This is a genomic window from Paenibacillus sp. 102 (genome assembly GCF_039549175.1).
In the GTDB taxonomy this organism is placed as follows: domain Bacteria; phylum Bacillota; class Bacilli; order Bacillales; family Bacillaceae_G; genus Bacillus_A.
The window spans coordinates 1-115343 of the sequence record NZ_JBCGHT010000001.1 but is presented as its reverse complement, the minus strand read 5'-3'; the positions used below and the strand labels follow the sequence as shown (position 1 = coordinate 115343).

Here is a 115343-nt window from a genome sequence, read left to right as displayed (position 1 = left end):
TAACGAGCATAGGGATTGTTTGACCTTGCGTTGCAATTTGGGCGATTTTTGCAGTTTCTGTTGGTTCTTTTAATGTTCCATCCCGCAATGCTTCAAAGCTAAAATAGGCTAAATATGTGAGATAAGGATTGATGGCTCGTGTGGCATTCACTAAACTTTCCTTGATTGGAATAGTAGAAGGTTGTAAATAGGCGATAGATTCTATTGCTCGTTTTGAGCCTTTCGGAATGTATAACTGTTGACCGACGTGAAGAATGGATTTTAATGATAAGTTATTTACTTTTGCTAAGCTAGCAAGAGGAACGTTATATGTTTGAGAAATGCGATAGAGACTGTCTCCAGGCTGTACATAATAATTATTTCCTTTCGTATTTACAATTAGTGCCTGACCGACAACAAGTGTTTCAGCTGGATTAAGCCCGTTGTCTTTTACAATTTCTTCGGGTGTAGTGCCGTATTTTGACGCTAAGCTATATACGCTATCACCGCTACGAACGGTTACTATTTGAATCATATACTTGCTCCTTTCAGTAAAAAGATCCACCGATTCTATTTTATTTTTGATTTCACTGTATTATGATTAAATGTATGCGAGGAAACAGAAGTGAGAAGGAGATAGAGATATGTTTGTAGCAGAACATGAAATTGAGATCCGCTATGCGGAAACAGATCAAATGGGTGTAGTTTACCATTCAAATTATTTAGTATGGCTGGAATTAGGGCGTACAAAATTGATACAAGAATTAGGGTTTTCATATATTGAAATGGAGAAAGAAGGAGTTATTTCTCCTGTATTAGATTTGCAAATTTCATATCGAAAAGCAATGCGTTATGGAGAGAAAGCAATTGTAAAAACATGGATTGATTCAGTTAGTCCACTTCGTGTTATATACGGATATGAAATTTATAATGGTGATGGAGACCTTTGTATTACGGCTACAACAACAAATATTTGTGCGAAAAAGGATGGTTTTCGTCCTGTGTCCTTTAAGAAGCTATATCCTGAGTGGTATGCGAAATATGAGGAAATTAAGAGAAAATAAAAAAACGTGGCAAAAGCCACGCTTTTTTATTTTTCATAATTAAATTGCGGGAAGTCATCACCATCGTTAAGTGTAATGGATAAGTCATGTCCATCAAAGAACCATTCATCATCGCCTTCAATAAAGAAGTTAATCCCTTCTTCTTGAACTTGAACAGCAGGGTGTGCAGGGTCATCTTTACGGATTCCTAAAGAAAGTCCTTTTTGCACAGTGCTGCATCCGCCATATTGTACGAAAAAGCGAAGTGTATCGCCAGATTGTAAGTTTAATTCATCTTTATACCAATTTACTGCTTCTTTTGTTACGGAAAGATTCATGTATAGTTCCTCCAAGTTATGTTGCTTTTTCTTTAGTATAAAAAATAACGCAAAAAGACGCTATTAATATGCTTTGCGTTTTCTTTTTGCGTTATGTGGGTCACAACCTTACTTTTGTTTCTTTGTTAAATTTGCTTTCGGTTCAGTTTTATTTATAATTCGTCCAATATTTGCACGGTGTCTATAAATAACCATACCAGCTAATAAACACATCGCAACAATGAAGATTTTATCCCCGTCAATAATTGATGCGATAACAGCAACAACAGCCGTTACCATAGAAGAAAGCGATACGTATCTCGTTGTAAATAGCAGGGTGAAAAAGACAACGGCTAATATTGCAAAAATAATTGGAGCGTAGCATAAGAGTACTCCAGCAGAAGTTGCAACTGCTTTTCCGCCGCGGAATTTTGCGAAAATTGGATATACATGTCCAAGAACTGCAGCTAATCCAAACCAAAGGGGATGGATATCTAAAGCGAAAATTAACGGAAGTGCTGTCGCTAACGTTCCCTTTAAAATGTCAGCAATTGTAACGATAAAACCTGCTTTTTTCCCTAGCGTCCGAAATGTATTCGTTCCTCCTAAATTACCGCTACCATGCTCGCGAATGTCGATTCCGTAACCAACTTTTCCAACAACAAGTGCAAATGGAATCGAGCCAAGTAAATAGGCAACGACAAATAAAAGATATGTAATAAGCATAAGTTCAGTCTCCTTTATTCAAATGTGTTGATAAAGGGTAAAAAGAGTTTTTCCCATACATTGTACCATACATTTGTAAAGAGCACATTTCTTTTTTGTAAATGAAAAATTCAAAGTTTCTTTAAAAAACTTTCACAGGAATGTTACATTTCTCACAGATTGATTAAGACTATATGTTGTATCATTTTGTTAGTAGATTAACAAGATGTTGTTGGAGGTTTTGGAAATGATGAAACAAAGTGCACGTGAAGAAGAATTGGTGAAGATGTTTGAAACAATTGTCCATGGGAATGAGCAAGATTTAATGCAAGAAAATGCAAATGTTGATGGACGGTCTCCTATGGGGATGATGGGAACATTCGCATCTGAGAGCGCAAAATATTATGCAATGGAACAGTTACTTTCTGAACAAGTGAAAAAAGCAATCAGTCAAAATATATTATACCCACATGATTTAGATTTTTATGCGACAGGTACGACAACGTGTTCGCAAATTCCTTTAGCACAAATGCTTGAGAAAGGATTTCATACTGGGCATGGACATATGAGACAACCTCAGGATATTAAGAGTGCATTGGCACTTTCTTCGATTATTTTTCAAGCGAATCAAAATATGCAGCACGGCGGGCAATCATTTGCGTTATTTGACATTGATTTAGCACCGTATGTGAGAAAAACATTTGAGAGAAATAAGAAGAGATTAGGGACGTATCCGTTAACAAAAGAACAAGTAGAAGATTTTGCATGGAAAGAAACAGAGAATGATACGTATCAAGCTTGTGAAGCATTTATTCATAATTCCAATAGCATGCATAGTAGAGGTGGTGGACAAGTTCCATTTATTTCCATTAACTACGGAACGGATACATCAAAAGAAGGACGCATGTTAATTAGACAATTATTACGAGCGACGCAAGCAGGATTAGGAAAAGGGGAGACACCTATTTTCCCAATTCAAATTTTTAAGCTGAAAAAAGGTGTCAACTTTGAAGAGAGTGATCCGAACTATGATTTATTTGAATTGGCATTGGAAACGACAGCTGAGCGGTTGTTCCCGAATTTTTCATTTTTAGATGCATCGTTTAATGCTATGCACTATGATGGTCGTCCAGAAAGCGAAGTATGTTATATGGGCTGTCGTACGCGTGTTATGTCCAATATTCATGGAGAAGAGACTGCAATTGGAAGAGGGAATTTATCGTTTACTTCTATTAACCTCGTGAAATTAGCATTGATTAGCGGTTCAAAAGAAGCATTTTTTGAAGCTTTAAATTATTATGTGGATCTTGGCATTGGTCAACTATTAGAAAGATTTGCTTACCAATGTACGAAAAAGGCAAGAGATTTTCACTTTTTATATTCACAAGGAGTATGGCGTGACGGAGAAAAATTGCATCCTGAAGATTCCGTTGCTGAAATTTTAAAACAAGGAACGTTAAGTATTGGTTTTATCGGTCTTGCAGAATGTTTAGTTGTTTTAACAGGCAAACACCACGGGGAAGATAAAGAATCGTGGGATCTTGGAAATGAAATCGTGACCTTTATGAGAAGCAAAATGGATGTGGCGACGGAAGAACATCAGCTGAATTTCTCCTTAATTGCCACTCCTGCGGAAGGGTTATCAGGAAAGTTTGTTAAAAAAGATCGAGATGAATTTGGAATCATTAGCGGTGTGACAAATCATAATTATTATACAAATTCATTCCATATACCAGTTTATTACTCCATTCAAGCAATTGATAAAATACGTTTAGAAGGGCCATTTCATGCACTTTGTAATGGTGGACACATTACGTATATTGAATTAGATGGAGCAGCAGTTCATAATCAAAAAGCATTAAAACAAATTGTGCAGGCAATGTCGGAGTACGGAGTTGGATATGGATCAATTAATCATCCAGTCGATCGTTGTAAGTGCTGTGGTTATCACAGTGTAATTGATAATGAATGTCCAAGTTGCGGGAATGAAGATGAGAATGAAATAGAAAGAATTCGCCGTATAACAGGATATCTTGTAGGTGATATGTCCAAATGGAATAGTGCGAAGCGTAGTGAAGAAGCGGATCGGGTGAAACATAAATGAGGGTAATGAACATTATTCATGATAGTGTAGTAGATGGGGAAGGGTTGCGGACAGTCGTGTTTTTTGCGGGCTGTCCGCATCGTTGTTTAGGGTGTCATAACCCTAAGTCATGGAATATTTGTAATGGTACTGAAATGACCGTAGAAGAAATCGTAAAAGAGATTGCCAAAAATCCGCTTACTGATGTAACATTTTCAGGTGGAGATCCATTTTTTCAAGCTGCAGAAGTAAAAGAAGTAGCAAAATCCGTGAAGGCTTTGAAAAAAGACTTATGGATTTACACAGGTTATACGCTAGAAGAGATACAGAGTTCTCAAAATAATGATATGATAGAGTTGTTACATTATGGGGATGTTCTGGTCGATGGAAGGTTTGAACTTGAAAAAAGAGATTTAACACTTCCATTTCGCGGAAGCTCCAATCAACGTATTATTCGATTGAAAGAGTAAAAAGGCGGGATAGGTCAGATGAATAAAACGGTATTACTTGTTGAAGATGAAAGAAGATTACGTGAAATTGTTAGTGATTATTTTCGCAATGAAGGTTTTGAAGTGATAGAAGCTGAAGATGGAAAACAAGCGTTAGAATTATTTGCTGAACATACAATTGATTTAATTATGTTAGATATTATGTTACCAGAAATAGATGGTTGGTCTGTCTGTCGTCGCATTCGAAAAGAGTCAGCAGTACCAATTATTATGCTTACAGCACGTTCTGATGAAGATGACACGCTGTTAGGTTTTGAACTTGGGGCTGATGAATATGTAACAAAGCCTTTTAGTCCCAAAGTACTAGTAGCTAGGGCGAAAACATTATTAAAGCGTGCTGATGGGGTAGTAGGAGTTGCAGAAGAGAATGCACTCTCTATGGCGGGAATCGATGTGAATCGACTTTCGCGTACAGTATCGATAAACGGAGAAGAAATTATATTAACGCATAAAGAGTTTGAACTTCTTGTTTATTTAATGGAGAACAAAGGCATCGTATTATCACGCCAACATTTATTAGATCAACTCTGGGGATATGATTATTATGGTGATGACCGTACTGTAGATACACATATAAAAAAATTGCGTAATAAGCTAGGCGATAAAGCAAAGCATATTGGAACTGTCATTCGAGTTGGGTATAAGTTCGAGGAATAGTTTTTCAATACTACGTAATAGAAAAAACGATAGAAAAGCTTTCCTTTTGGTTGGGAGAGAGGATCCGTCCATGGCTAGAAGCGGTCAGAGCCTTTTTTAGCCCCATGCCGATTGAAAACAGAAAGAGAAAACGAATGTAGGTCTCTTTTAGTTTTCATAGCCAGTAGTAAAGTGGTACGAAATCAATATATAGTGGAGAGCTGATAAAAAAGCTTTCCTTTTGGTTGGGAGAGAGGATCCGTCCATGGCTAGAAGCGATCAGAGCCTTTTTTAGCCCCATGCCGATTGAAAACAAAGGGAGAAAACGAGTGGAGGTCTCCTTTTGTTTTCATAGTCGCAACTTATATGTTGAAAATATAGTACATTTACACTCTCTTTTGTAGATAAAAATGTACAAATTATAGATTTTTTGTCTACAATGATGAATAAGAGTATTTTTTTAATTGGATTTCACGATGAGTTCACAAGAAGGACACAAAATGTGACTATACTGAAAATACGAATTCAGCAGAGAGGGGATATCAATTATGGGATATTATGACGGACCGAATATGAATGAAGAGCATAGTGAAACGAGAGAAGTAAAAAAGTCAGGTAGTAAAAAAGGGTACTTTTTTACAGGGCTAGTTGGAGCGGTTATCGGAGCTGTTTCCATTAGTTTTGCAGCACCGTATATGCCATGGACAAATGGAAATGGGACGGTTTTAACTTCTAATTCAAAAGTAGAGGGAACTGTGGTTCCTGTTGTCAATAAAGTAAAGGGTGAAACGGATTTACCTGGTATGATTGAAGGAGCAAAAGAAGTAGTTGTAGGTGTTATCAATATGCAACAGAGCATCGACCCATTTGCGATGGAGCAAGTAGGTGAAGAGCAAAAGGCTGGGTCAGGATCGGGTGTAATTTATAAAAAGGTTGGCAATAAAGCTCTTATCGTAACGAACAATCACGTAGTAGAGGGAGCCAATAAGCTTGCAGTAAGGTTAAGTAATGATAAAACAGTAGATGCGAAATTAGTTGGGAAAGACCCTTGGTTAGATTTGGCTGTTGTAGAGATTGACGGATCTAATATTAATAAAGTAGCTACACTTGGTGATTCTAGTAAAATTCGTGCTGGTGAACCGGCAATTGCGATTGGGAATCCACTAGGTTTTGATGGTAGTGTAACGGAAGGGATTATTAGTAGTAAAGAACGTGAAATTCCAGTAGATATTAACGGTGACAAACAGGTAGATTGGCAAGCACAAGTCATTCAAACGGATGCAGCGATTAACCCTGGGAACAGCGGTGGTGCTCTATTCAATCAAAATGGTGAAGTAATCGGTATTAATTCTAGTAAAATTGCGCAGCAAGAAGTAGAAGGAATCGGGTTTGCTATTCCAATCAATGTGGCAAAACCAGTTATGGAATCCCTTGAAAAAGATGGAGCGGTAAAACGTCCAGCGATGGGAGTAGGAGTGGCATCTCTTGAGGATTACCCACCGTATGCATTAGGACAATTAAAATTACCAAAAGATGTTACAAAGGGTGTTCTCTTAAGCAAAATTTATCCTGTTTCACCAGCTGAAAAAGCAGGCCTTCAGCAGTATGACGTTGTTGTAGCATTAGATGGTCAAACAGTAGAAAACTCACTTCAATTCCGTAAATATTTATATGAGAAGAAAAAAGTTGGAGATAAAATTGAAGTAACATTCTATCGTAATGGTGAAAAAATGACGAAAACAGCTACTTTAGCAGATAACTCTTCTGCTAAGAATTAATAAAGAAAGTCTCTTTCGTATTGAAAGAGACTTTCTTTATCGGCTATACTAAAAGAATAGGAGGGATTTACTATGACAATTGAAAACCCAACTCGTACGGAAATTGGTGAAGTATTGAAAAAAAGTAAAACCATCGCGGTTGTTGGATTATCCGATAAACCAGAACGTACATCATATATGGTTTCAAAAGCGATGCAAGATGCAGGATATCGTATTATCCCAGTAAATCCGGCCATAGATGAAGTGCTAGGGGAAAAAGCGGTTTCGTCATTAAAAGATATTAAGGAGCATGTCGATATCGTAAATGTATTCCGTCGTTCTGAATTTTTAATGGACGTTGCAAAAGAATTTGTAGAGATTGATGCAGATGTTTTTTGGGCACAATTAGGAGTACAAGATGAAGATACATATACATTTTTAAAAGGAAAAGGCTATACTGTCATTATGGATCGCTGTATCAAAGTAGAACATGCGATGACGAGGTAGTCTAGATATTGTAAGCGAAAGGTCGATTCAGCTTTAGTTAACACTTTGGAACTAGGCAGATGAACGAGGTGTTCATCATGAGATTTTTTAAAGGCTGTTTGTGGGGATTACTACTTGTTATCCCATTTTGGATAATTGTCATTTGGGTAATTGTAAAATGGTGGAGTATGTAATTGGAATACATATCCATTTCTCGTTGACAAACGATTATTTTTCTGAAATAGTAGCCTAGAGGAATCCTTGTACAAAACAAGGATTTTTCTTTTGAAAATGGTATATAAAAGACATAACACAACTTGCCAAAAGTATGGTTAAGGCGTTATTCTATAATAGAAACATATGTTCTGATTTGGATTAGGAAAGGGGCAAGGAGTTTGGCAAAGCATCAATTTCAATATAATGAAGATGCAATTCAAGTGCTTGAAGGTCTTGAAGCTGTGCGAAAACGCCCGGGTATGTATATCGGGAGCACGGATAGCCGTGGGTTGCATCATTTAGTATACGAAATAGTAGATAACTCCGTTGATGAAGCATTAGCGGGATTCGGCGACGAAATTTCTGTTGTAATACATAAAGATAATAGTATTAGTGTTATTGATAAAGGGCGCGGAATGCCTACGGGAATGCATAAGCTTGGAAAACCTACACCTGAAGTGATTTTAACTGTACTTCATGCAGGAGGTAAGTTTGGACAAGGCGGATATAAAACAAGTGGCGGTTTACACGGCGTTGGTGCATCGGTGGTAAATGCTTTATCAGAATGGCTTGTTGTAACAATTAAACGTGATGGAAATATATACGAACAACGTTTTGAAAATGGCGGTGTTCCTGCAACGACACTAGAAAAAATCGGGAAAACAAAACAGTCTGGAACAACGATGCATTTTAAACCAGATCCATCAATTTTCAGTACAACAAATTATAACTATGAAACGTTATGTGAGAGGTTACGTGAATCTGCATTTCTGTTAAAAGGTATGAAAATTACTATAAAAGATGAGCGAAATGATTTAGAAGATGTTTTTCATTATGAAACAGGAATTGAAGCATTTGTTTCTTACTTAAACGAAGAAAAGGACTCTATCCATCCAGTTGTTTACTTTACTGGTGAACAAAATGGAATTGAAGCAGAGCTTGCATTTCAATTTAACGATGGTTATTCAGAAAACATTCTTTCATTCGTAAACAATGTACGTACGAAAGACGGTGGGACACATGAGGCTGGATTTAAAACAGCGATGACACGTGTTTTTAATGAATATGCTCGTAAAGTTTCTCTTTTAAAAGAGAAAGATAAAAACTTAGAAGGTACAGATATTCGAGAAGGAGTAGCTGCCATTGTTTCTGTGCGTGTACCAGAGGATTTACTTCAATTTGAAGGCCAAACGAAAGGAAAGCTTGGTACAAGTGAAGGACGTTCATCAGTAGATGCAGTTGTCTCAGAGCATTTAGCGTACTTTTTAGAAGAAAATCCTGATGTAGCAACACTTCTTGTGAGAAAGGCGATTAAGGCAGCACAAGCACGTGAGGCAGCACGTAAAGCTAGGGAAGAAGCGCGTACTGGTAAGAAGAAAAAACGTTCAGAAGGAACATTGAGCGGGAAGTTAACACCTGCGCAATCACGAAATCCACAAAAGAACGAATTATATTTAGTAGAGGGTGATTCTGCTGGTGGCTCTGCAAAGCAAGGGCGTGATCGCCGTTTCCAAGCTGTCTTGCCACTGCGAGGTAAAGTAATTAATACGGAGAAGGCAAAGCTTGCTGATATTTTCAAAAATGAAGAGATTAATACGATTATCTATGCAATTGGTGGCGGCGTTGGGAATGAATTTACTGTCGAAGATATCAACTATGATAAAGTCGTAATTATGACCGATGCTGATACGGATGGCGCACATATTCAAGTGTTACTACTTACGTTCTTCTACCGTTATATGAAGCCGTTAATCGAAGCGGGTAAAGTATTTATTGCTCTTCCACCTTTATATAAAGTAAGTAAAGGAAAAGGGAAAAGCGAAGTCATTGAATATGCATGGTCAGATGAAGAATTAGATGGCGTAACGAAAAAGGTCGGTAAAGGATATATGTTGCAGCGCTATAAAGGTCTTGGCGAAATGAATGCCGATCAATTATGGGAAACAACAATGAATCCAGAAACGCGTACGCTAATTCGCGTGAAAATTGATGATGCAGCAAGAGCAGAACGTCGCGTGACGACATTGATGGGTGATAAAGTAGAACCACGTCGAAAATGGATTGAGCGTAATGTACAGTTTGGCATGCAAGAAGAAGGTAATATTTTAGAGAGTGAAATGATTATGGAGACGGAGGTGGAATAACATGCAGGCAGAGAAGTTTCATGACCTCCCGCTTGAAGACGTGTTAGGTGACCGCTTTGCACGTTATAGTAAATATATTATTCAAGATCGCGCGCTACCAGATGCGCGTGATGGTTTAAAGCCAGTACAACGTCGAATTTTATATTCAATGTATGTAGAAGGAAACGTACACGATAAACCATTTCGTAAATCGGCTAAAACAGTTGGTAATGTTATCGGTAACTATCATCCACACGGTGATTCTTCTGTATATGAAGCGATGGTACGTTTAAGTCAAGATTGGAAAGTACGTAACGTATTAGTTGAAATGCACGGAAATAATGGTAGTGTCGACGGTGATCCAGCGGCGGCAATGCGTTATACAGAAGCTCGTTTATCGCCAATTGCATCTGAGTTACTCCGTGATATTGATAAAGAGACAGTAGAATTTGTATCAAACTTTGACGATACAAGTGAAGAACCAGTTGTTCTGCCAGCAATGTTCCCGAATCTATTAGTAAATGGATCGACAGGGATTTCAGCTGGATATGCAACAGAAATTCCACCGCATCATCTTGGAGAAGTGATTGATGCAACAATGATGCGTATTGATAAGCCTAATAGTACGGTAGATGACTTATTAACGGTTATTAAAGGGCCTGATTTTCCAACAGGTGGCATTATTCAAGGACTTGATGGAATAAAAAAAGCGTATGAAACAGGAAAAGGAAAAATCATCATTCGCGGAAAAGCGGAAGTTGAAACGATTCGCGGTGGCAAACAGCAAATTGTCATTACAGAAATTCCATATGAAGTAAACAAAGCGAATCTAGTAAAGAAAATGGATGAATTACGTCTAGATAAAAAACTTGATGGAATCGCTGAAGTCCGTGATGAGACAGATCGTACAGGTCTTCGTATTGTTGTGGAACTAAAAAAGGAAGCAAACGCAGAAGGTATTTTAAATTATTTATATAAAAATACTGATTTACAAGTTCCATATAACTTCAATATGGTGGCTATAAATAATCGTCGACCAACATTAATGACGTTACCAAAAATTTTAGATGCGTACATTGGTCATCAAAAAGAAGTTGTTACACGCCGTTCAGAATATGAACTTAGAAAAGCAGAAAACCGCCAGCATATTGTGGCAGGTTTAATGAAAGCATTATCGATTTTAGATCAGGTAATTGAAACAATTCGAGCATCTAAAGATAAACGTAATGCTAAAGATAATTTAAGTGCAAAATTCGGATTTACAGAAGCACAGGCAGAAGCGATTGTGTCACTGCAACTGTATCGTTTAACAAATACTGACATTACAGCACTAGAGAAAGAAGCAGAAGAACTGCAAAAGAAAATTACAGAATTACAAGCGATTTTACAAAGTGAGAAAAGGCTTCTTCAAGTCATTAAAGCGGACTTAAAGAGAGTAAAGAAAACGTATAGCGATAATCGCCGTGCTGTTATTGAAGAGGAAATTGAAGAAATTAAAATTGATGTGGAAGTTATGATTCCGCAAGAAGATGTCATCGTTACTGTAACGAAAGAAGGTTATGTGAAACGAACAGGTTGGCGCTCGCATAATGCATCGAACGGAAAAGACTTCGGTATGAAAGAGGGCGACATCTTACTCGAACGTTTCGATACAAATACAACAGAAACAGTTCTCTTATTCACGAATAAAGGAAATTATATTTATCTTCCTGTATATGAAATGCCGGATATTCGTTGGAAAGATTTAGGTCAGCACGTTGCGAATATAGTTTCACTTGACCGAGATGAGACGTTAATTTGGGCGACTGTTGTACCGGATTTTGAGGAAGAAAAGCGATTTATCGTATTTGTGACGCGGAATGGTATGATTAAGAAAACAGAATTAAATCAGTATAAAGTACAGCGTTATTCAAGAGCGTTTGTTGCCGTAAACTTGAAAAAAGAGGACGAAGTTGTAGATATATTTGCAACAGATGGAACAAGTGATATTGTTCTTGCAACACACGGTGCATATGCACTTATTTTTGGTGAAGAAGAGGTAAGTCCAGTTGGTGTAAGAGCAGCTGGTGTAAAAGCGATTAATTTAAAAGAGGATGATTATGTTGCTTCTGGTAAACCGTTAAATAGTGAAAAGGATCAATTGATTCTCGTAACGCAGCGCGGTGCAGTTAAGCGGTTAAAAGCTTCCGAAATTGAGAAATCAACAAGAGCCAAGCGAGGTCTTGTTATTTTTAAAGAGTTAAAACGTAATCCATACCGTATTGTTGGTATTGAAATTGTTCGGGATGATGAACTTGTTTATATGAAAACAGAAAAACAAATTGTAGAAGAAATAGATCCCAAAGCGTTCCGTAATAAAGACCGCTATAGTAACGGTAGTCTAGTGTTAGATGTTAGTGATACCGGTGAAGTGATTGAGACGTGGACGAAGAAACGGACATAGTGAATAAACGATAGTAAGAATTCCAATTAAATATACACATCGTATTAGTGAAACCCATGTTCTATATAGAACATGGGTTTCTTGGAGTAGTAGGACTTTAAACTCACCACGATTCTAATTCTTTTCGTTTTTTCATGAAAGTAAGTCACAAAGAATTAGGATGAAAAATAAGGGTCATTATATATTGGTAGAAACGGTAGTTACAGTACGTCACCATTATATTAAGAATATAAGGTACTCTCGAAAATATATTGTTTCAGGTTATAACTTCTTTGTTAAAATCTTAGACTGTTGTGAAGCACAAAAAGCACTATTCTTTCTGTGAAAATATACAGAAAGAATAGTGCTTTTATATTGTTTTTAAAATCCCTGTTGCACACAATAAATATCTTTAATTTTAGCTATAATCTCATCAACAGCGTATAAAATTTCTTCTTCATTTAAATATGGACTAATTGATATACGAATAGAACTATTAGCTTCTTCTTTGGATAATCCAATCTCTTGTAATACATATGACGGTTCTAAACTGTTTGAATTACAAGCAGATCCCGAAGAAATAGAAACAGTTCTCATACCTGCTATAAGTGTTTCTGAACTAATATTTGGGATCATTATATTTATAATATGAGGTATGCTATTTTCCATACACACATTTACGCGAGATAGAGGTATTTCTTGTTGAATTTGATTTATAACAATTGTTCTTAATTTCAGTGCTTTTTCATAATTCTCTTTTAGTTCTAATATAGCTATATCACTAGCTACGCCCATACCAGCTATTAGTGAAGTTGGTAATGTCCCACTGCGCAAATATGTTTGTTCACCACCAAATAATAAAGGACGTAAATATTCTTGTTTGTGCTGGTTTACATATAAAATGCCTATACCTTTAGGTCCGTAAATTTTATGTCCAGATAATGATAAAGCATCTATATCCAATTCTTTTACATCTATTGGTATTTTTCCAAAAGCTTGAACAGCATCTACATGTATCAATGTTCTATACTTTCTGCATAAAGCAGCAATCTCATTGATAGGTTGAATTGTTCCCACCTCAGAATTAACATATGCAAAACTAACAACCCTTGTATCATCATCTAATAAGCGTCTCAATGAATCTAAGCAAATGGTTCCATCACGCTTAATATCCACATATTTTACGATAATACCTCTTCTTTGTAACTCTTTTCCAACCTCTAAAATTGATTTATGGTCTATAGGTGACAGAATTACATTTACGGGTTCTTTTTCATGATAATCAATTGCTCCTAATAACGCCAAGTTGTTACTTTCTGTTGCACCCGAAGTAAATATTATTTCTTCTTTATGAGCACCAATAGAACTTGCAATCTTACTTTTCGCTTGATACACCGCATACTGTGCTTTTTTTCCCATCACATGCTGTGATGAAGGATTTGCAAATTCTGTTTTCATGTACTTCTCTACCACTTCGATCACTTTATTATGACATGGAGTAGTAGCAGCATAATCTAAGTACACCTGTCTCATAAGCATTGCCCTCCTTTATCACGAAGAAAACACAGAGAAATTAACGGTTTTTTCATAGATTTCTTCTTTTGACATTTCGCCACTTCCTCCAGGATCCGCAACAATAACTTTCATCCCTGTTAAATTATATAGATTAAGAGCGATTTCAATACCTGTACGTACTGGCTGGTAACACTCTCCAGGTGCGAATAATAACAATGCTCTATAACCCGCTTTATGTACCTCAGCTATCATTTCTGTAATTTCTCCTGCACATCCAGTTACACCACAACTAATTAATGTTTTATAATTTCCATCCTCATCTACAAATGATACTTCGGATTGATTTTCTCGATCGTTTAGTATTCTTTTTTCTAATTTCCCTTCTTTTACTAGCTTACTAGCACTTTTTTGAAATCTATATTTGAGCCAAGTTTCAGGAAAAAAGATCGGATTTTTTCGGCTAGACAAGATACTCTGCTGATTAAAGTGTTTACTCTTTTCTAAACTTGTAACGTAAGCTTCTGGAATTTCTGTATATCTCTCATAAAACTCTTTACGAAGATCACTAACGCTTGCGTTTGTAGATGGAACGTATTGCCAATCATTAATTAATAATAGGAATTTAATGTCTTTAAATTGTTCATAAAATTGCTCACCTAATTGAATTCCGATATTCCAAGTGTATAAAGGGAATATACCTACTCTACGTGAAATCCTCTCTTTCATTACATCTGTTTTCTGTTCTTCGATAATTCCAGGAGTTAAGCTATTTGTTTCTTCATTAAAAAAGAGCATAAAATGCCCTGACATAATTACTAATTCTTTTTGAGCAGTATTTTTTAATTCTTCACTGATTAACGTGATCATCTCTTCTTCTGATGCAACTAATTGATGAATTCCTTTCTTTTTTACATTCATTGAATTCGACATATGTTACCCCCTTAAAATGTATGGAGGCAGTGCTTGGATTTGAACCAAGGAATTAGGTTTTGCAGACCTATGCCTTACCACTTGGCTACACTGCCATCATATAGAGTTTGGATGCTAACTTGAAACTTGTTTATCACGTTGTTCATAGTATCATTCCTAAAAAATAATCGTCAATAATATTCTGAATATAATTATTTTTCTCAACATCAAAATGAATACCTAGAAAATTTATTGAAAATATCAGCATTCATATAAAATAAAGAAATATACAAAATATTTTAAAATAATAGTGCTTTTAAAGGGTAAGAAACATAAGCATAAAATAATTTTTTTATGCTATGGTTGATTATTTAGTATAAATTTCTCAAAAGATAATCAATTTTTTATTTTGTAAATATAGGATACGGTATGCTATTGTTAGTTATGATTTTTAGAAATCCTTATTTTTTTAAAGAGCCAATTCACTATAAACGAGTTTTTAATCATGAAATCATCATACATAGAAGATCTTTCAACTCATGAAGGCTTAAGGGTTTATGCTATGTAATTAGTTGAATATCAAAATCATAACAAGCAACATTCTAAATAAAACTATTAATACTAACAATTTAGTGAGAAAGGAATCCCATATGTCCAAACAAACAATTGCTTATATTCAAATGTCATTTGCAATGGTTGCAATTGGAAGTTTCGTTATTGTTAATAAATACATTATTAAAGAACTTCCGATATTTATTGCTTCTGAACTTAGATTATTAATTGCTTGCTTAATATTACTTCCTTTATTTTTATATAAAGGTGAAAAAATGCCTAAACTAGTAAAAAAGGATTACATCATATTTTTTCTTCAAAGTTTTATAGGGGTGTTTTTATTTAGTGTTTGCACATTATATGGTTTAAGACAAACAACAGCTTTAGATAGCGGTATTATTATGAGTTGTACGCCTGCAATAATGGCTTTAATCTCTTATTTTTTTCTAAAAGAAAGATTAGGAATGAATAAAATAGGAGGGATTCTTTTAACTATTTTAGGTACATTGTCTATCAATGTTTTTGGTCAACTTTTAAATTTTAATGTAGGCTCGCACTCATTAACAGGAAATATGTTAATCTTCTGCGCTGTGATTGGAGAAGCAATTTTCTTTTCCTTTGGGAAATTAATTTCTACGCCTTTAAGACCTTTAACAATGACAACAATTATGAGTTTGATAGGTGCGATATTATTTTTACCTTCTGCAATATATCAATCCTTACAATTCAACTTTTTTACTGTATCTCCATTGGCGTGGTTACTCGTATTATATACAGGAGTTGTAATTACTGTATTAGCTGTTCTATTAATGAATCAGGGGTTAGAAGTGGTATCAGCGGGGACAGCTGCAGTATTTACTGCTTTAATGCCTATAAGCACAGTAATTTTATCAGCCTTTATATTACATGAATCTCTCTTCTGGTATCATATTTTTGGAATGACATTGGTTATTTTAGGTATTTTTGTTATCACTAACTCTTCAAATGAAAGTAAAGAAATGCTTGGAAGAAGCAGACACGAAAATATGTAACAATAAATTTTCTCAATATAAGATCGCATATATTATTGGTTTCAATATTCAAAAAGATACGCTGTTAATTTACAATAAATTAAGAACTATAGAACAGTAATAAATATATTAACTATATTCTGTAATAAAGGAGTCCATAAATGAAAAAAGTATATTCCTTTTTAATGACTGTATCTGTATGTATATTTATATCTGCTTGTTCCAATCAAACGAATTCTGAGAAAGAAGTAGAATCTGATACTAAAAAAGCTCCTATAGCTGAAACGAATGTAAAAGCTAAGCCTTATACAGAGCCATTAACACAAGTAGGACAAGAGGCAAAACATCCACTTGGAACAGTGATTCTAAAGCAATTAAGTGAGCCCAATACAATGATAGAAGCAGGGCCTCTTCATATTCAAGTGGAAAGAATTAAGGTAATTCAGAGTACAGAAGTAAGTGAAATTGGGAAATACAACTTAAAAGAACGAGGACTAAGTACAGAGCAAATGAATGCAATACAATTTACAACCACTTTAGAAAATACTTCAGATCAAGTACTTGATTTGGAACAAGGTCCTTTTAAAACACTTGTTTTAAGTAATGGTGAACAAGTAGATGTATATAAAATGAATGCGGATCCAAAAAATAGAAGCTTAAATGCCAAGGAGAAAATGAAGGTTACACTTATCTGTTTCTTATCTCAAGCTCCCAATGATGTTACATCCGTAAAAGTAATTACTGATGTGGTACGAGATCAGCAAACAAAAAATGAGGTGAGCACAGTAACCACTACTGAGATTACTATGTAAAAAAGAAAACAGCCTGATGAGGCTGTTTTCTTGTGTTTTCTAATTAAAAAGCGCAGTATCCAGCAACGGGTTTGGATGAACCTGTTTTAATGAAATAATTAGGAGCAAAGCCTTGGTTCAAGCATCATCATAGCCATTATCATCTACTTTTAAGCAATGGTGAACAAGTAGATGTATACAAAATGAGCGCGGATCCCCAAAAATAGAAACTTAATGTAAATGTGAAAGTGAAGCTTACACTTATTTGTTTCTTATCTCAAGCACCAAATTAAAGGTAATGACTGATGTAGTACGAAATCAGTAAACTAAAAGTGAGATGAGACCATTAACCACTAGGGGGATTACTATGTAAACAAGAAAACAGCCCGAGGAGGCTGTTTTCTTGTTTTTCCAATTAAAAAGCGCAGTATCCAACAACTGGTTTAGAAGAACCAGTTTTAATGAAATAGTCAGGAGCAAAGCCTTGATCTAACTCACCACCATAGCCATTATCATCTACAAAATCCCAAACCTTACTTCCCATATAAGATTCGCCATTCACATAGCAATATAACCAAAGTTTAGTGCCATCTGGAATGTTTGATTCAGTCCGTAGGCCATTTATTGTCGGAGTCGTGCGAAGATCTAGCCCAGAACCCGTTTTTTGTACCGGATAAAAAGCAGCTTCCGTTACCGATTGACTTGCGAATAAAACTGAACCTGCTACTGCTACTGAAGCGATTGATAATGCAACTTTTTTAAACATACGTGTTACCTCCTAATAAATTATATTTTATTGCAAATGGGGAATCCCCCTCATACTTAACAAGTAAAAAAATTAAACTGTATTCAAGATTGGTAAGCATGAGGGAGAGCCCCCTTTACTCCTCTATTAATTAATAGAATGTAAAGTTAAAAACAAAAAATAAAGCTAATATTTGTTTCTTTATCAATACTCTAGTTATAAGTTTGAAAAATAGTGTTTTTGGTAAAATATAAATTCTTATTTGTTGTTTTCAAACCATGTTTGAAACGTTTGTAAAGACTGTTCTCCTAATATACGACTCATTTCTTTCCCATCTTTGTAAGAAATAATTGTAGGTGTTCCTTTTATTTGAAACATATCCCAACCTTGTTTATACTCTTCTAGATTCAAAACTTGCATATCGATATTCATATTTTTTGCCATAGGAACTACAATTGGTGAAATCTTTTGGCAATGCGGACAAGTCGTTTTGTAGAAATAAACTACTTTTGTTTTGTGATTTGATAGATCTTGTTGCAATTGCTCAGGGGTAATTTGATTTTTATAATAATTTACCTTCTCAGCACTGATGGTTTTTTCACTTTTTGTTCCTTTATTGGTTAGAATAATAATAAGTGTAAATATTGATAAAATAGTAATGATGAAAAAAAGCATTTTTTTCATATACTGTTTCTCTCCTTGTTTATTTTAGTAAGAATAAAGCCACAAATAATAATAATAAGAAAGGCTATTAGAGCGAGAAATGGAATTGTAATAAATCCGAACCAATCTAAATAATCCCCTGTGCAAGGTATTCTCCCGCATGATGTTCCGTTTTTAGATAAAAATGGTATTTTTTGAAGGGAATAGTGATAGGCAGCTATACATGCGCCAATGATAGCGAGAACCAAACTATAAATCCCAATTCTATAATCTTTGCGTACAATAGCTGTTCCTAGTAAAAGAACTAGTGGATACATGAGAATACGTTGATACCAGCATAATGAACAGGGCTCATATTTCATTATTTCAGAAAGATACAAACTCCCAAGAGTTGCAATAAAAGAAACACACCAGCTACTAAACAATATGTATTCTAGTTTTTTTGTATTGTCCATGACTTCAACCTTCCTTGTTTAAGAGATGGAAATAACGTAATAAATAACCTTAGAAAATAGAATGTAAAAAAATACAAAATGATTAGCTCTAGAGTTATTATAAATTATGTTTCTATTTTGTATATTGAGAAAATTTGGTTTTTATAAAATCTTATAGAAGAATAAAGTAAATAAGCTGAGATAAATTGAAAGTAAGAGTATTCTTTAGGGGCAATGACCCATGCCCATCAAACTAATATTTTAAAGTACTCTCAAAACAAAAAATTTTTCTCTACAGTCATTTATAAGAATTCAGCTTGTTTTGTTATTTAGGCGGGGGTTAATAATTAGTGGGTTATGAAGAAATACCCACTGATTAAAGCTTCATTTTATTTTTACAAATATAAGAATGAGCAAATGGTTATGTAAATGAAATGAAAATTGATATAATAACTATGAAATCGTTCTCATAGATGGAGGCAGTATATGAAAAAAATAGGCGTAGGGATTGTAGGATTTGGATTTTCAAGTACAACATTTCACATCCCTTTATTACAAACGATTGATGAATATGATATTCGTGCGATTGTATCTTCAAAAGAAGAGGTAGTGAAAGAAGCGTTACCGACTGTACAAGTGGTTGGCACAATTGAAGAATTAGTAAAACGAGATGATATAGACCTTATTGTTATTACATCACCAAATACAACGCATTTTCCATTTGTGAAAGAGGCAATTTTACATGGTAAACATGTTGTTGTAGAAAAGCCATTTGTTGTTTCAGTTGAAGAAGGTGAAGAGCTTATTAGATTGGCGGAAGAACATAATGTTTTTGTTAGTGTGTATCATAATCGCCGTTTTGATAATGACTTCTTAACAATAAAGAAATTAATTGAGGAGAAACAAATTGGAAATGTGTATGCATATGAAGCGCATTTTGATCGTTTCCGTCCTTATGTACGTGATCGCTGGCGTGAGAAGAACTTACCGGGATCAGGGATTTTATATGATTTAGGATCACATTTAATTGACCAAGCATTACATTTATTTGGAGAACCAGATGCTGTTAGTGCGGATATAGTAAAGCAAAGACCTGGGGCAGAAACGGATGATTACTTCCATATTGTACTTCACTATGGAATCAAACGTATTGTTTTACATAGTAGTAGTTATGTGAAACATGCAGGACCTCACTTTAGTGTTCATGGGGATAAAGGTTCGATTGTGAAATATGGCATGGACTCACAAGAAGAGCAATTAAAAGCTGGTATGAAGCCAGGTAGTGCAGGATATGGAGAAGATAGCGAGAACAATTATGCTGTTCTAGAGACTGAAGAGGAAATAACACATATTCCGACAGAAGTTGGTTGCTATGAAATGTACTATAAAGGAATTCGAGATAGTATTGTAAGTAGAGCGCCAGTTCCTGTAACAGCCGAAGAAGGTTTACAAGTTATTCGTGTTATTCAAGCAGCTATTGAAAGTAGTGAAACAGGTAGAGTCATTTCATTATAGATCATAAAAAAGACACGATTTCGTGTCTTTTTTATGATTTTTGGGATTGAAATATACGCTTAATTCGATTAGATATGCAATAAAATTCTTTTAGTATTTATTAAAAAAATTTTTAATTGCTTCTAGCTGTATATTATGACTACATTGCTCACAATTGTATTTTCCTTTTCTATTTTCTTTAAAGCGTTTGTATATTTGTGTTCCTTCGTATACCTTAAATATTTGTCTACAACTCATACAAATTACCTCATAAAAAAGTTTATTATGTGGCATGTAATATTCCCCTTTAATCTTAATAAGTCAATTCAAATTGTTATTTTAATTTTTTGTGATTCATATTTTCAGGGTTAGAAAGTCCATAGAAAAACATCGTAACAATATCTTGTATATGCTTTTCACGATCTCCTTCCAAAAATTGAAGCCCGTAGTCATCACCAAGTTTACTAAACATTTGGATGTATAGTAACATCATTTCTTTTGAAAGATTGGGGTTAATTTCATTTTTATGCTGCGCATTTTCTAATATCTTTAAAAACCAAGGTAGGACGGTTTCGTGTTGATAACCATATATAAATGCACGAAGCTCTGGATCTTTTTGTATGACTTGCAACAGCATGTCAGGGTGAAATATACCGCCTCTTTCCATCTTTCTAACAATCATTTTATGCATCATTTCATGAAAAGGCATGTTTTCAGATGCTAGCTCTTTATAGTATTGGAATTCAGTTGTCGCAAATTCTTGAATAAGTTCTCTAAAAAGCGCATCTTTACTACCAAAATGATTATAAATGGTAACTTGAGATACTTTTGCTTTTTTTGCAATATCCTCTATTTTTACATCATTAAATCCACGTTCTGAAAATAATAACAATGCCGCGTCTTTAATAGCACGTTTTTTCTTTTTTTTTACTTTTTCAAAACCGTTCAATACAATCACCTCATTTAAAATATACAAGAAAACAGAGATGGAAACAATAATTTTGAAATATAGACATGAAAATATTTCAAAAAATCGTTGCCAATTTAAGGGGGGAGGAGTACAATAATTTTGAAATATAAACAATGAAATATTTCAAAAAATGAGGTGGAATAATGATTTCAGTCCAAAATGTCACAAAACAATTTTCAAGTGGGAAAGGGTTATTTGATATTACATTTCAAGTAAAAGAAGGTGAAGTTTTCGGATACCTTGGACCAAATGGTGCAGGGAAATCAACAACGATTCGTCATTTAATGGGCTTTATAAAGCCGACAGCTGGTCATACAGAAATTTTCGGATTAGATTGCTGGAATGAAGCTGCGAAAATTCAAAGAGAAGTTGGTTATTTGCCAGGCGAGATTTCTTTTATAGAAGGAATGAATGGATTAGAATTTCTAAAACTTATGCAAGGTATGCGAGGATTGAAAGATACAAAAAGACGTGATGAGCTCATTGAAAGATTACAATTTGATGTGAAAACACCGATTCGAAAAATGTCTAAAGGAATGAAACAAAAGGCGGGAATTGTTGCGGCATTTATGCATGATCCTGAAGTGTTAATTTTGGATGAACCAACGTCAGGATTAGATCCGCTCATGCAGCAAACTTTTATAGATTTAATACTAGAGGAAAAACAAAAAGGAAAGACAATTCTCATGTCATCTCATATTTTTACAGAAATTGAGCGGACATGTGACCGAGTAGCTATTATTAAGGATGGTCGCCTTGTAACGGTAGAAAACATTCATGATTTACAGGGGATGAGAAGACAGGTAATGGATGTAACGGTTTCGTCACAAGAGGAAGTACGTTCTTTACAAAAGGAAAATTTAGAATTTGAAGCGGTGAAGGGGAAGACAGCATCCGTTATTGTACAGGGAAATTATCAAGAAGTATTACAAATACTTGCACAATATAATGTGAAAGCACTTCAAACGAGGGCGATGGATTTAGAACATTTATTTATGCATTATTATGATGCGAAGGAGGGTGTGAAACATGAATAAACAGCTGTTTTTAGCTAGCTTTAAGGAAAATCAAAAAAGCATATGGAGTTATTCGATTGGTGCGGCCCTTTATTTGTGGTTATTAATTTGGATATTTCCATCGCTTGTATCTGCGAAAGGGTTAAATGAAATGATAGATGCTATGCCAGATAGTGTGAAAAAGATTGTTGGTATGGAAAATTCGATTCAAAATGTAAGTGATTTTTTAGCGGGTGAATACTATGGTATGTTATTCATTATCATATTGACAATTTTTAGTGTGACGGTTGCTACACATGTAATGGCTCGTTATGTAGATAAAGGAGCGATGGCTTATTTGTTGGCAACACCTGTATCTAGAGTGAAAATCGGAATAACACAAGGAGTAGTTCTTATTCTAGGATTACTGATTATTATACTTGCGACGTATGGGGCCGGTGTATTAGGGGCAGAGTGGCTCTTGAAAGATAACAATTTAAATCAAGAAGTATTCTTCAAAATGAATTTAGTTGGGGGACTGTTGTTTCTCGTAGTCAGTGCCTATTCATTTTTATTCTCTTGTATATGTAACGATGAAAGAAAAGCTCTTAGTCTTTCTGCTAGTGTTACAATTTTATTTTATTTACTAGATATGGTAGGGAAATTAAGTGATAAGCTAGAATGGATGAGAAATATATCATTATTTACGTTGTTTCGGCCGAAAGAAATTGTGGCAGGGACATATAACATATGGCCGGTAAGTATTGGGTTAACTTTTGGTGCGATTTGTATCTTTGCGGTAGCTATTGTGTTGTTCAAGAAGAGAGACTTACCGTTATAGATAAATAGAGTTGAAAAGATAGTTAGTTTCTGAAGAAATTAACTATCTTTTTTTATTTCTAGAAAATTACAAAAAAAATGAACCTTTTTCCTCACAAATCCGTCTAATAAGTGTAAAGTTTTATTGGAAGATATAAAACGGGAGGGCAGACAGTGAAAGTAATACCTGTATATAAAATGATGGTACAAGAAGAGAGTGATGTTTCTTTAGCTAAAAAAGGTGATCATGAAGCATTTGTCTCTTTAATACATACAAATAAAGCTCAACTCTATCGTATAGCAAAAGCAATGCTATATGATGAAAATGACGTAGAAGATGCGATACAAACGACAATTCTAAAAGCTTATGAAAATATAAAAAAGCTTAAAAATGAAGAGTTTTTCCAAACATGGTGCATTCGAATTTTGATTAATCAGTGTAATGAAATCATACGATCACGAAAAAAAGTAATTGCAATAGAAGGAAATAATGATTACATGATAGCATTTGATTCTTATGAAGATATAGATCTTCATAATGCAATTCAGTCTTTAAACGAAGAATTAAAAGCTGTAACAGTACTTTATTATTATGAAGATATGAATCAAGAAAATATTGCAGCATTATTAGAAATACCAAAAGGAACGGTTAAATCGAGGTTGTCACGGGCGAGAGAACAACTGCAGAAGCAATTACAAATGGAATAGGGGGTGTACGTGTTGGATAAGGATGAATTGTTTGATGAAAAACTGAAAAAACGAATAGAACGAGAGGAAACGATGTTACCTGAGCATTTGAATCGGAAAATTCAGGATACATTACATAATCTACCGGTTAAAAAAAGGTCTTATAAAGTTCAAGTTATGGCTGTTAGTGCGGCAATAATGGTCTTGTCAATCGTCTCTATGTTTGAATTTTCCGTGCAGAGTTTTGCACAAAAAGGTGGCGTATTTGAATATGTAACGAAAAAGGCATTTTCAGATTATGAAAATGAGGAAGAAACAAAATTTAACGTAAATTACCCTGAAAAAGAGAAAATTCATCAAAAAATGCTTGATTCAATTGATCATTTTAAAAATGTTACAGGGCAATTTGAAGAGTACGCTAGCTCATCTCGTCGTATTACTACTTATAAGTATGCAATTGATACAAAAAATCAAAGAGGAATTTCTTCTAAAGAGGATCATCAGTCAAAAAAAATGACAGTTTTATATAACAAAGGAAAAAAACAAGAATTTAATGATAAAGATTATACATATAAAGAAGTGAACTGGAAGCCAGAATTTAAAAATAAAGAGTTACTAAAATTAACGCCTACTGAAAGAGCGTTTAATAAAATGGGAGAAAAAAAACGGTATGATGATGACTATGTTGGATTCGCTAAATATAGTATTCAATCGGAGTTTGCAGATTTGTTAATTAGATATAAAGATTGGGACTTTAAAGAAATAAAATATCTTGGATTAAATTGCTATAAAATAGAGGGCGTTATAAACATAGAGATGCCTTTAAGTACATCTGAAGACTTACGAGGGAAATTCGAAATGATTGTAGAAAAAAATACGGGGATTATGTTGAACTTTCTTAGTTTTCATAATGGAATGATCCAATATTCTATTACTACAGAAAAGATACAAATAGATAAAGAAATTGATGAAAACGTATTTCAAAAAGATGTTTCTTCATATGAAAAAATAAAAACGTATTGAATAAATAGTGAGCTAGTTATTTGGCTAGTTTTAATTCGTATAGAATAATATATATCGGGGGAAATAATATGGAGAAAAGTTCGCTTTCGCGTGAAAAAAAGAATAAGAAGAAATATAGGAAAAGAACAGTAGTAGGAATATTTTTAGGAATCTTGTTAGCTAGTGGAGTGGGATACGGTGCGTACCTATACAATAAAGCTTCAAATGCGGTACAAAAAGCTTCTCTCAGCCTAGCACGTGGTGAGAAATCTGATTTACGTGAGGGCGCTGTAAAACCAATAACAAATAATATTTCTCTTTTAATTATGGGCATTGATGAGAATGTGGAGCGTCAAAAAGAATATAATGGTGCATTTCATACAGATGCACTATTGTTAGCCACATTTAATAAAGATGATAAGACAGTTAAGTTAATTAGTATACCACGTGACACATATACATATGTTCCAATTGAAAAGAAAAAAGATAAAATAACCCATGCATACGGTAGAGGTTTTGTAAAGAACGGAAAGGATGGGGGACCACAAGCTTCTGTTGAAGCGGTAGAAAAATTATTACATGTACCGGTTGATTATTTTGTGAAATTCAATTTTAATTCATTTATAAAAATTGTTGATGATTTGGGCGGCATTGAAATAGATGTTCCAATTGAGTTTTCTGAGCAAAATAGTAAAGACGAACCCGATACTATTCATTTGAAAAAAGGAATGCAAAAATTAACAGGAGAAGAAGCGCTAGCTCTCGCAAGAACACGTCATATTGATAGTGATGCCATGAGAGGACAGCGTCAGCAACTCGTCATTGAAGCAATATTAACAAAATTAAAAAGTGTAGGATCTATTACGAAAATAGGAAAAATGATTGATGCTGTAGACGGTGATTTTAAGACAAATTTAGCTTTGGCTGATATGTTGTCATTTTATAAATATGGATTAAATGCTTCAATTGAGAAAATACAATTGGTCGGAGATGATTTATATTTGCCGAATGGGTCGAATGGTGAAAGAGTATATTATTATAATCCAGATACAAAGAGTTTAAGAGAACTTAGCAAGACACTTCGAAGTCATCTGGGACTAAGTGAACAACAGACTAAAAAAGAAAGTGAAGAGAGTTAAGGGGTATAAAAAAACGCAATAATTGTGCTTATAGAGGTATTGCTTCTTCTATTGGATGGGGGATTTTTTGTAAATCAATTACATGATCGCCGAATCGTTTTATATGTCTACGATTCACAAAAGAAAGCATATGAGGTGTAATAAAAATGAAAATACAAATTGTATTGTTTGACGGCTTCGGAGAGCTTGTCTCTTTCGCACCTTTTGAGGTACTCAAAAGAGCGATAGAAGAAGGGGCTCCATTTACGGTTGAACTAATATCAAGTGAACCAAAACAAGAAATTACTACTTCGTTTGGAGTTACGGTTAAACTAAATGATTTTTTACGAATGGATAATCGTCCAGATCTGTTAATTGTACCTGGTGGTGGCTGGAATCATAAAGCTGAACATGGGGAACGAAAGCAAGCAGAGCTTGGAACCCTGACCGAAATGATTAGAGAGATGCACAACGAAGGAACGATCGTTGCTGGAGTTTGTACAGGAGGTATGCTACTAGCTGCCTCCGGTATATTGAATGGTCGAAAAGCGACGATGCACTATTTGGCGCAGAATGAAATCATTGGATACGGGGCAGAGCTTCTTCGTTACAGAATTGTTGATCAAGGGAATATTATCACTGCAAGAGGAGTCACTTCAGGACTTGATTTGGGGCTTTGGATCACGGAAAGGTTCGCAAGCCCTAAAATTGCAGCTGCCGTTGAATATAGAATGGAATACGAGAGGCGAGGTGTTGTTTGGAGTTAATTTGAATTCTTTTTTATTGGCTTAATCACAGGGTTCTTGCTGTAGACCGCAAAGTAGCTATTCGTATATATAAAATTGAAGCCAATCCTGGCTTTTTTTATTGTTTGTTTTTCCCTAAACTAAAAGTGTAGGTAGCTATTTTATACAGAGGGAGAGACAAGCATGAAGAATAATTGGAAATAAAAGTAAGTATATGACCTATTTTTACACATATCTCGGCTGTATCCCATACCTATCAAGCTAAGAAAAGCAAATCCCCCAAAACGAGAAAATTGATATCTCCAGGTGAAAATGTACAAATTTTTTTGTTTAGGGGACGTTATAAAATTCTTTAATTCGACAATCAAACCTTCAATTATCGAGTATTTAATATTTATGAATTTAATTCTTCCCATTCACTCAAATACATTCTTTTTGTAATCTTATGTGGATTATTAAGCTTACAAATAAGTTCTAAACTATTTCCATCTGGGTCGTTAAAATGAATTTTAGCATGAGCATAATGGTTATGAGCTATTACAAAGGGTTCACGGGGCTCAAATCCAAATGCCTCCCTCGGTTCGTATCCTTTGTCTTTAAGCCATTTCAACGAATTTTTTAAATCATCTAAAGTGACTTGAAATGCTATATGTCTTATAGATGGATGATATTCAAGTTCTACTTTATCGGTTTCCCATAATCCTAGCCAACTTTTGTCTTTTTCAATCCATAAAAAAGCTATTTTATCCTCTACACTATGATCGAACTCCAAACCTAGATTTTCATAAAACTGTATCGACGATTTTAAATTACTAACTGGTAAATGTGCTTCATACAGCCCTTTAATCATCTGATTTTCTCCCTTACTTTCTGTTCTTGAATATTAATATACCAATTAAAAAATAATATTGAATCCAATAAAAGTATTAAAATTCCATACATCTTTAGTAGGGGGTATCACCACATTGCCATCAACTTAAGAAATTAATTGTTCCCCAAAAACGAAAAAAGTGAGCCGAATTCTCATAAATTACTATAAAAAGGTAAATTTTTCGTTATGGGGAGTATCACAAAATCTTAGCTTGATGGATGTGGGGTATATTAAAACCTTAGCTTGATAGCGATGGGGTACCGCCAGCATTTTGGAAAAAACCCACGCTAAGAGCATACAAAATTTTATACAGTTTTTCGGCTAATCCAGTAACAAACAAGAACCCTAAAACCCACGTCAGGATAGGGATGTATAAAAAAACGAATAGAGTCATAGAAAAAGAAAAAGGCGGATTCCTTGTAAGAGTAGGGATCCGCCTTTTTCCTTGTACCGATAATTTTGCGTTATGTTAACTTTACATGAATACGATATACATACATTAATCCAATGAACAAATAAACAAGACACATATATAAGAAGAATGCATATCTCACATTAAAAATGTCACAACTAAAAAAAGTTATCAAATAAACCAGTTCATTATAATGAACTGGTTTATTTGATAACTTAAAAATCACGATTTTTTTAAGAACAAAAAGTAGTAGTAATATTTAATGTCCATCCCAAGATAGAACCGCTATCTCCACCAAGATCATCAAATACAAAAAGGTTCCATACACCATTTGGATCTATTCCATTGAAAACACTTAAAAACGATCCATACGGAGGTAGTGGTGCTGGAAAAGGAAAAATATCTGTAAATCCATAATTAGTTGGTTGAAATGTACCAGAGACGATTTGACTACTGTTAGGAAGTAGAGATTGTGCAAAGTCATTAAAAGTTAATGTAACATTATTAACATCAAAAAAACCACCTGCATCTGACATAAGAATAACGTTTTGCCCTTGTGGTCCTACAAGCAAGATATCAATATCATCTGGAAATGTATGAGTTAGGCCAATTATTGTCACTGTAACTTGAGTAACCCCACCAGATAAACCTGTCACATTAATACTAGATGGATAGGGTGTTGCTAGACCTGCGGATGGTATAACAATTGGAGACAAATTACTAAATGTAGCTGTGGAAACAGTACAAGGAGTAGATATAGGACCAGGAGTAGGACAAGAAACAGCACGAGGTCTACAATTTTTTCTATTAAGTGGATACAAAAAATTCACCTCACTTATCTATACTATTATATTTAATTCAAAAAGAATGATTTCGCTTCTTATACTTGTCCCATTTATAGAATATCTTAGATAATTTATTTACTTTTGATAATGGACTTTATGTTAACTAGATTTGTATAGAGTGTGCAAACGATTCTTGGAGATCTTGTTCATCAAAACCAGGCCAGATTGTTGAATAACATTTTAAATTGAATCGTAAAGATTGTGAAGAAATATTTTTTATTTAACAGAGCTTTATCGTAAAATATGAACAGGAGGTGATAAAGTGAAAATAAGAAAACGTATACTTGGTTATGTAATAGATTTATTTATTTCAATAGCTATCTGTATATTTCTTTCAATCCTACCATTTCTCATTGTAGCAGTAATAGCTTTACTATTTTTGCCTTTCGTTGCAAGTTACGAAGATACATGGAATCCAATATTAACTGGGATAATGAATGGTATGCTGCTGTTGAGTGCTTTGATATTTATGATTACATCACTAGGAGCTAATTTCAAATTAAACTTAACATGGGGTTATAAATTTAACGGTTTAATATTAAAAAATACCAATAAATTTAAATTGTTTACATGGTGGTTTATAAGAAACGGAATAGCAGGTCTACTTATATTTTTAATTGCTTATCATTTAGCAAATGACATGGACTACCAGTACCTCTTTTTACCGATTTTTATTTACATAATATATTTATGGATAGATGGGATAGTGTTCCTCCTTACAAAGGGAAAGAGAACTTTTACAGATATTTGGACGGGCATAGAAGTGTTAGAAACAACGAAAGTAGTAAAAGGTAATATCCCACGATCTGGAACTAAACTATAGAAATTATTTATTCTCCAAGAACAGAACGATGGTTTTTTATTGTTTTTTTAGAAATTGCTTATTTAATTATTAAGCACTTTAATTGAACAAGCATAAAAGGATCTTCCAATCGAAGATCCTTTTTGCAATACCGATAAACCTTCATTATTTTAAGTAGATATGTATATATTATTCATAAAAAATTAATCATTCCTTCTTTTAATTGATTTCATAAAGTTTTTTTCACATAATTGTAATTAAGGGGGATGATTCCAAGTTGAGTAAACAGAATATTATCACAACAGTTTCAGGAGATTTAATTGTTACCAATCTGATTGGCAAGATTAAAACAGATGATGTTAACGAATGGTTTAACGGATTCGAGAAAGTTTGTCAGCAATTCATTTCCGAAGGTCGGAAATACAAATTGTTGGTAGATAGAAAAGGGTACACTCCAGATCATTTTTCAGTTCAAAAAGCATGGAAAGATAAGTTTTTCAATGAAAACATTTTGAATCATAGTAAAGCAATTGCGTTTCTCCTTGAGGAAGGAGAGATAATGAATTATTTACAACAGTCCAATACAAAAGAATCTGTAAATTTTTTTGATAATTATGAACAAGCATTAATTTGGTTGAATGAATATCCAATATAAAACCTTTAGGACTAGCATTTAGCTAATCCTTTTTTTGTTGAAATCGAAACTACCGATAACGATAATTATGTTAATAATACCTCATGATGTGGTGAAATCTAGGTGTTGTATTAATCCCTCATTCTTCTCTATTTACTTATACTTATATTTTTAATAATTTATTATAGTATTGATGTTAATTTAAAGTGTTTTGTACGAAATAAACAGTTAGGTTTTTTGGGTTAATATAAGAGTGATAAACTATTCATTTTCTTAATTCACAAAATTTTCTAAACTACAATCTTGAAATGTTAATATTTGTTATATAATAGACCTATCAAGAAACATCCCTATGTTTTTCGAATATGCCTAGAAAGATAGTATGTTTTACCCTTGCTTTCATTATTACAAAAAGAACTTGTAGTGATTCCTACAAGTTCTTTTTGTGCTTCTGTTTAACCATAAACAGAAACTTTCAAACAATAATTTTCCATAAAAAGGAATAAATGTTTTTCCATGTTTCGTAGCATACTAAAAGCGTAGGAGGTGATACATATGGCAAACAAGAATAACAGAAATAATAAACAAGTATTGGTTCAAAGTGCTGAAAACGCAATTGATCAAATGAAATATGAGATTGCACAAGAATTTGGAGTACAGCTTGGTCCAGATACAACATCTCGTGCAAACGGTTCTGTTGGCGGTGAAATCACAAAGCGTTTAGTAGCCCTGGCTGAACAACAACTTGGCGGTGGGTTTACTCATTAATTTCACCGGAAGACATACAAGATTACAGTAAATCGTAGCATATATTTTTTACCTGTATTTAATTTATAAATTACTTTAGATACTTCATGATAAGCATCCAAAGAGGGTGCTTTTTTCTTTGTTGTATAGAAATTACATAATAAACATAAAATCCTACAAGATGAAAATAATGATTTTTGTACTCTATTCTATAACTTATTTATTTGTATTCTAAACATTTTAAACAAACGTTTGATTAAATACTTATGAAATTCCTTAATAAGGTTAAAGGAGTACTCAATAATTTGAAAGTTAATCTATAACATTTTAGTTTAGGAGGCATTTTCATGGGGAAAATTATTTCAACTTCTTATAATCACGAATTCTTTAGAACAATTAATAACAGTGGGAGAAATTACAGCAATGTATTGTAACATTAAATTATCAATTTAATGTAAAAAATAACAAGAATGGAACTTAATAAATTTAATAGGTTCCATCCTTTGATAATATACACGCTAATTTATCTCCGTTTCATACTACGAATAAGAGCTTTAGTTTCTTTATCTACACGATACGATTCTGTAATTTTTTGCAAAGCTTTATTATAGGTAAAATCATCGAGAGTATTATGTTTTAAATAGTCCAATGTTAAATCAGGAAATTTTATATAACATATAGATATAGCCCAAGCAACAGCCATTTTTGCGTAAAAACCATTATGTTTTGTGTTATCAAGAAGAGTTAATACTTTATGAATGTACTCATTTTCGATATAAAAGTCTAAAAGCATGACTACTCCAAAGCGAACTTCATATTCTTTTTTCGATGAAAGATAAGGTTTTAAGAATTCCCATACAAGCTCTCTATGTTCTTTGGTAAATTTGAGTCCTATACAGAAACTATCGCAAACTGACCAATTATCTATTTTGGGTACGAAAGAAGCTACATAAGATAAGTGTTCATTAATATCCGTTTTAATATAGCCAATAACCATACCTTGTAACATAATTTCCTCAAAATATCCATCCTCAGCTGTTTTTAGATAAGTACGCCAATCATCCCTTGCAATCTTCTTTGCTATTTTGCGTAGTTCAGGTAGTCGCACACCCAAAACATTATCAATATTAGGTATGAGTGCTGCTGAAAATTTTTGATATTCTGGATCAATAAGTTCAAAAATTTGTGTTCTAATTATATTTTTCATCCGTGTCCTCCTGATACTTAAATATATGCCTAAACGATACATCAGTAAAGGGTTCTCCATAAATAAAACGTTGCATACGATTCCCAATTTGTCCAAGTTGCAGCATATTGCTTGATCTCTTTTTTTGTTGGTTTTGTTTCAGATCCTGTAAGTAATTTAATTACATTATGCAAACCTACATCATCGATTGGAAAAGCCGAGGGAAACCGTAAACAACGCATTAGAACGTAATTTGCTGTCCATGGTCCAATACCACGAATATTAACTAAAAGTTTTTCAGCTTCTTTATGATTATCTGTATTTAACAAAGATTGTTTCTTTAATTTTCCGTCTACCATAAGCTGCGCAACACCAATTAAATATTCACATTTCTTTATTGTCATTTTTAGTGGAAGTAAATCTTCGACAGTTAATTTAGCAATGTTCTGTGGTGTTGGGAAAATCCAATATTTTTTCCCTTCCCATTCTACATATTCACCAAAACTTTCTACCAAACGCCTCTTTAATGTATACGCATAGGTAAGGTTGATTTGCTGTCCAAGAATACCCCAACATAGGGCTTCAAATAAATCGGGAATCCCCATATTTCGTAATCCATAGTGTTCTTTGACTGGATTATTTAGTAGCACATCTTTATTAGCTAAATCATAAAAGGGAGATAAATTAGTGTCTAAATCAAACCATTCTCGTACGTAACTAGCAATGGCAGCACGAATCCATCTAGTTGCTATTACTGTATTATCTATAAAACGTATAATAAGATTATTTTCTTGGTCTGCACTAATTTCAATCAATGGTCTTTCCTGTTCAATAAGGACAGCGCGATAAATTTTATCATCTTCTATATCAAACATACATTCATTTGGAGAGCGCTGTAGGTATTGTAAATTTTCTTTGAAATTAAACTCCTTAGGAACGAGTAGTTTTATCTCCTGTTCAAAATCCCTCCAAGAACCATGCGAGAGTATAGGACAACAATTTTTACAAGGGAAATATCCAGAATGCATAACCTCTTTTCTAGATTTAAATACAGTAATATTTTGTTTTTTTGTCCATTTTCACACCATGGAAAGCAATAAGTTTTACTTGTCATATCGCTTATAAAATATGGAGCATCCCATTCAGTGTTGTTTATATGATTTGTCATGAAATCCCCTCTGTTTTTCCATACATAACTCTTATATATTTTTATCATAAATTGCTTTTATTTTATTTTGTAATCTTGCTCTTATATTCCTAAATCCGTACAAATGATAAGTGTTAGGTTTATACTAAGTTTCCGTGGAGGTGATTACATGGGAAAACAAAATAAGCAAACAGTTATAAATGAAAAGGATGAAATTAATTTAACTGATGAGAGATGGCAGGCTATCGTGCAAAATGATGCATCATATAATGAGGAATTCTATTACGCAGTAAAAACAACAAAGATTTTTTGTCTTCCATCTTGTAAGTCACGTACTCCAAATAGAGAAAATGTACGAGTATTTTTAACTCAACATGGAGCTATTCAGGAAAACTTCCGTCCATGTAAAAGATGCAAACCTACTCAAGAATCCTTGCAAGATATAAATGCTGTGAAGAAAATTAAACAGTATATTGATGAACATTGTAATAAATCATTGACAGTAAAAACCCTTGCAAAAATGATTCAATGTAGTACAAGCGACTTAGAACATAAATTCCATAAATTTTATGGAATAACTCTAACTGAGTATGTAAAGCAACTACGATTTGCAAGAGCAATGCTATTTCTTGCTAACTCAGATAAATCAATTATGGAAATAGGGTTTGAAATAGGGATTCCTAATACAGAGCATCACACAGGTATGTCTGAAAAAAAGAAATAAAATTTCTATTGAAGTTGGATACAAGGGAAAAAACTTAGAGTTATAAAAATAGTTCAAGTTAGTTTGTGAAGTTTACTTCTTTCATAATAATTATTTTTTCATCATTCATATACAGGTTTTAGTAGCCTATTCAAAATAAATCATGAAAGAATACCAATTAGTTAAATAATATAAAAGGAGGGACGAGTTGAATACAAAATTGTTATATAAATTTCCTAAAACGCTTATGAATAAAGGAAGCGGTTTTCTTTCTGGATATAGTCATACATTAAATCCTTATACTGGCTGTGCATTTTCATGTTCATATTGTTATGTACGTCAAATGCCTGTTTCGACATTTCGTAAACAAGAATGGGGGACTTGGGTAGATATTAAGAAAAGCGCAGCTGAAGTATTAAGGAAAGAACTTATAAGGGAAAAAAAGAAAGGAAAGGTGACAATTTTTATGTCATCTAGCACGGACCCCTATCAACCTGTTGAACATAAAGAAGAAATTACACGTTCTTTATTAGAGGTAATGGTAGAGATTCAACCAGATTTTTTATTTGTACAGACTAGAAGCCCATTGGTCCGAAGAGATATTGATTTATTACTTCAATTGAAAGAAAAAGTACGTGTAAGTATGACCATAGAAACCGATAGTGAAACCATTCGCAAATGGTTTACACCTAGTGCTCCACCAATCAATGCTCGACTAAAAACATTACAGATACTTGCAGATGCTGGAGTTCCAACACAAGCAACTATTGCCCCCATACTACCAAGTAGTGAAGCTTTTCCTGAAAAACTCATTGGTTTAGTGGATCGGGTTTGCATAGATGACTTTTTCATGGGAGATGGTAGCGGAGGTAGAAGGACCCAAAAATTAGGGGTAAGTAACATATATGAAAAAATAGATTTAAATGAATGGTATAGTCCTGATGCATACAAAATTGTATACAATAGGTTTAAAAAAATGTTCCCAGAGGAGAAAATTCATTTGAGCCAACAAGGATTTTTACCATTCCATTAATAATTAAAATATTTTTCATGTTAATCCTCCTAAATGTAGAAGCCTAAAGTAATTTAGGCTTTATATTATTTCGATTGCTGCAGTTAATCTGAATAGAAAACGGGTTAAAATAGGTTTGAAAAGACCTTAATTATAAAGATATAAGGAATGCGTCTAACTTCGAATATTAAAGAATGAATATTCAATCTTTAATAGAGGTAAATATTTGTAGACAATAGAACTATATTATTTTGCATCATGAAATATAATACCCAATCCATATCTTATCCCGGAGTGAATTGTACTTACACCATGACGAAGTGTCGTTTTATAATAACCACGAGTTCCGAGAACAGGTCGATGGTTTGTCGGAAAAATCAACGCCTCACCTTGTTCAAGGGTAATAACATGTCCTCTACTTTGTGCTCTAGGTCTTTGCTCTACTAAAATCGACTCACCTCCTGTGTAATCAATTTCACGCTGATTTAATGCAAATAATACCTGGAATGGAAAGTAAACATCACCATATAAATCTTGATGTAAACAGTTATAGCCACCTGCACCATACTTTAAAATTAAAGGGGTAGGTCGTATCTGTTCATGTTTTTGACACAGTTCAAGGAACGTTGTGTGGGTAGGTGGATAAACTGGTTCTTTACCTAATTGCTTTAACCATCGATTTGCTGCTATAGCCAGTTCAGAATAAAAGCCTGTACGTAATTCTTGTATAATTGATGGAAGAGGTGCTTGGAAATATCGATACTGTCCACTTCCAAAACGATATCTTTCCATGTTGATTGTACTTCTATAGAAAGAATCCTCTTCGTACATATTTATAATTTCTTCGCATTGTTTTGAATCTAACAATACAGGTATTTTTGCATAACCAATCTCATCTAAAGTTTTATGCACTTCATCCCAATTAAGGGATGAAACGCGTTCTTGAATGTTATTAGACATATTGCATTTCTCCCCAAAATTTACCATCTACCTTTTCAAGTGATAGTAAATCACGCTTCATCTCTAAGCCACCTCGAAAACCTGTCAATTTACCGTTTTTCCCGATTACACGATGGCACGGAACTGTGATTAATATTGGGTTTGCTCCAATTGCTGTACCTACAGCACGGACTGATTTAGGCTTTTGAATTGCTTCTGCAATGTCAGAATAAGAGCACGTTTTTCCATATGGAATTTTATTTAAAGCATTCCAAACAGCCGTTTGAAAAGCTGTACCAATTGCGTCAATAGGAAAAATAAATACTTGACGATTTCCTTCAAAGTATTCAACAAACTCTGTAACATATGGCTGTAATTTTTGAGCATCTTCCACTAAAGTATGTTTCGGGAGTTTAGCATTTGCCCAATCAGCTATTTCTTCAAAAGGCTGATTTTGTGAACCCACAAAGCATAATCCTTTATCAGTTGCCGCAATATACATCTTCCATTGTTTATAAATGAATTGAGTCCAATATACGTTTTGAGTTAATGTTGTTTCCATGTTTTAAACCTCCATCTTTTTATTGATTTAGCTTTCTATACATACTAGGCGTATAGCCAGTTCGCTTTTTAAACAGTGTCGCAAAGTGTGCTGTATTTGGTATCCCAACAGCAAAACCGATCTCCATAATGGATTTATCCGTATCCGTAAGATAATCCATTGCTCTAGAAATTCGTGTATGTTGTATATATTCAATGGGAGTAACCCCTTTAATTCGTTTAAATGTTCGTTGTAAATGAAAAGGGCTTCCGTGACACATATCGGCTAATATTTCTAGCGTTAAGGGTTCACTATAGTGATTATCAATGTACTCTGCTATTTGAGTTACCCAATCTTCATTAGGTAATGTTAACCCATTAGGTTTACAACGTTTGCATGGACGGAAGTTTTCGGACAATGCTTCCTCTGTATTTTGAAAGATCTTTACATTGTCTATATTAGGTACTCTGGACTTGCATGAAGGGCGACAGAAAATACCTGTTGTTTTTACTCCGTAATAAAACTTGTCATCATAGGAAGAATCATTGTGCACGATTGCATGCCAACGTTCGTCGGTCATCTTATTAACAACTGAATTTAAAAATTGCGTTGATTCGTTTTGAATTTCGCTATCATTTTGCATCTGATCACCTCCGAAAAGTAGTATAACCTGAACGAAGCTTTTATGTCCGCATTTTAGAATGTAAGAGCAAGATTACGAAGGAAAAAGAATGGGAATAGGAGTTTAGAATGGGAATTTCTTATGTAATATTGCTCTTTTATTTGAAAATCCATTTTATCTGAAGGGTTAGCCCTATAATATGACGTAAAGAAACTAAGCAGCTAACTTTGCAATCATTTGGAGGAAATAATAACAATGTTTTTTCAAGCAAAAGGAAAGATAATATATGATCCAATTGTAGGTAAGGTTCAAGATTCATGGTGGATAATTATAGAATGACCTAATGATATTATTCATTATTATCAAAATTGGATAAAAAAAGAAATAGGTACAAATTTAAATACACCTTTATATGGTGCACATATTTCCGTTTTACGTGGGGAAGAACCACCTCAACACAAGAAGTATTTATGGGAAAAGCATCATAATGAAGAAATTACGTTTTTTTATGGACACGATGTCAAAACTAATGGAGTGTATTGGTGGTTAAACGTTTATTGTGAGAGAATGAAGAGAAACATAAACAGGTGTTAATAAGTATACGAAACGAAAAAATTGCCGGATAAAAAAGTTAGCTTTGCTGACTTTTTTATTTTGTTAAGAAAAGAATGTTTAGCTTTATACATTATTTATTAACAATAATTTACAAGTTCCTTCTCTAAAATTGGAATAAATAGAAAGAAAACCTTATCCCTATAGTAATAGAGGGAAAACTCCATATCGATGCAATAGAATGTTTATAAATATTACTGCAATAAAATAATTTTTATAAAATTTTTAATAATAATACTTTACAAAAATTAAAAAATTAGTAGAATAATAAGTAATAGTAATCTTCTGATAAATATATAAAGAAAAATAGAATTATCAGAAATTTCTTAATCTAGAAACGTACAGGTAATTAGGGAGGGTACAAAAGTGAAAAAGAAAAAAATGAAAAAACTAACAGCAGTCGTAGCACCAGTTTTAGCAATGAGTATGGCATTGACAGCATGTTCTACAGGTGGAGACAAAAAAACAAGTACGAATTCAAGCGGAAGTGATAGCAAATCAGGTGAGAAATTAGCAGCGAAACAAGTACTGAATCGTACAGAAACAAACGAAATTCCAACAATGGATGTTTCGAAAAATACGGATACTCTTGGATCACAAATTTTAGGGAATACGATGGAAGGTCTATATCGTCTTGATAAAGATAATAAGCCAATCCCAGCTGCTGCTGAATCTAGCACAACAAGTGAAGATGGTAAAAAATATACATTTAAGCTTCGTAAAGATGCAAAATGGTCAAACGGTGATCCAGTAACAGCGAAAGATTTCGTGTATGCATGGCAACGTTTACTAGATCCAAATACAGCTGCAGAGTATTCATTTATTGCATACTACATTAAAAATGCAGAAGCAATTAATAAAGGAAAAGCGGAAGTATCTACACTAGGTGCAAAAGCAGTAGATGATCACACACTTGAAGTAGAGCTGGAAAGACCAACTCCATACTTCTTGAATTTAACAGCATTCCCATCTTACTATCCACTAAACGAAAAATTCGTTAAGGAAAAAGGAGATAAATACGGGTTAGAATCTGATACAGTAGTTTACAATGGACCGTTTGTATTAACAGATTGGAAACATGAAGAAGGCTGGAAACTGAAGAAAAATGATAGTTATTGGGATAAAAAGAGTGTGAAGTTAGACGAAATTAACTACAGTGTTGTAAAAGATATGGCAACACGTGTAAATCTATATGATAGTGGGCAAATTGACTTTACTTTACTAAGTGGAGAGTTTGTTGATAAATATAGAAACAAAGAAGGCGAGTTTGGAACATATTCTGAACCAAGTACATTCTACTTGCGTTTAAATCAAAAACGTGCGAATCAAGATACACCACTTAAGAGCAAGAAATTACGTGAAGCAATTGCATTGTCTATTAATAAAAAAGATTTAGCAAATGTTATCCTAAATGACGGTTCGAAACCTGCGGATTATTTAGTACCAAAAGGATTAGCAAAGAGTCCTGACGGAAAAGACTTCCAAGAAGAGTTTAAAAATGGTTTAAAACATGATACGAAAAAAGCAGCAGCAGCATGGGAAGAAGCGAAAAAAGAACTTGGTAAAGATCAAGTGACATTAGAGTTCTTAAACTATGATACAAGTAATGCGAAAAAAGTTGGGGAATATGTAAAAGATCAAATTGAGAAAAACTTAAAAGGTGTAACAGTAAATATTAAAATGCAGCCATTCAAACAAAAGCTGAAATTAGAATCTGATCAAGATTACGATTTCTCATATGGCGGCTGGAGCCCAGACTATGCGGATCCAATGACATATTTAGATATGTTTGAATCTACAAATTCTCAAAACCAAATGAGCTACTTAAATCCAAAATATGATGAAATCATCAAACAAGGTAAGACAGATTTAATGGCGGATGCGAAGAAACGTTGGGCAGAGTTAGGGAAGGCTGAAAAACTATTACTGGAAGAAGATGTAGCGCTTGTACCATTACATCAAAATGCTAGATCGTATGTAATGAAACCAAACGTAAAAGGTGTTGTAAAACATAACATCAGTCCAGAATATAGCTTCAAGTGGGCTTATGTAACAGAGGAAAATAGTAAGTAACAAAGATAAAAAAGCATTTCTAAAAGTAGTATATCTACTTTTGGAAGTGCTTTTTTCTATGGAGGGAATCTTGTTTTAAAAAGATTCAGTTACTAGAAGCGATATTTGATGGAGAGATCATATATAAAGAAGTTTAATAGGAACTTAAATAAAGAATAAGAAGTGTTGTGCTGTTAAATAGTGAATGGGAAAATTTTGCACCGTAATATAACTGAAATATATTGTCATTATAGTAGATATTTTAAGATTTTAAAAAAATAACTTTACAAAACATAAAAAAACAGTAGAATATTAATTAATAAGAATTTTCTGATAATATAAATATATCAGAAATCTAATAAGGTTAGCATTGTACATATGATTAGGGAGGGTACACAAATGAAGAAGAAAAAGATGAAGAAATTAACAGCGGTTGTAGCACCGGTTTTAGCAATGAGCATGGCGTTATCGGCATGCTCGGGATCAGGCGGGGATAAGAAGACAAGCACAACGTCTAATAGTGGCGAAGAGAAAAAATCTGATATAAAATACGCAGCAAAACAAGTATTAAATCGTACAGAAAATCAGGAAATTCCAACAATGGATACTTCAAAATCAACAGATACACTTGGAGCGCAAATTTTAGGGAATACAATGGAAGGGTTATACCGCCTTGATAAAGATAATAAACCAATTCCAGCGGTGGCGGAATCTAGCACGAAAAGTGAGGATGGTAAAAAATATACATTTAAGCTTCGTAAAGATGCAAAATGGTCAAATGGTGATCCGGTAACGGCGCACGATTTCGTATTCGCATGGAAGCGCTTACTCGCTAAAGAAACAGCTGCTGAATATGCATTTATTGCTTATTATATTAAAAATGCAGAAGCGATTAATAAAGGAGAAGCAGACGCATCGACATTAGGTGCAAAAGCGGTAGATGACTATACACTTGAAGTAGAATTAGAAAAACCTGTTCCATACTTCTTAAATTTAATGGCATTTGCATCCTACTATCCGTTGAATGAAAAGTTTGTAAAAGAAAAAGGAGATAAATTTGGTTTAGAGGCGGATACAGTTTTATATAACGGACCGTTCGTAATGTCTGAGTGGAAGCATGAGCAAGGCTGGAAGTTGAAGAAAAATGATAAATACTGGGATAAAGATAGTGTGAAATTAGAAGAAATTAATTATAGTGTTGTAAAAGAAATAGCTACAAAAGTAAATTTATATGATACGAATGCAATTGACTTTACACTATTATCAGGAGAATTTGTTGATAAATATAAATCTAATAAAGAGGAATATGGTGAGTATGCAGAGTCAAGTACGTTCTTCTTACGTTTAAATCAAAAACGTGGAGGCCAAGATACACCACTTAAGAGTAAAAAATTACGTGAAGCGATTGCGCTATCAATCGATAAAAAAGGTTTAGCAAATGTTATTTTAAACAACGGATCGAAACCAACAGATCAATTAGTGCCAAAAGGGCTAGCAAAAGGTCCAGATGGTAAAGATTTTACAGAAACATTTAAAAATGGTGTAAAACAAGACACAAAAAAAGCAGCGGCAGCATGGGAAGAAGCGAAAAAGGAACTTGGTAAAGACCAAGTATCGATTGAATTGTTAAGTTATGATGATGGAACAGCGAAAAAAGTTGCTGACTATGTAAAAGATCAAATTGAGAAAAATTTAAAAGGTGTAACAATTAATACGAAAATTCAGCCGTTTAAACAAAAATTAAAGCTAGAGACAGAGCAAGATTATGAAATGTCTTATGCAGGTTGGAGCCCGGACTATGCGGATCCAATGACATTTATTGATATGTTTGAAACGAAGAGTCCTTACAATCAAATGAGCTATTCAAACCCAAAATATGATGAAATGGTTAACAAAGCAGGAAATGAATTAATGTCTGATCCGAAGAAACGTTGGGAAGAGTTAGGAAAAGCTGAAAAACTATTGCTTGAAGAAGATACAGCGATGGTGCCACTATATCAAACTGGTAGAGCATATGTAATGAAACCAAATGTAAAAGGAATTGTAAAACATAATATCAGCCCAGAGTACAGCTTTAAGTGGGCGTATGTGGAGGAGAAAGGCGGAAAATAATAAGTTTTAGAAAAGCGTCTCCAGAGGGTAAATACACTACTTTTGGAGATGCTTTTTCATGAGCAGAATCTGTCTAATCAATTTGAATTGATTAAGAGTGGAAGAAAAAATGAAAGGAATGTCTTACATTCAAATGATTTATAACGAGAAAGATGCATATATAATAGCGCTTAAAAAATAGAAAAGAATAAGAAGGTTTTGATGCTCATATAGTAGATGGGGAGAATCTTGTAATGGTTCTATTAAAAAGTGGATTATTATTATAGAAAAATTATTTTCTGAATTTTTTAAAAATAAACTTTACAAACTCAGAAAAAATAGTAGAATATTAATTAATAAGAATCTTCTGATAACTCAATAGATATCCTGATATCTATTGAGAGTAGCATCGTACATATAATTTAGGGAGGGGAAACAAATGAAAAAGGTGAAAAAATTAACAGCAGTTGTAGCACCAGTTTTAGCAGTAAGCATGGCACTGACAGCGTGTTCGGGATCAGGCGGGGATAAGAAAACAAGTACAACATCTAATAGTGGAGAAGAGAAAAAATCTGATATTAAATATGCAGCAAAACAAGTGATGAATCGTACAGAAACAAATGAAATTCCAACAATGGATGTTACGAAAAATACGGATACACTTGGATCACAAATTTTAGGGAATACAATGGAAGGTCTATATCGCCTTGATAAAGATAATAAGCCAATCCCGGCTGTCGCAGAATCTAGCACGAAAAGCGAGGATGGCAAAAAATATACATTTAAACTTCGAAAAGATGCAAAATGGTCAAACGGTGACCCAGTCACAGCGAAAGATTTCGTGTATGCGTGGCAGCGCCTAGTAGATCCAAATACAGCTGCAGAGTACGCATTTATTGCATACTACATTAAAAATGCAGAAGCAATTAATAAAGGAAAAGCAGAAGTATCTACACTAGGGGCAAAAGCAGTAGATGATCACACACTGGAAGTAGAACTAGAAAGAGCAACACCTTACTTCTTAAATTTAACGGCGTTTGTATCATATTACCCATTAAATGAAAAGTTCGTAAAAGAAAAAGGGGAGAAATTCGGTTTAGAATCTGATACAACACTTTACAACGGACCATTCGTTTTAACAGACTGGAAACATGAAGAGGGCTGGAAACTGAAGAAAAATGATAGTTATTGGGACAAAAAGACTGTAAAATTAGAGGAAATTAACTATAGTGTTGTAAAAGATGCAGCTACTCGTGTAAACCTATATGATAGTGGCCAAATTGACTTTTCTTTACTAAGTGGAGAGTTTGTTGATAAATATAGAAACAACAAAGAAGAGTTTGGAACATATACAGAGCCAAGTACATTCTACTTACGTTTAAACCAAAAACGCGTTGGTCAAGATACACCACTTAAGAGCAAGAAATTGCGTGAAGCGATTGCATTGTCAGTTAATAAAAAAGATTTAGCAGATGTTATTTTAAATGATGGTTCGAAACCTGTGGATAACTTAGTACCAAAAGGATTAGCGGCTGGTCCTGATGGCAAAGATTTTGCAGAAACATTTAAAACGGGATTAAAGCCAGATGCGAAAAAGGCAGCGGCAGCATGGGAAGAAGCGAAAAAAGAACTTGGTAAAGATCAAGTGACATTAGAGTTCTTAAACTATGATACAAGTAATGCGAAAAAAGTTGGGGAATATGTAAAAGATCAAATTGAGAAAAACTTAAAAGGTGTAACAGTAAATATTAAAATGCAGCCATTCAAACAAAAGCTGAAATTAGAATCTGATCAAGATTACGATTTCTCATATGGCGGCTGGAGCCCAGACTATGCGGATCCAATGACATATTTAGATATGTTTGAATCTACAAACTCTCAAAACCAAATGAGTTACTCAAATCCAAAATATGATGAGATGATTAATAAAGGTAAGACTGAGTTAATGGCAGATGCAAAGAAACGTTGGGAAGAGTTAGGAAAGGCTGAAAAACTGTTACTAGAAGAAGATGTAGCGCTTGTACCATTACATCAAAATGCTAGATCGTATGTAATGAAACCAACTGTAAAAGGAATTGTAAAACATAACATCAGTCCAGAATATAGCTTCAAGTGGGCTTATGTAACAGAGGAGAAAAAGTAAGTAATGACCATAAAAGCATTTCTAAGGAGAAATAACTCTACCTTAGAAATGCTTTTTTATTTTGCACCGTTTTTAATTTACATGAATATAGCTAATGTAGAAAAAATGAAGGAGACTCTTATGAAACAGAACGTATATATTGATTTTTTAGCTTATTACGGAATTGGAAGTGCACACCCTGGCGGTTTTACATTAACAAAAAAGTTATTGGCACAGTTGCCATTATATCATGAAGCAAATGTGCTTGAAATCGGATGCGGAACAGGGCGTACAGCAGCTTATATGAAAAAGCAATTTGGTTACAATGTGACGGCAATTGAAAATAATGAGATTATGATTCAAAAGGCGAAAAATAGATGGTTACAAGAGCAATTATCTATTGAACTGATTAAAGGGAATGTGGAGCAGTTGCCGTTTTTGAACGAGCAATTTGACCTTGTATTAGGAGAATCTGTACTTGCTTTTACAAAGAAAGTACAGGCGATTCCAGAATGTTATCGTGTCTTACGAAAGAACGGGAAGCTTATTGTTATTGAAATGATCATTGAGAAGCATTTACCAAAAGAAGAAGAGGATAAAATAACACAATTATATGGAATAAAAGAGTTACAAACAGAAAAGGAATGGATGGATGTATTTCAAATAGCAAACTTCCAAAGGATAACAATAGTAGGTGGAGGAACCATTGCTGAGACGATTGCAGGCCAAATAGAGCAGCCAGAATGGAATTTGTCACATTTTATTCCAGCAGAATTGTATGATGCATGGGTACAACACGAGCAAGTATTACAAATGTACCAACATATTTTAGGGCACCGTGTATTTATTTGTGAAAAATAAAAAGCAGACCCAAAGATCTGCTGTGTGTATTTGTGTATGATAGGATTATTATATCACGTTATTTTTGAAAAGGAGTTGACTAGAAAATGCAGTCAACTCCTTTATATATTAGATGAAAAATAATGCGGCTAAAGAAATACCAAAAATAAACCCGAAAGCTAATTGAATGGCGCCACTTCCACAAAAACCTCTATCAAAACCAAATCCACAACGGTTACATCGACGTAATCCACCACAAAAGTCACAGCCGCCATTTGCATATGCATCATAGTATCCAAAACCGGTATCAAAAGATGGACGATGAATCGGCTCAATCCAAACAGAATCATCTGTTACGTCAACTATTTTACCTAGATGAATATAACCATCGCGATCTTCAATTCGTACAACTTTACCAAAATAACGTCGGCAAGTATTATAACATTTTTGACGATGCACGTTCTTTCCTCCTTCCATGTTACAGTAATACGATATGTCATCAGGACAAGTGCGGCTTGTACGATTGACCTAAGTCTCATAATTGTTACGAGAAAGGGAAAAGATAAGGGGAGAGTGTATGTGAAAAAGGAGTGGGACATATGGAACCTAAAGATAAGTTTCAAACATATGAAGTTCCTTGGGGTGAATTTACAAATGCCCTTCGTAGTGAAATGGAAAAGCAAGTAGGGGCAGATATTATTGATAGGATTGTTTGTGATTTAGCAGATGGATTTGAAGTGTATACATATATACAAGGAGATTTGGACTTTGAATATGAAGAGGTACTTGAACGGAAATTTGGAAGTGATGGGGAAATCCCCAATTTGTTAACAGTTATGTTATTAGCAAGTATTTATCAAACAAGCGAAGAGAATATTCGCTTACATGCAGATCGTAAAGAGAATCCAATTGTTGAAGTATACGTGAAACAATAAAAACACGCTTTTATAGGCGTGTTTTTTTATTTATAGGATAAAATGTAAGGGGATTTTTAACTCAATGAGAGGCTATGGAACGGAAATGGGTTTGTATAATGCGATAACAGATGTACCAGCTGCTCGAGGGTTTCTAGAAAAATATTTTGGTTTGACTTGTAGTGGAACAAAGGGAAATGGCTTTGCAGTTATGCGTGATGATGGTTTTATATTAACTTTAATGAAAGGGAAAGAGGTACATTATCCGAAAACATTTTATGTAGGGTTTCCGCAAGAAAATGAAGAACAAGTTAATAAGATTAACCAATGATTGAAGGAAGACGGCTTTCCGGTTGCACCTCCTCAACATGCACATGCGTATACATTTTACGTTGAAGAACCTGGAGGATATATAATTGAAGTGCTGTACTAAATAAAAAAATCAAACTTTTTTACAAGATTTTTCAATTTGAAAAGTAGGAAAAGTCTGTTTTGAAATGTTTATTTCAAAACAGACTTTTTCTTTGCGTATATATAATAGGATACATACGCAAGTAGAGAATGCGAAAAGGAATATTACTATTTTTAATTTTGTTTACATAATAAAGTTATGTTGTGTTCATTGTCCTAAAATACAAGTCATATATCTTGTTTCTTTTCATAAATTTAAACATAGGAATTTGTCTACAAAGGTGGCGAAGCCTCATCATGAAGATTAGAATCTGTGCCACATTCATCTTTTTTCTATTATTATGTTTGAATCCTTTTTTTACTTTTGCAAAAGGGGAGGAGGCAAAAGAAAGGGTCGTTTCACTTGTATATGATGATTCTGGCAGCATGAGAAACAACGATCGCTGGAAATATGCCAATTATGCTTTGCAAAGTTTAGTTGCATTATTAGATGAGAAAGATAGATTTTCATATGTTCCAATGAGTCGTCCTACTGAAGCGTTAAATGTCACGCTAACAAATGAAAAAAGACAAACAGAAATTGATCAAATTGGAGCGTGGAAGAATTATTTAAATACGCCGTTTAGCGCAGTAGAGACCGCGATGCAATCTATTAAAAAGGAAGCGGACATAAATGGAAAACGTGAATTTTGGCTTATTGTATTAACTGACGGGGCATTTAATGAATTAGAAAAAGAAAAGGCTGGCGGTAAAGAACAAATCACGCAGAAACTCGAACAGTTTAAAAAAGAAATGGAAGCGAAAAAAATATCATTGCATCCAGTTTTAATAACAATGGAAGAAAACTTAGGCCAGCAAGAGCAACAACAGATGAATACGTTTAAAGAAATTTGGAAGCAAGAAATAAGTGGTATCGTTATGCCAACGAGTGGCGAAGATGGAGTCATTGAAAGTGTAAATCAAGCTGCGGCCTTGGTTACGAATCGAGATCCATTTTCTTCTGCTGAATCTATTGTGAAAACGAATATATCTGGTAATAAATTAGAGATTACTACACCATTCCCATTAAAAAGAATGACGCTCGTACAACAATCTTCTAACGCATCGCAATATCAGATAGAGCAATTTTCTAAACCATTAGCAGTGCAATCTTCCTTTTCGATTCATGCACCAGGAGAATCGAAATTATATGGTGGTATTACTCATATTGGTGCTACGAATCATGAAGTGATGAAACCAGGGACATACACATTAGAAATTGATAGAAATATTGCGAAAGAAGGGTTGAAAGTGCTTGTCGAACCAGCACTTGATTATACCGTTTCTACTTATGATAAAGAGGATAAAGCAAAAAAAAACGTTGAGAAAATGTATGAGGGAACGAAAGCAGTGATTGAAGCGAAACCGACGGATTTACCAATTCAATCTTCTTATTTCCAAGCAGAGGTAGAAATAGATGGAAAGCCGTATCCAATGAAATGGGATAATAGAAAAAAATTATTCTACTATGAAACACAAGTTGGAAAACAAGCAGTACGTGGGAAAGTTCATATGAATATAAAAGGATTTTACAGGCAAACGAGAGAGTTCCGAATCGATTCGATGCCAAAGGCAAAATTATCTTTACAAGTCATTACGAAAGATTATGAAGAAAAGGTGACGAATTTAGAAAAGAGTAAACCTTTTGTCTTGCAGCCATTACTGAATGGTGAACCAATGACAGAAGTGGAGGTAAAGAAGCTATTGCAATTTACTGGTGTCACATCTCATCAATCACTCAACTACGAACTGCGGCAACATGACAATCAAATTTATGTGTACCCTCGTCCTTACTACTCCGATACTTTCAATTTTACAGATACCGGCACCATAGAAGCTACCATCACTATAAACGATTCAAGGTTACAAGAAGTGAAGAAAATGATTTCGTTTCACATTCAAAATGCACCATTTTGGGAACGTTATGCGCTAATTTTTCAATTCGTAATTCCAGTTGCATTACTGCTTTTGCTTGTTGCGGTTCTTATTTTAGGGTGGATTGTCCGGCCAAGGTTTCATCGTAAAGCAATGTTGTACTACGAATGGGATCAAGAAGTAGCGAAAGATTGGCTCTATCAATCTGAACCAGAATTATTAAGAAACAAATGGTGGAAACATTATTTTGGTATTCCATTTCGAGCAGAACGAAAGACAATACAATCAGTAACTTTTATAGCAAAAAAAGGTTCGAAATCTGTATTGATAGCAAAAGAATCGCAAGTGATTGGTATGATCATTGACGGTATGTTTATAACAGAGGAAGAGGCTGGAAATGAGCATAAGACGTTATATCCGAATGAGATTTTATTGATTGATCGAGGGTATGGAAAGGAAATCTATCGATACGAATGTGAATGATAGGAAGTTCAAAAAGTCCGGTAAAGATAACTGTCGCATTTCTCCGTTGCACCGCCAGTCCGGTACTCATGTAGTATAGGCTACACTCCGTATCCTCCTGGCTGTTGCGCCTCGAACTGCTCGGCTCTCTTTATCCTCCTTTTTGAACACATATTTTTAGAGGAAGTTCAAAAAGTCCGGTAAAGATAACTGTCGCATTTCTTCGTTGCACCACCAGTCCGGTACTCATGTAGTATAGGCTATACTCCGTATCCTCTTGGCTGTTGCGCTTCGAACTGCTTGGCTCTCTTTATCCTCCTTTTTGAACACATATTTTTAGAGGAAGTTCAAAAAGTCCGGTAAAGATAACTGTCGCATTTCTTCGTTGCACCGCCAGTCCGGTACTCATGTAGTATAGGCTACACTCCGTATCCTCCTGGCTGTTGCGCTTCGAACTGCTTGGCTCTCTTTATCCTCTTTTTTGAATACGGATTAATAGGAAGGTGGTTCACATGACATTACAAGTTCCTACAATTTTAATTGGTTTAGGTGGAATCGGTAGTACTGTTACACATCAAATATATGAAAAATTGCCAGAGGAACGACGTAAAAAGGTCGCAATGCATGTGTTTGATACAGATGTGAATACATTAAGTAAATTTGAACATATTCGTAAGTTTAAGACACAAACGAGTTCTAGTAAAACGCCTCGAGAATATATTGCGGGCGATCCAACAATTCCAGAATGGTTTCCAATGGATCCGACTATTCTTGATAAGCCGTTAACAGAAGGAGCTGGTCAACTTCGTGTAATTTCACGCTTAGCTCTTCGGGCGGCGATGAAAGAAGATAAATTGACTGCTTTTTGGCAAGAAATCGAAAAGATTTTTCCGGTTACAAGTGATCAAACAGAGTATGGTGTTCGTGTTATTATCGTTACATCATTAGCTGGTGGTACTGGTTCAGGGATGTTCTTACAAATTGCGTTGTATTTACGAGAGATGCTTCGAAAAAAATTACAACATCATAACATTTTAATACGCGGTGCGTTTTTAATGCCAGATGCACTTGTTAAAACGCGCACGGTTAGTGCGAAAGAGTTTGAGACTGTGCAGGCGAATGGTTATGCGTCATTAAAAGAGCTACATGCGATTACACTTGGTTCAACGGGTGAATTGTCAAAACGGGGCGGTGTAACGATTGAACTAGAGTATCGTCCAGATCAAGTGGATGAAGACGGAAGAACGAATCATACGATTAAACAGCACCATTTACCGTATAATTATTGTTTCTTATATGATTATGAAAATTTACACGGTCATCATTTACACAATCTATCAGACTATATGGAACAAATGACAAACACGATTTATTTACAGTTATTTAGTCCGATGTCCACAAGTCATTTCGCACAAGAAGATAATCAAATCCAGCAATTGGCGGAATCGAACGGGAAAGCGCGTTATTGTGGTGCTGGAACTGCAAAGCTCATTTATCCATATGAACACGTGTTAAAATATTGTGCTTTGAAATGGGCTGTGCAAGGGTTAGATGAATCGTGGCTACATTTAGATCAATTGTTCCAAGAGAAAACACAGCGGTATGAACAAGATATTCGCCGGGGTATGCAACGTGAGAAGCCAGAGCGAGGAAAGAGTTATTTAGAAGATTTAGAGCATCTTGCTACTCGTCCGGAACAAGCTCATATTTTCTATAGACAAATGTATAATGAAACGCGTGAAGGTGCTGAGGGTGGTAAGGTTGGCGTTGCGAAATCAAAGCTATTTCTAGAAGCAGTTGAAAGTTATGTACAACGTACTGTACAAAAAGATGAGGAGTTAAATAGATTACAGCATGAGTGTAAAATATCTGCTGCAAAGCTCAAAATGATGGAGCAAATGAAGGGGGAAGTGGCGAGAGTTGATCACGCTGTTCGGCTGTATGCCTATGCGATACCAAGCCGTGTGCATGAGCATGTGACGACACTTTTATACGACATGATAGAATCAGATCGCTATACACCAAGTGGGTCAGAGGGACAGTCATACCAACTAAATACATGGTTTTTAAAGAAAACAGAAGCTGTTCACCCAGTGGCCGCTCGTTTCATGTTGTATGAGATTCGGAAGCAATTAGTAGAGAAAATGAATCGATTACACGAGAACAATGAACAAAAGCGTAATTTAATTCAAAATTATGATAAGAAATTTAATGTAAGTAATATTGATGGTACAGTAACAGCGGTGCGACGTGTTGAACTTGCCCAGCAACAAGGCTGGTTTGGAAAAATGTTTTATAATCAGCAGCGCATGTTCCGAAAAGAATTTGAAGATATAGTGACACAATACGTGCATAAGTTAAATGAATACCGCAAAGAGATGTTACTGGAGCTCGTGTATCAATCACTATATCAAGCAGTAAACAAAATGATCCAACATTGGGAAAGATTCTTTGATAATTTACAAGAGACACGCGAAAACTTACTATTTGAAATTCAAAAGCGGAGTAAAGAATTTGAAGGGAAAACAAATCCGACAAATGTGTATGTGTTAGCAGATGAAAAATTACAAGAAAAAATATGGCAAGATATGCAACAACATTTAAATTTAGGTGTGCTTCCAAAGGATATATCGGCGGAGATTTACATGAGCTTGTACGGAGAATACTGCCGCGATGCACAAGCGGAAGAAAGTCAATCGAAGAAGGTAGAGGATTTTTATCGAGAGCATATTTTAACGTATTGTTATGCAGAGCTTCAAGTGAGATATCGTGACAAGCTTGAGCTCAATATTATTGAAGCATTGCGAAAAGAAGCTGATTTTAACAAACGTGATCGTAATGAATATGTGAGAGAAAAGATTGAAGATCTTTTTCATTTGGCAAGTCCGTTTATTCCGAAAGTAGCGCATCATAGAGAGTTACAGTATTGGGGTGTACACCCTTCATTAAAACAAGAATTACAGGAAGAACTCCTGCAAGAAATGTTTCAAGAAAAAGATACAGTAAATGAAGCATTTTCACCATTTGAAGTGATTTGTTATCGAGCTCATTATGGTTTATCATTACAAGATTTCCCTAAGCTTTCGTCTGGACATATTGCAAATGGTTTTATGCATGATAAAGGTGATTATTTTCAGTCTTATTATCGTCGTGTGAATAAATTAAATGTCAAGAAATCAAATTTAACACCGCATTTAGATAAATATTGGCACTTACCAGCCTTTATGCCGGATTTAAATGCAACGCAGACGAAGCTAGATTATGATAAATGTAATCGTGCTCTCCTCTATGCATATATGTATCGGTGGATTAGTCTTGTTGCTGTTGATGGTCAGTTTGTCTATCAATACAATGGTGTAGGACGTAGCTTTTTAATTCAGTCTATGGGGAAAAATATTTCAAGTGAAAGCTATAAGTTACATCGGGCATTGCTTCATAATCCGTTTATTTATGAAAATATTTTGTCCCGTTTTGAAGAAGAACAGGAAAAAGCAATGCTTCAAGGTGGACATTTGTATACGCAAGCCTTTGTATTAGGATCTCAGGATGTAAGGTGGCTTCGCAAAGAGCACGTGCATAATATTTTAGACATTATTTTAATGTACGATCGAGAAGCGAAGTACGATCCGACGTTAGAAGAAACATCAGATGAATTATTGCGATTATTTCTTGATGAAATCGAATTATATTTCCGAAATTATTATGGAACAGGTGCAGATATGGTTGCAAAGAAAGAGACGGAGCTGTTTGTAAAACAATTATGGGATCGTTCGTATGCGAAAGGGTATGTTGATCCAAATAGCGCGCCTTATAAAAAATGGCAGAACCTGCTACATGTTCAAGATGAGGAACAAGAAACAAAAACGAATGCGTAGAGGAATGATAGGGAACTCTTAAATATGGAAAGATTATTTTTGAAAAGAGGGGTTCCAGGTGCCGTTTTTAGGAAGTGTGTATCAAATATTTGGATTATATCCGGAGATTTATCATGCGATGATTTCAATGGAAATAAAAGAGCAACAATTCATGGATGCAAATGCAGAACAGGAAGAATCAGAAACAGAAGTGTGAAAAACCATGCAGGTTAGCCTGCATGGTTTTTTCGTGTTACAATAAAGGGAATTTTTTAGGGGGAGAAAGAAATGAAATGGATTTATTTTAGCATGATTAATGTTATAGCATTTAGTCTTATGGGACTTGATAAACAAAAAGCGAAAAAGAAGAAATGGCGAACACCAGAAAGTACATTGTTCTTAGCAGCGGCAGCTGGAGGTGCAGTTGGTGCGTGGATTGGGATGTATGTATTCCATCATAAAACACATAAAAGTAAATTTGTTTTTGGTATACCGGTGCTTGTTGTGATTACATTAAGTTTAATTTGGTTGATATAAGTAAAGGGATCTAGGTACGAGGAATGTCGAAAAAGTTATAAGGGGTAATATTAGTAAAGCAACCCTATGGCAACGTATAATGAAGAGAAAAAAGAGAAGAGGAGAAAAGGGAAGATGGAGAGTCAAAAAGCACTGCAAAAGAAAGGAATCTTATATGCGGCTGGTGCTTATATGATGTGGGGATTTCTCCCTATTTACTGGAAATGGGTGGGGGAAGTTCCTGCAGAAGAAATATTAGCACATCGCATTGTTTGGGCTTTTGTTTTTATGTTACTGATTCTTGGGGTATCGAAGCGTTTTGGTCAATTTTTCAGTGAGCTTGTGAGCCTTTTTAAACGACCTAAATTATTCATCTCATTAACAATTGCTTCGGTTTTAATTAGTGGGAATTGGTTTGTGTACATATGGGCTGTGAATCACAATCATATCATTGAAGCTAGTCTTGGTTACTATATTAATCCTCTTGTAAGTATTTTACTTGGTACAGTTGTTTTGAAAGAAAAACTTAACTTTTGGCAATATGTTGCAGTTGGTTTAGCGGGAATAGGCGTTATTATTTTAACGTTTCGATATGGTTCGATTCCGTGGGTTGCTCTTTCGCTTGCATTTTCATTTGGATTATACGGATTAACGAAAAAATTACTAAATTATGACGCGATGATAGGTCTTACAATGGAAACAATGATTGTGACGCCTCTTGCAGTTATTTACTTGATTATGATTGGTAATCATGGTTTTGGTTCATTTGGTTCTATTTCGATGACTTCAACGTTACTGTTAATGGGAGCGGGGATTGTTACTGCATTACCACTTTTTTATTTTGCAAAAGGAGCGCAGCTCATCCCCCTCTATATGATCGGTTTTTTACAATATATTTCACCGACCATCAATCTAATTTTAGGTGTCTTTATTTTCCATGAGCATTTTACATCGGCTCATACGACAGCCTTTTTCTTTATTTGGATTGCATTATTAGTATTTTCAATGGCAAAAACAAAGTTTTTACTACGGAAGCAACCGAAGTTTCTTAAAAATAAATCAGCAAAAGTATCATAAAGCGTAGTATTTTCTACGCTTTTTTCTTTATACTTAATAGTATAGAATTTCCATTACAGTAAGTAGGGAGCTGGAAATATGGAAACCATTTTACATAATGAGCCACTTATGGCAGCTGTAATTGCTTGGTTTTTGGCGCAACTAATGAAAGTCATTTTTAAATTAGTAAAGATGAGAGAATTTGATTTTGCTCAGTTTTTCGCTTCTGGTGGCATGCCGAGCTCTCATTCTTCAACGGTTACAGCGTTAGCAACCGGTGTTGGAATGGTAGAAGGAATCACGAGTGCAGTGTTTGCTGTAGCGGCTATTTTTTCAATTATCGTCATGTATGATGCTTCAGGAGTAAGGCTTGCGGTAAGTAAACAGGCAAAGATTTTAAATGATTTTTTTCATGGTAGACAAACAGAATATAAAAAGTTGAATGAACTTGTTGGACACACACCTTATCAAGTTGTTGTCGGAGCTATTTTAGGAATTGTTGTTGGAATTGGATATTGTTTGTGAGCAGAATGTGTATTTACATGTTCTGCTTTTATTTGTTTCATACATAATTGTGTGCTAAGCGGAATATCGTATACGGATTTAGAAAGGGTGGGTGAAAAGAGTGTTATTATATGAAAAAGTGCGTGAGGAAGTTAAGAGGAAAATTACTGCACTGCAAGCGATACAACAACAAGATGGAACGTGGCGCTTTTGTTTTGAAGGTTCACCATTAACAGATTGTCATATGATTTTTTTGCTTAAACTATTAGGCCAAGAGCAAGAAATAGAGCCATTTGTTGCAAGACTAGTAGCTCTTCAAACAGATGAAGGAACATGGAAACTCTACGAAGATGAGCATGTTGGTAATTTATCAGCCACCATTCAAGCATATACAGCTTTACTTGTTTCTAAAATGTATACGAAAGAAGATATAAATATGAGGCGTGCAGAAGCATTTATTCGGAAGCAGGGTGGTGTTACAAAGGCTCACTTTATGACGAAGTTTTTATTAGCGCTCCATGGAGGATATGAATACCCTTCTTTATTTTATTTTCCAACGCCTATTTTATTTTTACCTGAAGATTCCCCGCTCAGTATATTTGAGCTAAGTAGTTCCGCACGTATTCACCTCATTCCGATGATGATTTGTATGAATAAAAGATTTACTGTACCCAAAACAATCCTTCCTAATTTAGATTATATTTCAGGCGGGAGTAAAAATCAGTGGTTCCGTGAAGAACGTTCACCGTTGTTTCAAACGCTGCTTGGAGATGTGAAGAAGTTTTTATCATATCCTTTATCTTTACATCATAAAGGAGACCGGGAAGCAGAGCGTTTTATGATTGAGCGGATTGATACAAATGGAACATTATACAGTTATGCAAGTGCTACATTTTACATGATTTATGCATTGCTTGCACTTGGATATCCGATTCAGTCTCCGCTTATTTCAAATGCAGTATTAGGATTGAAAACTTATATCTGGAATATGAATAAGGGATCCCATCTTCAAAATTCACCATCTACAGTATGGGATACAGCTTTACTAAGCTATTCGTTGCAAGAAGCGAGTGTACCGCATGATAACCAAATGATTCAACAAACGACAGATTATTTACTGCAAAAACAACATAAAGAGAAAAAGGATTGGAGTGTGCATGCCCCATCACTTGATGCTGGAGGCTGGGGATTTTCAGATGTTAATACGACAATTCCAGATGTCGATGATACGACAGTTGCACTAAGAGCGTTAGCAGAAAGTAGGAAAGGAAATCTAAAAGTAAAAGGAGCTTGGGAAAAAGGAATTGAATGGGTGAAGGGATTGCAAAATATTGATGGGGGATGGGCAGCTTTTGAAAGAGGTGTAACAAGTAAATTCTTAACACATTTACCTCTTGATAACTCAGGAGACATGATTACGGATCCGTCTACGCCAGACATTACAGGTAGGGTGTTAGAGTTTTTTGGAACATACGCTCCAAATGAATTACAAGGTGACCCAAAAGATCGAGCGATTCGTTGGTTAATTCATACGCAGGGGAAGAACGGATCCTGGCATGGGAAATGGGGAGTGTGTTACATATATGGTACTTGGGCAGCCCTTACAGGTTTACGTGCTATAGGAGTTCCATCTAATCATACAGCTTTACAAAAAGCAGCTAAATGGTTAGAGAGTATTCAACATAGCGATGGAGGGTGGGGCGAGTCTTGCAGGAGTAGTGTAGAGAAGCGATTTATTTCGTTACCTTTTAGTACACCATCACAAACGGCATGGGCACTCGACGCACTTATTGCTTTTTATGATACGGAAACACCTGTCATTCGGAAAGGGATTTCTTATTTACTCGCACATCCAACTCAGAATCAAGATTATCCTACAGGCATAGGGCTACCAGATGGGTTTTATATTCGCTACCATAGCTATCATCATATATTTCCACTCCTTACTTTTGCTCATTATATCAACAAATATAGAAAATAAACCGAGAAGTTATCTCGGTTTATTTTTTGTGGATAGTAGGTCCCAATTGAAAAGAATAAGGTAATGACTTACACCTTATTTTTTGTTGACTGGTGTTTTTGACGTGCATCAGCGGCGTTAGCACGTGCGTTTGCTTCTAAGTCATCGTGATCAGCGAGTTCACGAGAAAACTCTACATCGATGCCATCAGAAGTTTTGTTTCGTCCTAGGTTCTTTTTGTTCATTCGACACAATCTCCTTGTGTTTATGCTTATGTTGCAAGTTTAGTTTGACACAAATAGACTTTTTTATACAAAAAGGATTTGGAAAGCATAGAGCCGAAATATACAGTATAAGTAATAGAAATGGGGGAGAGTAATGGACTTTTTACATGGGAAAACAGCTGTTATAACAGGAGCTGCACAAGGAATAGGGAAGGAAATTGCTTGTACTTTTGCGAAGTTAGGTGCGAAGGTGTTAATCAGTGATGTAAATAAGGAGAAATTAAAAGAAACAGCAAGAGAGTTTTTAGACCAAGGATATGAAGTAAGTGTATATGCATGTGATGTGAGTAATCAAAACGAAGCAAAATCATTAATTGAATATGCGGTTCAAACATTCGGTGGGATACATATTTTAGTGAATAATGCTGGGATTACAAGAGATGCGATGTTACATAAAATGGAGAAATCAGCTTGGGAGCAAGTCATGCAAGTGAATTTAACAGGTGTGTTTTATTGTATGCAACCGGCACTTCTTTATATGAGGCAGCAACAATTTGGACGCATCATCAATATCTCTTCAATTAGTAGGGAAGGGAATATTGGGCAAGCGAATTATGCTGCAACGAAAGCGGGTGTCATTGGATTAACAAAAACGGCAGCAAAAGAAGTGGGTGGATTTGGTATTACTTGTAATGCCATTTGTCCAGGGTTTATGGATACAGATATGACAAAAACAATACCAGATAAAGTGAAAGAGAAGATGGTTGGTGCAATTCCAGTTGGAAGAATTGGAACGCCGCAAGATATCGCAAATGCAGCAGCCTTTTTCGCTTCAGAGTATGCTTCCTATATTACAGGTGAGGTATTAAATGTGAGTGGTGGCTTACAAGTGTAAGAGAGAGTTCTATATTTTTTAATCCGTTACGGAATAAAATGTTTGAATTCTCTAAACGAGTTATTACATAATAAGTAGAGCCTGACCGTCTTTTTTATTTAGAATCAAGGGATGTGCGTTTGGTATATGTGTACCAAGAATAATTATATAATGTGCAACATTATATAGAAAAAAAGAAGAGGATAGATACAAACAGAGAAATTCTGCTTGTTCTATCCTTTTGTTGTACTACAAATGACTTCATTTACTACTACAATGTATTTGCTTTTTGTGTATAGAAATAATAATGATGTTTAATTTTAATGCTTGAAATAGAATAATCCTCTATCCAATGGGGATAGCTGGTTTTAAAAATATTTAGAAAATCAGTTGACAATCCATCTACTATGTATTACGATATACCTGTAATATGTCGCACTGGATACCAACATCACTTAATAGTGAAATTGCAAAAATATTTTTAAGGAAAATAGTTGACACCCCTTCTACTCGGTGTTACAATGTACGTGTAATAAGTAATACTGAATAGTTTGTTTTCTCAAAAGCTATTCAGTAAAAATTCCCTTAGTACTCTGTTATACTGAATATAAGTCAGACAAAATAGAGGAGGCAGAGGAGGATCTGAACATGGAAAATTTAACTGAAATGCTGAAGGGTTCGCTGGAAGGCTGCGTGCTGGAAATCATCAGCCGCCATGAAACCTATGGCTACGAGATTACCCGCCGCCTGAACGAGCTTGGGTTTACCGAAGTCGTGGAAGGGACGGTATATACCATCCTCGTGCGATTAGAAAAGAAAAAACTTGTGAATATAGAAAAGAAACCGTCAGATATGGGGCCGCCCCGCAAGTTTTATTCACTTAATGAGGCTGGCCGCCAGGAACTTGAATTGTTTTGGGAAAAATGGGATTTTGTATCATCAAAAATCAACGTCTTGAAGTCAATCTAGCTGCATAAGATATTCCATCCGATATTTTTGGAGTGTCTTGTTCAGCTTTATAAAAAAGGAGGAAAAATAACATGATGGAAATGTTCAAAAAAATGATTGGTGATAAAAAAGAGTACAAAATGATGATGGCACGGGTTGGAGCCCTGCCAGAAGACTACCAGTTTGTATTTAAGAAAATTCAAAACTACATGTGGAATTTCTCAGCGGGCAACGGGATGGATATGCTACACATACAGTATGAATTAATCGAGTTGTTCGAAGCCGGTGCGGCGGAAGGTAGACAAGTGCTAGAAATCACTGGGGACGACGTGGCGTCTTTTGCTGACGAACTAGTGGCAAACGCTAAAACCTATGTCTCCAAGTATCGTGAAGATTTGAATCAGAGTATCATGAAGCGATTGAGAAAAAAATAAATTCAATAGATAATACCGACTGATTAGCTGGTTACAAATGTGAATTGCCGCCTTCGCTATTCAGTTATATTTTCAACCTAGTAATAAGTAATACAGATTATCAGTAAGACTAAATAGAAGAGTATAGGCAATCTAGCTCCGCAAAGCGCTTTTTATAAGGAGGAAAAAAGTATGAGCAATGCAGCGATTTCTGTAAAAGGGTTAAAAAAATCCTTTAAAGACAAGAAAGTCTTAAAGGGGGTGGATTTTGAGGTGCAGCGTGGCGAAATTTTCGCACTGCTGGGCTCAAATGGAGCGGGCAAGACGACGACGGTCAACATCCTCTCGACGCTGATGAAGCTCGATGGCGGCGAAGTAGGTATTTGCGGCTTTGACGTCCAGCGTCAATCGGATCATGTTCGTCAGAGCATCAGCCTGACAGGGCAGTTCGCAGCTTTAGATGGCATTCTCACCGGGCGAGAAAACCTGATAATGATTGCCAAGTTGCGTGGAGTTTCCAATCCCGCTCAAGTCGCCGACAATCTGCTTGCAAGATTCAGCCTAACCGATGCGGCCAACCGCCGGGCAGACAAATATTCCGGCGGGATGAAGCGCCGGCTTGACATCGCTATGAGCCTGATCGGGACGCCTGCAGTCATTTTTCTCGACGAACCGACGACAGGGCTTGACCCTGAAGCGCGGATTGAAGTATGGGATACCGTCAAGGAGCTTGCCGGCGGCGGCACAACCATCTTGCTGACGACCCAGTACCTGGAGGAAGCCGAACAACTGGCGGACCGTATCGCCATCCTGCATGGCGGAAAAATCATCACGACCGGTACCCTTACCGAACTCAAAGAGATGTTCCCGCCAGCGAAAGTGGAGTACATCGAGAAGCAGCCGACATTGGAGGAAATCTTCCTCGCAATCATCGGCAAAAAGGAGGAGATGTAAATGAAAAGCAAAACAGGGGTATTACTAGGACGTTTAATGCGCAACATCATGCGCAGCCCGGATACGATTATCACGGTGGCGATTACGCCGATTATGATGCTGCTGCTGTTTGTCTACGTATTTGGCGGCGCCATAGAGACAGGCACGGACAACTACGTCAATTATTTATTGCCGGGAATCTTGCTGATGGCTATCGCATCCGGCGTCGCTTACACTTCACTGCGGCTGTTTACGGATGTAAAGAGCGGGCTGATGGCGCGTTTCATTACCATGCCCATCAAGCGCTCGTCGGTATTGTGGGCTCACGTGTTGACCTCGCTTGTTTCCAATGCGCTTACTGTCGTAGTGGTTATCCTCGTCGCGCTGTTGATGGGCTTCCGTTCCAGCGCTGATATCCTGGATTGGCTCGCGGTAGCTGGAATACTCGGGCTGTTTACGCTGGCGCTGACATGGCTGGCGGTCATTCCCGGATTGACAGCGAAGTCTATGGAAGGGGCTACAGCCTACTCGTACCCGTTGATTTTTCTGCCGTTTATCAGTTCGGCCTTTGTCCCCACTGAAACCATGCCTAAAATTGTCCGTGCGTTCGCTGAGAACCAGCCCGTGACTTCAATCGTGAATACGATTCGTGCCCTCTTGTATGAAGGGTCTGTCGGCAACGGTATCTGGATCGCGCTTGCCTGGTGCGTCGGCATCATGGTCATTGCTTACTTCTTCGCCAGTAAAGTATTTAAACGTCAGTTAGGGTAAGTACATCATTATGAGATTAGTCATATCAATAGTCAGCCACTGCGATGAGTACATTTGCTATCACATGGAAGGCTGCTTAAATGCCGGGGCAACCATCGATGAAATCATGGAAACCCTCAAAATTGGTGTGATTGGTGGCGGCTCGATCACTTATTCCAACGCGAGGTTTGCCATGCATGCTTGGCGCTACCCCATAAAGCATTTAGAGAACTAGAACGCGTTGTAAGACTGTCTTTCTCCTAAAATATATTTCAGATATAAAATTACGGGAACAAATAACAGCTAGTACAAATAAAGTTGAGGCATATAACGGCTTTTCAAAATGGCTTTTTTCGGTGGAGATGGGGTTATTTCTGAAAATGATCCGGAAGAACAAGAAAAACGTATTAAATATAATGATTTCGTTGCTAATGCTGTTATTTTTCAGAATGTTGTTGATATAACGCTAATTTTATGGTCTCTCATGAAGGAAGGGTATAAGTTCTCGCGAGAAGATCTTGTTATGCTGAGTCCATACCTTACAAGGCACATTAAACGTTTTGGTGATTATGCCATCGATTTACCAAACATCTCTCAACCAGTAGGAGAGAATATACCAGTATAAACATAAAATGGGTCATCGGCTGGAAATAAAAGTAAGTCTATGACCCGTTTTTACACGTATCTCGGCTGAACCCCTTTGATAAACGCTCTTAATATTTTCAGTTGGTTCATTCTTTTATAAAAAAGTTTGGTCATTTCCTATCTATGTTGCTCCACAATCGCGCCCGATTGTGGAACTTTCAAAACTTAAAACGGTAACCGGTTAGCTACCAAGTATCACCAAGAAGGTGGAGGCCATTCTCCAATTAATTGCCGAATCAGTGCTACCTGCCCGGTATGATAACTGTTGTGTGCCATAAGAGTGGCTAAAAGGTCACCACGAGTCCTTTCCAATCCCGCGTCTTTCAGTTCCTTTAAATCTTTTTTTGCTTCGTTTTCAGCTTCCTTTAGCCCCTTACTGAATAGAAAAAGAGTGTCACTCCACTCGGTTTTATATGACGGAGCTGTTTCATCGGGCCATGAGTCTTCGTCATGTTCTGGATGATTGGGCACCCTACCTTTAAGGTAGGCAAGATAGAAATCTTGCCAGAAAATCATATGGTTTAGAATTTGCCACACTGAATATGGACAGTTTGCGGGTTTTTCCCCAGCCATCTCCCACCGTAAACCCTCAAACACCTCCAAGGGGTCAACATGAGCATTTTCCCCATGTAACCCGTTTTCAAAGAAATAAGATGACATAAGCATTCCCTCACTTTTACAAAATTGAACAAACTTTTTTCATTCAACAAAATAACCAATTCTTTGGACCTTCCCACTGTTTCTCAGGCCTCTTGTGCTTTTTTGTACTTTTGCCAGTCGGCGAAACGTAAAAGTTAAAATTTTCTGAATTATACTTTATTATAACAAATATTCAACAATCTGGCCCGATTGCGGAACAAGAAAAAATCCTGTACATCAACACAGGATTTTTGATCAAACTTTTTTACAAATTATCAAACTTTGTTTTAAAGCCACATCTATACACAAAAAGTAAATACATTGTAGTAGTAAATGAAGTCATTTGTAGTACAACAAAAGGATAGAACAAGCAGAATTTCTCTGTTTGTATCTATCCTCTTCTTTTTATCTATATAATGTTGCACATTATATAATTATTCTTGGTATACATATACCAAACGCACATCCCTTGATTCTAAATAAAAAACTTTGGTCAGGCTCTACTTATTTAGTTCAGGTTCACCCAAACACTCTTCACCTCGGTATAGTTATTTAATGCATAAGATCCCATTTCGCGGCCAAGACCAGATTGTTTAAATCCACCAAATGGAGAAGCTGCATCAAATACGTTATAACAGTTTACCCATACTGTACCAGCACGGACTTTGCTTGCAATGTAATGTGCATTTTTGACATTTTCTGTCCATACACCAGCAGCTAAACCAAATGACGATTTATTTGCACGTTCAATTACTTCATCAATATCATTAAACGGCAATGCAGAGATGACAGGACCAAAAATTTCTTCTTTTGCAATTGTCATTTCATCATTTACGTCTGCAAATACAGTTGGAGCGACGAAATAACCTTGCTCGTATGGCTTGTTTCCACCAACAAGCACTTCTGCGCCTTCTTCAATGCCTTTTTCAATGTATCCCATAACGCGTTTTTGTTGTTCTTCAGAAACAAGAGGTCCAATTGTAGTTTGAGGATCTAGACCTGCGCCTTGTGTTAATTTCTTTGAGTAAAGAACAAGGTCAGCCATAACGTTATCATACATTTTCTTTGGAATAAATAAACGTGACCCAGCGCAGCATACTTGGCCTTGGTTAAACATAACGCCAGAAAGGGCTGCTGGAATCGCACGAGATAAATCAGCATCTGGTAAAATGATATTTGGTGATTTACCACCAAGTTCTAATGTAACTCGTTTCAATGTTTCAGATGCTTGTCTCATAATTTGTTTACCGACAGGAGTAGAACCCGTAAATGCAATTTTATCAACGAGAGGATGATTGACAAGAGCTTGTCCAGCTGTCTCGCCGAATCCTGGTACGATATTTACGACACCTTTCGGGAATCCAGCTTCTTCAAATAATTCGGCTAAGTATAGAGCGGAAAGAGGTGTTTGCTCTGCTGGTTTTAGCACAATTGTACAACCAGTTGCAAGTGCTGCCCCCATTTTCCACATCGCCATAAGGAGCGGGAAGTTCCATGGAATGATTTGACCAACAACACCAACTGCTTCATGACGTGTATAGTTAAAATATTCACCGGAGACTGGAATTGTTTGACCGACAATTTTTGTAGCCCAGCCAGCATAATAACGCATATGTTCAATTGCCAGCGGAATATCTGCTGCTAACGTTTCACGGATTGGTTTTCCGTTGTCTAATGTTTCAAGCTGTGCTAGTTCCTCTTTATGTTCTTCCATTAAATCAGCAAGCTTGTACATCAGACGGCTTCGTTCAGCACCACTCATACGTGACCAAGGACCTTCATCGAAGGCCTGTCTTGCAGCCATTACAGCTTTATGAATATCTTCGCGACCAGCTTCTGAAACAATCGCAAGTGTTTCACCAGTTGCTGGGTTTGGAGTTTTAAACGTCTTACCGGAAGCGCTTTCAACAAAAGCTCCATTCACATATAATTTTTTTGTTCCTTGAAGAAACTTTTCGACTTTTTCATGAAGATTTACAGCTAGTTGACTCATTGTATAACCCCCTTGAAAATATAATGTAAACGCAGTACGAGACGGCGTTTATTCCTGTAACAAGGTTGTAAAGAAACTAGATGAAAGACCTCTAATTTTAATCATAAATAATAGAGACTGAAAATTCAAATTTCATTTACATTACAATTGTAAAAATTATGTAATACGGAATTGAATTCTATATTTTTGTAAAAAATCCTTCTAGTTTTTCTTTTCTAGTAGGAAAAACTAGAAGAAGAATGTTACAATTATACATCGTGAGAGGAGGAAGAAAATGAAGGATTATCATGATGATCCACGCTTTCGAGTTGCCCATAAAGAAGCGTTAATCGGTCTTGGACTTGCTTTTATTAATTTTATAATATGGTATGGGTTTGCTTACGGGCTTGGTAGTAAAGATCCAAGTGAATATACATATGTATTAGGTTTTCCAGCATGGTTTTTTTATAGTTGTATAGTGGGCTTTGTAGTAGTAGTTATACTGCTTATTTTAATTGTACGTTTTGCATTTCAAGATATTTCGCTCGATGAGGAAGAAAAAAGTGAGGAATGATAAATGAATTGGTACGTAATAATTCCAATGATAATTTCTTTTATCGTTGTATTTTTAATTGGCGTATATGCATCAAGACGTGTACAAGCAACGGCTCATAATAAATTTTTACAAGAATACTTTCTTGGAGGACGTGAGCTAGGCGGTCTATTATTAGCTATGACAATGATTGCTACGTACGGTAGTGCGAGTAGTTTTATCGGTGGACCTGGAATTGCATATAATATGGGGCTTGGATGGGTATTATTGTCAGCAATCCAGGTTGTAACGGGTTACATTGTCTTGACGGTAATTGGTAAAAAATTTGCAATTATTGCAAGAAAGATGGAAGCAATTACGCTTATTGATTACTTAAAAGGGAGATACAATCATAAAGCAGTGGTCATTCTTTCGGCATTATGTATTATTATCTTTTTATTTTCAGCAACAGTTGCTCAGTGGGTTGGAGGCGGAAGGTTAATTGAATCGTTAACGGGTCTTTCGTATACAACGTCTTTATTTCTTTTTACATTTTCTGTACTTGTATACGTTTTAATTGGTGGATTCCGCGCAGTTGCTTTATCTGACACGTTGCTCGGCATTATTATGTTAGCAGGTACGACAATTATTTTAATTGCAACAGTGATTGCTGGTGGCGGAATTGAAAAGATCATACAAGAACTCGTTCAAATTAATCCTAGTTTAATTACACCGTTTGGAGCGGATGGCAGTTTAACGAAAACGTATGTGACATCATTTTGGATATTAATTGGTGTTGGTGTTGTTGGATTACCGCAAATTAGTGTGCGAGCAATGTCTTATAAAAATTCAAAAGCGATGCACCAAGCATTAATTATCGGAACAATTGTTGTGGGTACAATTATGATTGGTATGCACTTAACAGGTGTGTTTGCACGCGTGGTGCTTCCGGGTGTAACGGTACCTGATAAAGTAATGCCACTTCTTGCGATGGAGGTATTGCCACCTTGGCTTGCTGGAATCTTTTTGGCTGCCCCAATGGCGGCTATTATGTCGACTGTAAATTCACTTCTACTACTTGTGAGTTCATCAATCATTAAAGATATATATGTGAACTACATCAATGAAAAGGCTACTGATACGGTTATTAAAAAAGGAAGCTTGTGGATTACTGGAATCGTCGGTTTACTCGTGTATGCAGCAGCTATTAAACCACCGGAGTTCTTAATTTGGTTAAATTTATTTTCTTTTGGCGGCTTAGAAGCGGCCTTTATTTGGCCTATTGTTTTAGGGTTATATTGGAAGAGAGGGAATGCAGTTGGTGCGCTTGCGTCCATATTAATTGGAGTAGGCTCTTATATAATCATCCATCTTTGGTTCCCAAATCCGTTCCATATACATACAGTAGTCTTTCCGATTTGTTTTGCTTTTATCGCTTATATAATCGGTAGTGTATTGACGATGAAAAAAGAATAGAAACAATAAAACAAAACCGCAGTGCTTTCAAAGATGAAAAGCGCTGCGGTTTTTTATGATTAAAATTAAGTTTTTTATTCTGCATTCTTTTGCTTATTCATACAGTAGTAACAATTGATGGGATGGAGTTGAGACCTATGAAAAAGGTACTTTTTTTAGGGGATCCTGGCATTGATGATTCTTTAGCCATTATGTATGGGCTGTTACATCCTGAGATTGAAATTGTTGGGATTGTAACTGGATATGGAAATGTAACACAAGAGCAAGCAACGAGCAATGCGGCGTATTTAATGCAACTAGCAGGTAGAGAAGATATACCGATTATAAATGGAGCGAAAATGCCATTGTCGGGTGAATTTACGACATATTATCCTGAAATTCATGGAGCGGAAGGGTTGGGGCCAATTCGCCCTCCGAAAACCATTCAACCAAATATTAAATCGTTTTGCACAATCTTTGACATTATTGAACGCTATAAAAAAGAAATTATTATTGTTGATGCAGGGAGGGCAACAAGTTTAGCAACTGCATTTATATTAGGAAAAGATGTAATGCAAGATGTAAAAGAATATTACATCATGGGTGGTGCCTTCCTTATTCCAGGGAATGTAACACCTGTAGCGGAGGCGAATTTTCATGGGGATGCACTTGCTGCAAATGTTGTGACACACTATGCAAAGAATTTGACGCTAATTCCACTCAATGTTACCAAGGATGCTATTATTACACCAGAAACTGTTCAATATATAACGAAACATTCAAAAACAAAATTTAGGGAATTAATTGATCCTATTTTTAAGTATTATTATAAAGCATATAAGAAGATAAATCCGAAAATTACTGGGAGTCCCATTCACGATGTTGTTACAATGATGGCGGTTGTAAACCCTTCTATTATTGAATATGTATACCGGAAAGTAGACGTGGATTTAGAAGGGAGTGCAAAGGGGGAAAGTATTGCTGATTTCAGGTCTCAACCTGATGCAAAAGCTCTTAAAGATTGGGTGAGAATTGGATGGAAATTAAATTATAAGAAATTTGTTGAAAACTTTGTTCGAATTATGACATAGACATAATAGGAGACGACAAGTTAAAATAATAGAGACGATTATTTAGGCAATCGTCTCTATTGTTTTGTTTATAACTATATATAACAGGTAAAAGATGTAAATTAGGAGAGGGAATTCACTTGAGAAAAGTTATAATATGTGCGGGAATCATTGGTGTATTCATAGTGCTTATATCGGGTAACTTTTTAGCGAAAAAAGTTTGGAGCTCTAATAATGATGATGCTCAATTTATTGCCTCATTTGTTGAAGAACATAAAGATGAAAAAAATAGCGCCTTACTTATAAAGCGAAATGATAAAATTGTTTATTCTGTAAATCCCAATGTTGTGTTACCAGTTGCGAGCACGATGAAGTTAATTGTCGCATTTGAATTTACGAAACAAGTCGTAGATGGAAGAATTGACCCGAGTAGTTATGTATCAATTGATGATGTAAATCGTTATTATGTTCCAAATACAGATGGTGGTGCGCAGGATCGTTGGCAAAAGTATTTAATAAGAACTGATAAAATAGATGGAAATGCAGTGTCCTTAGAAGAAGTTGCGAAAGGAATGGTGAAGTTTAGTTCAAATGCAAATACAGAATATTTAATGGAGCTACTTGGACTAGACCATATTAATCAAAATTTACAAAACCTATCACTTCCTTCACACCAACCATTATTTCCTATCGTTTCTTCTTTATACATTCCGGGATATTTGCATAAGGAATTGCATATTCCAAAAAATAAATTAGAGAAAAAGCTAAAAGAAATGTCCGCAGAAGAATATCGTCGTTATGCCTTGATAATACATGAGCGATTAAAAGAAAAAGGGCCGTTGTTACAAAAGGAAATTCCGCTGTATTTAGAAGGGAATTATGAAAAAATATGGTCAGATAAGCTGCCAGCTGCATCTGCAAATGATTATATGGTGCTTTTGGAAAAAGCGAATCATAAAAAAGGTTTTACAAAGGATGAAGAAAAAGAATGGGCGAATCTCGTTGAAACAGATATGAAAGCCAAGAAGTACCGTAAGTCATTCAGACATGCTGGACAAAAAAATGGATATACACCATGGACATTAGCAAAAGCTGTTTATGCTACTGATAAACTTGGGAATTGCACAGAAATTGTGTTTTTAGCAAATCAACTGGATGAAGATGATAGTATAGAGCTTCGTAAACACTTGCGGAATTTACATTTCCAGGTGCTACAAAGTGAAAAATATGATGCAACTGTTATTAAATAACCCCGATGCGCGCGGCATCGGGGTTATTTTTGTTTAGTCAATGAAAGTTTCACTTTATACAAGCACCTTTTCAGAAGCTCCGGGTATGATGGTTAGTAAATAACTGGGCGAAAGGGGAAAAAGTGATGAAACAGGATAAGGAAGCATTTATAAAGAGTGAAGGCGCTGATTTCCCTGGAAAAACCTATGCAAATTGTGTGTTACAGCATGTGTTTCAATTTCAGCGAGATTATTTATTGCAAGAGATGTTTATGATTCATCGTGCTCATATTATCATGCTTATGGAACAAAAATTAATGAAGCAAGAAGATGCAAAAGTTATTTTAATAGCGTTAGAGAAAGTAGCACAAATTCCAAAGAATCAATTATTGTATGAGCAGGAACATGAAGATCTCTTTTTTTTAATTGAACATTTAATTGTAAAAGAAGCGAATGATGATCTGGTAAGTAATATGCATATTGGCAGAAGTCGTAATGATATGGGAGTGACAATGTATCGGATGAGTTTACGTCGCTACCTATTATGTTTTATGGAGCATTTTATCTTATTGCAAGAAAGTATATTGCAACTTGCTGATGACCATATGGAAACAATTATGCCTGCTTATACACATACGCAGCCTGCTCAACCAACAACATTTGGCCATTATATGTTGGCTGTCTATGATGTGATGCAAAGAGATTTAGAGCGAATTTGGAAGACATATGATCTTGTGAATTACTCGCCAATGGGTGCGGCAGCTCTTTCTACAACAAGTTTCCCCATTAACAGACAGAGAGTTGCTCAATTACTTGGGTTTTCAAATGTTATTGAGAATTCATATGATGCGGTTGCAGGTGCTGATTATTTATTGGAAGCCAGTTCCGTACTTATGATGACAATGACGAATACGAGTAGATGGCTCCACGATTTCTTACTACTAGCAACAAAAGAATATAATGGGATTACTGTTGCAACCCCATATGTACAAATCAGCAGCATAATGCCACAAAAACGGAACCCTGTTTCAATCGAACATGCTCGTGCTCTCTCTAGCAGTGCATTTGGTGAAGCTTTCACTGTATTTCAAATGATCCATAATACACCGTTTGGAGACATTGTTGATACAGAAGATGATTTGCAGCCTTATTTGTATGAAGGAATTGAAAAAGCGATTCGTGTGTTCTGTATAATGAATGCAGTGATTCGAACAATGAAGGTGGAAGATGAAGTTTTAAGAAACCGCTCGTTTAAACATGCGATTACGATAACGGATTTTGCGGATACCTTAACAAAGAATTACAATATTCCTTTCCGGCGTGCTCATCATGCTGCAAGTGATATTGCAAAAGTGTCTATGGGGCAACAAAAAGAGTTGCATGAATTAAAACTTATAGAAGTAAATAAGTACTTACAAGAAAACTTGCACGTGATACTTTCAGAAAAAGAGTGGGATGATATTATATCGCCGGTAGCATTTGTTGAGAAAAGGAATGTATATGGGGGAACAAGTAAGAAAGAAATGATGCGTATGATTCAAAAGAGGAGAGAGCGTTTTAAGCAAGAAGAAGTTACATTTGAAACGGAAAAACAGCGAATTTCACAAGCTGAACAAGAAGTCATGACGATCCTATTAAATATTATTGAATCGTAAAAGAAGGATTTAGTGAATTACTCGCCAATATTCTATTAAAATATAAATAGAAGGAAGAGAATATTGATGATTCAATTACAGGTGTATGAAGATATTTCTCATTTTAAGAAGGATTTTGTTCCTATTTTAGAAAGGAATGAACAAGAAAATAATTTAATATTAGGGGTATTGCAGTCTGTAGAAAATCCGCTATTTATGGCAGCGGCAAAGCGAAATGAAAACACCATACTTATATTTCTTCAAACTGAGAGAAAACAAATGATTGTTGCTAAATCCGTAGCTTCGAGGGAGGAGGTAAAGGAAATAGCAAAACAATTAGTAACGGTGTATCCCAACATACCTGGATTGATTGGAGAAAAGAGAGTAGTGACACAATTAGCGGAAGAGATTGCGCAACTAGAGCAAAAGAAACTTTCTATTCGCATGAATCAAGGGATATATAAGCTGGAAAAAGTAAAGAAGCAATGGAATGAACAGGGTATTTTCCGTCAAGTAAATGATGATGAGCTACCATTTATAGAAGAGTGGGTGCATCAATTTTGTGAAGATGTTCATTTACCTACTACAGCAGAAGATGCGAAACAAACGGCATATGCATTAGTAAGTACAAAGCGATTATTCGGCTTGGAAGTAGATGGAGAGTTGGTTTCGGTAGCTGCCATAACAAGACCGACTAAGAGTAATATTACAGTTAACTTTGTATATACGCCAAAAGAAGCACGAAAGAAAGGGCACGCTTCTAACTGTGTAGCTGCCCTTAGTCAGTACATGTTAGATCAAGGTTATAAAACAACTACATTATATACGGACTTAGCAAATCCAACGTCGAATAAAATTTATCAAGAAGTAGGGTATGAATTCATAATGGAATCTGTCTTACTATTTTTAGAACCGATGTAATAAAAGGCTCACACACAAGCGAGCCTTTTATTATGAAACTATTTTTCATCAATCCGAATGACGCCACCTTGTTCAAAGTTCTTAGTTTCTAATAGATGAACAACAGCTTTAGCCACATACTCAGGAGAAAGTAATTTTCCTTCTTCTTTTAAAGCGATAAATCGATCTAAGTTAGTAAAATCTTCTTTTTCTGTTTGGCGAATTTGCTGCTGCATATTTGTATCCACAACACCTGGTGCAAAGGCAATCGTTTTTACTGGATATTCTTTTTCTGCTTCTTCTGTAGCAACACATTGTGTAAACATGTTCACGCCAGCTTTCGTTGTACAATAAGCTCCCCATCCAAAGTACGGTTTTTGACCAGCTCCTGAAGAAATATTTATAACACGTTTGTCCACTTTCCAATCCTTTGTATGTTTCATAAACGAAGAAGTAAGAATCATTGGTGCAATTAAATTAATTTGTACATTTGCAATTAAAAGTTCACTCTCTGATTTTTCAATCGGTTTCATTGGCGCAAGTGTACCTGCGTTATTAATTAAATGAATAGATGAGACATTCTCTTCTTCAATGGATGAAAAGATAGTTTCAAAATGAGTTTCTAAATGATGTACATCTTGGAGATCGACTGAGTGAAATGTGATAGAAATACCTTTTTGTTTTGCTTTTTCAAGAAGTTTTTCATTTTGTCTTCTAGAAATACAAATAAGTCGTGTATTTTTTTCTAGTAATTGTGTAGCGATAGCCTCGCCCAATCCTTGTGAAGTACCTGTTACAATAACATAACGCATCGTTTGTTGAACTCCTCTCCTTATATATAGATTTTTTTGATTATGCGGTGTGCGTAATCTATTTATATAGTATAGAGGTTTTTTTGGAGAAATGGAGTAATTAGTAACAGATTATAGTTGGAGTTAAGGAGAAAGATAAGCAGCGAGAAATAGTCCTCGCTGCTTCTTCATTTTATTTGATAGAAAGTAATCGCTTGAATAAAATATTGTTTTCAAGATGTACGTGTTGGAATAAATCAGATTCAAAATCTTCTAGACGATTATAAACCATACGATATGTGCGACAAGCATGCTCTGGAGGAGTGAAATCATTTGTAATGCTTCGCAATTCTTTTATAAGATCGCCAGCTCCATCATGCTCTTGTTCTAATTCTTCAAGTCTTTCGATTGCCAAAACTAAATTTTCTTGAGTTGGATTTTGTTCGTATTTTCTGATAAGCGGGAATACAAGTGTTTCTTCTTTGATAATATGTTGTTCAAGTTCTAATTTTAATTCATGAAAAAGTCGGTGCATGGTACTTAAATGCGACTCTGTTTGACCATGTACGCGAAATACTTTTGTTACATACGGACTCAGTTGTGGTAATTCTTCTTGAATATAGCGATGATGTGTTTGGATAATATGATCAATTAGTGTAGAAAAACTAACTTCATTCCAGTTTGTAGATTCATTATTTTTCGATTGATATAAAGTATATTGTTCATTTAATGTTTTTAAAAGTTCATCAGGAGAAATTTCTTTTGTTTGTGTCGCTACTTCAATTGTCTTGTCTCCGCCACAACAAAAGTCGATACGATGTTTTTTAAATAAATCACTTGCTTGTGGAAAAGTGGTAACAATTTCACCTACAATAGATGTTTTTGTAAAAGGTATAGCCATATCAAACACTCCTCTGTTCATTTGTATGTTTTTAGCATAATGTTTTAGAAAAAAGATTGAAGTGATTATAATCACAAATATGGTGAAGAATTCATGAATGTTTTGTACATGTGGGGGGGCTATCCGTTAATGCGGGATAAATTTGGTTGGATTTTCAGTAGCAAATGAAAAAAGCGTTTGAAATGTTCATGTTATAATGACTCAAGGTGGTGAGGAAATGAAACATAAAATGAATTTATATAATGAACCGTTTCAATCTATTCAATGTGGAAAAAAGTGTTTGAAGTACGCTTATATGATAAGAAGCGTCAAAATATACAAATAGAAGATAAAATCGAATTTACAAATGTAACAACAAAAGAAATCATTTGTGTAAAGGTAACGGAATTGAAATGTTATAAAACATTTGAAGAAATATATAAGGATATTGATAAAAAGCTGATGGACTGTGCCAACTGGAGTCTAGAAGAAATGTTAGCAAGTACATATGAAATATATACGAAAGAACAAGAGCAAAAGTGGGGAACCGTTGCAATTGGTATTGAAGTTATAGCATGAGTCGAAATCGTGGCGTGGCTATTATTATACAGGATAATAAAATTGTCCTTATAAAACGTACCCAAAACAATGAAGTATACTTTGTATTTCCAGGTGGAGGAATTGAAGAAAATGAAACACCTGAAGAAGCAACAATACGTGAGGCTTATGAAGAACTAGGCGTGCAGGTTGAAATTCAAAAGCTTGTAACGAAGTATGAGTATAAAGGTACGCAATATTTTTATGAAGCTCGTATAATTGGTGGTGTTTTTGGTACAGGTAAAGGTGAGGAATTTACAAAGGGTGATAGAGGACGATACATTCTAGTTTGGATTCCTATAAAAGGGCTGTTTAATCTAAATATCAAGCCATATGAAGTAGCAGAAATGATCGTTCATTGTTACAAAAATGCGAAGTCTGACGACATACAATAAAAACCATTGACATGGCCTTCTGATTTCAGTATTGTATTCAGGTATGTGTTCAAAATCAGGAGGTTTTTTATGAGTAATCAAACTACGCATCATGTAAAAATGACAACAGCGGATCCATCTGGAATTGGTCTATTTGGATTAGCAATGGTAACACTTGTAGCATCATCACAAAAATTAGGATTAACTGACGGTGTTTCATTTGTATTACCATGGGCAATCTTTTTAGGAGGATTTGCACAACTCTTTGCATGTATTCACGATGCGAAGCATAACAATACGTTCGGTACAACTGCATTTGGTGCGTATGGCCTATTTTGGTTAGGTGTTGGAACGTCTTGGTTAATTCAACTTGGAGTATTTGGCGAGAAATTAGCCCAATCTGTAGATCCAAAGCAGCTTGGTGTAGCCTTTATTGGGTATTTAATCTTTACGATTTTCATGACAATTGGCGCAATGGAAACACATAAAGTATTATTTATGATTTTTGTACTTATTGATTTCTTATTTATTGGTCTTTCATTTAGTACTTTAGGTGTTATGCCACATGCTATGCATAATTTAGCAGCGTATTCTGAACTATGTATTTCATTACTATCTTTCTATGGTTCAGCAGCTGCTGTATTAAATACACATTTCGGAAAAGTTGTATTACCAGTAGGAAAACCATTTGGTATTTTTAAAAAATAAGAATGGAAAACACGAATGACAAGAATGGTCATTCGTGTTTTTTTATAGGTTGTTTTCTAAAAGATTGTTGTTTTTAAACATGAAATTTATTAATGGTAAGGAAAAAATACAATTGAAATTGATTCTCATTATTAATATAATGAGAATAAGAATCAATCGCGAAAGGGGATGTTGACATGGCGAAAATTTTAATAGCTTATGCAAGTATGTCAGGAAATACAGAAAGTATCGCTGATTTAATTAAAGTGAGTTTGGATGCATTTAATCATGAAGTGGAATTAAAGGAAATGGAAGGAATGGATGCAGAAGAACTATTAGAATATGATGGTATCATTTTGGGATCATATACGTGGGGAGACGGAGAGCTACCATTTGAAGCAGAAGATTTTCATGATGATTTAGAAAGTATAGATTTAGCTGGAAAAAAAGTTGCTGTATTTGGATCTGGTGATACGGCTTATGAGCAGTTTTGTGAAGCTGTAACAATTTTTGAGGAACGTCTTGTAGAATGTGGGGCAGAGCTTGTACAAGAAGGATTGAAAATTGAGTTAGCTCCAGAAGAGGAAGAAGATATCGAGAAATGCAGTAACTTTGCAATCGCTTTTGCTGAAAAGATCTAGGAATGGGAGTGTCATCGTGGAAACAATGTTAAGTGCAACTGCCGTAACGAAATTAGAAGATGGGAAACTCATGTTAGCCACTACATATGATGGATTATTCATTGAACAAGATGGGAAATGGAAACGGATTTTAACCGGGTTTCAAAAAAGGATTCGGGATTTACAGAGTAGTGGTAATGTAATTTATGGTGTAGGCGACGAAGGGTTTTTTATTCGTAGTATGGATTGTGGTGACAACTGGACGATTCAACGTTTTCCAACAAAGGCAACAAGTTGGAATGTATGTAATAATGAGAGTGGGACAGTTATTGCACATGGAGATAAAACTTTATATCTTTCTAATAACTTCGGTGCTACTTGGGAAACCATTCATCCATTTCTTTGTTATGGTAGTGGTGCACCATCAATTCGTTCGTTATTTTTATACAAACACTATTTATTTATTGGTACAAAAATTCATGCGAAGTATGGTGGTGTTTGGCTTTTTGACTTGCAAAAGCGTAAGTTAAAAAGAATTAAAATAGCAACGAACCAAATGATTTCTGCGTTGACGTTACATAATTCCTACTTAGTAGTAGCGAGTGGATCTTGCAGAGGAATAAGTGGGAATATTTCTTTTTGTATGATAGATGAGATTATCAAAAAGAAAAAATTAAATTGGCATACATGTCAAAGTGAACAAAAAGCAAGTAGCTATTTAGATTTGAGTGTTGATCAACAAGTATTATATACAACATCTACACAGAATAAAGCTGGAATTAGTACAGTATGTCGTGTGCTCCTAGATGAAGGCACGGTAACGGTATGTGGATCTATTAAAGGTCACGGATGGCGCATTGTTAATCAGGATGAAGGCTATGTTGTAGCTGGGTCAGGAGAATCAAAAGTGATGCAGTGGCAAAAAAAAATTGTGTAAAATGTGTAAAAAATAAAATTCAGCTTTACTTTTATTATATTGATATGATATAGTGATTATAAACCATTTTACTTTTAATAATATAGAGATTTAAATGAGCTGTAACTTCAAAGGAGGATAGCAATGTTAAATCTCCTTTGCGGTTGCAGTTTTTTAATGTCTTTATTATTGTTGTAAAGTGGTCGAAAATGAATATGTACATATAGGTACATTGTAGGAGGATTTTTTCATGCAAAACGGTAAAGTAAAATGGTTTAACTCAGAAAAAGGTTTCGGTTTCATCGAAGTTGAAGGCGGAGAAGACGTATTCGTTCATTTCTCAGCTATCCAAGGCGACGGCTTCAAAACTTTAGAAGAAGGTCAAGAAGTTACTTTCGAAGTAGAACAAGGTAACCGTGGACCACAAGCTACTAACGTAGTTAAGAAGTAATTGAATGAAAAGGAGAAGGGCTTGCCCTTCTCCTTTTTTTTGTTTTTTATCGGACTTGATTCATTATACTCTTTAATATATATGTTACTCGCGCTATTCGTGAGTGATAATATTTTTACTTCAAAATTTTGAAAAGGAGAAGGGAATAGTTGGAAGATGAAGAAAAACACTGATTAAAGTTTTATGTGAAAAATCCGAGTATTTTTTTATCTTGATATTCAAATGATAGTACATAATCTTTTTTAGAAATTTTGTTTTGTGCATTTGTACAGTGGGGATTATATAGTTAAAAAATATAATGAAACAAGAAAGAGGTATGTGACTTGAATGAACCTAAATATTATATTGTATTTGATGTTGAAAGAAATTTTGGACCTTATAAATCGCAAAATCCATTGGAAGTTGTTGATATTGGAGCAATCAAAGTAGAAGCAAGTACAATGCGTATTATAGGACGATTTGCTTCACTTGTTAAACCAACCGCACCTCTAACCCGCCATACAACAAAATTAACAGGTATTACAAAGCAAGATTTAAAAGAGGTAGAAATGTTTCCGAAGGTAATGGAGCGATTCCTTCAATTTGCTGGAGATGATTATATGTTTATAACATGGGGAAAGGAAGACTATAAATTTCTTGCGCAAGATTGTAAGTTACATCATATAGAATGCCCTAATATAGAGAATGAAAGAAAATTTGATTTGCAAAAATTTGTATTTCACGCATATGAGCAATTGTTTATACATACACCAAGTTTGAAATCCGCGGTGGAACAATTTTCTTTAGAATGGGAAGGGAAACAGCACCGTGCTTATGCAGACGCTAAGAATACTGTAAATATCTTTCTTAAAGTATCGAGGGAAAAGGATATTTATAAACGGTATAAAAGAAATGAAGAGCTCGTACTTACAAAGAACGGTGTGTTAACTGAAAAAGCAAAAAAGAAAATGAAGAGATGGGTATTTAAAGAATTAAAGAAAAAAGAACACACCCCATTTACTTGGGATGATTTTCAACATAGCAAGACATGGGAGAATATAGTAGAACGATATTATATTCATGATGATACGATCGTGCTTTTACAAAATTACTTTACTATGGCTGTAAAGAAAGGTGAGCAGCAGTTGTGCGTATTAGAAGAGATAAATAACAAAAAAAATGACGCATAGCCAAAAGTTAAAAGTGTTCGTGTAAATAAATATAAAAGATTTATTTTTTTACATGTTGGTCCATTTTAAATACGGATATGATGTATAACTAAGGTGTAGGAATGTGAGTGAAAATAAAAGAGCGCTACAGATTAGCGCTCAATAAAAACCAGGACATGGACGTCTTTAAACATTATTAAATTGAATGAGAGAACATAACTGTTTTTTGTGAGTAGGACTGTAACTTTTAGTGATTGATTTAATATTCATGTGGATTTGAAGCTTTTTTCTCAATCCGCTCAATCACATCCTGCAGCTCGTCCGGCTTCAAAAACTCAATAGGAGAGAATCCTTTCTCAAACGTAAGTGTATCCGCCTCAATCATCAGTACATATCGATCATTTACCTTCGCAATATGAATCTGGTCTCCGAAATCGGCAAGTAGTGCCTTCACAGAAATATGATCTGCTTTTACTTTCAGCTCAACCTCAGGAGCATGCTCCACAATTTGTGCGGTTGCTTCCATTACTTCTTCAGTTGAAAATTGCTCCATGATTTCACGCTTCGGACTTGCTGCCCATACTTCCATCGCTTGGTCGAATTGTTCACGTTCTTCTGTACCTTCTTCGAAGACATCTTCAATTTGGTCGTATACCATGTCCATAACTTGTGTTTTCATAATTTCAGGCATAGAGCGTTCGTACTCAACGAATTTTAAGAAATCTTCGAAGTAACGAGCGTGTGATGCTTGGTGTATTTTTAGTTCGCCTACTTCGACAATTCCCTCTTCCGGCATGTATGGGTATTGGATAGATTTCATATTCTTTGTCGTAATGGCCATTTCAACGTTGCGAATCAGTGTTGCTTCGTCAGAAATAGAAGCAACTTTTGGCTCAAAGTCACACTTCATGACGAATACGAATGGATCGTCAAAGTATTTACGTAGTTTTGCTTGAACAACTAAAAATACACCGCCTCGTACGGCACTCGTATCGATATATGTATAAACGAGAGGTTCGCTCATATCTTTGAAATTTTCTTTTGTTTCCGCAAAGCGAATGCGGTTGAACAAATTATAATGAGGATTTGAATCGAATTCGTGTCCAGTTTCTACAATAAATCGTCCAATCTTTGTTGGGGCTTGTTCGGTTTTTGCGTGACGTTCTACTTTTCGCTTAGAGATTTTTAATAATTCGCCATCTAAGAATTCTTTTAAAGGGCTGTCTTCGTATTCTTCAGCATCTAACGTTTGGAAATGTTTATATCGCTTATCTGCTTGTTCGCCTTTTCCTTCTACTTGTACAACATAGAAGGAGAGAAAATTTATTTCAAAATCCATATTTATCACCTTGTTTCATTTCATTGACTCTTATCAGTATAGAGATGGAGAAAACTTTCGTCAATTTAATAAAGTAAAACGAATATTGGAGATTTACTATCTGCTAATTGAGAATATAGGAAGGGAGAGTCCCTTCCTTATATAGTTCTTTATTTTACTAATTAAAATCCATCCTCAATTGCTGAAAATGGAATGTTGAGTCGATTTTCTACAGTACGTAAACGCTGATTTAATCGATTGAGTCTACGTGTATGACGTTCTACTGTGTTTTGAAGTTGATTTACTTGACGGTTTAATTGATTTACTCTTTGTTCTAGCTCATTTACTCGTCTTTCTAGTTGACGGCCACCACCACCAGGGAATGAAATTGGAATTTGAAATTGTCTGTTTGGGTCATATGGATCGAATTGTTCTGTTTGTTCTATATATGGTTGGTGTTGCGGGTGTACATCATATTGTTGTTGGTGTACATAAGGAGTGTATGGATCATATGAATTGTAGGGATACATAAACATCCTCCGTTCTTTAAATTTGGTTGAATTCATCATAATGTATGTGTAAGAGCGGATGGGTGGCACGGCAAATACCTATTTTGAATAGAGTACTTCATCGAACGTATGGAAGAGAATTTGTGAAGTGTTTTTTATGAATTATATTCGTTTATAAAAAATTCCAAAATTATTAATGTATTAAAATTGTTTTCAGATTATTGCTTGGTATATACTGGTTAAATAAGAGAAAGATTACATTTTTAACAAACTTAAATTTTTTAAGTAAATATGTGTAGACATTTCTCAAAGAAAAGAGTAATTTTAATATAGTAGAAATCATATTGTAATATTTTGTAGTCATATTGCAAAGTTTAGTAATTATACATACATAAATTTAAAAACAAAGAGTAATAGTATAGGGCAAAGGAGAGAGTGTATTGTTACGTAAAGTACAAAGTGTAGTAATAGGGGCACTATGCGTAGGTGTAGTGAGTGGGTGTGGTACAAAAGTAAGTGAAGTTTCATTAGTAAGCGGCATAGGAGAGCATGTTGTAGAAGCTAAGACTGGCGTCAGTGATAGTGTAAGTTTAGTTGATGCAAGAAGTGGGAAAGAAGTGAAAAATGTCAATCTAGCAAGCTTAGGCTATTTTGAAGATGAAAATAAATTTAAAAAAGAAGTAACGAAGGTTGCTAAAGAAGTAGGAAAAAGTATCGATCAAAAGATGGTTCCTTCGCGCATGGCAAGCGATGGAACATGGCAAGAAGGTAAGCCTTCTTATGAGCTAATAGAAAAAGATCTAGTAGATAAATTAATGAATGTAGGAATGTGGGATTCTTCATATCAATTGCCGATTGTTGAGAAAAAACCTGTAGCGACATCAGCTGATGCAAGTGGAAGTGGTGCAGTTTTAGGAAGATATGAAACAAACTTAGGTGGTTCTACAGGTGGTAGAATTGAAAATATCCGTTTGTCTGCGAACAGCATTAGTGGTGTAGTACTAGGTAAAGGAGATCGTTTCTCTTTTAATGCATTAATCGGAGATACAACACCAGATAAAGGGTATCAACTAGGGAAAGAAATTGTTGATGGGAAATTAGTAGATGGTTATGGTGGTGGAGTATGTCAAACATCGTCTACTCTTTATAATGCAGCTGATCAAGCAGGTTTAAAAATGGTAGAAAGAACAACGCACTCCAAAACAGTAGGATACGTTCCGAAAGGACGAGATGCTACAATTGCATATCCATATTTAGATTTAGTATTTGAGAATACAAATGATGTGCCTGTGAAGCTTTATATGAGCGTAGAAGGTGGAAAGCTTGTTGCAGAGGTACGTGCAGCAAGATAAGAGTAGTGTTACTGCTCGTAAAAGCCTGATTGCTTCAACTAGCTATTAGTGGTAGTAGGAAAACGATTGCTAATAGTAGTTTCACGTTATTATTGTTTAAGCCATTCTTTCTAGTATTTTTCTAGAAGGGATGGCTTTTTGTATACACATAAATCAGTAATGGGAATTTTCATGTTTGTAGTTGCTTTGATGAAATTAAAAAGAAGTCCTTCCTTATGCTAAAGGAAAGCTGTCTTTTTAAATACGCTCAAAATCACATAAAGAAGAACACTGTGTAGGTTACAATATAAATGTAAGGATTAGCACAAATTATCAAAAAAATATCTTGTTGAAATTATAAAATAAAGAAGTGAAAATGAAGATCTACATATCCATTAAAGAATAACTTAAGGAGAGAATAACATGAATCTAGAAATGGTTTTTGGAGCTTTTCCAGTATTAGAATCCGCGAATCTAGTTTTAAGAAAAATTGAAGAGGAACACTTACAGGAAGTATTTACAATCTACGACAACGAAAATGTATTTGCATATTGTGGGATCATTCCTAAGCATAACATACAAACGGTAAGTAAAATGATCGGTCATTTTGATAGGGATTACCATAAAAAAAGTAAAGTTAAGTGGGGAATCTTTCAGAAGAATCGAATTAATAAATTGGTAGGAATTATAGAATCTATGGACTTTAACCAAAAAGTAAACATGGTATCTATCGGTTACTTTTTGGCAGAGGACTATTGGGGAAAGGGGATTGCAACTGAATCTGTTCGTATGCTAATAAAATTTTTATTTGAAGAAGTAAATGTAAACAGAATTCAAGCAGAGGTTATGCCTGCAAACGAGGTTTCAAAAAAGGTCCTCTTAGCAAACGGTTTTAAAAAAGAAGGATTGTTAAGACAAGCTTCATTATGGTCTGGGAAAGGAGTTGTTGATTTAGAGATATATGGTATTCTGAAAGGGGAATACACAAATAATTAAATTTTCTAACTCCTTTTCTTTTATAATTTTTTTTACATTCCATATGTAATATCAATTATGGTATTACCCTATATTTTCCTAAAATTTAGAAATCGAAAAAATTAGCTATTCTTCGTTATGGGGAAATTTCTTTTTCTTAGCCTGATCACGATAGACACTTCAAAATAGTAACTTGATGGGCATGTGGTGCTGCCCGAAGGAGGAGGGAACTGTGCAATTCATTTTGGAAACGGTAGCAATTGCTGGAATCATATTTATCATTTTTGTTTTAGGATTTAGTAAAACGTTAAAAGATGTCAATAGAAGGAAGAAGAATAAAGAAGATAAATGAATCGTATTGTAAAATGATATAGAAAAAGGTGCTTATGTATAGAGAGCACCTTTTTCTATGGAGATTAAGCTTTTGTATAATTTAAATCCCAAATAACACCGAAGCAATCTTTCACTTTCGCAAATTTTGCGCCCCAGAATGTATCTTGTAATTCCACAAGTACAGTTCCTTTTTCGATTAATGTATCGTAAATTTTTTGAATCTCATCTTCACTATCTAATTCAAGAGCTAATGAAATATGATTTCCAACTTCAACGGATTGACCTAAAAATGCATCAGATACCATGAAAAATAAACCATCTTTCTTGAAACGAGCGTGCATAATGCGATTATCCATTTCTGGTGGCGTTGGAAATTCAGCATCACCGAAAGTTTGGATTCCTTGAATTTCTCCTTCAAATACCGATTTATAGTATTCAAGTGCTTCTTTTGCATTGCCGTTGAATGTTAAGTATGGAGTAATTTGTTGCTTCATTTGTAACGCTCCTTTAATGTTTTATTATGTTACTTAAGTAACAATCTATTTACTATATTCAGACTCAGCAATCGTTTTAACACGATTAACAAAGTCAACTACAACTTGATTTGTAGCAGATTTCATATATAACTCAGCTTGCTCAGTTAATGGTTGATTTGTAGTGGTATATTTAAATAATGTTTGCATTTCATCTATTTGTCTTAATTCATATGTAGCAGTAATATTAAACATATTAGCAAGAGTAAATCCGCATTTCAATTTTTTTTGTGTGGTTGTATTTATATAATCAAGTGTTTCTACATCATATTCCTGGATTTCTTCGCCTTCTTTATACTTTTGGCGATAAACATTCCCGATAATTGCGTCTGTTTCTTTGAGAGGTGTATTCTCTATCACCTGAGGCATTAATTTTTGCATCTGAGCTAATGAACCATCTAAATAAGAGAATAGGTGTTCAATGGGCGTGTGAATGATAATTTCTTCTGTCCAACTTTTCATTACAGTTCCCCTTTCTATTTTGAATTAATTTCATAATACAAACAAATGTTCGTTTCGTCAAGTTATTTATAGAATTTTATGTTTATTTATGATTTAGGATAAATCTCTATTCATGCATATAACATGATTCAAATTTCTTGGCGTTCCCGTGCTCAATGGGGGGAAGATCCAGGCGGAAGCACACCATTAAACTTAAAAGAACTAGCAACGCTCGTTGACTATAATTTTTATGGATTACCAGCAGAAAGGGTAGTTGGGCATGTGCATTTACGAATAGCGGATGTAAAAATTCACATGAATTTTATGTGGGAACGATTGGTTTCGAAGTACAGCAACGTGAAGAGGATTGTCTTTTCATCTCAGCGGGCGGGTATCATCACCACATTGGTGCTAATACGTGGAATGGAATAAAAAATCCACATCCTCCAACTCGTGCAACGAGATTAAAAGTATACACAATTGTATTGCCACATAAAGAGGCATTGGATGAAGTGAAAGAGAGATTAGTAGGGAAAAATCATGAATTAACAGGGAAAGTGAATGGGTTTACAGTGGTGGATCCAAGTGGAATTACGGTGCAGTTTGAAGCAGAGGTAGAGTAATATAAATAAGGAGGAGAGCGGACAGTGAGCTTTTCTCCTTATTTTTGATATGTAATCTAGGCCAAAGAAGGCTAAAAAGAGGTTTATTTTTTACGGGTTGTAAATATTTGAGTGAGATGATGATTCATATGGTCGATATAATCTGTAACAAGCCACTCTAAAGTTACCTCATGTTGGCCTTCTAACTTACATGTAAGTTGCCATTGTTCATTCTTTACATTGTTTAATAATTTTATAATTTGTGTGTTAATCGCTTCCCATAATTTTAGAATTTCATTTGATGAAAAAGATTGTTGATAATTATGTGCATACACCCACAAATCTTGATTATAACCAGTGAGTATAATAGCTTCCTTTGAAGTAAGAATATCAACAAAGCGTTTATGGTTTACCGTACCAGAATCGCAAAGGTGACCTAATATTTCTTTTTTAGACCATTTTGTTGGGGTGAGTTTTATATCCATGTCAGAAAGAAGTATCATTTTTTGAGAAGCAGTATGAATTGTATTTTCTAATTGAGTTGCTAATGTAGACATGTGAATCCCTCCGTTTTCCTTAATAACTGGATGTTTACAGCTCAATCCAATACCTTTTTACAATATTTCCATCTTCTTCGATAAAGTCACTGTCACGAAGGCCTCCGTTATGTAAAATTGTTTTCTCAGAAGCAACATTCCATTCGTCGCAAACGACAAGAGCTTTTGTAATATTTAATTCTTTTGTTTTTTCTAATGATAAAGCTAATAATTTTGTAGCATATCCTTTTTGTCTTGCGGAAGGGCGTATACCATAGCCGATATGTCCACCAGCATTGAATAAATGCTCAGTTAAACGGTGACGAATATTTACAGCTCCAACAATTTTTTTATGATCTGTGACAAGCCAATAAGTAGAGTCAGGTACCCAGCCTTTACGGAGATTTTTTCCTTCTGCTGCATCGAGTAGATCTTGAACCATTTCTGGAAAATTAGAAGGATCTTTTGCAATAACCCAAGGAACCATCGTTTCACCACTATTTTTCCATTCTTGATAGAATTCTAGGTACTCCTCTTGTAAGTCGATTGTAGGATCTGCTAAGTAGACATTCATTTTAATTAGACTCCTTTATATGTTTTTTGAAATATTAAAATAATCTTAACATAATTTGGATACTAGAGGAATAAAGTACTTGCGGATAAGGATGTTTATGAATTTAAAGACTATAGATTGAGATGTCCAAATGTTGTTCATTGCCTTAATGAACATGTATGTAATACTGTAATTCTGAATTTGAAACTTACCTTCAATATTTTACCATGTTAATTAATGAGGATAAGTAGATGAAATTTTGTTTGTTTTCGTTTAAACTAAATGTAATATCAGATTAGGAGTATTGATAAATACTACTTAAAGAATATTTAATTTGATTGTTTAGTAAGGAGGATTCGCATGATTGATTTACTGAAAAAGATAGGGTTGTCTGATTTAGAAGCAAGATGCTATTTGACGTTACATGAAGAGTCAGATTTATCCGGGTATGAAGTTGCAAAACGAGTATCTGTTTCAAGAACAAATGTATATGCTGCATTATGGTCATTAACAGACAAAGGAGCTTGCCGAAGTATGGAAGGGGAGACCGTGCTTTATAATGCTGTTCCGATTGAGCAATTAATCCGCCTTTTTCAAGCTGAATTTGAACAAACTTCGAAGGATCTTATGAATCAATTAAAAACTCCACCTAGACCTAAACCAGCTTTTTATAATTGGCAAGGAAGTCATGCGTTAGATAATGCTGTACGCCGCGTTATTGCAAATGCAGAAACATCTATAGTTGTAGATATTTGGTCAGAAGATTTGTATCATATAGAGGAAGCATTACTTGTAGCAGAAAGTAAAGGGATTAGTGTCATCTTAATTACAATGGGAGCATGTAAAACATCTCTTAAACATGTATTCCAGCATTATAGGGATGAAGAGTGGCCTACAGAAGAAAAGAAATTTTCGATTCTCTGCGATTCTAGTTTAGCTTTAATTGGTAGTTTTGAAGGAGATATGAAGCCATCGGCATTAGAGACGAATCATCCAGCAGTAATTGAAGTAATAAAAAATGCTTTTTACCATGATATGATGATGCAGCATATAGAAGAAGATTTTGGAAAAGAATTTCAAGAGAAGTACGGAGAGAATTACCGGAAAATGTTAAGTTATTTCAAAGAAAAAGGTTTGCATGTTTAATTGGGTTGCTTTTGGAAGTATTGCTGCAAATCAAGATATACATGAAAAAATGGAAAAGGAATTCCAAAAAAAAATTTCGCATAAATACAAAAGAGTCCAATATGAGTGGACTCTTTTTCGTTTTTTGATGATAGGAAGAAGTTAGAGTTGTTTCTAAATTAAGACTTGAATTATTCGACTCTTCAGATTATTATGTATGAAATAGTTCATCAGATGAATCGTTATAAAAAGATTTTAAATTGCATGTTAACTATGCAACAGAATGATGGGAGAGAATGAAATGAAAGCTGAAACTGCAAATTTGATAATTGCTTTAAAAGAGATACTTCCTGAAACAGGAGTAGTAGTGAATGAAACGGTGAGAGAATTGCACAGTAAGGATGAATCTTATCATGCCAGTAGTCTACCTGATGTTGTTGTATTTCCAACAACGACAAAAGAGGTTGGTGAAATAATGAAACTAGCAAACAAGTACCAAACACCAGTTGTTCCATTTGGAGTGGGGTCAAGTTTGGAAGGGCATGTGATTCCATATGAAAACGGGATTACAATAGATTTTTCACTTATGAATCAAGTGCTAGAGGTAAGAGAAAAGGATTTTCTCGTTAAAGTTCAACCTGGCGTAACTCGTTTACAGCTTAATAAAGAATTAAAAAAGTATGGCCTGTTTTTCAGTGTGGATCCAGGAGCAGATGCTACACTAGGTGGAATGGCTGCTACAAATGCGAGTGGAACGACTTCAGTAAAGTATGGTGTTATGCGTGATCAAGTTCGGGATTTAGAGGTGGTACTGGCAGATGGAACGATTATACATACAGGGACGCTAGCTGCAAAGTCATCATCTGGTTATCATTTAAATGGCATTTTCGTTGGGTCAGAAGGAACACTTGGTTGTTTTACGGAGTTAACATTAAGAGTGTATGGAATACCTGAGCATACGATGGCAGCAAGAGCATCTTTTCCGACAGTGAATGATGCGGTAGAAGCTGTGATTGATATTTTACAAGCCGGTATTCCAATTGCGAGAATTGAGCTTGTTGATGAACTATCTATGAAACAGGTTAACAAATACAGTGAAACAAACTATAGAGAAGAGCCGACGTTGTTTTTAGAGTTTCATGGTAATGAAGCAGGATTAAAACAAGATGTTGATTTTACAAAAGAAATTGTGAAAGATCATAAGTGTAACGGTATTTCATTTGAAACAGAAACGGCAGCGAGAAATAAATTATGGGAAGCAAGACATAATTTAGCATACGCTTATGTTCATAGCCATCCAGGGAAAAAACTGATGAGTATGGATGTTTGTGTACCTATTTCAGAGTTAGCAAATGCAATACAGTATGCAAAAGAGACTTTAGATGATATGGGAATCGTTGGGGGAATACTTGGACATGTCGGAGATGGGAATTTTCACGTTCTATTAATGGTGAATCCAAATGATATAAAGGAAGTACAGAAAACAGAAGCGGTCAATGAAAAAATTGTGATGTATGCTCTGGAGCGCGGCGGTACGTGTACAGGTGAACACGGGGTAGGGATTGGTAAACGGAAATATCAAGAAAAAGAGCACGGGGCAGCACTTCTTGTGATGAAAAATATAAAACAAACTCTTGATCCGAAAAATATTTTGAATCCGAATAAGATTTTTAAAATCAAAGAATAAGGGATGATTCGATGAAAACGTTAGAAGCAATCAGTAACGTAGCGGGAAAATATTTTGCTATTTGGGTTATTTGTATCGCAGTTATTGCTTTTATGATTCCTTCACCATTCATCTGGTTTAATGGGTATATTACGATTTTGCTAGGTGTTGTTATGTTTGGAATGGGGCTGACGTTAAAAGCGGTTGATTTTAAACTGATTGTAACGAAGCCGTTGCCAGTCATTATTGGCGTATGTGCTCAGTTTATCATTATGCCCCTTGTTGCGTACGCGCTTGCATATATGATGAAGTTACCAGCAGAATTAGCAGCAGGATTAGTTCTACTTGGTTCGGTGCCAGGTGGAACTTCTTCTAACGTAATGGTGTATCTTGCAAAAGGGAACCTTCCGTTATCCATTGCGATGACGTCACTATCGACTTTACTAGCACCAATTGCTACACCCTTCATTTTGTTGTTATTGGCGGGGCAATGGATGCCTGTTGATCCGATGTCTATGTTTCTCTCTATTATACAAGTTATCATTGTCCCAATTATTTTAGGGATAGCAGTTAGAAAATTCTTTCCGACAGTAGTGAATAAAGGTATCACAGTTGTACCTCTTATATCAGTTTTAGCAATTATCATTATTGTTTCTGCAGTTATTTCAGCAAATGTAAGCAGTATTGCCTCTTCTGGTTTGTTAATTCTTGTAGCGGTGATGCTCCATAATGCATTTGGATTTTTACTTGGTTATTTGACAGCGTTGGTACTCGGGCTTGATGAAGGAACGAGACGAGCGATTTCCATTGAAGTGGGGATGCAGAACTCTGGCTTAGGTGTAGCGCTAGCAACCGCACATTTTGGGCCATTAGCAGCATTGCCAAGTGTTTTAGCAGCAGTATGGCATAATATTGCAGGACCTATACTCGCTACTTTTTGGTCGAAAAAAACTGTGGATGTTCTGCGGAATCAAAGTATTCAAGCGGGTGTGGAAAGGTGAACGCGTATCTATTTAAAACGCTTTTCAGTTCAAATACTGAAAGGCGTTTTATGATTCTGTTATAGAAGTAATACTGTCCTTGTAAAATAATAATGATCTGTCCCTGTTGGATTCGCTTCTTTCTAAATATAATTGGGAGATAAAATGATAAGAAAAGAGGAAGGATATGTACATACCAAAATACTTTGATATAAAAGATGAAAAAACGAAATATGAAATCATTGAGCAAAATAGCTTTGCAACGTTATTTTCTCAGAATAATGGAGCACCATATGCAACGCATCTTCCTTTACTATTAAATAGAGACGAGCGTATTCTATATGGCCACTTTGCACGGCCGAATGAACAATGGAGAGACACTGAGAATCAAGAAGTACTTGCAGTTTTTCAAGGACCACACTGCTATATCTCTCCTTCATGGTATGAAACAAACAAAGCTGTTCCAACGTGGAACTATGTAGCAGTTCATGTATATGGTGAAATGGAAATTGTAGACGATGAACAAGAATTAATCGATTCTCTCCGTGATTTAGTAAATAAATATGAAGATCCGGCGAGCTCCTATTCATTAGATGAAGTGGAACCTAATTATGTTGAAGGGTTAAGTAAGGGGATTGTAGGATTTAAAATAAAGATTAATAGAATTGAGGGGAAAGGAAAACTAAGTCAAAATCATTCAGCGAAGCGGCAAGAATTGGTTGTGAAACAACTTGAACAAATTGATAGTGACAATCACAAAGGTATTGCTATGTTGATGAAAGGAAATCTTATAAAGAATGAGGAATGATTTTTTATGTAAAAAAATGCTATCCCTTCACTTTGAGGGATAGCATTATGTTATATAAATAGTAAATCATGAGAAAGTGTTAACTGCATTTTTTCTCACGTACCACAAAAAGTTCGATAAGGACGGGATGATGGTGCAGGGGGCGTAGCATATTCACGCTGTTCAGGCGAATGTGCATAAGGGTTTGAAAGAACCGCAAGCAATTGTTCCATCACGCCATAGTCTCCTTGTTGTACAGCTGCATCTAATGCTTCTTCTACGCGGTGATTTCGCGGGATTATTGCAGGATTATGATCTCGCATCAATTGTTGTGAAGCAGAGTTTGATTCCTGCTGTCTGCTTAACCTTTCTTGCCATTTTTTATGCCAATTTGTAAATTCTGAGCTGTTAAACAAATCGTTATCTTCATGTGAGTTAAACGTTAAAGAAAGGAATGTATTCGTATAATCTGCGCGATATTTTTCCATTATTTTAAGCAACTCTTCAATTAGCTCTTTGTCCAGTGTTTCTTCATTAAATAAGCCTAACTTGGTTCTCATTCCAGCAAGCCAATGTGCTTCATATAACGCGCCAAATCTTGAAAGGTTATCTTGTGCAATTTGAGCAGCTTGTTCCAAATCTATATGTAGCAGTGGCAATAAAGATTCCGCAAATCGGGCAAGATTCCAAACGCCAATATAAGGCTGGTTGCCATAGGCATATCGTCCTTGTGTATCAATGGAACTGAATACCGCTGCTGGATCATATGTATCCATAAAAGCACATGGGCCGTAATCGATGGTTTCTCCGCTAATGGTCATGTTATCGGTATTCATTACTCCGTGAATAAAGCCAACGAGTTGCCATTTTGCAATTAAGCTGGCTTGTCGCTCCATCACTTCTTCAAGCAGCGCTAAATATGGGTTTTCATCTGATTGAATAGCTGGAAAATGACGTTTAATCGCATAATCAGCTAAAGCTTTAAGATCCTCAACTGAACCGCTTGCTGCTGCGTATTGAAATGTGCCGACGCGTATATGACTGCTAGCTACACGTGTCAAAATTGCACCTGGCAAGGCTGTTTCACGCAAGATTGACTCACCCGTTGTTACCACAGCTAAACTACGAGTAGTAGGAATACCAAGTGCATACATTGCTTCACTGATAATATATTCACGTAGCATTGGACCAAGTGCAGCGCGTCCATCCCCTCGGCGGGAGTATGGTGTTCTTCCAGATCCTTTTAATTGAATATCAAATCGTGCACCTGAAGGAGTAATCTGTTCACCGATTAGCAGCGCACGGCCGTCTCCTAGCCTGTTGAAATGTCCGAATTGATGTCCGGCATAAGCTTGGGCAAGAGGAGAAGCGCCTTCAGATACTTTGTTACCGGCAAATACTGCCACACTTTCTTCACTTTGGAGTGCTTCCATATTTAACCCTAAAGAAGTTGCAACAGAATCGTTAAGAATGATTAACTCTGGTGAACGTACGGGCGTTGGAGAAGTTTTTGTGAAAAATGATTCTGGCAGACGAGCATAACTATTGTCAAAGTTCCATCCAGTTTCTTGTGTTTCTTTTTTCTTTTTCATTGTATCTCCTTTTCTTTTTCATTTTAGTTTAAAGCATAATATAAAAAGTATTTCATAATATTCTCCGTTTTATTTGTAGACAGAAGGGGATTTTAATATTGTTGCACTTTTGTCCTTCGCTTTTGTGATCCACTTGTAGATATGTATGATACAACTTTAATCAATGGTAAATAAAAAAATGCATTAGTAATTGAGTTGTATTCAAATGGTTCTGATATATATAGTAACACTTTTATTTGCAGAACCAAAACGTAAACATTTTTCATTATGTAAAGTTCTTTAGTGGATGTTGGAACATTAAGACAGCAAGTTGAAATATAGAATCTCTAGATAAAGTGAAACGTTAATCAGTGGGATTTTTACTGTTTGTGAATGCGGGGTAAATTTTCAGGAATTGAAAACTTTAAGGCTCATCATAAAAAGATTGATAATAAAATGAAGATTTATATTTGGTGAACAATTCCTAACATATAGGGGTGGGATATTAAGAAAAGAAAAAACCACGCTCATTTTATAATGAGTGTGGCTTTTTTTGTTATTATAGCTCGTTTAATTTTCAAGTTAATAGTATATGATTACGCTTTATTTTGTATAAAGAAATTTATCATATAGACAGAATGCGTCTTTTTGGGCGTGCTCTATCTATATGATAAATGATTATGGAAAATAAGTCTATATTTTTCTGGATTTCCTTATTATAGTTAAACTACTGAGCTCAGTAAAATTTATGTGTGTTTTATATGAAAGGAGAAATACGCATGAAATCCATTCATGTTCCAGTTTTAATTATTGGAGGAGGTTTAACAGGGTTAACCTCGGCATTATTTCTTTCTCGTCGTAAAGTGGATTATTTACTCATTGAAAGACATCCAACTACTGCTATTCACCCAAAAGCGGGAGGGATTACTTTTCGCACGATGGAATTATTCCGGGAATTAGGTGTAGAAAAAGATATTCGCGCCGCTGGAAAAGTGCTGGAGAACTGCCGTGGAAGGATTAGTGTAAATGCAATCGCCGAAGCAGACTATGAAGAATTAAAAAGGGTAAAGATGGTTCAGTATGAAAATGATAAAAGTTTGTCCGAGTTGATTAGAAAGATTAGTCCATCAAAGCCGACTTCTTGTTACCAAATTAATTTAGAACCGATGTTACTGCAAGAAGCTAGGCGATTAGGTGGAAAGCTGTGGTTTCATCATGAACTTGTTTCTTACAAGCAGTATGAAATTGGAGTAACTGCTATTGTGCGAAATTGTGAGACGAAAGAGGAACAAATTATTTATAGTGATTATTTAATTGGAGCAGATGGGGCAAAAAGTCCGATACGTAAACATTCTGGCATGCCTACTAATGGTCGTGGTACGATAGGGGGCCATTATATAAATATCTACTTTAAAGCAGATTTGAGTGATTTCATAAAAGGGGATGCTTTTGCTTTCACAATGATTACAAATCCTGAAGTTTTTGGTGCACTGATTCCAGTCAATAATAAGGATTGCTGGATTTATCATGTAGCCTATAATCCTTTACAAGGAGAAGCTCCAGAAGATTTTTCTGTAGAGCGTTGTCAAGAAATTATTCGAAAAGTCATCGGAAAATCAAATTTAAATGCGGAAATATTAAGTATCTCACCTTGGGAAGCAACAGAAAGTACAGCTGAACGTTTTCAAGATAATCGTGTTTTCTTAGTTGGCGATGCAGCTCACCTTATGCCGCCCACTGGAGGCTATGGCTCAAATACAGGTGTTCAGGATGCTCATAATTTAGCTTGGAAATTAGCTGCTGTTATACATGGTCAAGCGAACCGAAAGTTACTAGAAACTTATCATGCGGAGAGGTATCCAGTTGTACAATTAACTACGGATTACGCAAGTAGCATTCTACTACGGGCTATGAATAGAGAAGAAGCTAATTTGAATACTACGGATGGTTTAGCTGTTACTATAGGTTATAAGTACAGTTCCGCGGCAGTAATAGATCAAGATGAGAATCCACACAGAATGGATATTTTAGAGCTCAAGGGAAAACCAGGGACAAGAGCTCCACATATGTGGGGGTTTTATCAAGGAAAGCGGATTTCAATACTTGATTTATTAGGAAGAAATTTTGTGTTATTTACTGGATCAGAACACGATTCTTGGTCAGTGGCTGCACATACTGTTGCTTCACGTTTAAAAATAAGTATTGATGTATATCGAGTTTGTCCAAAAGGTGATTTTATTGTGCAAGATAACATATTTGAAATGTTATATGGAATAGATACTGAGGGAGCTGTATTAGTAAGGCCAGATGGATTTATTGGGTGGCGTACAGAAGAAGTATTAACACCCGATCTAGTACTTGAAGAGGTGTTGAAGTGTATACTATGTAAATCGTCTTAAAATGAAAAATTACCATTAATTGATGAAAAATATTCACAAATTTTCATAGATTTGGTATGATGAAATTCAACAAGTTAATAGAGGGCCGGAGATTTTGAGAAAAGCCATAAGACAATTTTAGGGTACTAGTAGTGTATTCTAAAATGTTTTATGGTTTTTTTGTTGGGGTAAAAAAGCACAATAGAGAATACGATTGGGATAAGGAAAGGTGTGATATAAGAAAGAAACTCTAGAAGAAATAGTTTTTAGTTACATAGAGAATGATACAGTACATAGAGTGATAGATTCAATTTTTTTGCAAGATTGTAATTTTATTATAGGTTTATAAAAAGTATATAGGGTATTTCTTCTATTTCGTGTAAATCTCATTAGCTTGTTGAAATTTGCAACGTGGGAAGGAATGAAAAGCATGAAAAAGATAATAAGTTTTTTAGTTATTTTCTTTACAATAGGGAGTTCTTTTTACGGGGGAACAGTTAATGCGAAAACAGAAAAGAAACATGAATTCAATGCGAATAAGTTTTTAAATATTGCTCATCGAGGAGCGAGTGGACATGCCCCTGAGCATACTTTTGCTTCATATAATCTTGTGAAAAAAATGAAAGCGGATTATTTAGAATTAGATATTCAATTAACAAAAGATGGTCAATTGATTGCAATGCATGATACAGCAGTGGATCGCACTACAAATGGAACTGGCGAAGTAAGAGAAAAAACATTAAGTGAAATAAAAAGTTTAGATGCAGGGTCTTGGTTCAATGAAGCTTATCCAGAGAAGGCGAAGCAAGAATATGTGGGACAAAAAGTTCCAACACTTGAAGAGATATTTCAAAAGTATGGAAGAAGCATGAAATACTATATTGAAACGAAATCTCCTGATGTGTATCCAGGAATGGAAGAAAAATTATTAGGATTGTTGGAGAAATATAATTTAATTGGCCAAAATATGTCTTCAAGCCGAGTTATGATTCAATCATTCAGTCAAGAAAGTTTAAAAAAGATTCATAGTATGAATAAAAATATTCCACTGGTACAACTGCTTTGGTATTATCCAAATGAAAACAATGAGATTATTGAATGGTCAGGGCTTACTCATGCTCCTAAAAGCGTAACAACTCAAGATTTTCAAACGATTAAAGAGTACGCGGTTGGTATTGGACCAAACTTACGTGACGATAATGGAGAACTAATTATTGATAAAACTTTTATTAAAAAAGCTAGGGAAAATAGATTGCTAGTTCATCCATATACGATTAATGAGAAAGAAGATATGAGACTTTTAATTGGATGGGGCGCTACAGGTATGTTTACAAATTACCCAGATCGATTACATAGTGTTTTAAAAGGAAAATAAGAACTAACTTGAAAGTAAACGAATTATGATTTTCTAAAAAACCTAAGTCAAATTAAAATGACTTAGGTTTTTTGGTCTAGCAGATTTATTGCAAGAAATATATTTGTTATATGTAGTTGTATCTAATCTAAATAATCATGATGATGAATCTGATTTTTATCAATTCAGTATGATGTATTTATAATCCCATCAATAAACTTACGTAAAGCGCCCGAATAAAAAATATCTTTCCGAACAATAAAAGTAGTGGGTACTCTTGAAAAACTCTCGGGTAAAAGAGTTAATGCTAAGGAATGTGTATGATCTTGTATAATAGATTTCATCATGATAGCAGTGCCCATACCTGATTTTACACACGCAAGTATAGCTTCAATTGTTCCAAACTCTAATACTCGTTTTGGATAAATTCCTTCTTCATGAAGCCAGTTTTCTAATAGATTGCGATAATAACAACCTTGGCTAAAAGCTAATACATTCATTTTTCCTAAATCATTGAAAGAAGAGAGAGGTAGTTTACTAATGAGCACTAATTCTTCTTCTTGAAATAAGATTGAATCGAGATCAGGATGATGTATATTGCCAGCAATAAATGCGCCTTCAAGTTTTCTTTCTAAAACAAGTTCAATTAATCTTTCCGTTGGATGTGTTTCTAAAATGAATTCAACTTCAGGATACGTCTCATAATACGATGTTAAAATAGAAGGAAGACGGACTGCAGTTGTAGATTCCGTAGATCCAATTTTTAATAATCCTTTTGGATGTGTACCGTTGTTTTGGACAGCTTGAATAGATTGCTCCATTAAAGATATGATTTGTATCGCATAAGTTGATAAAACCTCCCCGTTTGAAGTTAAAGAAACACCTTTTCCGTTTCGGTAAAACAATGGTGCCCCTAATTCATTTTCTAATTGTTTAATCCGCATTGTCACGTTAGATTGCACATAATTTAAGTTTTGAGCCGCGCGCGAGATATTTCCTTCTTTCGCTACTTCATTAAAAACAGTTAGATCTTTTATATCCATCCGATTTCCTCCTATAGATATCAATTATTTTGATGTCTTTTATCATTAATGCTTATTTTACGTGATGTCTGAATTTTTATACAATCGAAACGTATGGAGGGGATAAAATTGTTAAATCAAGAAAAGGCAATGAAATGTAGTAGTTCGTATAAATGGATTGTGCTTATGCTAGCAACAGTAGTGCAAGCAAGTGCAACGTTAATAACATATGGGGTAGGACCTTTAGCATTTTTTTGGAAGAAAATATATCATCTTACTGATATGCAAATGGGAATGTTGTTAACCGCTGTTAATATTGGTCCGCTTTTTTGCATGCTTTTTGTAGGGAGATTACTTGATCAATATAATGAAAGGTTATTAATCGGAGTTAGTTCTATATTGCTCGGTGGATCTATTTTGTTTATTCATATAGTAGATGGATTTATGGGGTTATTATTTGTGCTTGTGGCAGTGGGAGTGTTTTATAGTACTGCACAACCAGGAGGGAGCAAAGTGATTTTAAAATGGTTCCCGAAAGAAAGTAGAGGGCTAGCTATGGGGATTAGGCAAGCTGGCATTCCTATAGGTGGTGCGGTGGCGGGAGCTATTATTCCGATTCTTTCTGTAAAGTTTAGTTTGTCATTCGTGATATATGTTCTTTCAAGTATATGCATTGCGGGAGGAGTACTGTTTTTCATCTTTTATAGAGAGCCTGTTGTTCATCATGAGCCTGCATTAAATAATAAAGGAATTTCTTTTTGGCAACAGTTAAAAGAGGTAATGAGTAACAAGGAATTATATCCTGTTTTGTTTACAGGGGTGTGTATGATTTCATTACAAATGGTGTTGATTGGACATCTTATAAACTTTTTGATTACTGCTGAATCTATATCTCCAATTTTGGCAGGACAAATATTTTCGGTTACGTTATTTTTGGGAATGCTAGGACGAATTGTGTTAGCGGTAATTAGTGATTCTTTTTATAAAGGTAACCGTCAGAAACCACTATTTATTTCTGTAGTTGCTTCGTTTATTTTAGTCTTTATTTTGATACTGAACATACATGATTTTTCGGTATGGGGATTGTTTTTGTTCAGTGGCTTATTAGGGTTCTTCGGCATTGGATGGTTTAGTCTGTTTATGGTTGAAGTTGCTGAAAAATCGAGGCATGGATCAGTAGGGGTTACAGTTAGTCTTGCACTTACGCTAAATCAAATTGCAATTATTTTAGCTCCGCCTATTTTTGGGTTCATTGTGGATGTAAAAGGTTATATGTGGGCATGGATAGGGCTAGCGATATTGCTGTTTACTTCAGTGATAAGTTTATTGAAAAATATGAAAAAAATGTCATGCAAGTGACATTTTTTTGACAATATACTGTATAATCAATTCTGAAAGGAATGGTATAACGACATATGAATAGAGACTTCTGTCGTAATGGGAGTACCCATAAATAGTGAGATAAATGAACTCAGTACTTGGTATTATTTCTTTTTTGCTCATTTCCTCTCTTGAAATTCCCTGTTATTTTCGCCATAATGAGTTGTCGTTCTTTTTCATTCTTTGCATGATGTGTTTTATTTAGAAAAGCATTCGCTTCTTTCCCTTTTAAAATCATAATTTGTTTTCCGTAATATTCAATAAAAACTATGTTATTTTTATTTGTTCGATAACTGAACATTTCGAGATCTAGTTGATTTCGTTTATCGATGTTTCCCAATAGAATTCCTCCTTTATATGTGAATCGTAATGAATGTTACATAAAAAAAGAAATTATAATTAGACGAATCAGATTGTGGATTGGAAATTTTATAAGAAAGTAAATACAATAAAAGTGGTCAAAAATTTGAATATGGAAAGCTTTCCTTGAATAACTTTCCAGTATTGTTAATTCTCTAGGTAGATAGAGATGCAGTTTCGTTTCATAAACATGTAGAGAGGGATAATCAAAATATATGCTAATTTACAGTAATCAAATGAGTCCTTTAATAGAATTAAGGTCTTCTTGTAAATGAATAGAGGTAGAATAAGTATAACGATGAGAATGATAATCAATACAAATTGAATAAAAAGAGGGCTCCTGTATGTTTAAGAGATGTTTAATCGTTTGCTTTATTATCGCAATTTTTTGCTTAAGTGTATATATGTTAATGCAAACAAATAAAAATGAGACACAGACATTAAAAGCATTTTCAGATTCTAATAGTAAAATAGAAAATGATAAGACAAAAGTAAATACAGAGCAGCGTATCCGTTATGAGGTTGCAGCGGAAAAATTAGACCAATATTTAAAAGAAAAAGGGTTTAATGGAACGGTGCTTGTGACAGATAGAAATAATGTGATTTTGCGAAAAGGGTATGGCTATGCAAATATGAAGGATAAAGTCTTAACGACGCCAAGAACAAAATATCGTATTGGTTCGATTACTAAGACGGTAGTAGCAATATCTATATTGCAACTACAAGAAAAAGGAGAATTAAATATAGAAGATAATGTGAATAAATATATCCCTTCCTTCCCAGCGGATAAAAACATTACTTTGAGACATTTATTAACACATACATCTGGACTGCCAGAACAAGGGAAAGGAAAGGTGGATGCAGCATCACACCAAAAATTAGTGAACTGGATTGGCTCACAAACTCTTGAATTTCCTGCTGGGACAGGCTGGAGATATACAGACTATAATTATATGGTACTTGCTTATATCGTAGAGAAAATTTCGAAGCAGCCATTAGCTGAATATGTAAAAGAACATGTTTTTACTCCAGTTGGAATGCATGAATCTGGTATGGGGGCAAAATTCCCTGGAGATATATTTTTCGCAGAAGGTTATATAAAGAAAGATAATGAATTCGTAACTCCGCCAAGGTTAAGGATGAGCTGGTTATACGGTTGTGGCGAAATGTATACAACTGTAGAAGATATGAAGAGATTAGATGAGGCGATTATGGAGGGAAAGCTTCTTTCTAAACAAAGTTTATTAGATATGTTTACTGTTTCACCTGCAAGGAAATATGGTTTTAGTTTTTATATTTATCCAGATTATTACCACAATCACGGAGTACTAGCTGGATGGAATACATTTAATAATTTCAATTGGGATAAGCGGATTTTTGTTATCCTTTTCTCGAATGTCCAAAACGGAATAAGCGATGCATTTAATCAGGAATTTCGAAAGATGGCAAAAGATTTATTAGAAGAAAAGTGAATTTGAAAAAGCCTCTAGCGTGAGAGGCTTTTTTTATTACAGTGACGAAAATTCTTCAACTAATTTACTGAAACGATTTAGTGCACTTTCAATTGGTTGTGGCGTTGTTAAATCTACACCTGTTTTCTTTAAAAGGTTGAGTGGATAATCCGAGCTTCCGCCTTTTAAGAATTCGATATAATTTTGCTGAGCGATAGGATCACCGCTTAACAGTTGCTCTGCAATTTGGATTGCGGAAGCAAATCCGGTAGCGTATTTATAAACGTAGAATGGTCGGTAAAAATGAGGGATTCTAGCCCATCCATATTTTACTTCTTCATCGAATACGAGTGTATCACCGTTGTATTCTCTAAATAATTTCTCATAAACATCATTGAAGGATTGCACATTTAATGGTTTTCCTTGCTGCGCCATTTCATGCGTAATCTTTTCGAATTCAGCAAACATAATTTGTGTAAAGAACGTTCCTTTAAATTGTTCAATAAAGTGATTGATTAAATGTTTGCGTACGTCTACATCTTTTGCTTCTTTTAATAGATGGTGAATTAAAAGTACCTCATTCACCGTAGAAGCGACTTCTGCTACAAAGATTGTATAGTGAGCAGAAATTCTTGGCTGAAACTTATGCGAATAATAAGTATGCATGCCATGTCCGCATTCATGAGCTAGTGTAAAGAGACTATTTAAGTCATCATGATGATTTAAAAGAATAAATGGATGAATGCCATATACTCCAAAATTATAGGCCCCAGAACGTTTACCAGGTAATTCTCTCACATCTATATAGCGTTTGTTTTTAAATTCTTGAAGTACTTGAATATAGTCGTTACCCAATGGAGCTAAGGCTGTAAGCATAATTTCATAGGCTTCATCATATGGAATATCTTGTTTTACACCTTTTACTAAATCAACGCCTAAATCATACTGTCTTAATTCATCTAGCTGTAATTTTTCTTTTCGTAAATGATTATATGTATGTAGAGATGCAATGTTCTTTTTAGTTGTATGAATTAAATTATCATATACTTCTTTCGGAACCATATCACCAAATAAAGACTTTTCTAAAGCAGAGGGGTAATTTCTAATTTTGGAAATGGTAACATTATTTTTAACAGCTGCTGCTAAAGTAGAAGCGATGGAATTTTTTAGTTGCACATATGGTTGATAGTATGCTTTGTAAGCTTCTTTTCTCTTCTCTCTATTTTCATCTTTAATTAATTTTGAATACATCCCGCGTGTTAACTTTACTTTATTTCCATCATCGGTTGTAACTTCTCCAAATATTATATCTGCATTATTGAGCATTCCGTATGTTTGCTGAGGAGAGGAGAGGGCCTCGCCCATTTGCGATAAGATTTCTTCTTTATCTTTGTTTAACACATGTTTCTTATATCGATATAATTCAAATAAGTCTTCTTTATAATATTGTAAGTCTTCGTTTTCTTCTATATAAGAATGTAATGTTTTCTCATCGATACTTAGTAAAAATGGGGAAAAGAAGGAACGAGCCGCGCTTATCTTAACGTGTAATTGTGATGTCTGATCTACAAGAGATTGAGCTTCCGTATCGCGTGTATCAAGGTCTGCTTGCAACCTTGCATATGCATAAACGAGACTGAACAAACTGGATACTTCTTCACTTTTTGTAAGGTAAGCAAGCAGGTTTTGACCATCATGGATATTTCCACTGAATTTTTTTAAGTCCTCTGTTAAAGTTTCGATTTTTTGATAATCGAGTTCCCAGTTTTCAATCGTTTTATAAATATCCGTTAAATCCCACTTTTCCTGATTAGATATATCTGATCTATTTTTGATTTCTGTCATAATCATTTCCTTCCTAAATCTATATTTTGTATATTCTCTATATAACTATGAAATACAACAAATTGCAAAAAATCCCTGCTACACAAAAATAAAAATAGAGAGCATAGGTCATTATATGTATTTTTAAAGTTGAAATATTTGTAAGGAGATAGTGCATGTATGTATAGGAGAAAAATATATTTAATTAAGGGGGTGGAAGAGTATTGATTCTAATTCCATTCATTATGTTAGGTTTACCGCTTGCGATTATCGTATTTATTTTGTTAGCAATTATGAAATGGAAAAAAGAGGGGGAGGAAGATGTGTTTAGACAATTATATGTACATTTAGTACTATTTGCGACTTTGATGTTATCGATTGGAGGAGGAATCGGCATATTTATGGGACTATCAGATTATATCAGTCCACCTTCTTACTACGAATCTTATGATGCATTCAAAAAGATGAAATTAGTGGAAGTGAAAGATTCACAACAAACGGTAAGTGAAGAGCAAATTCGTGCAGAATATGATCGGAATGTAGAAGATAGAAAAGAAACAGTTAAACAAGAAGCGAAAAATACAATGATTAAAAGCTTAGGTTTTATCGTTATTCCGCTGCCTATTTTTCTGTATTTTAACAATGGTAGAATTCGAGATAAAAAATCTGTGTGAATAGAAGGAAATGAAAAATCTTGCCACCATGGGCAAGATTTTTTATCGTGTCGATTATAATTGTATACCGAATATCCAATCTTCAGAATAATCTCGGTTTGAAAATTCATTGTTTTTTAAATTTCTAAAACATAGTTTCCTTTTGTGGTTGTTTCTATTTTTACGATTGTGAAAATAAGAATTCAGGAAATTTATCTGAGTTAGGTGAACTTCTTAAATGTTTTTGTATAGCGCCAACTGCTTTAAGAAAATAATAATTTGCCCCTTCACCTTTAGCTGGTTCTAATTCTATAGATCTTTTTTCTAGTTTATTAAATTGAATTTTTCCTGCTTTTTTTCATCTTCACAAGGAAAAAAACGATAAACGACTTCCTCTTTATTTTCATATTCTTTAAATAAGTCTACACATACTCCCATTTTATCAATCTCCTTACTAGTTAAAATTATTAATTAAGGGATGCGATACAGATCCTTGTCCGGAGAGGCCAAGGTCTCCTTTGCATTGTTTTTTATGGCAGTCATAGTATCAGTTCCACTCATTGCTACTTTGGCAATTATTAAGCTCATGCTTAGGAATAATGATTTTAATGCGTTTTTATAATCTTTTATACAGTTGAAAACCTAAAATATGTGAAATTAAGTTAAACCTGCTTTCTATGTAAAATTGGATGTTTATATACCGAGTAATTTTTTTATTGGCATTAACTTCTTTTTATATGCAGTTCGATAAAAAAGTACTGTAGATTCCTCGATTGTTGGTAAACGTGTTGTTTGTAAAGTGGACAATCTACGTTCTGTGATTATCCGGCGTGGTAGGATAAAGATATTGCCGGAACTGTAGATGCAGGATTAGGATTTACAATCGATGCGAAGGTTATGTTGGATGGTTCATCGCAATACAAAGTACACAACAGTAAAGGCAAAACATACTATGTAATAGCCAAATAAAGCCTATGTATATGTAAAGGTAATAGGAAAGCCGGTCGGTCCCTATTAAAGAAGCCGACTTATACATTTGTTTATTTTATTATGCTTCATAAGCCATGCTATCAGGAAAGTCTTCTTTCCTTTTAATACATCGTACAATCCTAGTACATGCACAATTAAAATAATGTTCTCTCATATTTTCTGAATCCACTGGAGCTTGCTCTAAGTCATAAAACATTCGTTCCTTTTTATTATAATACATTTTTCCTACTTTATCGGGTGATTCAGAAGGATAGTATTGATAAACAACAATCTCTTCATCTTCAAATTCTTTAGTCATTAATAAACATATTGCCATATATAAAGGCCTCCTTATTTATTCTTCATCTATTTTTTGGAAATCTCATGGTCAATCAGATTCATTAGTAAATCAGCTAAAGGAGAAGAATAATTCCAAGAGTCTACAATGACTCTTGGGGATGGTAGCTTATGTTTATAAAGTTTATACAATAAACTCAAGGTATTCTGGAAAAACAATAGTATTCATATTTTCCATACCACCATTTTCTTTTACGTGAACATATACTTTGTGAATACATTTATATAACAAGGAAATATGTTTCTTAGGCATATCATCTAGTAAAATAAATGCTTCATCAGGATTAGTTTTGTTCTTTAAAACTTTAAAATGCCATCTACTATAAAGATCTGGATTCAACATACAAGATTTAGTATCTGGGCCGAAACTGTAAATTACATTTTCTTTATCCTCATTCTCTTTCATTATTGCAATCAGTGGATATCTTCCCATTATTCTCAACGCTCCTTAATCAAAAACTTTATGAAGAAGAATTTTTAAATGCTCATCCAAAGGTAGTGTGGGTTCAATTTCAGGTGACTCTCATATCCGTCTTGAATCAACAGTCTTACGATGTGCTGTTACATAATCAGTATTAAAAATTCTTTCAAATCAAGATTCGAAAAATTCATGATGAAATAAATCTATATTATTTGGTAGGATAAAGCTGTTGCTGGAACTGTAGATACAAGATTAGGATTTACGATTGATGAAAAAGTAAGGTTCTTCACAATATAAAGTACACAATAGTAAAGGTACAACCAATTATGTAACAGCAAAAAAAGCCTATGTATATGTAGTAAAGTGATAAAAGAGTCGCTTCTTTTAATATACCCTCCTCATAGCATAGTAGACTAAAAAAGATTTATATTCTGTCTATTATAAAAGGAAGCTTTTGTTAGATTCATTAGTCAGTTGTTGTTTTAATTAGATTCCTGTTTTAATGTTCTAAATGCAAATGCACCTGAAATGATTTGTAAAACTACTGGAAGAAATAATATAAATAATCCTAAAAACAATGAAATTATACTTAATACAATCATACAAATACCATAAATTCTATTATTTATTTTATTAACACAACAAGCTAACACTAGTAGGCCTATTTGAATAATTAAGGCAATGCTAGAAGTAATGATAATATATTCTTCAATACCTCCGGAACTAGTATGTGAACTAGTGTAGGAAATGCTACCAATTACAATAAATAAAGAAAGTAAGAGTCCTAAGATTCCTCCGATTAAGCCGATTACAAATTCTACAGTGCGTTTCAAATTACAATACCACCCTTCAAAAATATCATTCAAATTAATCCTTATATATATTTAACATTATTTTATAATAGCTAAATGTTTTAATGAGATTCTTGTTTTAAAGGTCGAAATGCAAATCCACCAGAAATAATTTGTAAAATTACTGGAATAAATAAAAGGAATAATGACATAACCAATGTTACTAATGGGAGTAATATCATACAAAGTCCATATGCTATATTGTTAACCTTATTTACTGAACATGCTAAAACTAACAACCCTATTTGAATAATTAATACGATAGAATAATAAGTTAAAAGTTTAACATCAATACCTTCCATAGCAGTAATAGCTACCAACAATATAATAATAGAAATTATAATCCCTAAAATACCACCGATTAAACCTAGTACAAACTCAGGTGTTCTTTTCAATTCCAATATCCCCCTAACTATTAATATATTATGTATGTAAATTCCATTTATCTATAATATCAAATATATATTGGAAAAACTATACATCCATGTATTTAGTTTAATATTAGGTTTAGTTTTGGAATGAATTTTGATTAAAATACTTCTTTAACCCCAAATTTATGACAGGAAAACCCATTTTGAAATACTATATAACGTTAAAGACAAGTGATAGTACATGAGACTTTTAAAATCAATAAATTGTCTATAATGTATATTACTAATTATTATAGTGGTGTATTTTTTTCTTTATAAGATCACTAGATGACCTTATTTACTACCACAACAATAAATGAAATTTCCTAATTTGAAACTTAATCATTACAATCACAATCAAAATCTGAACAATCGGCACAATCTAAAGCGCCACAATCCGAATTTTTCTTTTTTTGGTTTCTCTTAAGATAAAAATATAGCAACCCAGTAAATAGTGCGCAAATAACAAAAGCTATTATTGCTTCTGTATATTTTTCCTGAATTATAAAACCAATTCCACTGCCACCGGAAATGAAAATTAGAATTGAGTAGATCCAGAACATGCAAATACCTCCGTCGATGTATAATGGGTTTAGGATAAAATCCATATGATACTAGATGAAGTAAGTAGTCCCATACCATTACCGCTTAAGATGCCGGTAGTTACTCTTAGCAAATTTGTGCTGCTTCTCCATTTCCACTTTTGGGTGAATCCATCGATGAATAATGGGATTTGAGCAGAGAAGGATAGTACTAATGATAGAGTATACGAAGGTGTTACTAAAAAATAAATTGGGAACATAAAGAAACCAATAAACATACCTGTGCATCGTGCACATAAAGGTATGTATTTTTGTAGTTTAAGAAAACTCCTTTCTGATTGTCTGTGACAAGGGATATGTAAAATGAAACCTCGAATCAATACGGATCAACCTCTCTAGTAATATTTTAATTGATTTGGTAACAAAATTATAGAGTTCTTAAGATGTTGTGTGTATGCTATTGGCTGAATACATTTTCAATGATTATACAATAGATATAAATGGCTGTCATAAAGGGATGTTGGTGCTTTGTGTTATAGGGTCAAAGTGCCAAAATACATATTAATAAGAGGGAGTAGAGCAATTATAATAAACAAACTAGTTTCTAATGTAATAGGTAATGTGATTTATTCTTACAGTATAAAAGAACGACCAGATTCTTATGAGTTCTCTGACGATGAGATGATGGAAGAGGTAAAGAGGAGGAAGATTGTAATAGAAGAAATATAAAAAAGTGCTAACAAGTTTGAAAAAGGACTTGCTAACACATATACAAACTAGATATAAAGTATCGCTGATATGTCCTTTAATCTATTGCTCTTTTTAATAGATAATACTAGCAAACATTCATCACAACATAAAATGTAATATATATAATTATGTAATATAACAAATTGCAAAGACTCTCTGCTCCACGATAAAAAGTCTTGCCAGAAGCGACAAGACTTTTCAATTTGTAAACTATAATTTTATGCCAAATGTTGCGTGTAATAGGTCTGCATATTGCTCTTTTGTAATCTCTTCTTTACTCTGTTTTCCTTGTTTTGTTATTGTAAAACTATCTTTTGTTAGAGTAGCGTGCCCATCAGAAGTTAGTTTTACGGTAAGAGGTACTTTATTAAAAGGAGAGTCTGTATGTTCTACAATTGTTTTTTGTGCTTCATTTAATTTTCTTTCGTCAACTGCTTCCTTATAAAATGCATAACCTAATGTCCAGTCTTGAGAGGAAGCGGCATCTAGAAACTCATTATTTTTTCGCATTTCTAAAATGTAATTTCCTTTTTCAGTTGTTTCTTTTCGGATGCGATAGTCCCCGGTAACGGAATGAACAACCTCACCGGTGAAAGGAACAGGAGAAAGGGGAAGGTTTGAACCGAAACCGACTTCGATTAAATAAAGTTCATCATTATGTTTTAAAACAGTTGCCACATGTCCTGAATCAACAGCCCAAGTACCGGAAGCAGCATGATAAACCGTTCCTGATACTAAGTGGACATCAAAGCCGCAATCTTTAAGGAAGTAATACATCGTTGGATTCAATTCATAACAAAGACCACCGCGATTCTTAACTAAGATTTTTTCTTGGAGATGTTCTTTTGATATTTCTTTCACTGTACTTTGAATAATATCCAAATTCTCAAATGGAACCGCTTGTGCCATCGCATAAAGAATTTCATTTAAATCTTCAAATGAAACAGAATCCTTTGTTTCTATATTTAATCTAGAGAAAAATTGTTTTTGGAAATCTGTCATATGGATCGCCCCTTATTTATTTTACTTATCTATGTAATCATTGTACTGAAATAACGCAAGAAAACATCCGCAATACGTTGAATAGAAAATCCATATATATATTTACGACTAAAGTATTATAGTAATGGCACCTTTACTTCTTTTATAACATATAGTATGATGATTTCAATAAATTAGATTTCAATGAACATAATTATAAATTAATGAGAGGTGCTTTTTGTGAGTGCGGTAGGTTCTAAATAGGAAAAATTAAATGAAATAAATCTGATGGAAACAGGGGATTTTTATATAATTCATACCCCTAACTTTGTCATGGGTTTATTTCAAATACCTATGAAGATACCTACAATACTTTATAAAGCGTGTAATGATTATGGGGTAGCCATATGTTTTTTTGAGATGGTTTTATTTCCTTATCTATTGCACAGGCCTTGTAAATGTAAAAAGCTGCGGTGTCTCCGCAGCTTTTTTGTGTTTATTTTTATCACGTGAAAATTATATTTATTTAGAGCTCATTGAAATCTAATGGGTAGGTATCTTCATTTTTGATGTGAGTAAATCATAGTGAGGAGAATAGAAATTGAATAAAATGACTTTTGAAAAGTTGCAATATAACGAGTTGAAGGAAATAGTTAAATCGTATTGTGTGAGTGGATTAGGAAAACAATTGTTAGACAAATTGGAGCCTAGCGCAAGTATCAAAGTAGTGAAAAATCGTTTGAATGAAACAACGGAAGCGCGAGCGATATTAGATGCAGAAGGGCATATACCTTTTTTCGGAATTTCTAATATCGATAGTACAATTCAAAAATTAGAAAAGGGAATGATTCTAGATCCGGCCGAGCTAGTTAGTGTATCAGATTTTTTACGAGGGTGCCGAAAGGTTAAGAGGTTTATGCTCGATAAAGAGTTTTTTGCACCAGTATTAGCGTCTTATGCAAATTCAATGTCTGAGTTCAAAAGTGTGGAAGAAGAGATTAACTTTTCAATCAAAGGGAATAGTGTTGATTCCGCTGCAAGTAAAGAATTAAAAAGAATTCGAAATAATATCGATTCCGTAGAGGGGAAAATTAAAGAACGCTTGAACAAATTTTTAAATAGCAGTGCAAATAAAAAGTATATTCAAGAGTTCTTTATTAGTAAAAAAGACGATCGATATACGATTCCAGTGAAAGCGTCCTATAAAAATCAAGTTGCGGGAACAATTGTTGAAGTTTCTTCTAAAGGCTCTACCGTTTTTATAGAGCCAAATACAGTGACAAAATTAAATGTGGAACTAGCAAGTTTAAAAGCTGAAGAAGCGATGGAAGAATATCAAATATTAGCCACTTTATCAGGAATAATCTTAGAGAACATTTATAATATTAAGATTAATATGGAGCTGATTAGTCAATATGATATGGTGTTTGCAAAAGCGAAATTTAGTAAACATATTGGCGGGATAGAGCCGAAATTAAATGATTATGGATATGTAAAGTTAGTTCATTGCAAACATCCGCTTTTATCAGGAAAAGTTGTACCACTTCATTTTGAAATCGGGCAAAATTATCGAAACTTAATTATTACAGGACCGAATGCTGGTGGGAAAACGATTGTTTTAAAAACAATTGGGCTATTAACATTAGCGACAATGTCAGGTTTTCATATTGCAGCAGGTAAGGAAACGGAGATTGCGGTTTTTGAAAATATTTTTGTAGATATCGGTGACAATCAAAGTATTGAAAATGCACTTAGTACATTTTCATCTCATATGAAAAATCTTTCAGAAATCATGAGAGTATCAAATAATAATACGCTTCTGTTATTTGATGAAATAGGAAGCGGTACGGAACCGAATGAAGGAGCAGCGCTTGCGATTTCGATTTTAGAAGAGTTTTATCATATGGGTTGTATAACGGTTGCGACTACGCATTATGGTGAGATTAAACGATTTTCCGAAATGCACAGTGACTTTATGAATGCGGCGATGCAATTTAATAGTGAAACATTAGAACCGATGTATAAGTTAATGATAGGGAAATCGGGAGAAAGTAATGCTCTCTGGATTTCTAGAAAAATGAATGTAAAAGATCGTGTGTTGCAAAGAGCAAAAGGCTATATGGAAAGTAAAGAATATCGTTTAGAGAGACTGAATGAAAGTAGAATAAGAAAGCCTAAGGTTGTGAAAGAGAAAATAGAAGAGAAACATGAATATGAAAAAGGAGACCGTGTGAAATTATTAGACTATGATGACTTCGGTATTATATATAAAGAAAAAGACAATTTCTCGAATGTCGTTGTGTTTTATAATGGTGAATTCATTGAAGTAAACGTGAAGCGAATTTCTTTAGAAGTACAGGCAAAGGAATTATATCCAGAAGGGTATGATGTAGACACATTGTTTGTGGATTATAAAGAGCGGAAAATGCAGCATGATATAGAGCGTGGATCGAAAAAAGCGCTTCGTAAAATTCAAAAGGAAATAAGAAAGAATAGAGGGTAAGAGTTTATGAATATAAAGATTAGACAAGAATGTGAGAAAGATTATAATAGAACAGAAGAGGTTGTAAAACAAGCATTTTTAGGTGAAAAATTTAGTGACCAAACCGAACATAAATTAGTACATCGAATTCGAAAATCTAATGCGTTTATTCCTGAGTTATCATTAGTAGCGGTAGATAAAGAAGTTGTTGGTCATATTCTATTATCTAAAATTAAAATAGTAGATGGTAGTGCAGCTGTAGACTCGCTGGCACTTGCTCCAGTATCTGTTGCACCAGGGTACCAGAAAAAGGGAATTGGAAGTCTGTTGATTTCTAGTGTATTAAGAAAAGCAAAAGAGCTCGGATATCATTCTGTAATTGTACTAGGGCATAAAGATTATTATCCGAAATTTGGTTTTAAACCGGCTAGTCTATGGAATATACGTGCGCCATTTGATGTGCCAGATGAAGTATTTATGGCTATGGAGTTAACGGAAAGTGCTCTTCAAAATGTGCAAGGCGTTGTGCAATATTCGGAAGCTTTTTCTGAGTAGCACAAAAAAGGTAGCTAGAAGAAATCTTCTAGCCACCTTTTTGATTTGTAAGTTGAAATGATTAAGGTATTAATAAAATCTTCCCTGTACTTTTTCTGCTTTCTAATAATCGATGTGCTGCAGCACCATTTTCTAAAGAGAAAGTAGTTGGATTTTGGATACGTAATTTTCCAGTAGTCATCCAATCAAATAGTTGATGTGAACGTGTTTTACGTTCTTCATACGTTGTGAGTACGTTCCAAAGATCCCCGCCAGTCAATGTTTTTGAAGTATCCATCAACATTCGTGGATCAACAAGGGCAGGATCGCCACCAGCCATTCCGTAAAATACGACTGTACCACCAATTTTTGTAGCTTGAAAGCTTTCTTCTAATGTAGAACCTACTGATTCGTATACAACATCTACGCCATGACCTTTTGTGATTTGTAGTATTTCTTCACACCACGATTCTGAATATAAAAATACATGGTCTGCTCCAGCTGAATAGGCTGCGTCTGCTTTTTCCTTAGATGAAGTAAGACCAATGACTTGTGCACCTTGCATTTTGATGATTTGTATGAGAAGTTGACCAACGCCTCCAGCTGCTGCGTGGACTAATACAATATCACCAGCTTTTACTTTATAGCTGTCTTGTGTTAAGTAGTGTGCTGTTAACCCTTGTAATAAAACGGAAGAGGCTGTCTCAAAGGAAATCGAGTCTGGGAGTGGAATCGCTTTTTCTTTTGGAACAGCTACTAACTCCGCATTTGCGAATGGTACATCAGCAAATGCAATGCGGCCTCCAATCGTAACATCGGTAACTTCAGCACCGATTTGCTCTACAATTCCTGAACCTTCATACCCTAATATATAGGGAGGGTTACCAACAAGATGATAGTTACCTCTACGTCTATATATATCAGCAAAGTTTAAGCCAATTGCTTTTGTGCGAACAAGAATCTCATCAGGTTTTATAACTGGGTCTGATACCTCTTGATATTGTAATACATCAGCATTTCCGAATTCTTTGAAACAAAGTGCTTTCATTTGAAATACCTCCAATCTGTAACATGCGTCAATATTGTTTGTTATTGGTTTCTATCATACAATACATATATCGATCGGCAAAGAAGATTATTTGGATAGAATCAATCGGAAATATCGATTAGAAGGAGGAGAGGATTTTGGAGATAAAACAATTAATTACATTCAAAACAGTGGCTGAAAACTTGAACTTTACACAATCTGCAAAAATATTGAACTTTGCTCAATCAAGTGTAACGGCACAAATAAAAGCATTGGAATCTGAGCTAGGAACAGTATTGTTTGAACGATTAGGAAAACGCATTTTTCTGACGGACGCAGGGCGGAAGTTTCAAGTATATGCGGACAAGATGATTGCGTTAAGTTACGAAGCGAAAATGGTTGTGCAAGATGAGAAAACGACATCTGGTACACTAGTGATCGGCGCACAAGAAAGTCAATGTACATATCGACTTCCTTCAATATTAAAGGAATTTAAGACAAAATTTCCGCAAATCAAACTAATATTCAAACCTGCTCACTCAAATGAAGCTGTAAAAGAGCAACTGATGGAGGGGAAACTTGATTTAGCATTTATTTTAGATGAATGTAAAATAGAAGATGCTTTGCATGTAGAGTCGTTAGTTCGAGAAGAATTGAAAATAGTAGCATTTCCTAATCATCCTTTACTTGAAAAATCTATAATCTGTACAAAGGATTTAGAAAGTGAAACACTTCTATTAACAGAACTTGGTTGTTCTTATCGTACTATATTTGAGGAACTATTTCGTGCAGAAGATGTGTATCCTGCAAATAAAATTGAGTTTGTCAGCGTGGAAGCAATTAAGCAATGTGTTATTGCGGGTTTAGGTATAGCGATTTTACCGGCGATGGTAGTGGAGAAAGATATACAACAAGGTGTAATGAAGGAGTTAGTTTTAGAGAATACAATCGCTCCTATTTTTACACAAATTGCTTGGCATAAAGATAAGTGGATGACATTGCCGCTACAACAATTTATAGATGTAACGAGAATGGTCATTCAGAATAATGATTAAGTGGAGAAGTAAGGTAGGTGGGGGTTGAATTGAATGAATAATCTAAAATATGTATAATGAATGTAATTATATAAAAAGGAGATGTGCCAATGTTATCGCTTATTGTAAATATGTCGTCGTTACTGGAGATTATGGAACGAAGGGATAGATAGGCTTAATGAACTACAGAACTATCCCTGTAATTGAAAAGGGGGATTTTTTGAAATGAACAATCTTTTTTTAGGTGAAAATATTAAATTATCAGCAATTAGAGCTGAAGATGTTGAACAAATGGCTATTTGGCAAGAGGATAGTGAGTATTTGAGAAATGTAGATACGGATGCTGCAGTGCCGCAATCGTTACATGAAATAAAAGAGTATGAGCTATTAAAAGGAAAGAAATCAAACGGTGTCTCGTTCATGTTAAGAACGATTCAAGATGATACTCTAATTGGCTTTGTCGCCCTTCATAGTATAGAGTGGAATAATAGAGCTGGCTTGCTAGCAGTTGGTATAGGTGATAAAAATTATAGAAGTAAGGGATATGGTACGGAAGGATTACGCCTTATTCTGAAATATGCTTTCTATGAATTAAATTTACATCGTGTAGGTCTCGATGTGATTTCCTACAACACACCTGCAATTGAAACATATAAAAAGGTTGGTTTTAAAGTGGAAGGGTGTATGAGAGAAGCCGTTCAGCGAGATGGGAAGAGCTTTGATCGCATTATAATGGGGATATTGCGAAATGAATGGATAACAATGAAAAAATAATTGGAATATGGATAATAAAGTGAACTGACCATTCATGCGAAATATAAAGAAAAACAAAAAAGAAATCTAGTGGCTTTATAGCTGGTTAGGTTTCTTTTTTTTGAATTGCTTCGGTTATCAAGAGAAGATTGTTTGTAAAATTAACATAGAGGTGATGTAGAAAAACGGATTCTTAGATTTCGGTTTAATGAATGATATAAAAGGATAGTTGTAATTAACTTGGGCAAAATACACCTAAATATAATTTAGGACGATGAATAATGAATAAGAGATTTTTACTTTTATTACTTATGTTCAGTGTCATAATTTACGGAACAAATCATGTAACTGTAATTGCAAATTCAAAAGGAGTAAAGCCTTCTAAAAGCGTTTGTATAGAGGAGTTTGAAGAGAAAAGGAAAGAATTTGATAACAAAGTATTAAAAGATATTGTTAAAAGCTATAACCTAGATTTATCGGGGTACGAAGAATTCACGCACGATGACTTGAATTTAAAAGTAGGGGACAACCTTAATGACCATTCTGACAAAATTTCCTTACAGCATTTATTTATAGGTAGTAGTATTGGTTCAATGAGATTGTTCTTAGAGAATGGCTTAGGAGGTACAAAGGGTTATTTTCTTTATAAAAGAACCGACGGAAACAATGTCATAAAGGAATTGTATAAAAAAGGTAAAGTTTGGGTGGTTATGTCGGTACGAGAAAAAAAGCAAAAAGATCTCGACTACAGCCTTTTAATTGTGTCAGTGAAGTATGAGCTATATTTCTGCTTAACCAAACACATGGAGCTACTAGGTCTTGTGCACGATATTTACATTTCCGTTTAACAACTCCTACTTCTCTAGCTAACTGCTCCAAAGCATGCAGTGGCATATTCCGTTGTAATTCTTTAGAAAATAATTGTAACTCGTCAAAAATCGCTAGATTCATACAAAAACGCTATCCTTTCCTATGATTCTACAGAAAAATAGCGTATTTTTTCATTTTAAGGAAATTTTGTTTTGTTAGCTTACTAGCGATGTGGCGCACTCCGGAAAAGTTCTTTTTTTCTGAAAAATACATAAAAATACAATATTAATGATAAATATCCAAAATGATGATTTTGTATTTCCTTGATTTATTCCGTTCCATCTACATTAATCATTTATTACAATAGCTTCTACGTCTAAAATAAGATGTTTCAATAAAAGAAAATGTAAGTATCTTTCTAATGATTTTCCCATATAATCTTTGTGTTAATCAAAGGAATTTTGCGTTATTTTTTCTTTTCTTTTCTACTAATTAATGGAGCTTCAAACAATGGGCACAATTGCTACATGCCAAGTGTAATTTATTATCCATTCAAAATTCTGTTTATTCAATCTTTCTAAAAATAAAAAAATATTAAACTTATAAATATAAAAGTTATAATGAGGACGTCGAGAGATAATCTATCAATTAAGGAGAAAATATCAAACTTTCTAAAATTGGACATACTGATGCGATTATTCTAAGAAAGGTGTGTGATCAGAAGGAATATTTATTCAAAATGCTTTAGTAGCAGCGGACATCGCATTAGCTAGCGTAAACAATATCATCAATACTGACGAAGTTATTGAAGCGATGTATAGAGTTGGAAGACAGATGCCTCGCGAATTTTTCGATTTTGATTAACTTAGAAGAAGGGCACACGATGTGACGCACCTTGTAAGCAATCCATTTTTCAGGAATGGTCTATATTCCTAAGCCTTAAAAAGAGACGTAAAAATAGGATACAAGGAGGAATTATTATATGAATGGGAATACTGCAAAAAAAATAGAATTTCAGGCTGAAAATACTGCAGTAAAAAATGAGAAATATCCAGATCCTAAAAAGTGGCATAAACAGGATACCACCTGGGTATTGAGCCTTTTTGGAACAGCAATTGGAGCAGGAGTACTCTTTTTACCTATTAATGCAGGTTCAGGTGGTTTATTATCATTACTGTTAATTACCATACTTGCATATCCTGTTATGTATTACTCACATAGAGCGCTTGCTAAAATGATATACGCTTCAAATTCTGCTGATGAGGGGATTACAGGTACAATAAGAGAGTATTTCGGAAATAAGGCAAGTATCATTTTTAACATAGTATATTTCGGCTCAATTTATACTATCGTGCTGATGTATTCGGTTGCACTTACAAATACTGCAAGTAGTTTTATCGTGAATCAATTGCACATGAAGGAGCCTCCAAGGGCCATTTTATCGCTTGTATTAGTACTCGGTCTTATAGCTATACTAAATTTTGGTCAAGATATCACTGTAAAGATAATGAGCATGCTAGTATATCCTTTCATAGCTTCTCTACTTTTTATCGCAATATCTTTGATTCCACAGTGGAATACGTCAATGCTTAGTTTTTCAAGTGTTTCTACTGCTTCAACAGGAACAGGATATTTTGGAACGATGTGGATGATACTACCAATCATAGTATTCTCGTTTAATCATTCTCCTCTTATTTCGTCATTTGTTATGAAACAGAGAGCTACCTATGGAATAGAAGCTACTGATGCCAAATGTGCTCAAATACAAAAAGTTTGTTATATCATGACATTCGCTGTTGTTATGTTCTTTGTTTGGAGCAGTGCATTGAGTTTGACTCCAAATGATCTTATAATGGCAAAAGAACAGAACTTGTCAATCCTATCATATCTTGCTAATGAGCTTAATTCGCCTCTAATCACTATTGCAGCTCCTATCATTGCTTTTATGGCCATAACAAAGTCGTTCCTTGGCCATTATATAGGAGCATATGAGGTAATGCGTGACATGATTATCAAGTTCAGTAAAACACGCGGAAAAGATATAGAAGAAAAAACAGTTAAGACAATGATCCTTGCTTTTGTCGTATTAACATGCTGGTATGTTGCTTATGCAAATCCAAGTATTCTTGGAATCATTGATGCCCTTAGCGGTCCGTTAGTTGCTGCTATCCTATGTCTATTACCAATGTATGCGATCCGTAAAGTACCAGTACTAGCTAAATACAGAGGGAAAATGAGCAATGTATTTGTCATTATTATAGGTGTACTTACTGTCCTAGCAAGTATTAAGTCATTATTCTAATTCACTATTATTGGTTCTGGTGCACAAATAGTGGGATATGAAAAAAGAACGAAAGATTCCTAGAAGAATTGAATTTTATCTTGTTAAACCAAAGAGATTATGGATAAGATATATCTGTTATTGGACAGGCTTCTTGGTCTTACCCCCGTCAAGTAGACAGCTGTAAAAAAAGACTATGCGGCCATCGAGATTCGATATTCAATCGGAGCTCGATGGTTAAGCCTTTTTTGGAATCGTTTGTAGTTGTAATGATAGATGTAT

At 34.8% G+C, this 115343-nt stretch carries 107 protein-coding genes, 1 tRNA gene and 10 pseudogenes (1 of these 118 running past the window's edge); 75 read left to right on the top strand and 43 right to left on the bottom strand.

Annotated features, from left to right (window positions below; translation table 11 throughout):
* Nucleotides 1–514: the start of a glycoside hydrolase family 18 protein gene (locus AAIE21_RS00590; RefSeq protein WP_343265001.1), read on the bottom strand. 779 nt of this gene lie to the left of the window's left edge; the window shows 514 of its 1293 coding nt (coding positions 1–514); its start codon is at nt 512–514; its stop codon lies off the left edge, out of view.
* A 109-nt stretch (nt 515–623) separates the two neighbouring features.
* On the opposite strand from AAIE21_RS00590, the gene AAIE21_RS00585 reads away from it, so the two are divergent.
* A complete protein-coding gene (locus AAIE21_RS00585) occupies nt 624–1043 on the top strand; it encodes an acyl-CoA thioesterase (RefSeq protein ID WP_343265000.1) in 420 nt (139 codons plus the stop codon).
* Nucleotides 1044–1069: 26 nt separating this feature from the next.
* On the opposite strand, the gene AAIE21_RS00580 is transcribed toward AAIE21_RS00585, so the two are convergent.
* Nucleotides 1070–1360, bottom strand: coding sequence for a HesB/YadR/YfhF family protein (locus tag AAIE21_RS00580; protein ID WP_343264999.1), 291 nt, complete (start codon nt 1358–1360; stop codon nt 1070–1072).
* A 108-nt stretch (nt 1361–1468) separates the two neighbouring features.
* A complete protein-coding gene (gene plsY / locus AAIE21_RS00575) occupies nt 1469–2065 on the bottom strand; it encodes a glycerol-3-phosphate 1-O-acyltransferase PlsY (protein ID WP_343264998.1) in 597 nt (198 codons plus the stop codon).
* Between the two features lie 226 nt (nt 2066–2291).
* On the opposite strand from plsY, the gene AAIE21_RS00570 reads away from it, so the two are divergent.
* The 7 genes from AAIE21_RS00570 to parC all read left to right on the top strand — a co-directional run bounded on the left by AAIE21_RS00570 (nt 2292) and on the right by parC (nt 12297).
* Complete coding sequence (locus AAIE21_RS00570) at nt 2292–4148, top strand: anaerobic ribonucleoside triphosphate reductase (protein ID WP_343264997.1); 1857 nt, start codon at nt 2292–2294, stop codon at nt 4146–4148.
* A complete protein-coding gene (gene nrdG, locus AAIE21_RS00565; RefSeq protein ID WP_343264996.1) occupies nt 4145–4597 on the top strand; it encodes an anaerobic ribonucleoside-triphosphate reductase activating protein in 453 nt (150 codons plus the stop codon). The genes AAIE21_RS00570 and nrdG overlap by 4 nt, the downstream gene beginning before the upstream one ends.
* Nucleotides 4598–4615: 18 nt before the next feature.
* Nucleotides 4616–5293, top strand: coding sequence for a response regulator transcription factor (locus AAIE21_RS00560; protein WP_343264995.1), 678 nt, complete (start codon nt 4616–4618; stop codon nt 5291–5293).
* 527 nt (nt 5294–5820) lie between these two features.
* Nucleotides 5821–7050 (top strand): S1C family serine protease, encoded by a 1230-nt coding sequence (locus AAIE21_RS00555; protein WP_343264994.1) that lies wholly within the window; start codon nt 5821–5823, stop codon nt 7048–7050.
* A 72-nt stretch (nt 7051–7122) separates the two neighbouring features.
* Nucleotides 7123–7536: a CoA-binding protein gene (locus tag AAIE21_RS00550; RefSeq protein WP_343264992.1), complete on the top strand. Its 414-nt coding sequence runs from the start codon at nt 7123–7125 to the stop codon at nt 7534–7536.
* A gap of 374 nt (nt 7537–7910) precedes the next feature.
* Nucleotides 7911–9875, top strand: coding sequence for a DNA topoisomerase IV subunit B (parE, locus tag AAIE21_RS00545; protein ID WP_343264991.1), 1965 nt, complete (start codon nt 7911–7913; stop codon nt 9873–9875).
* A gap of 1 nt (nt 9876) precedes the next feature.
* Nucleotides 9877–12297 (top strand): DNA topoisomerase IV subunit A, encoded by a 2421-nt coding sequence (gene parC / locus AAIE21_RS00540; RefSeq protein ID WP_343264990.1) that lies wholly within the window; start codon nt 9877–9879, stop codon nt 12295–12297.
* Between the two features lie 360 nt (nt 12298–12657).
* On the opposite strand, the gene AAIE21_RS00535 is transcribed toward parC, so the two are convergent.
* The 3 genes from AAIE21_RS00535 to AAIE21_RS00525 form a co-directional block, all read right to left on the bottom strand.
* Nucleotides 12658–13809 (bottom strand): cysteine desulfurase family protein, encoded by a 1152-nt coding sequence (locus AAIE21_RS00535; RefSeq protein ID WP_343264989.1) that lies wholly within the window; start codon nt 13807–13809, stop codon nt 12658–12660.
* A gap of 18 nt (nt 13810–13827) precedes the next feature.
* Entirely contained in the window at nt 13828–14721 is an 894-nt protein-coding gene (locus AAIE21_RS00530) for an LPD16 domain-containing protein (protein WP_343264988.1), read from the bottom strand.
* Nucleotides 14722–14742: 21 nt separating this feature from the next.
* Nucleotides 14743–14816: transfer RNA gene (locus AAIE21_RS00525), tRNA-Cys, on the bottom strand.
* A 534-nt stretch (nt 14817–15350) separates the two neighbouring features.
* Between AAIE21_RS00525 and AAIE21_RS00520 the strand changes: the two genes are divergently transcribed.
* Together AAIE21_RS00520 and AAIE21_RS00515 are read left to right on the top strand one after the other, a co-directional pair.
* Complete coding sequence (locus AAIE21_RS00520; protein ID WP_343264987.1) at nt 15351–16283, top strand: DMT family transporter; 933 nt, start codon at nt 15351–15353, stop codon at nt 16281–16283.
* Nucleotides 16284–16423: 140 nt separating this feature from the next.
* On the top strand, nt 16424–17074 hold the full coding sequence (locus AAIE21_RS00515; protein ID WP_343264986.1) for a hypothetical protein: 651 nt from the start codon (nt 16424–16426) through the stop codon (nt 17072–17074).
* 394 nt (nt 17075–17468) lie between these two features.
* Here AAIE21_RS00515 and AAIE21_RS00510 read toward each other — a convergent pair whose 3' ends face one another.
* The 3 genes from AAIE21_RS00510 to AAIE21_RS00500 form a co-directional block, all read right to left on the bottom strand.
* Complete coding sequence (locus tag AAIE21_RS00510; RefSeq protein WP_000475221.1) at nt 17469–17819, bottom strand: hypothetical protein; 351 nt, start codon at nt 17817–17819, stop codon at nt 17469–17471.
* Nucleotides 17820–18056: 237 nt separating this feature from the next.
* Nucleotides 18057–18482, bottom strand: coding sequence for a DUF6568 family protein (locus tag AAIE21_RS00505; RefSeq protein WP_343264985.1), 426 nt, complete (start codon nt 18480–18482; stop codon nt 18057–18059).
* The gene (locus AAIE21_RS00500; protein ID WP_343264984.1) at nt 18479–18916 is read right to left on the bottom strand and encodes a disulfide oxidoreductase; all 438 of its coding nucleotides are present in this window, start codon (nt 18914–18916) and stop codon (nt 18479–18481) included. The genes AAIE21_RS00505 and AAIE21_RS00500 overlap by 4 nt, the downstream gene beginning before the upstream one ends.
* A gap of 465 nt (nt 18917–19381) precedes the next feature.
* Between AAIE21_RS00500 and AAIE21_RS00495 the strand changes: the two genes are divergently transcribed.
* Nucleotides 19382–20410, top strand: a complete 1029-nt coding sequence (locus AAIE21_RS00495; protein ID WP_343264983.1) for an oxidoreductase — start codon at nt 19382–19384, stop codon at nt 20408–20410.
* A gap of 90 nt (nt 20411–20500) precedes the next feature.
* Here AAIE21_RS00495 and AAIE21_RS00490 read toward each other — a convergent pair whose 3' ends face one another.
* Nucleotides 20501–20683 (bottom strand): hypothetical protein, encoded by a 183-nt coding sequence (locus AAIE21_RS00490; protein WP_017151477.1) that lies wholly within the window; start codon nt 20681–20683, stop codon nt 20501–20503.
* A gap of 40 nt (nt 20684–20723) precedes the next feature.
* Nucleotides 20724–21365: a TetR/AcrR family transcriptional regulator gene (locus AAIE21_RS00485; RefSeq protein WP_343264982.1), complete on the bottom strand. Its 642-nt coding sequence runs from the start codon at nt 21363–21365 to the stop codon at nt 20724–20726.
* Between the two features lie 137 nt (nt 21366–21502).
* Between AAIE21_RS00485 and AAIE21_RS00480 the strand changes: the two genes are divergently transcribed.
* The 6 genes from AAIE21_RS00480 to AAIE21_RS00455 all read left to right on the top strand — a co-directional run bounded on the left by AAIE21_RS00480 (nt 21503) and on the right by AAIE21_RS00455 (nt 26747).
* Nucleotides 21503–22396, top strand: coding sequence for an ABC transporter ATP-binding protein (locus tag AAIE21_RS00480; RefSeq protein WP_343264981.1), 894 nt, complete (start codon nt 21503–21505; stop codon nt 22394–22396).
* The gene (locus AAIE21_RS00475; RefSeq protein WP_343264980.1) at nt 22389–23195 is read left to right on the top strand and encodes an ABC transporter permease subunit; all 807 of its coding nucleotides are present in this window, start codon (nt 22389–22391) and stop codon (nt 23193–23195) included. The genes AAIE21_RS00480 and AAIE21_RS00475 overlap by 8 nt, the downstream gene beginning before the upstream one ends.
* Before the next feature lie 152 nt (nt 23196–23347).
* The gene (locus AAIE21_RS00470; RefSeq protein ID WP_343264979.1) at nt 23348–23881 is read left to right on the top strand and encodes a sigma-70 family RNA polymerase sigma factor; all 534 of its coding nucleotides are present in this window, start codon (nt 23348–23350) and stop codon (nt 23879–23881) included.
* Nucleotides 23882–23893: 12 nt separating this feature from the next.
* The gene (locus AAIE21_RS00465) at nt 23894–24883 is read left to right on the top strand and encodes an anti-sigma factor (RefSeq protein WP_343264978.1); all 990 of its coding nucleotides are present in this window, start codon (nt 23894–23896) and stop codon (nt 24881–24883) included.
* 68 nt (nt 24884–24951) lie between these two features.
* Nucleotides 24952–26001 carry an LCP family protein gene (locus AAIE21_RS00460; RefSeq protein WP_343264977.1) on the top strand — a complete coding sequence of 350 codons (1050 nt, stop codon included), beginning with the start codon at nt 24952–24954 and terminating at the stop codon, nt 25999–26001.
* Between the two features lie 146 nt (nt 26002–26147).
* Nucleotides 26148–26747 (top strand): DJ-1/PfpI family protein, encoded by a 600-nt coding sequence (locus AAIE21_RS00455; RefSeq protein ID WP_343264976.1) that lies wholly within the window; start codon nt 26148–26150, stop codon nt 26745–26747.
* 373 nt (nt 26748–27120) lie between these two features.
* Here the strand turns inward: AAIE21_RS00455 and AAIE21_RS00450 are convergent, their stop codons facing one another.
* Together AAIE21_RS00450 and AAIE21_RS00445 are read right to left on the bottom strand one after the other, a co-directional pair.
* The gene (locus AAIE21_RS00450; RefSeq protein ID WP_343264975.1) at nt 27121–27576 is read right to left on the bottom strand and encodes a VOC family protein; all 456 of its coding nucleotides are present in this window, start codon (nt 27574–27576) and stop codon (nt 27121–27123) included.
* Between the two features lie 666 nt (nt 27577–28242).
* Nucleotides 28243–28830: a hypothetical protein gene (locus AAIE21_RS00445; RefSeq protein WP_343264974.1), complete on the bottom strand. Its 588-nt coding sequence runs from the start codon at nt 28828–28830 to the stop codon at nt 28243–28245.
* Between the two features lie 286 nt (nt 28831–29116).
* Between AAIE21_RS00445 and AAIE21_RS00440 the strand changes: the two genes are divergently transcribed.
* From AAIE21_RS00440 to AAIE21_RS00430, 3 genes and pseudogenes are all read left to right on the top strand, one after another.
* A complete protein-coding gene (locus tag AAIE21_RS00440; RefSeq protein WP_343264973.1) occupies nt 29117–29677 on the top strand; it encodes a hypothetical protein in 561 nt (186 codons plus the stop codon).
* A gap of 201 nt (nt 29678–29878) precedes the next feature.
* Nucleotides 29879–30311 (top strand): annotated as a pseudogene (locus tag AAIE21_RS00435) (STAS/SEC14 domain-containing protein).
* 534 nt (nt 30312–30845) lie between these two features.
* Nucleotides 30846–31058, top strand: a complete 213-nt coding sequence (locus tag AAIE21_RS00430) for an alpha/beta-type small acid-soluble spore protein (RefSeq protein ID WP_343264972.1) — start codon at nt 30846–30848, stop codon at nt 31056–31058.
* Between the two features lie 502 nt (nt 31059–31560).
* Here the strand turns inward: AAIE21_RS00430 and AAIE21_RS00425 are convergent.
* Together AAIE21_RS00425 and AAIE21_RS00420 are read right to left on the bottom strand one after the other, a co-directional pair.
* On the bottom strand, nt 31561–32244 hold the full coding sequence (locus tag AAIE21_RS00425; RefSeq protein WP_343264971.1) for a DNA alkylation repair protein: 684 nt from the start codon (nt 32242–32244) through the stop codon (nt 31561–31563).
* A 41-nt stretch (nt 32245–32285) separates the two neighbouring features.
* Nucleotides 32286–33391 (bottom strand): annotated as a pseudogene (locus AAIE21_RS00420) (DNA-3-methyladenine glycosylase 2).
* Nucleotides 33392–33539: 148 nt separating this feature from the next.
* On the opposite strand from AAIE21_RS00420, the gene AAIE21_RS00415 reads away from it, so the two are divergent.
* Both AAIE21_RS00415 and AAIE21_RS00410 read left to right on the top strand, forming a co-directional pair.
* Entirely contained in the window at nt 33540–34094 is a 555-nt protein-coding gene (locus tag AAIE21_RS00415; protein WP_343264970.1) for an Ada metal-binding domain-containing protein, read from the top strand.
* Nucleotides 34095–34320: 226 nt separating this feature from the next.
* The gene (locus tag AAIE21_RS00410) at nt 34321–35106 is read left to right on the top strand and encodes an SPL family radical SAM protein (RefSeq protein ID WP_481858656.1); all 786 of its coding nucleotides are present in this window, start codon (nt 34321–34323) and stop codon (nt 35104–35106) included.
* A gap of 225 nt (nt 35107–35331) precedes the next feature.
* Here AAIE21_RS00410 and AAIE21_RS00405 read toward each other — a convergent pair whose 3' ends face one another.
* Genes AAIE21_RS00405 through AAIE21_RS00395 form a run of 3 tightly spaced genes read right to left on the bottom strand, consistent with a single transcriptional unit; the run spans nt 35332 to nt 37145 of the window.
* Nucleotides 35332–36045, bottom strand: a complete 714-nt coding sequence (locus AAIE21_RS00405) for a 2OG-Fe(II) oxygenase (protein ID WP_343264968.1) — start codon at nt 36043–36045, stop codon at nt 35332–35334.
* Nucleotides 36038–36586, bottom strand: coding sequence for a methylated-DNA--[protein]-cysteine S-methyltransferase (locus AAIE21_RS00400; RefSeq protein WP_343264967.1), 549 nt, complete (start codon nt 36584–36586; stop codon nt 36038–36040). The genes AAIE21_RS00405 and AAIE21_RS00400 overlap by 8 nt, the downstream gene beginning before the upstream one ends.
* Before the next feature lie 19 nt (nt 36587–36605).
* Entirely contained in the window at nt 36606–37145 is a 540-nt protein-coding gene (locus AAIE21_RS00395; protein WP_481858655.1) for a bifunctional transcriptional activator/DNA repair enzyme AdaA, read from the bottom strand.
* Nucleotides 37146–38165: 1020 nt separating this feature from the next.
* On the opposite strand from AAIE21_RS00395, the gene AAIE21_RS00390 reads away from it, so the two are divergent.
* The 4 genes from AAIE21_RS00390 (at nt 38166) to AAIE21_RS00375 (ending at nt 44925) form a co-directional block, all read left to right on the top strand.
* A complete protein-coding gene (locus tag AAIE21_RS00390) occupies nt 38166–39872 on the top strand; it encodes a peptide ABC transporter substrate-binding protein (RefSeq protein ID WP_343264965.1) in 1707 nt (568 codons plus the stop codon).
* A 378-nt stretch (nt 39873–40250) separates the two neighbouring features.
* Nucleotides 40251–41963, top strand: a complete 1713-nt coding sequence (locus AAIE21_RS00385) for a peptide ABC transporter substrate-binding protein (protein ID WP_343264964.1) — start codon at nt 40251–40253, stop codon at nt 41961–41963.
* Between the two features lie 418 nt (nt 41964–42381).
* On the top strand, nt 42382–44085 hold the full coding sequence (locus AAIE21_RS00380; protein ID WP_343264963.1) for a peptide ABC transporter substrate-binding protein: 1704 nt from the start codon (nt 42382–42384) through the stop codon (nt 44083–44085).
* A 120-nt stretch (nt 44086–44205) separates the two neighbouring features.
* Nucleotides 44206–44925, top strand: a complete 720-nt coding sequence (locus AAIE21_RS00375) for a class I SAM-dependent methyltransferase (RefSeq protein WP_343264962.1) — start codon at nt 44206–44208, stop codon at nt 44923–44925.
* A gap of 108 nt (nt 44926–45033) precedes the next feature.
* Here AAIE21_RS00375 and AAIE21_RS00370 read toward each other — a convergent pair whose 3' ends face one another.
* Nucleotides 45034–45363: a hypothetical protein gene (locus tag AAIE21_RS00370; RefSeq protein ID WP_343264961.1), complete on the bottom strand. Its 330-nt coding sequence runs from the start codon at nt 45361–45363 to the stop codon at nt 45034–45036.
* A gap of 140 nt (nt 45364–45503) precedes the next feature.
* Here AAIE21_RS00370 and AAIE21_RS00365 point away from each other — a divergent pair, with 140 nt between their 5' ends.
* The 9 genes and pseudogenes from AAIE21_RS00365 (at nt 45504) to AAIE21_RS00325 (ending at nt 56516) form a co-directional block, all read left to right on the top strand.
* The gene (locus AAIE21_RS00365) at nt 45504–45839 is read left to right on the top strand and encodes a hypothetical protein (RefSeq protein WP_343264960.1); all 336 of its coding nucleotides are present in this window, start codon (nt 45504–45506) and stop codon (nt 45837–45839) included.
* Nucleotides 45840–45924: 85 nt separating this feature from the next.
* Nucleotides 45925–46251: pseudogene (locus AAIE21_RS00360) on the top strand (VOC family protein).
* A 275-nt stretch (nt 46252–46526) separates the two neighbouring features.
* A complete protein-coding gene (locus AAIE21_RS00355; RefSeq protein ID WP_343264959.1) occupies nt 46527–48626 on the top strand; it encodes a vWA domain-containing protein in 2100 nt (699 codons plus the stop codon).
* A 491-nt stretch (nt 48627–49117) separates the two neighbouring features.
* Nucleotides 49118–52480 carry a tubulin-like doman-containing protein gene (locus tag AAIE21_RS00350; RefSeq protein WP_343264958.1) on the top strand — a complete coding sequence of 1121 codons (3363 nt, stop codon included), beginning with the start codon at nt 49118–49120 and terminating at the stop codon, nt 52478–52480.
* A 58-nt stretch (nt 52481–52538) separates the two neighbouring features.
* Nucleotides 52539–52676, top strand: a complete 138-nt coding sequence (locus AAIE21_RS00345; protein ID WP_343264957.1) for a phosphonate ABC transporter permease — start codon at nt 52539–52541, stop codon at nt 52674–52676.
* A gap of 71 nt (nt 52677–52747) precedes the next feature.
* Entirely contained in the window at nt 52748–52996 is a 249-nt protein-coding gene (locus AAIE21_RS00340) for a DUF1294 domain-containing protein (protein ID WP_343264956.1), read from the top strand.
* Between the two features lie 114 nt (nt 52997–53110).
* Nucleotides 53111–54052: an EamA family transporter RarD gene (gene rarD, locus AAIE21_RS00335; protein ID WP_343264955.1), complete on the top strand. Its 942-nt coding sequence runs from the start codon at nt 53111–53113 to the stop codon at nt 54050–54052.
* A gap of 78 nt (nt 54053–54130) precedes the next feature.
* A complete protein-coding gene (locus AAIE21_RS00330; RefSeq protein ID WP_343264954.1) occupies nt 54131–54556 on the top strand; it encodes a divergent PAP2 family protein in 426 nt (141 codons plus the stop codon).
* Between the two features lie 100 nt (nt 54557–54656).
* On the top strand, nt 54657–56516 hold the full coding sequence (locus AAIE21_RS00325; protein WP_343264953.1) for a terpene cyclase/mutase family protein: 1860 nt from the start codon (nt 54657–54659) through the stop codon (nt 56514–56516).
* 68 nt (nt 56517–56584) lie between these two features.
* Here the strand turns inward: AAIE21_RS00325 and AAIE21_RS00320 are convergent, their stop codons facing one another.
* Nucleotides 56585–56740, bottom strand: coding sequence for a YfhD family protein (locus AAIE21_RS00320; RefSeq protein WP_343264952.1), 156 nt, complete (start codon nt 56738–56740; stop codon nt 56585–56587).
* A gap of 133 nt (nt 56741–56873) precedes the next feature.
* Between AAIE21_RS00320 and fabG the strand changes: the two genes are divergently transcribed.
* The 7 genes and pseudogenes from fabG to AAIE21_RS00285 all read left to right on the top strand — a co-directional run bounded on the left by fabG (nt 56874) and on the right by AAIE21_RS00285 (nt 61262).
* On the top strand, nt 56874–57614 hold the full coding sequence (fabG, locus tag AAIE21_RS00315; RefSeq protein ID WP_343264951.1) for a 3-oxoacyl-ACP reductase FabG: 741 nt from the start codon (nt 56874–56876) through the stop codon (nt 57612–57614).
* A 627-nt stretch (nt 57615–58241) separates the two neighbouring features.
* Complete coding sequence (locus AAIE21_RS00310) at nt 58242–58562, top strand: PadR family transcriptional regulator (protein WP_033796096.1); 321 nt, start codon at nt 58242–58244, stop codon at nt 58560–58562.
* Nucleotides 58563–58633: 71 nt separating this feature from the next.
* On the top strand, nt 58634–58975 hold the full coding sequence (locus AAIE21_RS00305) for a DUF1048 domain-containing protein (protein ID WP_017151751.1): 342 nt from the start codon (nt 58634–58636) through the stop codon (nt 58973–58975).
* 171 nt (nt 58976–59146) lie between these two features.
* Nucleotides 59147–59908, top strand: coding sequence for an ABC transporter ATP-binding protein (locus AAIE21_RS00300; protein ID WP_343264950.1), 762 nt, complete (start codon nt 59147–59149; stop codon nt 59906–59908).
* Nucleotides 59909–60658: an ABC transporter permease gene (locus AAIE21_RS00295; protein ID WP_343264949.1), complete on the top strand. Its 750-nt coding sequence runs from the start codon at nt 59909–59911 to the stop codon at nt 60656–60658. It begins immediately after the preceding gene.
* A gap of 10 nt (nt 60659–60668) precedes the next feature.
* Complete coding sequence (locus AAIE21_RS00290) at nt 60669–60872, top strand: carboxymuconolactone decarboxylase family protein (protein WP_343264948.1); 204 nt, start codon at nt 60669–60671, stop codon at nt 60870–60872.
* Nucleotides 60873–60906: 34 nt separating this feature from the next.
* Nucleotides 60907–61262 (top strand): annotated as a pseudogene (locus tag AAIE21_RS00285) (Tn3 family transposase).
* Nucleotides 61263–61477: 215 nt separating this feature from the next.
* Here the strand turns inward: AAIE21_RS00285 and AAIE21_RS00280 are convergent.
* Nucleotides 61478–61942, bottom strand: a complete 465-nt coding sequence (locus AAIE21_RS00280) for a DinB family protein (RefSeq protein ID WP_343264947.1) — start codon at nt 61940–61942, stop codon at nt 61478–61480.
* Between the two features lie 487 nt (nt 61943–62429).
* Nucleotides 62430–63914: an aldehyde dehydrogenase family protein gene (locus AAIE21_RS00275; protein WP_336453817.1), complete on the bottom strand. Its 1485-nt coding sequence runs from the start codon at nt 63912–63914 to the stop codon at nt 62430–62432.
* Between the two features lie 274 nt (nt 63915–64188).
* Here AAIE21_RS00275 and AAIE21_RS00270 point away from each other — a divergent pair, with 274 nt between their 5' ends.
* From AAIE21_RS00270 to AAIE21_RS00245, 6 genes are all read left to right on the top strand, one after another.
* The gene (locus tag AAIE21_RS00270) at nt 64189–64467 is read left to right on the top strand and encodes a YhdT family protein (RefSeq protein WP_343264945.1); all 279 of its coding nucleotides are present in this window, start codon (nt 64189–64191) and stop codon (nt 64465–64467) included.
* A gap of 3 nt (nt 64468–64470) precedes the next feature.
* Nucleotides 64471–65901, top strand: a complete 1431-nt coding sequence (gene panF, locus AAIE21_RS00265) for a sodium/pantothenate symporter (protein ID WP_343264944.1) — start codon at nt 64471–64473, stop codon at nt 65899–65901.
* Nucleotides 65902–66038: 137 nt separating this feature from the next.
* The gene (locus AAIE21_RS00260) at nt 66039–66971 is read left to right on the top strand and encodes a nucleoside hydrolase (protein WP_343264943.1); all 933 of its coding nucleotides are present in this window, start codon (nt 66039–66041) and stop codon (nt 66969–66971) included.
* A 119-nt stretch (nt 66972–67090) separates the two neighbouring features.
* Nucleotides 67091–68200 carry a serine hydrolase gene (locus AAIE21_RS00255; protein ID WP_343264942.1) on the top strand — a complete coding sequence of 370 codons (1110 nt, stop codon included), beginning with the start codon at nt 67091–67093 and terminating at the stop codon, nt 68198–68200.
* A 125-nt stretch (nt 68201–68325) separates the two neighbouring features.
* Nucleotides 68326–69834 (top strand): argininosuccinate lyase, encoded by a 1509-nt coding sequence (argH, locus tag AAIE21_RS00250; protein ID WP_343264940.1) that lies wholly within the window; start codon nt 68326–68328, stop codon nt 69832–69834.
* Between the two features lie 66 nt (nt 69835–69900).
* Entirely contained in the window at nt 69901–70734 is an 834-nt protein-coding gene (locus AAIE21_RS00245) for a GNAT family N-acetyltransferase (RefSeq protein WP_343264938.1), read from the top strand.
* A 38-nt stretch (nt 70735–70772) separates the two neighbouring features.
* Here the strand turns inward: AAIE21_RS00245 and AAIE21_RS00240 are convergent, their stop codons facing one another.
* Together AAIE21_RS00240 and ric are read right to left on the bottom strand one after the other, a co-directional pair.
* Nucleotides 70773–71525 (bottom strand): (S)-benzoin forming benzil reductase, encoded by a 753-nt coding sequence (locus tag AAIE21_RS00240; protein WP_343264936.1) that lies wholly within the window; start codon nt 71523–71525, stop codon nt 70773–70775.
* Nucleotides 71526–71697: 172 nt separating this feature from the next.
* Nucleotides 71698–72405 (bottom strand): iron-sulfur cluster repair di-iron protein, encoded by a 708-nt coding sequence (ric, locus tag AAIE21_RS00235; RefSeq protein WP_343264935.1) that lies wholly within the window; start codon nt 72403–72405, stop codon nt 71698–71700.
* A gap of 217 nt (nt 72406–72622) precedes the next feature.
* On the opposite strand from ric, the pseudogene AAIE21_RS00230 reads away from it, so the two are divergent.
* From AAIE21_RS00230 to AAIE21_RS00200, 7 genes and pseudogenes are all read left to right on the top strand, one after another.
* A pseudogene (locus AAIE21_RS00230) lies at nt 72623–72963 on the top strand (ASCH domain-containing protein).
* Complete coding sequence (locus tag AAIE21_RS00225; RefSeq protein ID WP_343264934.1) at nt 72960–73376, top strand: NUDIX hydrolase; 417 nt, start codon at nt 72960–72962, stop codon at nt 73374–73376. Before AAIE21_RS00230 ends, AAIE21_RS00225 begins: the two are co-directional and overlap by 4 nt.
* A 69-nt stretch (nt 73377–73445) precedes the next feature.
* Nucleotides 73446–74063: an acetate uptake transporter gene (locus AAIE21_RS00220; protein WP_033677826.1), complete on the top strand. Its 618-nt coding sequence runs from the start codon at nt 73446–73448 to the stop codon at nt 74061–74063.
* Between the two features lie 176 nt (nt 74064–74239).
* Nucleotides 74240–74683, top strand: a complete 444-nt coding sequence (locus tag AAIE21_RS00215) for a flavodoxin (RefSeq protein ID WP_343264933.1) — start codon at nt 74240–74242, stop codon at nt 74681–74683.
* 16 nt (nt 74684–74699) lie between these two features.
* Nucleotides 74700–75599, top strand: coding sequence for a WD40/YVTN/BNR-like repeat-containing protein (locus AAIE21_RS00210; protein WP_343264932.1), 900 nt, complete (start codon nt 74700–74702; stop codon nt 75597–75599).
* A gap of 229 nt (nt 75600–75828) precedes the next feature.
* Complete coding sequence (gene cspB / locus AAIE21_RS00205; protein ID WP_001179149.1) at nt 75829–76029, top strand: cold shock-like protein CspB; 201 nt, start codon at nt 75829–75831, stop codon at nt 76027–76029.
* A gap of 323 nt (nt 76030–76352) precedes the next feature.
* Complete coding sequence (locus AAIE21_RS00200) at nt 76353–77198, top strand: exonuclease (RefSeq protein WP_343264931.1); 846 nt, start codon at nt 76353–76355, stop codon at nt 77196–77198.
* A gap of 238 nt (nt 77199–77436) precedes the next feature.
* On the opposite strand, the gene AAIE21_RS00195 is transcribed toward AAIE21_RS00200, so the two are convergent.
* Nucleotides 77437–78516, bottom strand: coding sequence for a DUF3900 domain-containing protein (locus tag AAIE21_RS00195; protein WP_343264930.1), 1080 nt, complete (start codon nt 78514–78516; stop codon nt 77437–77439).
* Nucleotides 78517–78677: 161 nt separating this feature from the next.
* Complete coding sequence (locus tag AAIE21_RS00190; RefSeq protein WP_343264929.1) at nt 78678–79025, bottom strand: hypothetical protein; 348 nt, start codon at nt 79023–79025, stop codon at nt 78678–78680.
* Nucleotides 79026–79444: 419 nt separating this feature from the next.
* Between AAIE21_RS00190 and AAIE21_RS00185 the strand changes: the two genes are divergently transcribed.
* Entirely contained in the window at nt 79445–80356 is a 912-nt protein-coding gene (locus AAIE21_RS00185) for a VanW family protein (RefSeq protein ID WP_343264928.1), read from the top strand.
* 402 nt (nt 80357–80758) lie between these two features.
* Nucleotides 80759–81331, top strand: a complete 573-nt coding sequence (locus tag AAIE21_RS00180) for a GNAT family N-acetyltransferase (RefSeq protein ID WP_343264927.1) — start codon at nt 80759–80761, stop codon at nt 81329–81331.
* A gap of 395 nt (nt 81332–81726) precedes the next feature.
* Here AAIE21_RS00180 and AAIE21_RS00175 read toward each other — a convergent pair whose 3' ends face one another.
* Both AAIE21_RS00175 and AAIE21_RS00170 read right to left on the bottom strand, forming a co-directional pair.
* Nucleotides 81727–82137 carry a VOC family protein gene (locus AAIE21_RS00175; protein ID WP_343264926.1) on the bottom strand — a complete coding sequence of 137 codons (411 nt, stop codon included), beginning with the start codon at nt 82135–82137 and terminating at the stop codon, nt 81727–81729.
* A gap of 45 nt (nt 82138–82182) precedes the next feature.
* Entirely contained in the window at nt 82183–82638 is a 456-nt protein-coding gene (locus AAIE21_RS00170) for an SRPBCC family protein (RefSeq protein ID WP_343264925.1), read from the bottom strand.
* Between the two features lie 141 nt (nt 82639–82779).
* Here AAIE21_RS00170 and AAIE21_RS00165 point away from each other — a divergent pair.
* Nucleotides 82780–83240: pseudogene (locus tag AAIE21_RS00165) on the top strand (VOC family protein); the annotation flags it as partial.
* Nucleotides 83241–83323: 83 nt separating this feature from the next.
* Here AAIE21_RS00165 and AAIE21_RS00160 read toward each other — a convergent pair.
* Together AAIE21_RS00160 and AAIE21_RS00155 are read right to left on the bottom strand one after the other, a co-directional pair.
* Entirely contained in the window at nt 83324–83776 is a 453-nt protein-coding gene (locus AAIE21_RS00160; protein ID WP_343264924.1) for a DinB family protein, read from the bottom strand.
* A gap of 34 nt (nt 83777–83810) precedes the next feature.
* Nucleotides 83811–84329 (bottom strand): GNAT family N-acetyltransferase, encoded by a 519-nt coding sequence (locus AAIE21_RS00155; RefSeq protein ID WP_343264923.1) that lies wholly within the window; start codon nt 84327–84329, stop codon nt 83811–83813.
* 339 nt (nt 84330–84668) lie between these two features.
* Here AAIE21_RS00155 and AAIE21_RS00150 point away from each other — a divergent pair, with 339 nt between their 5' ends.
* From AAIE21_RS00150 to AAIE21_RS00135, 4 genes are all read left to right on the top strand, one after another.
* Nucleotides 84669–85454 (top strand): TrmB family transcriptional regulator, encoded by a 786-nt coding sequence (locus tag AAIE21_RS00150; RefSeq protein WP_343264922.1) that lies wholly within the window; start codon nt 84669–84671, stop codon nt 85452–85454.
* A 280-nt stretch (nt 85455–85734) separates the two neighbouring features.
* Nucleotides 85735–87120 (top strand): FAD-binding oxidoreductase, encoded by a 1386-nt coding sequence (locus AAIE21_RS00145; protein ID WP_343264921.1) that lies wholly within the window; start codon nt 85735–85737, stop codon nt 87118–87120.
* 11 nt (nt 87121–87131) lie between these two features.
* Nucleotides 87132–88100: a bile acid:sodium symporter family protein gene (locus AAIE21_RS00140; protein WP_343264920.1), complete on the top strand. Its 969-nt coding sequence runs from the start codon at nt 87132–87134 to the stop codon at nt 88098–88100.
* A 166-nt stretch (nt 88101–88266) separates the two neighbouring features.
* A complete protein-coding gene (locus AAIE21_RS00135) occupies nt 88267–88887 on the top strand; it encodes an FMN-binding negative transcriptional regulator (protein WP_343264919.1) in 621 nt (206 codons plus the stop codon).
* Between the two features lie 95 nt (nt 88888–88982).
* Here the strand turns inward: AAIE21_RS00135 and AAIE21_RS00130 are convergent, their stop codons facing one another.
* The gene (locus tag AAIE21_RS00130) at nt 88983–90458 is read right to left on the bottom strand and encodes a protein adenylyltransferase SelO (RefSeq protein WP_343264918.1); all 1476 of its coding nucleotides are present in this window, start codon (nt 90456–90458) and stop codon (nt 88983–88985) included.
* Between the two features lie 758 nt (nt 90459–91216).
* Between AAIE21_RS00130 and AAIE21_RS00125 the strand changes: the two genes are divergently transcribed.
* Nucleotides 91217–92836, top strand: a complete 1620-nt coding sequence (locus AAIE21_RS00125; RefSeq protein ID WP_343264917.1) for an FAD-dependent monooxygenase — start codon at nt 91217–91219, stop codon at nt 92834–92836.
* A gap of 409 nt (nt 92837–93245) precedes the next feature.
* A complete protein-coding gene (locus AAIE21_RS00120) occupies nt 93246–94190 on the top strand; it encodes a glycerophosphodiester phosphodiesterase (protein ID WP_343264916.1) in 945 nt (314 codons plus the stop codon).
* A 164-nt stretch (nt 94191–94354) separates the two neighbouring features.
* Here AAIE21_RS00120 and AAIE21_RS00115 read toward each other — a convergent pair whose 3' ends face one another.
* Nucleotides 94355–95212, bottom strand: coding sequence for a LysR family transcriptional regulator (locus AAIE21_RS00115; protein ID WP_343264915.1), 858 nt, complete (start codon nt 95210–95212; stop codon nt 94355–94357).
* Between the two features lie 108 nt (nt 95213–95320).
* Here AAIE21_RS00115 and AAIE21_RS00110 point away from each other — a divergent pair, with 108 nt between their 5' ends.
* Nucleotides 95321–96550 (top strand): MFS transporter, encoded by a 1230-nt coding sequence (locus AAIE21_RS00110; protein ID WP_343264914.1) that lies wholly within the window; start codon nt 95321–95323, stop codon nt 96548–96550.
* A gap of 112 nt (nt 96551–96662) precedes the next feature.
* Here the strand turns inward: AAIE21_RS00110 and AAIE21_RS00105 are convergent, their stop codons facing one another.
* The gene (locus AAIE21_RS00105) at nt 96663–96911 is read right to left on the bottom strand and encodes a hypothetical protein (RefSeq protein WP_343264913.1); all 249 of its coding nucleotides are present in this window, start codon (nt 96909–96911) and stop codon (nt 96663–96665) included.
* A gap of 364 nt (nt 96912–97275) precedes the next feature.
* On the opposite strand from AAIE21_RS00105, the gene AAIE21_RS00100 reads away from it, so the two are divergent.
* Nucleotides 97276–98403 (top strand): serine hydrolase domain-containing protein, encoded by a 1128-nt coding sequence (locus AAIE21_RS00100; RefSeq protein ID WP_343264912.1) that lies wholly within the window; start codon nt 97276–97278, stop codon nt 98401–98403.
* A gap of 36 nt (nt 98404–98439) precedes the next feature.
* Here the strand turns inward: AAIE21_RS00100 and pepF are convergent, their stop codons facing one another.
* On the bottom strand, nt 98440–100227 hold the full coding sequence (pepF, locus tag AAIE21_RS00095) for an oligoendopeptidase F (RefSeq protein ID WP_343264911.1): 1788 nt from the start codon (nt 100225–100227) through the stop codon (nt 98440–98442).
* 203 nt (nt 100228–100430) lie between these two features.
* Here pepF and AAIE21_RS00090 point away from each other — a divergent pair, with 203 nt between their 5' ends.
* On the top strand, nt 100431–100880 hold the full coding sequence (locus AAIE21_RS00090) for a hypothetical protein (protein WP_343264910.1): 450 nt from the start codon (nt 100431–100433) through the stop codon (nt 100878–100880).
* Nucleotides 100881–101610: 730 nt separating this feature from the next.
* Nucleotides 101611–101877: pseudogene (locus tag AAIE21_RS00085) on the top strand (hypothetical protein); the annotation flags it as partial.
* Nucleotides 101878–101907: 30 nt separating this feature from the next.
* Here AAIE21_RS00085 and AAIE21_RS00080 read toward each other — a convergent pair.
* Nucleotides 101908–102165, bottom strand: coding sequence for a hypothetical protein (locus tag AAIE21_RS00080; protein WP_343264909.1), 258 nt, complete (start codon nt 102163–102165; stop codon nt 101908–101910).
* A gap of 144 nt (nt 102166–102309) precedes the next feature.
* Entirely contained in the window at nt 102310–102618 is a 309-nt protein-coding gene (locus tag AAIE21_RS00075; RefSeq protein ID WP_343264908.1) for a hypothetical protein, read from the bottom strand.
* 207 nt (nt 102619–102825) lie between these two features.
* Here AAIE21_RS00075 and AAIE21_RS00070 point away from each other — a divergent pair.
* Nucleotides 102826–102973, top strand: a pseudogene (locus tag AAIE21_RS00070) (N-acetylmuramoyl-L-alanine amidase); the annotation flags it as partial.
* A 115-nt stretch (nt 102974–103088) separates the two neighbouring features.
* Here the strand turns inward: AAIE21_RS00070 and AAIE21_RS00065 are convergent.
* The 5 genes from AAIE21_RS00065 to AAIE21_RS00045 form a co-directional block, all read right to left on the bottom strand.
* Nucleotides 103089–103439, bottom strand: coding sequence for a DUF4064 domain-containing protein (locus AAIE21_RS00065; RefSeq protein WP_343264907.1), 351 nt, complete (start codon nt 103437–103439; stop codon nt 103089–103091).
* Between the two features lie 80 nt (nt 103440–103519).
* On the bottom strand, nt 103520–103852 hold the full coding sequence (locus tag AAIE21_RS00060; RefSeq protein ID WP_343264906.1) for a DUF4064 domain-containing protein: 333 nt from the start codon (nt 103850–103852) through the stop codon (nt 103520–103522).
* Between the two features lie 353 nt (nt 103853–104205).
* The gene (locus AAIE21_RS00055; RefSeq protein WP_343264905.1) at nt 104206–104430 is read right to left on the bottom strand and encodes a hypothetical protein; all 225 of its coding nucleotides are present in this window, start codon (nt 104428–104430) and stop codon (nt 104206–104208) included.
* A gap of 29 nt (nt 104431–104459) precedes the next feature.
* Complete coding sequence (locus AAIE21_RS00050) at nt 104460–104789, bottom strand: DUF2085 domain-containing protein (RefSeq protein ID WP_343264904.1); 330 nt, start codon at nt 104787–104789, stop codon at nt 104460–104462.
* 580 nt (nt 104790–105369) lie between these two features.
* Nucleotides 105370–106161, bottom strand: a complete 792-nt coding sequence (locus AAIE21_RS00045; protein ID WP_343264903.1) for an arylamine N-acetyltransferase family protein — start codon at nt 106159–106161, stop codon at nt 105370–105372.
* A gap of 580 nt (nt 106162–106741) precedes the next feature.
* On the opposite strand from AAIE21_RS00045, the gene AAIE21_RS00040 reads away from it, so the two are divergent.
* Together AAIE21_RS00040 and AAIE21_RS00035 are read left to right on the top strand one after the other, a co-directional pair.
* On the top strand, nt 106742–108643 hold the full coding sequence (locus AAIE21_RS00040) for an endonuclease MutS2 (RefSeq protein ID WP_343264902.1): 1902 nt from the start codon (nt 106742–106744) through the stop codon (nt 108641–108643).
* Nucleotides 108644–108649: 6 nt separating this feature from the next.
* Complete coding sequence (locus tag AAIE21_RS00035) at nt 108650–109177, top strand: GNAT family N-acetyltransferase (protein ID WP_343264901.1); 528 nt, start codon at nt 108650–108652, stop codon at nt 109175–109177.
* A gap of 61 nt (nt 109178–109238) precedes the next feature.
* Here AAIE21_RS00035 and AAIE21_RS00030 read toward each other — a convergent pair whose 3' ends face one another.
* Complete coding sequence (locus tag AAIE21_RS00030) at nt 109239–110204, bottom strand: quinone oxidoreductase family protein (RefSeq protein ID WP_343264900.1); 966 nt, start codon at nt 110202–110204, stop codon at nt 109239–109241.
* A 137-nt stretch (nt 110205–110341) separates the two neighbouring features.
* Between AAIE21_RS00030 and AAIE21_RS00025 the strand changes: the two genes are divergently transcribed.
* Nucleotides 110342–111238 carry a LysR family transcriptional regulator gene (locus AAIE21_RS00025; protein ID WP_343264899.1) on the top strand — a complete coding sequence of 299 codons (897 nt, stop codon included), beginning with the start codon at nt 110342–110344 and terminating at the stop codon, nt 111236–111238.
* Between the two features lie 204 nt (nt 111239–111442).
* Complete coding sequence (locus AAIE21_RS00020; RefSeq protein WP_343264898.1) at nt 111443–111991, top strand: GNAT family N-acetyltransferase; 549 nt, start codon at nt 111443–111445, stop codon at nt 111989–111991.
* Nucleotides 111992–112711: 720 nt separating this feature from the next.
* Here the strand turns inward: AAIE21_RS00020 and AAIE21_RS00015 are convergent.
* Nucleotides 112712–112921 (bottom strand): annotated as a pseudogene (locus tag AAIE21_RS00015) (IS4 family transposase); the annotation flags it as partial.
* 597 nt (nt 112922–113518) lie between these two features.
* On the opposite strand from AAIE21_RS00015, the pseudogene AAIE21_RS00010 reads away from it, so the two are divergent.
* Together AAIE21_RS00010 and AAIE21_RS00005 are read left to right on the top strand one after the other, a co-directional pair.
* Nucleotides 113519–113626 (top strand): annotated as a pseudogene (locus AAIE21_RS00010) (L-serine ammonia-lyase, iron-sulfur-dependent, subunit alpha); the annotation flags it as partial.
* 136 nt (nt 113627–113762) lie between these two features.
* Nucleotides 113763–115082 (top strand): aromatic amino acid transport family protein, encoded by a 1320-nt coding sequence (locus AAIE21_RS00005; RefSeq protein WP_343264897.1) that lies wholly within the window; start codon nt 113763–113765, stop codon nt 115080–115082.
* Nucleotides 115083–115343: the final 261 nt, after the last annotated feature.

Excerpts from the sequence above, each read along its gene's own strand:
- AAIE21_RS00585 (WP_343265000.1), top strand. The coding sequence starts at position 624 with ATGTTTGTAGCAGAACATGAAATTGAGATCCGCTATGCGGAAACAGAT.
- AAIE21_RS00580 (WP_343264999.1), bottom strand. The coding sequence starts at position 1,360 with ATGAATCTTTCCGTAACAAAAGAAGCAGTAAATTGGTATAAAGATGAA.
- plsY (WP_343264998.1), bottom strand. The coding sequence starts at position 2,065 with ATGCTTATTACATATCTTTTATTTGTCGTTGCCTATTTACTTGGCTCG.
- AAIE21_RS00570 (WP_343264997.1), top strand. The coding sequence starts at position 2,292 with ATGATGAAACAAAGTGCACGTGAAGAAGAATTGGTGAAGATGTTTGAA.
- nrdG (WP_343264996.1), top strand. The coding sequence starts at position 4,145 with ATGAGGGTAATGAACATTATTCATGATAGTGTAGTAGATGGGGAAGGG.
- AAIE21_RS00560 (WP_343264995.1), top strand. The coding sequence starts at position 4,616 with ATGAATAAAACGGTATTACTTGTTGAAGATGAAAGAAGATTACGTGAA.
- AAIE21_RS00555 (WP_343264994.1), top strand. The coding sequence starts at position 5,821 with ATGGGATATTATGACGGACCGAATATGAATGAAGAGCATAGTGAAACG.
- AAIE21_RS00550 (WP_343264992.1), top strand. The coding sequence starts at position 7,123 with ATGACAATTGAAAACCCAACTCGTACGGAAATTGGTGAAGTATTGAAA.
- parC (WP_343264990.1), top strand. The coding sequence starts at position 9,877 with ATGCAGGCAGAGAAGTTTCATGACCTCCCGCTTGAAGACGTGTTAGGT.
- AAIE21_RS00535 (WP_343264989.1), bottom strand. The coding sequence starts at position 13,809 with ATGAGACAGGTGTACTTAGATTATGCTGCTACTACTCCATGTCATAAT.
- AAIE21_RS00530 (WP_343264988.1), bottom strand. The coding sequence starts at position 14,721 with ATGTCGAATTCAATGAATGTAAAAAAGAAAGGAATTCATCAATTAGTT.
- AAIE21_RS00520 (WP_343264987.1), top strand. The coding sequence starts at position 15,351 with ATGTCCAAACAAACAATTGCTTATATTCAAATGTCATTTGCAATGGTT.
- AAIE21_RS00515 (WP_343264986.1), top strand. The coding sequence starts at position 16,424 with ATGAAAAAAGTATATTCCTTTTTAATGACTGTATCTGTATGTATATTT.
- AAIE21_RS00510 (WP_000475221.1), bottom strand. The coding sequence starts at position 17,819 with ATGTTTAAAAAAGTTGCATTATCAATCGCTTCAGTAGCAGTAGCAGGT.
- AAIE21_RS00505 (WP_343264985.1), bottom strand. The coding sequence starts at position 18,482 with ATGAAAAAAATGCTTTTTTTCATCATTACTATTTTATCAATATTTACA.
- AAIE21_RS00500 (WP_343264984.1), bottom strand. The coding sequence starts at position 18,916 with ATGGACAATACAAAAAAACTAGAATACATATTGTTTAGTAGCTGGTGT.
- AAIE21_RS00495 (WP_343264983.1), top strand. The coding sequence starts at position 19,382 with ATGAAAAAAATAGGCGTAGGGATTGTAGGATTTGGATTTTCAAGTACA.
- AAIE21_RS00490 (WP_017151477.1), bottom strand. The coding sequence starts at position 20,683 with ATGCCACATAATAAACTTTTTTATGAGGTAATTTGTATGAGTTGTAGA.
- AAIE21_RS00480 (WP_343264981.1), top strand. The coding sequence starts at position 21,503 with ATGATTTCAGTCCAAAATGTCACAAAACAATTTTCAAGTGGGAAAGGG.
- AAIE21_RS00475 (WP_343264980.1), top strand. The coding sequence starts at position 22,389 with ATGAATAAACAGCTGTTTTTAGCTAGCTTTAAGGAAAATCAAAAAAGC.
- AAIE21_RS00460 (WP_343264977.1), top strand. The coding sequence starts at position 24,952 with ATGGAGAAAAGTTCGCTTTCGCGTGAAAAAAAGAATAAGAAGAAATAT.
- AAIE21_RS00455 (WP_343264976.1), top strand. The coding sequence starts at position 26,148 with ATGAAAATACAAATTGTATTGTTTGACGGCTTCGGAGAGCTTGTCTCT.
- AAIE21_RS00450 (WP_343264975.1), bottom strand. The coding sequence starts at position 27,576 with ATGATTAAAGGGCTGTATGAAGCACATTTACCAGTTAGTAATTTAAAA.
- AAIE21_RS00430 (WP_343264972.1), top strand. The coding sequence starts at position 30,846 with ATGGCAAACAAGAATAACAGAAATAATAAACAAGTATTGGTTCAAAGT.
- AAIE21_RS00425 (WP_343264971.1), bottom strand. The coding sequence starts at position 32,244 with ATGAAAAATATAATTAGAACACAAATTTTTGAACTTATTGATCCAGAA.
- AAIE21_RS00415 (WP_343264970.1), top strand. The coding sequence starts at position 33,540 with ATGGGAAAACAAAATAAGCAAACAGTTATAAATGAAAAGGATGAAATT.
- AAIE21_RS00410 (WP_481858656.1), top strand. The coding sequence starts at position 34,321 with ATGAATAAAGGAAGCGGTTTTCTTTCTGGATATAGTCATACATTAAAT.
- AAIE21_RS00405 (WP_343264968.1), bottom strand. The coding sequence starts at position 36,045 with ATGTCTAATAACATTCAAGAACGCGTTTCATCCCTTAATTGGGATGAA.
- AAIE21_RS00400 (WP_343264967.1), bottom strand. The coding sequence starts at position 36,586 with ATGGAAACAACATTAACTCAAAACGTATATTGGACTCAATTCATTTAT.
- AAIE21_RS00395 (WP_481858655.1), bottom strand. The coding sequence starts at position 37,145 with ATGACCGACGAACGTTGGCATGCAATCGTGCACAATGATTCTTCCTAT.
- AAIE21_RS00385 (WP_343264964.1), top strand. The coding sequence starts at position 40,251 with ATGAAGAAGAAAAAGATGAAGAAATTAACAGCGGTTGTAGCACCGGTT.
- AAIE21_RS00380 (WP_343264963.1), top strand. The coding sequence starts at position 42,382 with ATGAAAAAGGTGAAAAAATTAACAGCAGTTGTAGCACCAGTTTTAGCA.
- AAIE21_RS00375 (WP_343264962.1), top strand. The coding sequence starts at position 44,206 with ATGAAACAGAACGTATATATTGATTTTTTAGCTTATTACGGAATTGGA.
- AAIE21_RS00365 (WP_343264960.1), top strand. The coding sequence starts at position 45,504 with ATGGAACCTAAAGATAAGTTTCAAACATATGAAGTTCCTTGGGGTGAA.
- AAIE21_RS00355 (WP_343264959.1), top strand. The coding sequence starts at position 46,527 with ATGAAGATTAGAATCTGTGCCACATTCATCTTTTTTCTATTATTATGT.
- AAIE21_RS00350 (WP_343264958.1), top strand. The coding sequence starts at position 49,118 with ATGACATTACAAGTTCCTACAATTTTAATTGGTTTAGGTGGAATCGGT.
- AAIE21_RS00340 (WP_343264956.1), top strand. The coding sequence starts at position 52,748 with ATGAAATGGATTTATTTTAGCATGATTAATGTTATAGCATTTAGTCTT.
- rarD (WP_343264955.1), top strand. The coding sequence starts at position 53,111 with ATGGAGAGTCAAAAAGCACTGCAAAAGAAAGGAATCTTATATGCGGCT.
- AAIE21_RS00330 (WP_343264954.1), top strand. The coding sequence starts at position 54,131 with ATGGAAACCATTTTACATAATGAGCCACTTATGGCAGCTGTAATTGCT.
- AAIE21_RS00320 (WP_343264952.1), bottom strand. The coding sequence starts at position 56,740 with ATGAACAAAAAGAACCTAGGACGAAACAAAACTTCTGATGGCATCGAT.
- fabG (WP_343264951.1), top strand. The coding sequence starts at position 56,874 with ATGGACTTTTTACATGGGAAAACAGCTGTTATAACAGGAGCTGCACAA.
- AAIE21_RS00310 (WP_033796096.1), top strand. The coding sequence starts at position 58,242 with ATGGAAAATTTAACTGAAATGCTGAAGGGTTCGCTGGAAGGCTGCGTG.
- AAIE21_RS00305 (WP_017151751.1), top strand. The coding sequence starts at position 58,634 with ATGATGGAAATGTTCAAAAAAATGATTGGTGATAAAAAAGAGTACAAA.
- AAIE21_RS00300 (WP_343264950.1), top strand. The coding sequence starts at position 59,147 with ATGAGCAATGCAGCGATTTCTGTAAAAGGGTTAAAAAAATCCTTTAAA.
- AAIE21_RS00295 (WP_343264949.1), top strand. The coding sequence starts at position 59,909 with ATGAAAAGCAAAACAGGGGTATTACTAGGACGTTTAATGCGCAACATC.
- AAIE21_RS00290 (WP_343264948.1), top strand. The coding sequence starts at position 60,669 with ATGAGATTAGTCATATCAATAGTCAGCCACTGCGATGAGTACATTTGC.
- AAIE21_RS00280 (WP_343264947.1), bottom strand. The coding sequence starts at position 61,942 with ATGTCATCTTATTTCTTTGAAAACGGGTTACATGGGGAAAATGCTCAT.
- AAIE21_RS00275 (WP_336453817.1), bottom strand. The coding sequence starts at position 63,914 with ATGAGTCAACTAGCTGTAAATCTTCATGAAAAAGTCGAAAAGTTTCTT.
- AAIE21_RS00270 (WP_343264945.1), top strand. The coding sequence starts at position 64,189 with ATGAAGGATTATCATGATGATCCACGCTTTCGAGTTGCCCATAAAGAA.
- panF (WP_343264944.1), top strand. The coding sequence starts at position 64,471 with ATGAATTGGTACGTAATAATTCCAATGATAATTTCTTTTATCGTTGTA.
- AAIE21_RS00260 (WP_343264943.1), top strand. The coding sequence starts at position 66,039 with ATGAAAAAGGTACTTTTTTTAGGGGATCCTGGCATTGATGATTCTTTA.
- argH (WP_343264940.1), top strand. The coding sequence starts at position 68,326 with ATGAAACAGGATAAGGAAGCATTTATAAAGAGTGAAGGCGCTGATTTC.
- AAIE21_RS00245 (WP_343264938.1), top strand. The coding sequence starts at position 69,901 with ATGATTCAATTACAGGTGTATGAAGATATTTCTCATTTTAAGAAGGAT.
- AAIE21_RS00240 (WP_343264936.1), bottom strand. The coding sequence starts at position 71,525 with ATGCGTTATGTTATTGTAACAGGTACTTCACAAGGATTGGGCGAGGCT.
- ric (WP_343264935.1), bottom strand. The coding sequence starts at position 72,405 with ATGGCTATACCTTTTACAAAAACATCTATTGTAGGTGAAATTGTTACC.
- AAIE21_RS00225 (WP_343264934.1), top strand. The coding sequence starts at position 72,960 with ATGAGTCGAAATCGTGGCGTGGCTATTATTATACAGGATAATAAAATT.
- AAIE21_RS00220 (WP_033677826.1), top strand. The coding sequence starts at position 73,446 with ATGAGTAATCAAACTACGCATCATGTAAAAATGACAACAGCGGATCCA.
- AAIE21_RS00215 (WP_343264933.1), top strand. The coding sequence starts at position 74,240 with ATGGCGAAAATTTTAATAGCTTATGCAAGTATGTCAGGAAATACAGAA.
- cspB (WP_001179149.1), top strand. The coding sequence starts at position 75,829 with ATGCAAAACGGTAAAGTAAAATGGTTTAACTCAGAAAAAGGTTTCGGT.
- AAIE21_RS00195 (WP_343264930.1), bottom strand. The coding sequence starts at position 78,516 with ATGGATTTTGAAATAAATTTTCTCTCCTTCTATGTTGTACAAGTAGAA.
- AAIE21_RS00190 (WP_343264929.1), bottom strand. The coding sequence starts at position 79,025 with ATGTATCCCTACAATTCATATGATCCATACACTCCTTATGTACACCAA.
- AAIE21_RS00180 (WP_343264927.1), top strand. The coding sequence starts at position 80,759 with ATGAATCTAGAAATGGTTTTTGGAGCTTTTCCAGTATTAGAATCCGCG.
- AAIE21_RS00175 (WP_343264926.1), bottom strand. The coding sequence starts at position 82,137 with ATGAAGCAACAAATTACTCCATACTTAACATTCAACGGCAATGCAAAA.
- AAIE21_RS00170 (WP_343264925.1), bottom strand. The coding sequence starts at position 82,638 with ATGAAAAGTTGGACAGAAGAAATTATCATTCACACGCCCATTGAACAC.
- AAIE21_RS00160 (WP_343264924.1), bottom strand. The coding sequence starts at position 83,776 with ATGTCTACATTAGCAACTCAATTAGAAAATACAATTCATACTGCTTCT.
- AAIE21_RS00155 (WP_343264923.1), bottom strand. The coding sequence starts at position 84,329 with ATGAATGTCTACTTAGCAGATCCTACAATCGACTTACAAGAGGAGTAC.
- AAIE21_RS00150 (WP_343264922.1), top strand. The coding sequence starts at position 84,669 with ATGATTGATTTACTGAAAAAGATAGGGTTGTCTGATTTAGAAGCAAGA.
- AAIE21_RS00145 (WP_343264921.1), top strand. The coding sequence starts at position 85,735 with ATGAAAGCTGAAACTGCAAATTTGATAATTGCTTTAAAAGAGATACTT.
- AAIE21_RS00140 (WP_343264920.1), top strand. The coding sequence starts at position 87,132 with ATGAAAACGTTAGAAGCAATCAGTAACGTAGCGGGAAAATATTTTGCT.
- AAIE21_RS00135 (WP_343264919.1), top strand. The coding sequence starts at position 88,267 with ATGTACATACCAAAATACTTTGATATAAAAGATGAAAAAACGAAATAT.
- AAIE21_RS00130 (WP_343264918.1), bottom strand. The coding sequence starts at position 90,458 with ATGAAAAAGAAAAAAGAAACACAAGAAACTGGATGGAACTTTGACAAT.
- AAIE21_RS00125 (WP_343264917.1), top strand. The coding sequence starts at position 91,217 with ATGAAATCCATTCATGTTCCAGTTTTAATTATTGGAGGAGGTTTAACA.
- AAIE21_RS00120 (WP_343264916.1), top strand. The coding sequence starts at position 93,246 with ATGAAAAAGATAATAAGTTTTTTAGTTATTTTCTTTACAATAGGGAGT.
- AAIE21_RS00115 (WP_343264915.1), bottom strand. The coding sequence starts at position 95,212 with ATGGATATAAAAGATCTAACTGTTTTTAATGAAGTAGCGAAAGAAGGA.
- AAIE21_RS00100 (WP_343264912.1), top strand. The coding sequence starts at position 97,276 with ATGTTTAAGAGATGTTTAATCGTTTGCTTTATTATCGCAATTTTTTGC.
- pepF (WP_343264911.1), bottom strand. The coding sequence starts at position 100,227 with ATGACAGAAATCAAAAATAGATCAGATATATCTAATCAGGAAAAGTGG.
- AAIE21_RS00080 (WP_343264909.1), bottom strand. The coding sequence starts at position 102,165 with ATGGCAATATGTTTATTAATGACTAAAGAATTTGAAGATGAAGAGATT.
- AAIE21_RS00075 (WP_343264908.1), bottom strand. The coding sequence starts at position 102,618 with ATGGGAAGATATCCACTGATTGCAATAATGAAAGAGAATGAGGATAAA.
- AAIE21_RS00055 (WP_343264905.1), bottom strand. The coding sequence starts at position 104,430 with ATGTTCTGGATCTACTCAATTCTAATTTTCATTTCCGGTGGCAGTGGA.
- AAIE21_RS00045 (WP_343264903.1), bottom strand. The coding sequence starts at position 106,161 with ATGACAGATTTCCAAAAACAATTTTTCTCTAGATTAAATATAGAAACA.
- AAIE21_RS00035 (WP_343264901.1), top strand. The coding sequence starts at position 108,650 with ATGAATATAAAGATTAGACAAGAATGTGAGAAAGATTATAATAGAACA.
- AAIE21_RS00030 (WP_343264900.1), bottom strand. The coding sequence starts at position 110,204 with ATGAAAGCACTTTGTTTCAAAGAATTCGGAAATGCTGATGTATTACAA.
- AAIE21_RS00020 (WP_343264898.1), top strand. The coding sequence starts at position 111,443 with ATGAACAATCTTTTTTTAGGTGAAAATATTAAATTATCAGCAATTAGA.
- AAIE21_RS00005 (WP_343264897.1), top strand. The coding sequence starts at position 113,763 with ATGAATGGGAATACTGCAAAAAAAATAGAATTTCAGGCTGAAAATACT.